Annotated in this window: 106 protein-coding genes, 6 pseudogenes and 2 riboswitches (2 of these 114 running past the window's edge); of the genes and pseudogenes, 65 read left to right on the top strand and 47 right to left on the bottom strand. The window is 35.2% G+C overall.

The genetic code is table 11. The features are described from left to right. The 7 genes from AC5LWL_RS03380 to AC5LWL_RS03410 all read left to right on the top strand — a co-directional run. Positions 1-32: the 3' portion of a YifB family Mg chelatase-like AAA ATPase gene (locus AC5LWL_RS03380; protein WP_493433007.1), read on the top strand. It extends 1,504 nt beyond the left edge of the window; the window shows 32 of its 1,536 coding nt (coding positions 1,505-1,536); the start codon falls outside the window, past its left edge; the stop codon is at positions 30-32. Between the two features lie 378 nt (positions 33-410). After that, positions 411-1,331: a hypothetical protein gene (locus AC5LWL_RS03385; RefSeq protein WP_493433008.1), complete on the top strand. Its 921-nt coding sequence runs from the start codon at positions 411-413 to the stop codon at positions 1,329-1,331. 15 nt (positions 1,332-1,346) lie between these two features. Further along, positions 1,347-1,769, top strand: coding sequence for a hypothetical protein (locus AC5LWL_RS03390; protein ID WP_493433009.1), 423 nt, complete (start codon positions 1,347-1,349; stop codon positions 1,767-1,769). 472 nt (positions 1,770-2,241) lie between these two features. Further along, the gene (locus AC5LWL_RS03395; protein ID WP_493433010.1) at positions 2,242-2,484 is read left to right on the top strand and encodes a hypothetical protein; all 243 of its coding nucleotides are present in this window, start codon (positions 2,242-2,244) and stop codon (positions 2,482-2,484) included. A 48-nt stretch (positions 2,485-2,532) separates the two neighbouring features. Further along, positions 2,533-4,113: a hypothetical protein gene (locus AC5LWL_RS03400; RefSeq protein ID WP_493433011.1), complete on the top strand. Its 1,581-nt coding sequence runs from the start codon at positions 2,533-2,535 to the stop codon at positions 4,111-4,113. A gap of 276 nt (positions 4,114-4,389) precedes the next feature. Next, positions 4,390-4,809 carry a hypothetical protein gene (locus tag AC5LWL_RS03405; RefSeq protein WP_493433012.1) on the top strand — a complete coding sequence of 140 codons (420 nt, stop codon included), beginning with the start codon at positions 4,390-4,392 and terminating at the stop codon, positions 4,807-4,809. Between the two features lie 655 nt (positions 4,810-5,464). Then, a complete protein-coding gene (locus AC5LWL_RS03410; protein WP_493433013.1) occupies positions 5,465-6,562 on the top strand; it encodes a Fic family protein in 1,098 nt (365 codons plus the stop codon). A 525-nt stretch (positions 6,563-7,087) separates the two neighbouring features. Here AC5LWL_RS03410 and AC5LWL_RS03415 read toward each other — a convergent pair. The 5 genes from AC5LWL_RS03415 to AC5LWL_RS03435 form a co-directional block, all read right to left on the bottom strand. Next, complete coding sequence (locus tag AC5LWL_RS03415; RefSeq protein ID WP_493433014.1) at positions 7,088-7,375, bottom strand: hypothetical protein; 288 nt, start codon at positions 7,373-7,375, stop codon at positions 7,088-7,090. A gap of 89 nt (positions 7,376-7,464) precedes the next feature. After that, on the bottom strand, positions 7,465-7,869 hold the full coding sequence (gene hepT / locus AC5LWL_RS03420; protein ID WP_493433015.1) for a type VII toxin-antitoxin system HepT family RNase toxin: 405 nt from the start codon (positions 7,867-7,869) through the stop codon (positions 7,465-7,467). Further along, positions 7,859-8,266: a type VII toxin-antitoxin system MntA family adenylyltransferase antitoxin gene (gene mntA, locus AC5LWL_RS03425; protein WP_493433016.1), complete on the bottom strand. Its 408-nt coding sequence runs from the start codon at positions 8,264-8,266 to the stop codon at positions 7,859-7,861. The genes hepT and mntA overlap by 11 nt, the downstream gene beginning before the upstream one ends. Positions 8,267-8,585: 319 nt before the next feature. Continuing rightward, a complete protein-coding gene (locus AC5LWL_RS03430) occupies positions 8,586-9,644 on the bottom strand; it encodes a hypothetical protein (protein ID WP_493433017.1) in 1,059 nt (352 codons plus the stop codon). Between the two features lie 387 nt (positions 9,645-10,031). After that, positions 10,032-11,309, bottom strand: coding sequence for an IS110 family RNA-guided transposase (locus AC5LWL_RS03435; protein WP_493432641.1), 1,278 nt, complete (start codon positions 11,307-11,309; stop codon positions 10,032-10,034). Between the two features lie 1,029 nt (positions 11,310-12,338). Beyond that, positions 12,339-12,423, top strand: a riboswitch (cyclic di-GMP riboswitch). A 427-nt stretch (positions 12,424-12,850) separates the two neighbouring features. Here AC5LWL_RS03435 and AC5LWL_RS03440 point away from each other — a divergent pair. The 3 genes from AC5LWL_RS03440 (at position 12,851) to AC5LWL_RS03450 (ending at position 15,341) form a co-directional block, all read left to right on the top strand. After that, a complete protein-coding gene (locus tag AC5LWL_RS03440) occupies positions 12,851-14,134 on the top strand; it encodes a hypothetical protein (RefSeq protein ID WP_493433018.1) in 1,284 nt (427 codons plus the stop codon). 455 nt (positions 14,135-14,589) lie between these two features. Next, positions 14,590-15,105, top strand: a complete 516-nt coding sequence (locus AC5LWL_RS03445; protein WP_493433019.1) for an N-acetyltransferase — start codon at positions 14,590-14,592, stop codon at positions 15,103-15,105. Then, positions 15,087-15,341: a hypothetical protein gene (locus tag AC5LWL_RS03450; protein WP_493433020.1), complete on the top strand. Its 255-nt coding sequence runs from the start codon at positions 15,087-15,089 to the stop codon at positions 15,339-15,341. The genes AC5LWL_RS03445 and AC5LWL_RS03450 overlap by 19 nt, the downstream gene beginning before the upstream one ends. Positions 15,342-15,588: 247 nt before the next feature. Here AC5LWL_RS03450 and AC5LWL_RS03455 read toward each other — a convergent pair whose 3' ends face one another. After that, entirely contained in the window at positions 15,589-16,416 is an 828-nt protein-coding gene (locus tag AC5LWL_RS03455; RefSeq protein WP_493436528.1) for an IS3 family transposase, read from the bottom strand. A gap of 26 nt (positions 16,417-16,442) precedes the next feature. Next, complete coding sequence (locus AC5LWL_RS03460; RefSeq protein ID WP_493433021.1) at positions 16,443-16,748, bottom strand: transposase; 306 nt, start codon at positions 16,746-16,748, stop codon at positions 16,443-16,445. Between the two features lie 450 nt (positions 16,749-17,198). Between AC5LWL_RS03460 and AC5LWL_RS03465 the strand changes: the two genes are divergently transcribed. Beyond that, positions 17,199-17,684 (top strand): sigma-70 family RNA polymerase sigma factor, encoded by a 486-nt coding sequence (locus AC5LWL_RS03465; protein WP_493433022.1) that lies wholly within the window; start codon positions 17,199-17,201, stop codon positions 17,682-17,684. Positions 17,685-17,845: 161 nt separating this feature from the next. Here AC5LWL_RS03465 and AC5LWL_RS03470 read toward each other — a convergent pair whose 3' ends face one another. Both AC5LWL_RS03470 and AC5LWL_RS03475 read right to left on the bottom strand, forming a co-directional pair. After that, positions 17,846-18,076, bottom strand: coding sequence for a hypothetical protein (locus AC5LWL_RS03470; RefSeq protein ID WP_493433023.1), 231 nt, complete (start codon positions 18,074-18,076; stop codon positions 17,846-17,848). 37 nt (positions 18,077-18,113) lie between these two features. Beyond that, positions 18,114-18,290 (bottom strand): annotated as a pseudogene (locus AC5LWL_RS03475) (helix-turn-helix transcriptional regulator); the annotation flags it as partial. Positions 18,291-18,636: 346 nt separating this feature from the next. Between AC5LWL_RS03475 and AC5LWL_RS03480 the strand changes: the two are divergent. The 5 genes from AC5LWL_RS03480 (at position 18,637) to AC5LWL_RS03500 (ending at position 24,294) form a co-directional block, all read left to right on the top strand. Then, positions 18,637-19,338 carry a FadR/GntR family transcriptional regulator gene (locus tag AC5LWL_RS03480; RefSeq protein WP_493433024.1) on the top strand — a complete coding sequence of 234 codons (702 nt, stop codon included), beginning with the start codon at positions 18,637-18,639 and terminating at the stop codon, positions 19,336-19,338. A gap of 306 nt (positions 19,339-19,644) precedes the next feature. Then, the gene (locus tag AC5LWL_RS03485; RefSeq protein WP_493433025.1) at positions 19,645-20,931 is read left to right on the top strand and encodes an aspartate aminotransferase family protein; all 1,287 of its coding nucleotides are present in this window, start codon (positions 19,645-19,647) and stop codon (positions 20,929-20,931) included. A 113-nt stretch (positions 20,932-21,044) separates the two neighbouring features. Further along, positions 21,045-22,478 (top strand): NAD-dependent succinate-semialdehyde dehydrogenase, encoded by a 1,434-nt coding sequence (locus AC5LWL_RS03490; protein ID WP_493433026.1) that lies wholly within the window; start codon positions 21,045-21,047, stop codon positions 22,476-22,478. A gap of 119 nt (positions 22,479-22,597) precedes the next feature. Further along, positions 22,598-23,392 carry a transporter substrate-binding domain-containing protein gene (locus AC5LWL_RS03495; protein WP_493433027.1) on the top strand — a complete coding sequence of 265 codons (795 nt, stop codon included), beginning with the start codon at positions 22,598-22,600 and terminating at the stop codon, positions 23,390-23,392. A 242-nt stretch (positions 23,393-23,634) separates the two neighbouring features. Continuing rightward, on the top strand, positions 23,635-24,294 hold the full coding sequence (locus tag AC5LWL_RS03500; protein ID WP_493433028.1) for an amino acid ABC transporter permease: 660 nt from the start codon (positions 23,635-23,637) through the stop codon (positions 24,292-24,294). A 352-nt stretch (positions 24,295-24,646) separates the two neighbouring features. Here the strand turns inward: AC5LWL_RS03500 and AC5LWL_RS03505 are convergent, their stop codons facing one another. The 5 genes and pseudogenes from AC5LWL_RS03505 to AC5LWL_RS03525 form a co-directional block, all read right to left on the bottom strand. After that, positions 24,647-25,036: a hypothetical protein gene (locus AC5LWL_RS03505; RefSeq protein ID WP_493433029.1), complete on the bottom strand. Its 390-nt coding sequence runs from the start codon at positions 25,034-25,036 to the stop codon at positions 24,647-24,649. A 142-nt stretch (positions 25,037-25,178) separates the two neighbouring features. Then, on the bottom strand, positions 25,179-25,637 hold the full coding sequence (locus tag AC5LWL_RS03510; protein ID WP_493433030.1) for a hypothetical protein: 459 nt from the start codon (positions 25,635-25,637) through the stop codon (positions 25,179-25,181). Positions 25,638-25,881: 244 nt separating this feature from the next. After that, a pseudogene (locus AC5LWL_RS03515) lies at positions 25,882-25,965 on the bottom strand (VOC family protein); the annotation flags it as partial. A 110-nt stretch (positions 25,966-26,075) separates the two neighbouring features. Beyond that, positions 26,076-26,447 (bottom strand): VOC family protein, encoded by a 372-nt coding sequence (locus AC5LWL_RS03520; protein WP_493433031.1) that lies wholly within the window; start codon positions 26,445-26,447, stop codon positions 26,076-26,078. A gap of 470 nt (positions 26,448-26,917) precedes the next feature. Then, positions 26,918-27,367 carry a competence protein ComK gene (locus tag AC5LWL_RS03525; RefSeq protein ID WP_493433032.1) on the bottom strand — a complete coding sequence of 150 codons (450 nt, stop codon included), beginning with the start codon at positions 27,365-27,367 and terminating at the stop codon, positions 26,918-26,920. Positions 27,368-27,474: 107 nt separating this feature from the next. Here AC5LWL_RS03525 and AC5LWL_RS03530 point away from each other — a divergent pair. From AC5LWL_RS03530 to AC5LWL_RS03575, 10 genes and pseudogenes are all read left to right on the top strand, one after another. Further along, positions 27,475-28,380: pseudogene (locus AC5LWL_RS03530) on the top strand (NADP-dependent oxidoreductase); the annotation flags it as partial. A gap of 184 nt (positions 28,381-28,564) precedes the next feature. Next, a complete protein-coding gene (locus tag AC5LWL_RS03535; RefSeq protein WP_493433033.1) occupies positions 28,565-29,074 on the top strand; it encodes an NYN domain-containing protein in 510 nt (169 codons plus the stop codon). A 654-nt stretch (positions 29,075-29,728) separates the two neighbouring features. Beyond that, a complete protein-coding gene (purB, locus tag AC5LWL_RS03540) occupies positions 29,729-31,093 on the top strand; it encodes an adenylosuccinate lyase (protein WP_493433034.1) in 1,365 nt (454 codons plus the stop codon). After that, the gene (locus AC5LWL_RS03545; protein WP_493433035.1) at positions 31,086-31,598 is read left to right on the top strand and encodes a GNAT family N-acetyltransferase; all 513 of its coding nucleotides are present in this window, start codon (positions 31,086-31,088) and stop codon (positions 31,596-31,598) included. Before purB ends, AC5LWL_RS03545 begins: the two co-directional genes overlap by 8 nt. A 9-nt stretch (positions 31,599-31,607) precedes the next feature. After that, positions 31,608-32,390: a transporter substrate-binding domain-containing protein gene (locus AC5LWL_RS03550; RefSeq protein WP_493433036.1), complete on the top strand. Its 783-nt coding sequence runs from the start codon at positions 31,608-31,610 to the stop codon at positions 32,388-32,390. Between the two features lie 14 nt (positions 32,391-32,404). After that, a complete protein-coding gene (locus AC5LWL_RS03555) occupies positions 32,405-33,082 on the top strand; it encodes an amino acid ABC transporter permease (RefSeq protein ID WP_493433037.1) in 678 nt (225 codons plus the stop codon). Between the two features lie 12 nt (positions 33,083-33,094). After that, complete coding sequence (locus AC5LWL_RS03560) at positions 33,095-33,835, top strand: amino acid ABC transporter ATP-binding protein (protein WP_493433038.1); 741 nt, start codon at positions 33,095-33,097, stop codon at positions 33,833-33,835. A 5-nt stretch (positions 33,836-33,840) separates the two neighbouring features. Next, positions 33,841-34,980: an amidohydrolase gene (locus AC5LWL_RS03565; protein WP_493433039.1), complete on the top strand. Its 1,140-nt coding sequence runs from the start codon at positions 33,841-33,843 to the stop codon at positions 34,978-34,980. Positions 34,981-35,454: 474 nt separating this feature from the next. Then, positions 35,455-36,801, top strand: coding sequence for an LLM class flavin-dependent oxidoreductase (locus tag AC5LWL_RS03570; protein WP_493433040.1), 1,347 nt, complete (start codon positions 35,455-35,457; stop codon positions 36,799-36,801). A gap of 351 nt (positions 36,802-37,152) precedes the next feature. Next, positions 37,153-37,638 (top strand): sigma-70 family RNA polymerase sigma factor, encoded by a 486-nt coding sequence (locus AC5LWL_RS03575; RefSeq protein WP_493433041.1) that lies wholly within the window; start codon positions 37,153-37,155, stop codon positions 37,636-37,638. 93 nt (positions 37,639-37,731) lie between these two features. Here the strand turns inward: AC5LWL_RS03575 and AC5LWL_RS03580 are convergent, their stop codons facing one another. After that, positions 37,732-38,040 (bottom strand): DUF2642 domain-containing protein, encoded by a 309-nt coding sequence (locus tag AC5LWL_RS03580; protein ID WP_493433042.1) that lies wholly within the window; start codon positions 38,038-38,040, stop codon positions 37,732-37,734. A 273-nt stretch (positions 38,041-38,313) separates the two neighbouring features. Between AC5LWL_RS03580 and AC5LWL_RS03585 the strand changes: the two genes are divergently transcribed. Together AC5LWL_RS03585 and AC5LWL_RS03590 are read left to right on the top strand one after the other, a co-directional pair. Then, the gene (locus AC5LWL_RS03585) at positions 38,314-38,466 is read left to right on the top strand and encodes a YfhD family protein (RefSeq protein WP_493433043.1); all 153 of its coding nucleotides are present in this window, start codon (positions 38,314-38,316) and stop codon (positions 38,464-38,466) included. A 13-nt stretch (positions 38,467-38,479) separates the two neighbouring features. Beyond that, positions 38,480-38,635, top strand: a complete 156-nt coding sequence (locus AC5LWL_RS03590; RefSeq protein ID WP_493433044.1) for a hypothetical protein — start codon at positions 38,480-38,482, stop codon at positions 38,633-38,635. A gap of 98 nt (positions 38,636-38,733) precedes the next feature. Here the strand turns inward: AC5LWL_RS03590 and AC5LWL_RS03595 are convergent, their stop codons facing one another. The 3 genes from AC5LWL_RS03595 to AC5LWL_RS03605 all read right to left on the bottom strand — a co-directional run bounded on the left by AC5LWL_RS03595 (position 38,734) and on the right by AC5LWL_RS03605 (position 42,530). Continuing rightward, positions 38,734-39,270: a hypothetical protein gene (locus tag AC5LWL_RS03595; protein WP_493433045.1), complete on the bottom strand. Its 537-nt coding sequence runs from the start codon at positions 39,268-39,270 to the stop codon at positions 38,734-38,736. Positions 39,271-40,135: 865 nt separating this feature from the next. Next, positions 40,136-40,981, bottom strand: a complete 846-nt coding sequence (locus tag AC5LWL_RS03600; protein WP_493433046.1) for an SDR family oxidoreductase — start codon at positions 40,979-40,981, stop codon at positions 40,136-40,138. 346 nt (positions 40,982-41,327) lie between these two features. After that, complete coding sequence (locus tag AC5LWL_RS03605) at positions 41,328-42,530, bottom strand: MFS transporter (protein WP_493433047.1); 1,203 nt, start codon at positions 42,528-42,530, stop codon at positions 41,328-41,330. A gap of 202 nt (positions 42,531-42,732) precedes the next feature. Here AC5LWL_RS03605 and AC5LWL_RS03610 point away from each other — a divergent pair, with 202 nt between their 5' ends. Both AC5LWL_RS03610 and AC5LWL_RS03615 read left to right on the top strand, forming a co-directional pair. Then, entirely contained in the window at positions 42,733-43,311 is a 579-nt protein-coding gene (locus AC5LWL_RS03610; RefSeq protein WP_493433048.1) for a TetR/AcrR family transcriptional regulator, read from the top strand. Between the two features lie 384 nt (positions 43,312-43,695). Further along, on the top strand, positions 43,696-44,205 hold the full coding sequence (locus AC5LWL_RS03615) for an NYN domain-containing protein (RefSeq protein ID WP_493433049.1): 510 nt from the start codon (positions 43,696-43,698) through the stop codon (positions 44,203-44,205). 593 nt (positions 44,206-44,798) lie between these two features. Here the strand turns inward: AC5LWL_RS03615 and AC5LWL_RS03620 are convergent. The 4 genes from AC5LWL_RS03620 to AC5LWL_RS03635 all read right to left on the bottom strand — a co-directional run bounded on the left by AC5LWL_RS03620 (position 44,799) and on the right by AC5LWL_RS03635 (position 48,637). Further along, positions 44,799-46,004, bottom strand: coding sequence for a M20 family metallopeptidase (locus AC5LWL_RS03620; RefSeq protein WP_493433050.1), 1,206 nt, complete (start codon positions 46,002-46,004; stop codon positions 44,799-44,801). Between the two features lie 13 nt (positions 46,005-46,017). Then, a complete protein-coding gene (locus AC5LWL_RS03625) occupies positions 46,018-46,872 on the bottom strand; it encodes a MetQ/NlpA family ABC transporter substrate-binding protein (RefSeq protein WP_493433051.1) in 855 nt (284 codons plus the stop codon). 85 nt (positions 46,873-46,957) lie between these two features. Then, positions 46,958-47,620, bottom strand: a complete 663-nt coding sequence (locus tag AC5LWL_RS03630) for a methionine ABC transporter permease (RefSeq protein ID WP_493433052.1) — start codon at positions 47,618-47,620, stop codon at positions 46,958-46,960. After that, positions 47,621-48,637, bottom strand: a complete 1,017-nt coding sequence (locus tag AC5LWL_RS03635) for a methionine ABC transporter ATP-binding protein (RefSeq protein ID WP_493433053.1) — start codon at positions 48,635-48,637, stop codon at positions 47,621-47,623. Positions 48,638-48,731: 94 nt separating this feature from the next. Continuing rightward, a riboswitch (SAM riboswitch) is annotated at positions 48,732-48,841 on the bottom strand. 801 nt (positions 48,842-49,642) lie between these two features. Here AC5LWL_RS03635 and cysK point away from each other — a divergent pair. Beyond that, positions 49,643-50,590: a cysteine synthase A gene (gene cysK / locus AC5LWL_RS03640; protein WP_493433054.1), complete on the top strand. Its 948-nt coding sequence runs from the start codon at positions 49,643-49,645 to the stop codon at positions 50,588-50,590. 308 nt (positions 50,591-50,898) lie between these two features. On the opposite strand, the gene AC5LWL_RS03645 is transcribed toward cysK, so the two are convergent. The 3 genes from AC5LWL_RS03645 to AC5LWL_RS03655 all read right to left on the bottom strand — a co-directional run bounded on the left by AC5LWL_RS03645 (position 50,899) and on the right by AC5LWL_RS03655 (position 54,930). Then, entirely contained in the window at positions 50,899-51,294 is a 396-nt protein-coding gene (locus tag AC5LWL_RS03645) for a VOC family protein (protein ID WP_493433055.1), read from the bottom strand. Positions 51,295-52,031: 737 nt separating this feature from the next. Next, positions 52,032-53,759, bottom strand: coding sequence for an ATP-binding protein (locus tag AC5LWL_RS03650; protein ID WP_493433056.1), 1,728 nt, complete (start codon positions 53,757-53,759; stop codon positions 52,032-52,034). 1 nt (position 53,760) lies between these two features. Beyond that, complete coding sequence (locus AC5LWL_RS03655) at positions 53,761-54,930, bottom strand: beta-ketoacyl synthase N-terminal-like domain-containing protein (protein ID WP_493433057.1); 1,170 nt, start codon at positions 54,928-54,930, stop codon at positions 53,761-53,763. A 1,009-nt stretch (positions 54,931-55,939) separates the two neighbouring features. Here AC5LWL_RS03655 and AC5LWL_RS03660 point away from each other — a divergent pair. Both AC5LWL_RS03660 and AC5LWL_RS03665 read left to right on the top strand, forming a co-directional pair. Next, positions 55,940-56,497 (top strand): transposase, encoded by a 558-nt coding sequence (locus AC5LWL_RS03660; protein ID WP_493433058.1) that lies wholly within the window; start codon positions 55,940-55,942, stop codon positions 56,495-56,497. Positions 56,498-56,649: 152 nt separating this feature from the next. Continuing rightward, the gene (locus AC5LWL_RS03665; RefSeq protein WP_493433059.1) at positions 56,650-57,438 is read left to right on the top strand and encodes an SDR family NAD(P)-dependent oxidoreductase; all 789 of its coding nucleotides are present in this window, start codon (positions 56,650-56,652) and stop codon (positions 57,436-57,438) included. Positions 57,439-57,792: 354 nt separating this feature from the next. On the opposite strand, the gene AC5LWL_RS03670 is transcribed toward AC5LWL_RS03665, so the two are convergent. From AC5LWL_RS03670 to AC5LWL_RS03685, 4 genes are all read right to left on the bottom strand, one after another. After that, a complete protein-coding gene (locus tag AC5LWL_RS03670; RefSeq protein ID WP_493433060.1) occupies positions 57,793-58,521 on the bottom strand; it encodes an amino acid ABC transporter ATP-binding protein in 729 nt (242 codons plus the stop codon). After that, complete coding sequence (locus tag AC5LWL_RS03675; protein WP_493433061.1) at positions 58,508-59,959, bottom strand: amino acid ABC transporter substrate-binding protein/permease; 1,452 nt, start codon at positions 59,957-59,959, stop codon at positions 58,508-58,510. The genes AC5LWL_RS03670 and AC5LWL_RS03675 overlap by 14 nt, the downstream gene beginning before the upstream one ends. Positions 59,960-60,624: 665 nt before the next feature. Continuing rightward, complete coding sequence (locus AC5LWL_RS03680; protein WP_493436529.1) at positions 60,625-61,920, bottom strand: amino acid permease; 1,296 nt, start codon at positions 61,918-61,920, stop codon at positions 60,625-60,627. A gap of 324 nt (positions 61,921-62,244) precedes the next feature. Continuing rightward, positions 62,245-63,018, bottom strand: a complete 774-nt coding sequence (locus AC5LWL_RS03685; RefSeq protein WP_493433062.1) for an acetoin reductase — start codon at positions 63,016-63,018, stop codon at positions 62,245-62,247. Positions 63,019-63,459: 441 nt separating this feature from the next. On the opposite strand from AC5LWL_RS03685, the gene AC5LWL_RS03690 reads away from it, so the two are divergent. Next, positions 63,460-64,371, top strand: coding sequence for a LysR substrate-binding domain-containing protein (locus AC5LWL_RS03690; RefSeq protein ID WP_493433063.1), 912 nt, complete (start codon positions 63,460-63,462; stop codon positions 64,369-64,371). Between the two features lie 285 nt (positions 64,372-64,656). On the opposite strand, the gene AC5LWL_RS03695 is transcribed toward AC5LWL_RS03690, so the two are convergent. Both AC5LWL_RS03695 and AC5LWL_RS03700 read right to left on the bottom strand, forming a co-directional pair. Further along, complete coding sequence (locus AC5LWL_RS03695; protein WP_493433064.1) at positions 64,657-65,790, bottom strand: M24 family metallopeptidase; 1,134 nt, start codon at positions 65,788-65,790, stop codon at positions 64,657-64,659. A gap of 447 nt (positions 65,791-66,237) precedes the next feature. Next, on the bottom strand, positions 66,238-67,737 hold the full coding sequence (locus tag AC5LWL_RS03700) for an HD domain-containing phosphohydrolase (protein ID WP_493433065.1): 1,500 nt from the start codon (positions 67,735-67,737) through the stop codon (positions 66,238-66,240). Between the two features lie 340 nt (positions 67,738-68,077). Here AC5LWL_RS03700 and AC5LWL_RS03705 point away from each other — a divergent pair, with 340 nt between their 5' ends. From AC5LWL_RS03705 to AC5LWL_RS03715, 3 genes are all read left to right on the top strand, one after another. Then, positions 68,078-68,611, top strand: a complete 534-nt coding sequence (locus AC5LWL_RS03705) for a sigma-70 family RNA polymerase sigma factor (RefSeq protein WP_493433066.1) — start codon at positions 68,078-68,080, stop codon at positions 68,609-68,611. Beyond that, positions 68,595-69,749 carry a hypothetical protein gene (locus tag AC5LWL_RS03710; RefSeq protein ID WP_493433067.1) on the top strand — a complete coding sequence of 385 codons (1,155 nt, stop codon included), beginning with the start codon at positions 68,595-68,597 and terminating at the stop codon, positions 69,747-69,749. Before AC5LWL_RS03705 ends, AC5LWL_RS03710 begins: the two co-directional genes overlap by 17 nt. A 379-nt stretch (positions 69,750-70,128) precedes the next feature. After that, a complete protein-coding gene (locus AC5LWL_RS03715) occupies positions 70,129-70,578 on the top strand; it encodes a ferritin-like domain-containing protein (RefSeq protein WP_493433068.1) in 450 nt (149 codons plus the stop codon). Positions 70,579-70,725: 147 nt separating this feature from the next. On the opposite strand, the gene AC5LWL_RS03720 is transcribed toward AC5LWL_RS03715, so the two are convergent. Further along, positions 70,726-71,661, bottom strand: a complete 936-nt coding sequence (locus tag AC5LWL_RS03720) for a VanW family protein (RefSeq protein ID WP_493433069.1) — start codon at positions 71,659-71,661, stop codon at positions 70,726-70,728. Between the two features lie 324 nt (positions 71,662-71,985). Then, positions 71,986-73,434, bottom strand: coding sequence for a DHA2 family efflux MFS transporter permease subunit (locus AC5LWL_RS03725; protein WP_493436530.1), 1,449 nt, complete (start codon positions 73,432-73,434; stop codon positions 71,986-71,988). 284 nt (positions 73,435-73,718) lie between these two features. Here AC5LWL_RS03725 and AC5LWL_RS03730 point away from each other — a divergent pair, with 284 nt between their 5' ends. Further along, positions 73,719-74,294, top strand: coding sequence for a TetR/AcrR family transcriptional regulator (locus AC5LWL_RS03730; protein ID WP_493433070.1), 576 nt, complete (start codon positions 73,719-73,721; stop codon positions 74,292-74,294). Between the two features lie 190 nt (positions 74,295-74,484). After that, on the top strand, positions 74,485-75,453 hold the full coding sequence (gene galE / locus AC5LWL_RS03735; protein WP_493433071.1) for a UDP-glucose 4-epimerase GalE: 969 nt from the start codon (positions 74,485-74,487) through the stop codon (positions 75,451-75,453). Positions 75,454-75,787: 334 nt separating this feature from the next. Here the strand turns inward: galE and AC5LWL_RS03740 are convergent, their stop codons facing one another. Both AC5LWL_RS03740 and AC5LWL_RS03745 read right to left on the bottom strand, forming a co-directional pair. After that, positions 75,788-76,216, bottom strand: a complete 429-nt coding sequence (locus AC5LWL_RS03740) for a hypothetical protein (protein WP_493433072.1) — start codon at positions 76,214-76,216, stop codon at positions 75,788-75,790. A gap of 741 nt (positions 76,217-76,957) precedes the next feature. Beyond that, positions 76,958-78,070: an IS110 family RNA-guided transposase gene (locus tag AC5LWL_RS03745; RefSeq protein WP_493432749.1), complete on the bottom strand. Its 1,113-nt coding sequence runs from the start codon at positions 78,068-78,070 to the stop codon at positions 76,958-76,960. A 381-nt stretch (positions 78,071-78,451) separates the two neighbouring features. Between AC5LWL_RS03745 and AC5LWL_RS03750 the strand changes: the two genes are divergently transcribed. The 5 genes and pseudogenes from AC5LWL_RS03750 to cuyA all read left to right on the top strand — a co-directional run bounded on the left by AC5LWL_RS03750 (position 78,452) and on the right by cuyA (position 82,425). Beyond that, complete coding sequence (locus tag AC5LWL_RS03750; RefSeq protein ID WP_493433073.1) at positions 78,452-78,595, top strand: hypothetical protein; 144 nt, start codon at positions 78,452-78,454, stop codon at positions 78,593-78,595. A gap of 240 nt (positions 78,596-78,835) precedes the next feature. Then, positions 78,836-79,114, top strand: coding sequence for an AbrB/MazE/SpoVT family DNA-binding domain-containing protein (locus tag AC5LWL_RS03755; RefSeq protein ID WP_493433074.1), 279 nt, complete (start codon positions 78,836-78,838; stop codon positions 79,112-79,114). A gap of 284 nt (positions 79,115-79,398) precedes the next feature. Beyond that, a complete protein-coding gene (locus tag AC5LWL_RS03760) occupies positions 79,399-80,268 on the top strand; it encodes an SDR family oxidoreductase (RefSeq protein ID WP_493433075.1) in 870 nt (289 codons plus the stop codon). A 427-nt stretch (positions 80,269-80,695) separates the two neighbouring features. Further along, positions 80,696-81,160, top strand: coding sequence for a hypothetical protein (locus AC5LWL_RS03765; protein WP_493433076.1), 465 nt, complete (start codon positions 80,696-80,698; stop codon positions 81,158-81,160). A gap of 261 nt (positions 81,161-81,421) precedes the next feature. Beyond that, positions 81,422-82,425, top strand: a pseudogene (cuyA, locus tag AC5LWL_RS03770) (D-cysteate sulfo-lyase). Between the two features lie 96 nt (positions 82,426-82,521). Here cuyA and AC5LWL_RS03775 read toward each other — a convergent pair. From AC5LWL_RS03775 to AC5LWL_RS03785, 3 genes are all read right to left on the bottom strand, one after another. Continuing rightward, on the bottom strand, positions 82,522-83,094 hold the full coding sequence (locus AC5LWL_RS03775; protein ID WP_493433077.1) for a hypothetical protein: 573 nt from the start codon (positions 83,092-83,094) through the stop codon (positions 82,522-82,524). 18 nt (positions 83,095-83,112) lie between these two features. Further along, on the bottom strand, positions 83,113-83,559 hold the full coding sequence (locus AC5LWL_RS03780) for a hypothetical protein (RefSeq protein WP_493433078.1): 447 nt from the start codon (positions 83,557-83,559) through the stop codon (positions 83,113-83,115). Between the two features lie 194 nt (positions 83,560-83,753). Then, entirely contained in the window at positions 83,754-84,596 is an 843-nt protein-coding gene (locus AC5LWL_RS03785; protein ID WP_493433079.1) for an aldo/keto reductase, read from the bottom strand. Between the two features lie 295 nt (positions 84,597-84,891). Here AC5LWL_RS03785 and AC5LWL_RS03790 point away from each other — a divergent pair. Next, a pseudogene (locus AC5LWL_RS03790) lies at positions 84,892-85,307 on the top strand (pyridoxamine 5'-phosphate oxidase family protein). 1,263 nt (positions 85,308-86,570) lie between these two features. Here the strand turns inward: AC5LWL_RS03790 and AC5LWL_RS03795 are convergent. After that, positions 86,571-86,933, bottom strand: coding sequence for a hypothetical protein (locus tag AC5LWL_RS03795; RefSeq protein WP_493433080.1), 363 nt, complete (start codon positions 86,931-86,933; stop codon positions 86,571-86,573). 471 nt (positions 86,934-87,404) lie between these two features. Between AC5LWL_RS03795 and AC5LWL_RS03800 the strand changes: the two genes are divergently transcribed. Beyond that, positions 87,405-88,379, top strand: a complete 975-nt coding sequence (locus AC5LWL_RS03800) for an alpha/beta fold hydrolase (RefSeq protein ID WP_493433081.1) — start codon at positions 87,405-87,407, stop codon at positions 88,377-88,379. A gap of 320 nt (positions 88,380-88,699) precedes the next feature. On the opposite strand, the gene AC5LWL_RS03805 is transcribed toward AC5LWL_RS03800, so the two are convergent. Together AC5LWL_RS03805 and AC5LWL_RS03810 are read right to left on the bottom strand one after the other, a co-directional pair. Beyond that, positions 88,700-89,134 (bottom strand): hypothetical protein, encoded by a 435-nt coding sequence (locus AC5LWL_RS03805; protein ID WP_493433082.1) that lies wholly within the window; start codon positions 89,132-89,134, stop codon positions 88,700-88,702. A 149-nt stretch (positions 89,135-89,283) separates the two neighbouring features. Then, positions 89,284-90,198 carry a LysR family transcriptional regulator gene (locus tag AC5LWL_RS03810; protein WP_493433083.1) on the bottom strand — a complete coding sequence of 305 codons (915 nt, stop codon included), beginning with the start codon at positions 90,196-90,198 and terminating at the stop codon, positions 89,284-89,286. A gap of 120 nt (positions 90,199-90,318) precedes the next feature. Here AC5LWL_RS03810 and ilvN point away from each other — a divergent pair, with 120 nt between their 5' ends. The 5 genes from ilvN (at position 90,319) to AC5LWL_RS03835 (ending at position 94,893) form a co-directional block, all read left to right on the top strand. Continuing rightward, entirely contained in the window at positions 90,319-91,797 is a 1,479-nt protein-coding gene (gene ilvN / locus AC5LWL_RS03815; RefSeq protein WP_493433084.1) for an acetolactate synthase small subunit, read from the top strand. 704 nt (positions 91,798-92,501) lie between these two features. Beyond that, positions 92,502-92,825, top strand: coding sequence for a PadR family transcriptional regulator (locus AC5LWL_RS03820; RefSeq protein WP_493433085.1), 324 nt, complete (start codon positions 92,502-92,504; stop codon positions 92,823-92,825). Beyond that, positions 92,818-93,378: an HAAS signaling domain-containing protein gene (locus AC5LWL_RS03825; RefSeq protein ID WP_493433086.1), complete on the top strand. Its 561-nt coding sequence runs from the start codon at positions 92,818-92,820 to the stop codon at positions 93,376-93,378. The genes AC5LWL_RS03820 and AC5LWL_RS03825 overlap by 8 nt, the downstream gene beginning before the upstream one ends. Next, the gene (locus AC5LWL_RS03830) at positions 93,371-94,174 is read left to right on the top strand and encodes a DUF4097 family beta strand repeat-containing protein (protein WP_493433087.1); all 804 of its coding nucleotides are present in this window, start codon (positions 93,371-93,373) and stop codon (positions 94,172-94,174) included. The genes AC5LWL_RS03825 and AC5LWL_RS03830 overlap by 8 nt, the downstream gene beginning before the upstream one ends. 122 nt (positions 94,175-94,296) lie before the next feature. Next, positions 94,297-94,893 carry a DUF3298 and DUF4163 domain-containing protein gene (locus AC5LWL_RS03835; RefSeq protein WP_493433088.1) on the top strand — a complete coding sequence of 199 codons (597 nt, stop codon included), beginning with the start codon at positions 94,297-94,299 and terminating at the stop codon, positions 94,891-94,893. Between the two features lie 176 nt (positions 94,894-95,069). Here AC5LWL_RS03835 and AC5LWL_RS03840 read toward each other — a convergent pair whose 3' ends face one another. Next, on the bottom strand, positions 95,070-95,447 hold the full coding sequence (locus tag AC5LWL_RS03840) for a hypothetical protein (protein WP_493433089.1): 378 nt from the start codon (positions 95,445-95,447) through the stop codon (positions 95,070-95,072). A gap of 384 nt (positions 95,448-95,831) precedes the next feature. Between AC5LWL_RS03840 and AC5LWL_RS03845 the strand changes: the two genes are divergently transcribed. The 7 genes from AC5LWL_RS03845 to AC5LWL_RS03875 all read left to right on the top strand — a co-directional run bounded on the left by AC5LWL_RS03845 (position 95,832) and on the right by AC5LWL_RS03875 (position 103,331). Next, complete coding sequence (locus AC5LWL_RS03845) at positions 95,832-96,359, top strand: hypothetical protein (RefSeq protein ID WP_493433090.1); 528 nt, start codon at positions 95,832-95,834, stop codon at positions 96,357-96,359. A gap of 15 nt (positions 96,360-96,374) precedes the next feature. Beyond that, positions 96,375-96,758 (top strand): hypothetical protein, encoded by a 384-nt coding sequence (locus AC5LWL_RS03850; protein ID WP_493433091.1) that lies wholly within the window; start codon positions 96,375-96,377, stop codon positions 96,756-96,758. 775 nt (positions 96,759-97,533) lie between these two features. Then, a complete protein-coding gene (locus AC5LWL_RS03855) occupies positions 97,534-98,907 on the top strand; it encodes an NAD(P)-dependent oxidoreductase (RefSeq protein ID WP_493436531.1) in 1,374 nt (457 codons plus the stop codon). 35 nt (positions 98,908-98,942) lie between these two features. Further along, positions 98,943-100,226, top strand: a complete 1,284-nt coding sequence (gene preA / locus AC5LWL_RS03860) for an NAD-dependent dihydropyrimidine dehydrogenase subunit PreA (RefSeq protein WP_493433092.1) — start codon at positions 98,943-98,945, stop codon at positions 100,224-100,226. A gap of 52 nt (positions 100,227-100,278) precedes the next feature. Beyond that, a complete protein-coding gene (hydA, locus tag AC5LWL_RS03865) occupies positions 100,279-101,697 on the top strand; it encodes a dihydropyrimidinase (protein ID WP_493433093.1) in 1,419 nt (472 codons plus the stop codon). A gap of 165 nt (positions 101,698-101,862) precedes the next feature. Then, positions 101,863-102,093 carry a hypothetical protein gene (locus AC5LWL_RS03870; RefSeq protein ID WP_493433094.1) on the top strand — a complete coding sequence of 77 codons (231 nt, stop codon included), beginning with the start codon at positions 101,863-101,865 and terminating at the stop codon, positions 102,091-102,093. 188 nt (positions 102,094-102,281) lie between these two features. After that, positions 102,282-103,331, top strand: coding sequence for an Mrp/NBP35 family ATP-binding protein (locus AC5LWL_RS03875; protein WP_493433095.1), 1,050 nt, complete (start codon positions 102,282-102,284; stop codon positions 103,329-103,331). A 359-nt stretch (positions 103,332-103,690) separates the two neighbouring features. Here AC5LWL_RS03875 and AC5LWL_RS03880 read toward each other — a convergent pair whose 3' ends face one another. After that, positions 103,691-104,245, bottom strand: a complete 555-nt coding sequence (locus AC5LWL_RS03880; protein WP_493433096.1) for a hypothetical protein — start codon at positions 104,243-104,245, stop codon at positions 103,691-103,693. A gap of 483 nt (positions 104,246-104,728) precedes the next feature. Here AC5LWL_RS03880 and AC5LWL_RS03885 point away from each other — a divergent pair, with 483 nt between their 5' ends. From AC5LWL_RS03885 to AC5LWL_RS03900, 4 genes and pseudogenes are all read left to right on the top strand, one after another. Next, the gene (locus AC5LWL_RS03885) at positions 104,729-105,673 is read left to right on the top strand and encodes an LCP family glycopolymer transferase (protein WP_493433097.1); all 945 of its coding nucleotides are present in this window, start codon (positions 104,729-104,731) and stop codon (positions 105,671-105,673) included. Positions 105,674-105,976: 303 nt separating this feature from the next. After that, positions 105,977-106,888 (top strand): annotated as a pseudogene (locus tag AC5LWL_RS03890) (glycerophosphodiester phosphodiesterase); the annotation flags it as partial. Then, positions 106,868-107,713, top strand: a complete 846-nt coding sequence (locus AC5LWL_RS03895) for an Ig-like domain-containing protein (RefSeq protein WP_493436532.1) — start codon at positions 106,868-106,870, stop codon at positions 107,711-107,713. The pseudogene AC5LWL_RS03890 and the gene AC5LWL_RS03895, both read left to right, overlap by 21 nt. 78 nt (positions 107,714-107,791) lie before the next feature. After that, the gene (locus AC5LWL_RS03900) at positions 107,792-108,685 is read left to right on the top strand and encodes an HAD family hydrolase (RefSeq protein ID WP_493433098.1); all 894 of its coding nucleotides are present in this window, start codon (positions 107,792-107,794) and stop codon (positions 108,683-108,685) included. A gap of 134 nt (positions 108,686-108,819) precedes the next feature. Here AC5LWL_RS03900 and AC5LWL_RS03905 read toward each other — a convergent pair whose 3' ends face one another. The 3 genes from AC5LWL_RS03905 to AC5LWL_RS03915 all read right to left on the bottom strand — a co-directional run bounded on the left by AC5LWL_RS03905 (position 108,820) and on the right by AC5LWL_RS03915 (position 111,276). Further along, on the bottom strand, positions 108,820-109,644 hold the full coding sequence (locus AC5LWL_RS03905; RefSeq protein ID WP_493433099.1) for an aldo/keto reductase: 825 nt from the start codon (positions 109,642-109,644) through the stop codon (positions 108,820-108,822). A gap of 302 nt (positions 109,645-109,946) precedes the next feature. Next, complete coding sequence (locus AC5LWL_RS03910; RefSeq protein ID WP_493433100.1) at positions 109,947-110,471, bottom strand: DinB family protein; 525 nt, start codon at positions 110,469-110,471, stop codon at positions 109,947-109,949. A 484-nt stretch (positions 110,472-110,955) separates the two neighbouring features. After that, on the bottom strand, positions 110,956-111,276 hold the full coding sequence (locus tag AC5LWL_RS03915) for a MazG nucleotide pyrophosphohydrolase domain-containing protein (RefSeq protein WP_493433101.1): 321 nt from the start codon (positions 111,274-111,276) through the stop codon (positions 110,956-110,958). An 87-nt stretch (positions 111,277-111,363) separates the two neighbouring features. Between AC5LWL_RS03915 and AC5LWL_RS03920 the strand changes: the two genes are divergently transcribed. After that, entirely contained in the window at positions 111,364-111,945 is a 582-nt protein-coding gene (locus AC5LWL_RS03920) for an LOG family protein (protein WP_493433102.1), read from the top strand. Between the two features lie 107 nt (positions 111,946-112,052). Further along, a complete protein-coding gene (locus tag AC5LWL_RS03925; RefSeq protein WP_493433103.1) occupies positions 112,053-112,952 on the top strand; it encodes an SDR family oxidoreductase in 900 nt (299 codons plus the stop codon). A gap of 480 nt (positions 112,953-113,432) precedes the next feature. Here AC5LWL_RS03925 and AC5LWL_RS03930 read toward each other — a convergent pair whose 3' ends face one another. Further along, positions 113,433-113,603 (bottom strand): Fur-regulated basic protein FbpA, encoded by a 171-nt coding sequence (locus AC5LWL_RS03930; RefSeq protein WP_493433104.1) that lies wholly within the window; start codon positions 113,601-113,603, stop codon positions 113,433-113,435. 759 nt (positions 113,604-114,362) lie between these two features. On the opposite strand from AC5LWL_RS03930, the gene AC5LWL_RS03935 reads away from it, so the two are divergent. Beyond that, a protein-coding gene (locus AC5LWL_RS03935; RefSeq protein WP_493433105.1) for a NupC/NupG family nucleoside CNT transporter crosses the window boundary here: on the top strand, positions 114,363-115,343 show its 5' portion. It continues 201 nt past the right edge of the window; 981 of the gene's 1,182 nt are visible here — the first part of the coding sequence; it begins with the start codon at positions 114,363-114,365; the stop codon falls past the right edge of the window.

A 115,343-nucleotide genomic window follows, 5' to 3' on the forward strand; every position in this document is an offset into this window, starting at 1 on the left:
AGAAGAAGAAAATGGGGATAAGAGAAACATGATGAATTTTTTTCTGAATCTTAGGCCACAGTGACGACCCAGAACGTTAAGAAGCTTGTCGGTGATTCATAAAGGGTAATTAGGTGTTTTGTGGAATATGGAGCAGACTAGTAAACGAAAAATAAATAAGGCAGAAGAGGACTCACTATAATTTAATAAATTGAAAATAGAATATCTGAATATTTGATGGAAGAGTCAAAGACACTTGCTCAGGATTTTTTATAGCGTTTATTTAGCGTATCCGGATGAAGATTTTCTTTATGGTTTATCTTTTTTAGCGTTTATTGTCGATTTTTATTGCAATTTGTCAAAAAAGAAAACCCAAAAATAGTATGGTATATAGTAAAATAGTTCTATAAAAACTGGTAGGGAGGTATATAGTGGGGATTATTAAAAATATTGTTACCTTTGGAGCATCTGGGAGAATAGAAAAGAAGGTAGAAGAGTTTGAGGAATTGCAAAATGAATATAAATCTTTATATGCAAGTATGGAAAGCAAAAGAGAAGAGGTCAATAGATTACTGGAAGAAACAGTACATCTAAAGGTTCAGGCTTTGAAATCATTAAAGAAAATATCCAAAATCTCTAAATATCTAAAAGGCAAAGATAGAGATTTTATATACAGAAGTATAGGCAATGATTACGAAACGATTGATTTCAATAAAATAGACGATACAATAACGGCTGGGCAAGTAGCTATAAGTGCAACGAAAGGGTTATCTGCAGGTGTTGGAACTGCTGTTGGAGCATGGGCTTTAGTTTCAACAATTGGTACTGCTTCAACAGGAACAGCTATTGCAGGATTATCTGGAGTAGCCGCTACTAATGCAACACTAGCCTGGTTTGGAGGAGGTTCCTTAGCTGTAGGTGGTGGTGGAATTGCTGCAGGAACAGCGGTATTAGGAGGAATAGTAGCTATTCCTGTTCTTGCGTTGACAGGTGTTTTTAGTCATGTATCAGCCAATAAGAAAATTCATGAAATTGAACAGCAAATGATTAAAGTACTAGAAGCAGTTGATCAATTAAATGCAAATATATTAAAGCTGGATTTAATTGAAGAGCGATCAAAAGAATTGAGTGTTTCTATTAAAAAAGCGCAAGAGGTTTTTGAGAGGGAATATAAAAAGGTTTATAAAGAGATATATAAATACCCGTTATTTTCGAAAATGTTTAAGTGGACCAAAAAGAATATATTTAGAAGAAACTACTTTTCTAAAAAGGATTATGATTCTATTGCATATATAGGTGGGTTAGCTACAGATTTTTCTATTTTAATGAATACAAAAGTTTTTGAAGAGTAGAGGGAGGAATTAACTATGTTTGAATTAATAAAGAAAAAGAACCAACCAAATCAAGCAATAAAAAAATTAAGTGGAGTATCTGATGTAATTCCAGCAGCTGACGTTTTAAACTTTTGTGGCAAGTTAACAGAAGCGTATAAAGAAGCGAAAGTAACAGAAAGAGAAATCGAAAAGATTAATGCACAAAAAGAAGTACTATTAACAGAAATTGAAAAGAAATATGAATTGTACCACAAGGTATTTGACCGTATTTTTGATGAAAGAAATAAAGCGATAGGGAAGTCTTTTGATATTATTGACAAGGGATTAAAAGAAGGAGATAAAGATTTAATAAGTATGGGGCTGCAAAGTTTGAGTAAGGTAGTGTCGTCTAGTCCATTTGGGAATGTTCAACAGTTGTCTCAAATGATTGAAGGGAATAAGGTTATTGAGATTTAATCTGTAGAGTATGGAGTTTGAACCCTTAAAATGAATTCGCAAAAGCCGAGAAATCACTAGAAGAGAAACAGAAACAAATGAATTCGATAGAGGTCAATAACAAACGCATAGCAATTGAATGAACTAAATCGTTCAATCATCCAGCTTGATATCGAGATGAAGAAAATTGATATTCAATACAAGCTAATCAAGCAAACTTGCCCTAATGCTAGGATACAAGCAATTGATGAGTATCTTCATTTACTCAGGAAGAAAAGAGCAGAATTAGAAATTCAGAAGAGGAGAACATAACTACTCCTCTTTTTCTGAATAGAAATAGCCTACTAGATTTTTATGAAGGGACTCTGCAACAAAAGCGGGAGAAATGATTTCTTACAGTTAACAATATTAGATAGAAATAAATAGTAAGTAATTATACGTTAGCAGGAGATTGAATATTAAACGACAGAACAAACATGGTTAGGGTGATTCGATGATAGATGTAATCTGGGAAAGAATAAATGAACAGGAAAGGCAAGTATTTAAGCAAATTAGAGGTGGGGAATTTACATACGATGTGGTTGGGAATTCCATCAAATTAAGCAGAACAAATCGTGCCATTTCAAAAGGCACAATTGTAGAAGCCATAAAGTATGTCCCGTTAGAAAATACCGTTCCACTTAGACTCTTGGTCACAGTGACTACCCGAAATGTCCCGAAGTTTGTCAAAATTTGATAGGTTGTAGAAGAATTTCTGAGTATGGAAAAGGGAAGGGGGAGTAAGATGAACGTTGCTTTATTAAACGATTACGATATAGATATTGAAAAAGAGGCTCAAGCATTGGTAAGTCAAGGACATGATAGAGAGTATGTGAAAAAACAGCTAAATGAGCGTTATAGGAAATTTTCAAGAAAAGGTGCATTTCGATGTGTTTGTTGTAATGAGCGCGTGGAAATGGTGTTAGTGCAAGATAAAACGTATCATTTTAGACATTCTGATAAGGAAGGATGCTCATATAGCAATAATCAGCAAACGTACACACGCCAAAAAGAAAGTGTGGAAGATATGCCTAAACATCGGGCTGGTAAAGCTATTTTACGTACTTATCTGGAAGGGGTTTGTAAACTAAATGATATAAGGTTGACAGATGGATATCGTTTTAAAAGTACACTCTCTTTTGTTCCTGATTTTATTTTAGAATTTCCCAATGGCCAGAGATGGGCGATAGATTATCTAACTGGTTTAAAACATAATAAAAAATATGCAAATAGCTTGCAGAAACGTAAAGATAGTTATAAAAAGCATCACTTTGTTCCTATTTTTTTAGTTGATAGTTATTGGTTAGCTTATGAGTCTACAATTAATCATGTTTCCCTTGTTGAGGGAGAATTATTATGTATTAGTCAAACGGAGCAAGATGGTTTATGGACTGATTATATAAATAATTTAGAATCCAATCTAAAAAATGCGTTATTTAATAATCGCCCTTATAAACTTCAAGTAAAAAGCATACCTTATATTAATCCTCATGAGCGAGAAATTCATATTATTCGATTTTTACAGGAAATTAATCATCCAACTAGGACTAGGACAGTGTGCAAACCTATAAAAATTCCACTAGAACAAGCATTAGCAATTAATGATAATCATTGTGATTTTACATATACAAGCAGAAATGAAGATGCATACAGAGAAGCATTAAAGAATCAACTCACATCTATTTATCAAGAACAGTTACAAGACGAATTAATAAGAAAGAAGCAACAAGAAGTAGAAAGAATACAAAAAGAAGAAGCAGAGAAAAAACAAAGAGAACTTTCCAGAGAAAAGGAAGAAAAACTTCAACAAGAAGCGGCTCAAAGAGCGCGGCAGACGGAGGAGGATATAAAAGGTACTCCATTTAAAGGACGCAGTAAATGGCAAATGGATCAAGAATTAAAAAGTGATATGAGGGCTTTGCATTCAAAGGAATCATCCAAAAATTCTAGTTGGTATCGTGAAACAGTGAAGCATATGTTGAAAAGCAGTGAAGAAGAGAGTGGAATTAAACAGCTAAACATGGAAGAAGGACATCACAAAAAAATAGAGCATACTATATCCTCTAAAATGCCAGCTTGGAAAGAAAAAGAATTACTTTATCATTCTGTAAGTGGAGAAGCTTACTTTTCAGGTAGTCCAGAACAATGGAAAAGAATAATCTTAGATTCTTATAATCACATCTATACGAATAAAATTTCAGCGATACAATTATTACAAAAAATAAAAGATAAAGGGATTAAATGGGATCAACCGGAAAAAATTATGTTATTACCAGTGAAAGAGTACATGAATTATATCAGTATGAAAATGAAAAATATAAAATAATAATTTTAGAAGTATGGGAGTTCGTTTCTCCAAGCTACTTTCTTAGTTTCTATTGAATGGATTTCTATTAACAAAAAAAATTACCAGGAGAATAGCACCCTTACTACTTTTCTGGCTTCAGTAACATCTTAATCTTTAGCATAGATCAGCTTATTTTGAATATCGTTTTCAGTCATAGAAATATTACTGCCTGCAAATAGTAGAAGTGCCGTTGTTCTAAAGTTTAAATACCAGTAATTAGAGTAAACACTATAATCATGAAAAGGAATGAGGTTTGTGATTGAAATCCCACATTTAGTAAAGAAAAGTCATCAGGTGGAACTAGATAATTATTTTAAGCTACTTGGAAAGACAGGGGAAAGTATAAGTAATCAAGCCTTTTCAGAGGCTAGAAAGAAAATTAAAACAGAAGCATTTATCAAACTATTTGATACCATTGTGGAGTGGTATTATAAGGAGTTTTCCAGTAAAAAATTTATGAGGTATCGCCTTTTTGCAATTGATGGATCCATCCTAGAAATTAATAATTCGGAACGATTAAAGGATACCTTTGGGGTTACAAAAGGCTCTTCCATAGAGCTTGCCCGTGCAATGGCATCATGTATCTATGATATCGAAAATAATCTCCTGGTGAAAGCGCTTATTACCTCTTGTAATGAAAGTGAGCGTTCCGTGGCCAAAAGATTGTTGGAGTAGTATAAAAAATTTCAAACAGAACACGATCTATTCCTTTTTGACCGCGGATATCCTTCTATTGATTTTTTTTCCTATTTAATAGAACTTCAAGTGAAATTTCTTATTCGAATGCCTGTTGGCTATTACAAAAAGCAGATAGATTGGACAAAGTCAGATCAAATGATTGAACTAAAACAAGGCTCGCAATTTGTCGATGATAGAGAATAAGAATCTTAATTTCTGAGCTTATTTCATGTTAGGTTAGTAGTTTTAAATGGGGTAGGATTGATTTCTGTGCTATACGAATAATGAATAAATAGTATAGTAACTGGATAAAACGAAGGTTCCTTTAAAGAGGGTGTCTTTCTTTGTGTTTTGATAAATATCTGGTATTTTTTCTTTTACTCTCAATTTCATTTTCGGAATTGAAAATGTACGCAAAACTGTGAAGCAATTTCTGAAGAGTCCGGTGCGGGAAATCCACACGCCGAGTTCTATGGGGGTTTGAGTCGCCAATTGGGCGACCTTTCTACCCGAAGGAAGAGTTTTAAGTTATTATGTTATTAAAACAAATTACATAATAATTTGCGTAATTTTGTTTTTTATTATATTTTTTCTTATTATATTGTATTAACGGATTACTTTTTGTACAATATGATATATAAGGAGTGATATTATGTCGAAAAGCATTTTCGAACCAAACACATTGCCATTAGATGAATCATTAATTGATATTACTTATTTTTTAGATAATATGCTATTAGCAACTGAAAAGTATACAGAGTTAAAAGGAAAGTTCGACAATGCCAAGATTAAGCCACATATTCTTCTTTTGCCGTTATTAAATCAAGAAGCTGTAACTTCTACGAGAATTGAAGGAACTCAAATTACAATTGATGACTTTTTCGAAGAAACAAACGAAGATGAAGTTAAAAGAAGTAAAAATGTTCAAGAAGCAATAAATTATAGAGAAGCTATTGAGTTTGCTGTTAGGGGACTCGATAGATTACCTTTATCCATTAGAATTATTAAAGAAATGCATCGAATTTTAATGGATAAAGGAGTTAGAGGACAAAATAAGAAGCCAGGTGAGTTTAAGGACAGAGAGAATATCATTGGTAAAAAAGGTGCTACTAGAGAAACTGCTGACTTTATTCCGCCTGGTCCAGATAAAACAATGGATTTGATGTCTAATTTAGAAAATTATTTAAATGATGAGCGAGACGATGCTAACTTCTTAGTAAAAATAGCTATAATACATGCACAATTTGAAACTATCCATCCTTTTTTAGACGGTAATGGGAGGATAGGACGTGTATTAATACCTTTATTTTTATATTATAAGAAAAAATGCGAATATCCATTTTTCTTTTTAAGTAAGACTCTTGAAAAAGATCAATTTAAATATTATAGATATTTGAATGAAACAAGAACGAATAGAAATTGGAATCAATGGATTAATTTTTTCTTGGAATCTTGTATTAAACAAGCGAATGATAATATTAAAACACTTAATAGAATTGATGAATTGTATCAGCGAGATAAAGCACTTCTCATGCGGAAACATAATCATTTTCAAATTGAAAACTTTTTAGAAGTTTTATATCAATATCCTATAATTAGTGCAAATCATCTATCTAATTTAAGTGGAATTAATTATCAAACAGCTAGACAATATATTAATACTTTAGTTAAAAATCGAGTGTTATTTCCTGATCAGAAAAAAAGGAATACGAAATATTACCATTATGATATTATTCAAAATTTAAGATAAAATTTTATTTTGCATATGGATTGTAATTAATAGTGGGATATCAATTAAATCGGTAATGCTTCTGTCTGGTGCGACATTGGCTATGCGGCTAAGGGGGAACTATCTTTCTGATATAGTCTGCAAGTGCAAGTGGGAAAAGAAAGTAAAAGCCCCCTCTTATAGGCGAAATGTCCTTAAAGAGGGGGCTTTATTATTTCTACATATAATCTGTTTTGTTCAATTCTTTATCACAAATTATGAAAGAAGAAAGTGAAATGATTGAATAAGTACATAAATTAACTAATGATAATTGGTTAGGAAATCCAGCGGAATACGTGAATCTTAACAGGCTGTCCGCTTTACATAATAATCGGTACTTGCTCTTCTACAGTTCATTTATTACCCGATGGATATGGGATTCTCCCACAATTTTATTTCCTTGTATGAAAGCATCTAATAGGCTTTTGACTACACAATGTATTAATTTTTCTTGGAATCCCTTGGCTGAAGTTATAAATTGCTGTAATAGCCTCTTCCGAAAAGATTTCATGGGGGTGTTTCTACCACTTTTAATTGGTGAAGAATATACTCATTCGTTTCTTTTTCTGTTAGACCACTTATTTGATATCGCATTTGAATTCGCTGTTCAATGGCTTCCCTTTGCTTTACCCTTAATAGATTCCATAAACTCACAATAAGGGATAGAGGAGACATGGAATCTTCTTTAAAATTAAGAATGAAGCGAAGTTCCTGTAGCGTAGAATCAGAAAAATGATGAGCTTCATCTAAAATAACGACTATTTGTTTTTTCTCATTCTCATAAATATCAAGCATCAAAGACTTTTATTGACGTTTCGCATCCGAAATACGGAGCCTGACCCCAATGTTTTAAAGTACGATGCAGGAAAAGCTTCATGCTTCTATTAAAAGTTGAGAATTTGCTTCGTATAATGAGTAAAGTCATCTAAATGTTTCTCTAAAATTTGTTTTAAAATTTCGGTATTGATGGTTTGATAATCATGGACGGCGATATTTCGAAAGCCAACCATTGCTTTCATACGTTGTGTTATTTCTTTTGTAATAATAGCTGCTTCTTCTAGCATATCAAATGCATCTCGACTCGTTTGGGGTAATCCAAGACGCTCTTCCGCCACAATGTGCATAGCCAAATCAATACATGCTTCACAGGCACGTTGTATATTTAATATTATAGAATCTTGCTTCGTATAGTCAGTTAGGTTTAGTGGATCTTGATCATATACTTCCAAAATACGATTCCTGCAGCGTTCTATCACACTTATTTTATTCAAAATGACATCATTTTTCATAGATGGTCCCGCTTTCGTCTACTTTTTTTAGAATGTTTTTTCTCTCCTCATTTAATTTAGCATACATGCTTAAAGCCTTCATCTGTTCCTTCATTCGCAATGTATTGTCATGACAATAGATTACTTTTCCAGTAGTATAAATTTGAGCTTGAAAGACGGTGGAAGCTTCCGTAATATTGACTAAATCTACTTCTTTTTTTATTATTGCTGCGAGTTCCTGAGCAAGCATAAAAATGTCGTATTTTGTTATTGCTTTGTCTTTATTATAAAATGCTATATCCATATCACTTTGATCATGTACCGTGTTCTTCGCATAAGATCCAAAAACGATGATGAAGGAAGGCGTTATTTTTTTCATTAAAAAATCAGTGATCAATTTATCTATATTCTTTTGCATGCGATCACTCCTGTGAGTATTTGTATAATATTATATCATAACCTTAGGTAGATTTACGGTCACAGTGACGACCCGAAATTTGTCAAAGATTGATAGAGTGAGAGTATAGAAGATTGGAACTTCCCCAGAAGATAAGTACAAGCTTTCAAAGTTATCTGATTGTAAAGCTGCAATAGAACATGGTCTAGCCAATTTGGTTAGACTATATTCAAAACTATTTTTCGGTCCGTACTTCTTTAAATTTTCCACCAGTTTTTTTGATTCATAAATCGTCCAGTTTTATAATTACCGCTTGGACCTTTCAATTGACTTCTTCCTTTTACAGTGCCATCACGACGCTTACGAAAGATACTTCAGCGTTTGTCATGTGAATCGTACAAACACTAGAGGAGCTGGATTTCGGAGAAGGGGTGGAAAAAGTAGTTTTGGCTTCTGGATGCAATGGACGGGGACAATCGTTAACTTTTCTGTTGGCATAAGAATAAGCAGTAGGATTTGCTCTATTATCTCCTTTTAAGTAAGGATACTTATCATTAGTTAAAGGGTTTGGATTTTTAACTGACTTGAATGGTATAAAAGTTCTGTAATCAAATGAAAACTCATTTGATTTAGGAATTGCTCTTGTACCAATAGTGCCGCGACCCTTAGCCTCTTCAAAGATAGGATCTATAATTGGATCTTCAGTCAATGACTCTTCCTCTACAGTTGGTATTGCTACTAGGGTAGATATTGTGCCATCATATTCAAACATTTCATCAGTTAATACTATTTTTTCTTTTATTGCTTCATTCCTTATTAATTCTGCAGTTTCTTCAGAAGCAACATTTTTAATTTTTAACATGTAATTGTATTCTGTGCCACTTTCGACGTTAGTATCTACATAATGTAGATCTGTTGTCTCAGCGATTTTTATATTATTTTTGAATATTTCATAAACATTATCTTCATCTGGAAGTTTAGGCCATTGTAAGGATACTGAATTTGAGGTAACGATAGTTTCTAATCTAGTATTCTGAACTATGTTATCAATATATTCCTCTTTTTCTTCAGTATGCATGGATGTTGATTTTGGAACATTCTGATTATTTGCCGCTACTTTAACAGAGAGCACCTCGTTTAGTTCACCATTTGAATAGACTCCTATTTTATATTTTTGTGATTGTTCAATATTGTCTATATATGTATTTTTTGTACCACTATATAGTAACTGATCGTCTTTGTATATTTTATAGTACTCGTTATCTTTAGGATTTAATTCTAAATTCACCTTATTATTATTTGTTCTAACAGTTACATCTGTGTCAGCGCTAACAATCAAGGGGGGCATAGCAACTCCTAAGGCTACAATGGAAGTGAAAATAATCTTTTTAATATACATTTGTTCCTCCCTCTATAAATGTTGATCTATCAACGGTTTGACCCGTTGTTGGGGTATCAAAAAAATATTTTTCGACACAATCCCTAACAATATTTTTAAAATATGTGAAACTATTCCAATACATGGGTACGCTACGCGGTCACTACTGGATAATGGTGGAAAGTAGTGATAGGAAATTATGCGATGCACAATGGATCTCTGCGTAACTTATGATGACGTACCCTCCCATGTCTCTGGGCATCTAAGTGCCTACATTCCTTCGTTCGGTCTAGTCATAAGGCAGAGGCTAGCGAAGCTCCTTTAGGGACTCAAGGTCGAATGGAAAAAATAGTGCCAGCTTCTCCGTGTCATCCTGTTGTCTAGGTCTATTTAAGGGGATGAAGGGTCTTATGCAGCCTCTACGAGACTAGGAATATCCCTCATCATTCGCTGTGCGTCAAACGCTTTGTGCTTAGTGCTAATTCCATGTAATACTTTTAATAGCTTACCGCATAGAACCACGATGGATTGCTTCTTGCGTAATGGATTAACCATACGATTTGTGTAATACTCATGTAGCTTTCGAAAGGCTTCATTGTGACGGATCATCGGCATCATTACTCGGAACAGAAGGGCGCGAAGCTTTCTTCTCCCCCGTTTGGAGATGCGTTTTTGCCCCTTGTGCTGACCAGAGGAATTTTCACGTAACGTTAATCCCGCGAGTTTAATTAGTTGGCGTGGATCTTCGTAGTGTGAAAAGCTTCCGATTTCAGCTAATAGATCGACAATCGTTGTATCTCCGAGTCCCGGAACCGTTGATAGCCATTCGTACTCTACAGACGTTTTTACAAGGTCAACTAGATGTTGAGTAAGGCTTTCGATATCTTGTTCTAACTGATGGTAACGGCGAACGAGCGTGGTAATTTCAATACGGGCCATCTCACGTCCTTCTGTTACTCCGATAGAGTTAGCTGCGACTTCAATAAGACGCAATGCTTTGGGTCTTTGGGGGGATTTGAGCCCCTCAACCTTCCGATAAAGAGATAAAACTTCATCGGGTTGTTTTTGGTGAAGATCATTCGGAAATGGGGTACATTCAAGTACTGCCAAAGCCATTTTTCCGAATGACGGAAACACCTGAGTAAACTCTGGAAAATAGCGATCTAACCAACGAATAATCATGTTTTTGACAGACCCTAGTTCCTCAGTCAATTTACTTCTAAACGTTGACCCAACGCGAAGTTCGGCCTCCATACCTTTTAGGATACGGGGATAACTGAACCGTCCGTCTTTTAAAAGTCGAGCGATCACAAGTGCATCTTTTCTGTCATGCTTGGTTGGCAGATTGTCGTCCAACTCTTTTGAACGCTTAACATGCATAGGGTTAACCATGGCCAAGGGAATGCCCCGGTCCTCAAGGTAGTAGGCCAAATTGAGCCAGTAGTGTCCCGTAGGTTCAATCCCGACAATGACTTCCGTTTTTTCATTTTCTTTCATGGCTACCAGAATACGTTGATAGAAAAGCTCGAACCCGTCTCTAGCTTGAGAAACAGAGAACGATTTTTGGAGCACACGTCCACGGTCATCCACAAAGCAAGCGTAATGGGTCCGCTTGGCAATATCGATTCCGACTACGAGTGTTTTTTCGGTGACTTGATTTATTTTCTGATTTTGTTTAAAATCCATTTTGGAGTCCTCCTTGGTTAACTAAGTTAGGGGTCATTTCGGTCCACGATTTGACACCCCGTATCATACCAAGAGGGCTCTTTTTTGTTCAAGTCCCCGAAAATCCTTCTAACAGGAATGCTCCTTTTAAAATCTTTAAATTTTCATTACAAACCTATTTATATATAGTAGTAATGTTATAATTAATTGTATAAATATACATCTATGTCTTATATAGGTATAAATTACTAATATCGGAATTAGAAGGAGGTATTTCTATGTTCATAATGAAATTAACAAACAACTTTTTTATCAGACTATTTATTTGCTCTGTTTCATCAGCTTTTTTTCTCTCTCTTTTTTTATTTTACTTTATTAACTCGGTTCCATTTTCTCTTTTTGACTCTTTTGATTTAGCTTCATTCATGCTATTTTTTACTATATTTAGTTTAATCTATCTAGTAATAGGAGCGCCAATTCAGTTTTTCTTGAATAAGGGTTTAGATAATTCCTATATTAAAAATTTTGTATTATTTTTTATAGTAGGTTCTATAGTTAATTTGATTTTCTTTCCAATTGCTACTGATTTAAATCCAGAATTTTACTTGGACAAAAATTTTTACTATATGATCATTTCTAGTAGTGTAATATTTTGGTTGAATGATTTGATTTTCCTAAGAATTAATCACCAGAAAATAAAATTCTAAAATCACAATTTTATTAACAAATGTAAATATATCAAGAGCAGTTTTATAAGATTCGATAAGATTCGGGTGCCTGACCCCTTGAAAGGACATTTGTCTTTTTAGAGAGGATAATTTACACTGTAGAAAATAGAGGGGAGAGAAGAGGAAGCAAGGCAAGCAAGAAACAAATGAAATATCCAATATTCCCAGTTCGTTCCGTTATATAAGAGTATGTAGGATTTCCTCTTTGTTACAGCAATACTTTAATGGAGTGGGATATCATAATAATGTAGACAAAAGTAGAAATTTGTCGAATTAATTTTCTTTATTTTCTTGGTAGTGTAGGTTATAGTAGGTATAAATAACTAGAAAAAAGCAAACTTTTTGAAAAAGAAGGACGCAAAATCACAGGTCTAAGGCGTGGTAGCTAAGATGGCTGGATTGCTAAGAGGATAGTGAGACATAAATGAAAATAAGTAGGATTATTTGTTTCCTTAAAAGGAATCATAAGTTCAGTTACTACACAAACAAATGTGTACGTTGTGGGAAAAAAAGACGATTATAACGATTTTTTATTGAAAATTCAAATAGATGGACGAGTAACATACTGTTTTTTGAGAAATCAGAATATACAAATAAAGTAACGGCAAAATCAAAGGTTGATGATGGAATTTGTTACATATAATGAAATGAGAGTAACCATCTTCTAAGGTCAGGAAGATGGTTTTTAATTATTGATTTTATTTATGCGAACTCAAAGGAGGATTTATTACTAATCAACCACTCTATAGATCTTTTAATAAAGGAGTAAATTTCATAAACGAAACATTTTGAGTCTCAAAATGTAAAATACGAAAAAAAGGAGTAGATGGAGTGATGGCCTGGATGCGTTTGGAAAATGAAATATGTATAAAGAAACTGCCAGAATTTCGCAACTATTTGCAAATACATAACGGTTCAATTAGGGAGAAAAGTATAAAATTTGTTATAGAAAACAACGATTATTTTTCCACTGTTTTATCTAGACATACTAAATCTGCAACAGGTGAGCATCTGGTTTACTTGGATAAAGTTACAGCTGCAAAAGGGAAATATCAAAGGTCTGTCTCAGAAGTAGAGAGAGAAGGAGATCGAGTATATTATGGTATTCTTCCAGATGGTGTATGCTTCGCAGACAATCTGTTTGACGGAATATATGGTGAAGATGATTCCTATTCAAGAAACGTTGAAACTCTCACCCCATCGTCCTTAACGACTCCTTCCAAGCAAAATAGAAAGAATGAAAAAATTTATTTAACAAAAAAAGACTATGAATTATTCGAAAGTTTTTTTCAATATGGTGATTTTGAAAATGCTGATTTGGTTTTTGTAGGGAAAGAAGAGGGCCTTGACAGAAAGACACCACTTGAAACATTTCATAACCAAATAAACTTATTCCAATCTCATTCAGAGGGATTTGGGTATATTAGAAAAGCTGAGGATGTTTTAGGTGGATTTTATATAAAAAACCTTGAACTAACAGATGATAATTCAGTGGAGCATGCCTTTGATGCAACGATGAGACTACAAACAAGAATAAAATATAATATTGACAAAAACTTTCCTGTTATAGAAAATTTAAGACAATATCGCAACGATGTACTTCATCGACCCAATTCACGAACAGCTATGTTTGATTTCTTCCCACTTCCTAAGCAGGGATCCTTTCCTTATATTCTTGATTCGTGCTTGCCTTTTTATACAGAACGTACATATAGAGATTACCAAAAGAGTGGTCAATCAAAGCGAAAAAAACTTATAAAAGAAATGTATGACAGTTACCCATTAAAGCTGAGCTGGGTGTATACAGGGATAAGTAATGGTAACTTTATTTTAAAGGATGTATATGTTGATTTTGGATTTGTGTTTCAAGAATATAACACAAGTATGGTGCATCCTAACTCTAAGCATATTGTAAGCCCTAATTTGAATGAGCCTAAAACATTCTTGATTGGTGAAAGAAAAATGGGAAGTAAAACACAATACGCAATAATATCTCCTTTCCTATCTAGTCGCCAATTGAGTGATGATGATGTAGATGTCATTACTACATGGGCAAAGGCTATTTTGGATCTAGGTCACAGTGACGCCCCGAAGAACTACGGAATTTGTCGAGGATAGGTATTCAAAGCTTGGCTTATTTCTGGAATTAACGGCACTTTGACGTTGCATCAAAGTGCCGTTAATTCCAGGATCCTTTTCATTCCCACTCAAGGCTTCCAAATAAGGCATCCCCGCATAATTGCTCCAACCTTTAAATCACCATCCAAATTCTTAGCCCGTTTCATATCATCCACATGAATTTCGAAATGAATTAATCTACATAATTTTATTCCTCCTGCAATTACCTAGATTGTTTTTATGATGAGTGCTATCGTTATTGACTAGCTTACATTGAACAATATGCTGCAAAGCCCAACCCGTTGAATGAACGGTTTTCTTTATTGGAACTGGTGATAAAATGATCCTTTCATGTGAGAAGTTGCGTATTTATTAGATAACGAGAAGAGTGTGTTCTTCTGCTTATCGTTTGGAATATAATATAATAATAATATATAGAAACGGGATATTAGATTATGCTTATACATAATAAAACTGGAGAACAAGTTGAATGTTATTTTAAGCGAGTGACTGAAGATGAAATAAAATCAAATCGATATATTCCAATGAACGATGGGGCATTTCAATGGTTAAAGCCGCTTTCTCAAGGCTACGAGATTTTTAGTTTAGTAGTAAAAGATCAATCCGATATAGCTCAAGGATTGATTGCTGTAAAACCTAATGCCCATCCAGACTTTATGTGTTTGGATATAGATATTGTGGAATCTGCTCCTCATAGTAAAAGAATGTCCCGCAATAGAGAGTATGTTGGAGTAGGGAAGGATTTATTGGCATTCGCCTGTGCGTACAGTTTTGAACAAGGTTTAGATGGATATGTAGAACTTACATCGAAAACCTCAAACATAAAATTTTATGAACAAATGGGTGCTCAAACATCCTATGGACACCAACTATATTTTGACACGATTAGTGCTAGTGAATTAATTAAAAAATTTTTACCAGGAGGTGTAAAGTGGTGGTCGAAAGCATGATTACCCTTCGTAAAAGAGGGAACACTGATCATAAGGTGAGTGATAAAATGTATCGAAGAGATTTAGAACGATTTGAAGATGCTTTTCCCAACGGAGTCTTTTCTGAGCCACACGATGAAAATGCACCAAAAGTAAAAGTTAGAGCATTAGATACTTATTGTAAAGCAAAAGGTGTTCGTCCCAAAGATTTATCAGAAGAAGAAATGGAACAATTTTTAGTAAGACCATCATTTTAGTTAAGGCACTACAAAAATTAAGTATAAACGGTCACAGTGGGCTGCGATCCATTAAGTAGACAAAATAAATTCGGATTTACCTGTTAATGTCAGTGTTATCAAGGTATAACTTAACTTCTTCTTATCATCCTAGGAAGTGTCCCAGATCCAGGAAAGATTGTCAAGGAAAGCACTTGACACCCTTTCCTGGATCTGAGAATGGGCAACTAGGATAAGAAGGAGTTTATGTGGCATTGAAGCCCTCACTTTAACTCGCTTTACCATATTTTATTGGTGGAAGATAATTCAGCACTCCCTGGATTCTTTTGTGATTATAATAGCGAATATATTGATAAATAATCTCTTTAGCCTTTTCTTTATCCTTAATAGTTTTTAATTCTGGACGTTCTGATTTAATAAAAGAAAAGAAGCTTTCAATACAAGCATTATCCAAACAATTAGCCTTTCTAGACATACTAGGTGTAATTTTAAATTCATGTATTAATTCATTCCATCTATTTGATCGATAGGCAAATCCTCGATCAGAATGAATAATAAGCTTTTCATTTACTTTTCTTATTTCAGAAGCGTAAACAAGGGAATCTTCTACTAGTTGGACATCATGAATCTCTGATATTTGATACCCTATAATATAATTATCATGAAGATCCATAACGGCAGAAAGATATAATTTTTCTCCGTTAATTGGAAATTCTGTTACATCTGTCACCCATTTTTCGCTGGTTTTGGTTGTTGAAAAGTCTCTATTTAAAATATTTTTATAGATATGTCCAGCACCATATACATGCTTATCAGCAATAGATTTCTTCCTTTTCTTTCGTGCTATACTCTTATATCCTAATTCTCTCATTAAACGCCTCATTACTTTGTCACTTACGGGCATGTTATATTCATCTTTTAATATAGCACGTACTTTCCTATATCCATAGTTTTGATGATGTTCATAATAAACTATAGTTATATATTCTTTTAATTGTTTTTCGAGTTTAGTTTCTTTTCTTTTTTTTCCTTTTGTTTTTAAATATTTATAGAATCCTGGGCGAGAGACTTGTAGTTTTTCACATAATTTACTAATAGAGTATTTATATTTTAATTCATCAACTACTTTGAATTTGCATCTTTTCCCTCCTTGTGTAGAATTTGTAAGTACTTTTTTAGAATTTCATTTTCCATTTCTAGCTCTCGAATAACATAGTCTTTATCCAAATCAGGATGATTTCTAAATTTTGGTTTCAGTCCTACTTCACCATAAATATTATATTGTTCTATCCATTTATAAATGTAATCTGGATCTGTTACATCAAATTGTTTCGCAACCTTTAATACACTTTCTCCTGCCAATACCTTTTGCACTGCCTCCAATTTTAATTCAAACGAATAACGCTTATAACTTCTTTGTTTGGGCATGGAAATCACTCCTTTTAAGATTCATTATGGTCATGATTTCCGAATTTAAACTGTTAACTATAAGGGGCGCAATCTACAGTGACGACCCGAAGCGGATCGAAATTTGTCGAAGCCTGATAGAGAGTCTTAATTTTTGAGCTTTTCTCATGTTAGGTTAGTAGTTTTATATGGGGGAGAATTGATTTCTTTACTATACGAATAATGAATAAATAGTAGCTGGATACAACGAGGGCTCCTTTAAAGAGGGGGTCTTTCTTTGTGTTTTGATGAATATCTGGTGTTTTTTCTTTTTCCCCTAAGCATTTTTTACTTTTGCGGTCGATTTGGGCTTTTTTTTGTTTCTTTTTCCTTTAAACTTGCTGTTATTGCTTTCGCTGGTTCTTTCTTTTTTCGGTACATTGAGGGTACCTAGGAATAACAAGAAAAGTGCTTTTCTAAAAGGATAAAACAATGAAGCCTGCTAGTTTTGAAGAGTTAGTGGAACAATATACACCGATGATTCAGCATATGATCAAGAAATTATCGATTTACAAAAATAAAGGAGAATTTTTTCAAATTGGATTGATTAGCATTTGGGAAGCAAGTCATACTTTTCAGCCGGAGAAAGGTAAATATAGCAGCTACCTCTACCGACATATGTGGGGAAGATTTGTGGATGAATTGAAGAAACAAACAAAAGAGCAGGAACGATATATTCATCCAGAAGAAGAGTTTTGGTTAATGGTCGAAAGTCCTGTCCTTTATTCAGAAGAAGAATATAGCATTAGACAGCTGTGCAAGCCATTAACCGAATGCCAAACAAAATGGGTCATCTACACGATTATCCAACAAATGACAGTGAAAGAGATTGCCGAGAAGGAACAGGTGACACCATCTGCAGTAAAAGGGTGGAAGAAGGGTGCGATGGATAAGCTGCGTATGGTGTTGGGGAAGTAAATCTACGGTCACAGTGATGATCCGAAATTTGTCAAAGATTGATAAGTTAGCAGCGTACAAACGTAAGAAAATAAAGTAAAAGCCCCATCTTTTAGGCGAAATGTTCTTAAAGAGGGGGGCTTTATATAGTTCCATACTTACTCTATTACTTACATTCACTATTACTTGATAACGATATTACCAACATATTGAGCAGTTCCTCTATCATTATTAACTTCAACTACAATCATATATTCGCCTTTTTCTGTCGGTAACTGGAAAATTTGTTTATCTTTTTGATAGTCTAAATCAATTTTGTTTTCGTTTTGTTGAACAGAAATATTTATCCCTTTTGGATCAAATTGTCCATCTTTTAATGTTAATTCTACTAGCTGTTTAGAATTAAGCTCCATCGTGGTTTGCTCTTTTGCTAAGGATAGAATATCGCTTTTCTAAACTTGGATTAGATTTTGTTTTTCAATGGCAATGACAGATTGACGAGTAATTTTAACGGCTAATGCAAATTCTTCTTGTGAAATGTCACGAAGTACACGAAAATGTTTGACTTTATTGGTTATCAAAGTTAACCGCCTTCTTTTGTATATTGCTTACGTTAATTTTAACCAATTTTTGGATATGTGTATATAAAACTTTACTTTTGAGTTAGTATCAACATTCTTAAATATATGCTGCAAGGATTTTTTGTTCGGTAGGATAAATACTTATGGGGTTTTTAATCAAACTTTATTTTGAAGCTGGGATACGCTGAGCATATCATAGTTAGTCAGACACTAGAGACTAATTCAATGGAAAAAATACTAAAAAATAGAAAATGTTTATGCTAAAAAGAACCCTACTACCACGCTAAGGTGTAAAATGATAAACTATTATTTAAGTTATCGAAGAGAAATACAGATAACAATTTTACCGTAAACTAACAATAGCCATTAAGCCTGTCGTGAGGAGAAGATGAATGTCAAACATGTTATTATATGAAAAAATCGCAAGCATTTTAGAAGATGAGATTAATAATGGAAAGTACAAAATAGGGGAAAAGCTTCTATCAGAAAGGGAATTATCGAAACGATTTAATGTAAGTAGAAATATTATTCGAGAGTCAGTGAAACTTTTAAAAGAAAAGGGGTTAGTGAATGTCGTACAAGGAAAAGGGAGTTATGTTACTAACCGTAATAGTGAGAATTTGATTAGCAGTATTAAACGAATTATGAAACATAATAATGGAAAGCTGCAAGATATTGTAGAGATTCGGGAAGTGCTTGAACAGAAAATAGTTGTATTGGCTGTTGAAAGAGCAACTGATGAGCAAATTCTAAAGTTGGAGCAGATAGTGCTACAAATGGAACAAGAAATGGACTATTCGAAACAGATGACTACTTTGGATCTCGAATTTCATAGTACATTAGCTAAATGTACTCATAACCCACTTTTTCTTGAATTAATGAATTCTATATCAGTTCTGTTAGATGAGTCTATTCATTTATTAATGATGCTTTTTCCACAAACCAAAAAAAATGTCATTATTCAGCACGCTCAAATTGTGGAAGCAATTAAAAAAAGGGATAAGGAACAAGCAATCAAGGTGTTTAGTCAACACTTAAAATTAGTTCGCAAAGAAATGGAGCAGGCTTCCTTTTTATTGAAAAGAGAGCTTTAGTCATTTGAAAGTAGTGTTTTTGATAGCGGTTTAGCACAAAAATAATTAATGTAAGATTATTCGACAACTATCTGTAAAATAGTATAAAAATTCTGTATTTTTAGAAAAATAAATTGAATTATTACCATAAACATAATATAATCTAACTTAATTGGAATATTATTCTTTGTTAAATTTTTGAATTTTTTATTAGTTAACTGGTAGTACCGGTTAATCCGGTTAATAATTGAATTAAATTTCCAGTATGTAGATTTTTCCTACCGTTCTTTAAATTGCTTTGGTCTATTTTTGATGGGAGAGATGAAAATGTCTAAAAAAACAATGTATGAACGCGCAACAGAATTTTTGCCCCCAGTAGGGAATCGAGTTACAACGCTTGGAATCACCCAAGGAAAAGGTGCCTATTTATGGGATGAAAGTGGAAAGAAATATCTTGATTTTGGAAGTGGCATCGGAGTGACAAATGTAGGTCATAACCATCCATATGTAGTAGAAAAGGCAAAGAAGCAAATGGATAAGCTTATTCATGGATGTCATAATGTAGTCTACTATGCTTCGTATATTGATCTGGCTGAGAAAATTATAGGGTTAATGGGAGGGGATTATAAAATTTATTTTTCCAATAGTGGTGCTGAAGCGGTTGAAGGAGCTATTAAACTAGCAAAACGTGTTTCAAAGCGTCCAGGAATTATTTCTTTCAAAAGAAGCTTTCACGGTCGCACCATAGGAGCTACTACCATTACTGCCTCTAACTCCTTTTATCGAAAAGATTATGAAGGTTTAATGCCTAGTGTATATTATGCAGAATATCCTTATCCTCTACGAAGTGGTTTATCTGAAGTAGAAGAAACCAATCGTTGTATTGCAGATCTAGAAGACATCTTTCACTATTTAATTGCACCTGATCAAGTGGCAGCTATTATTATGGAGCCTATCCAAGGAGAAGGTGGCTATATTGTTCCACCAAAATCTTTTATGGAAAAAATTCAGAACATTTGCAAAAAACATGGAATTCTACTTATATTTGATGAAGTGCAAACTGGCTTCGGTCGGACAGGCAAAATGTTTGCTTGGGAGCATTTTGGAGTAAAGCCGGATATTTTATCTGTTGCAAAAGGAATAGCAAATGGTTTTCCATTAAGTGCAGTTATTGGAAGAAAAGAAATAATGGATCAATGGCCGGCTGGTGCGCATGGAGGTACATACGGTGGTAATCCTGTTGCATGTGCTGCCTCTTTAGCAGTTATTGAGTTACTAGAAGATGGATTGCTTGAGAATGCAGAGAAGATGGGGAAATATTTTGCCAATCAATTACAAAAACTTCAAAAATCTATTCCAGGTATTGCGGAAGTAAGAGGCATCGGGCTGATGATTGGCATGGAATTTCAAACAGAGGATGGAAAGCCTGATGCGTCTGTTGTTTCCTTGTTAAGGGAGAAAGCATTGGAAAAGGGGTTGCTCCTTTTATCATGTGGTGTTGACAAAAATGTAATTCGCTTTATTCCACCTACTATAATAACAAGGGAAGAAATTGATTATGCTGTTCATATTATAGAGGAAAGTTTGAAAGAAATTAATGTAGTAGTAGGATGAGATTTAATAAGTCGATGATTGAGTATCTAATATCTAATATCTAACTTTAACTGGTAGTACCAGTTAGTTAAATGGTGAAGCATTATTTCAGAAAAGAAAGGCAGGGATCTTTCATGCTTTATATAGATGGGAAATGGTGCAATGCCCAATCTGGAGAAACGTATAATGTGTTTAATCCTGCGACTGGTGATGTGGTAGGGACAGTCGCTAAGGGTGGGAAATTAGATACGGAAGCAGCGATAGAAGCTGCTAAGTTAGCCTTCCTCCCATGGTCCAAACTGATTGCGAAAGAACGCTGTCAATATTTGAAGGATGTAGCGAATATACTTCATTCGCGAATAGATTTACTTGCTGAATTAATTACTACAGAAATGGGAAAAGCTCTTTTAGATGCGAAAGCAGAAATTGGCCTAGCGATTGACTACTTGAATTGGTATGCAGAAGAGGCAAAAAGAATTTACGGAGATACCATTCCTTCCTCTGATCCTAAAAAAAGATTATTTGTTCTAAGACAGCCAGTGGGTGTAGTAGGAGCTATTACACCTTGGAATTTTCCAATGGCGATGATCACTAGAAAGTTAGCTCCAGCTTTGGCGGCAGGTTGTACAGTTGTTGTAAAGCCTGCTGAGTCAACTCCTTTAACGGCAATTGAAGTGGTAAAGGCTTTTGATGTAGCCAAAGTACCTAAAGGTGTCATCAATTTGGTACATGGTATTCCCAAAGAAATTGGCAATGCCATAATGAGTAGTGATAGTGTACGTAAGATTACTTTTACTGGTTCAACCAAAGTTGGAAAAGAGCTTATGCGCCAGTCAGCTGATACGATGAAAAAAGTTTCGATGGAACTTGGTGGACATGCTCCATTTATTGTATTTGAGGATGCAGATATTGAAAAAGCAGCTGATGGAGTGATTACTAGCAAGTTTAGAAATTCTGGACAAACTTGTGTTTGTACGAATCGAGTTTATGTTCAAAAGTCAATTATAAAACAATTTACAGAAGTTTTAGGTGAAAAAATGAAAAATTTAGTAATTGGTAATGGACTAGATCCTGAGGTAAATATGGGGCCATTGATTAATGAACAAGCTGTTCAAAAGGCAAAAGACCATATTGAGGATGCTGTTATGAAAGGAGCTGAAGTTTTATTTGGTGGGAAGCAGCCAGAAGGAAAGCAATTCGAAAATGGCTATTTCTTTGAACCCACGGTTCTCCTTCATGCCACACATCAAATGAAAATTGCTGGAGAAGAAACCTTTGGTCCAGTTGCTCCAATTTTTGAATTTGAATATGAGGAAGAAGTAATTCAAAAAGCAAATGAGACTAAATATGGATTAGCCTCCTATATTTTCACAAAAGACGCATCACGTATTTTTAGAGTATCAGAAGCGCTTGAATATGGAATTGTCGGCATTAATGATCCATTACCTGCTGTTACACAAGCACCGTTCGGTGGAGTTAAACAATCAGGAATTGGGCGTGAAGGCGGGAAATATGGTATCGAAGATTATTTAGATTATAAATATTTATCAATGGAACTTGATCTGTAAACCTTCTTAAAAAATCGTTATGAAGGGCCAAGTGATTTTTTGAAAATAATGAATGGAATAATCTGTCTTTTTGCAAATCAATTTCTAATAATAATTTTCAACAAATTTGGAGGTTAATGATGAAAAAATTAAGTTTCTTTATAGCGATACTATTGGTGGTTTTATCATTAAGTGCATGCGGATCAAAAAATACTAGTGGTGCGAATGGTTCAGGTAATGGAAATACATTGAAAGCCATTAAAGATGAAGGGAAAATTACGATAGCTGTAGATGATACATACCCACCAATGGAGTTTCGGAACGATAAGAATGAGTTGGTTGGCTTGGATATTGATCTTGCAAAAGAAGTAGCAAAAGAGTTAGGGGTAAAAGCGGAATTTATTCCTACAGCGTGGGATGGAATTATTCCTGGTCTCGATGCAAAAAAATACGATATTATTATGTCCTCTATGAATATAACAGATGAAAGAAAGCAAAAAGTTAATTTTGCTGAATATCTTAATTTTGGCCAAGTTGTAATTGTAAAAACAGGTAATCCTCTTAAAATTAATTCAAAAGAAGATCTTAAAGGGAAGGTTGCAGGTGTTCAATTAGGAACAACAAGTGAAACAGCAGCGAAAACTATTTCAGGAATCAAAGAGATAAAAACGTACAATGGATATACGGATGCTTTCAATGATATGGGATTAGGAAGATTAGATGCCATCATTGTCGGTGAAATGGTTGGGCGTTATTACATGAAGACTAAGCCAGATGCTTTTGAAATAGTTGGAGATAGCTTTCAAGAGCTTCCTGTTGGAATTGCAGTTCGTAAAACTGACAAGGATTTAGAAGAAGCGTTAAATAAAGCAATTAAAAATATGAAAGACCAAGGTACTATTGATAAAGTAAAAGAGGACTGGTTTGGAGAGTAAAAAAGAATCGGGGTAGTAGATGCTCCGGTTTACTTTATCCCACATAACGGGCAGTAAAACCCCCATCTTGGGATGCTGAGAAATCGAGGAAGCGAGGTGGGGGGAGAACTGCCCAAAAGATCCGATAAATTCAACTAACCATCAGTGGAGGGTGAACAACCCCCCCACTGATGAAAGGGTCACTTTATAGTAATAAATTTTTTCATTAGTATGATTTTTATTCATTCTAAAGGAGTGGCGTAATGATGGACTATTATGAATTTTCGATGAAGTACTTACCTTATTTAATGCAAGGTGCATTAGTTACCGTAAAAGTTGCCGCAATTTCTATTATATTAGGATCATTGTTAGGAATTATCATTGGGATGGGAAGAGTATCAAGTATATCTATTTTATGTAAAATAAGTAGATTTTATATTTGGGTAATCAGAGGAACGCCGCTTTTGCTTCAATTATTTGCTATTCACTTTGCACTTCCAACCTTAAATGCTGCATTAACCTTTCCACCATTTGTATCAGCAGTTATTGCACTTACGATAAACTCTTCTGCATATATAGCAGAAATCGCAAGAGGAGCGATTGAATCCATACACAAAGGACAAATGGAAGCTGCACGCTCGCTAGGGTTTAATTATAGGCAATCAATGCACTTTATTATTATTCCTCAAGCATTTCGTCGTATGCTTCCGCCGTTAGGCAATGAATGTATTTCCTTAATTAAAGAATCATCCCTTGTGTCTACCATTGCTTTATATGATTTATTACGAACAGGTCAGCAGATTATAAGTTCTACATATCGCTATATAGAAATTTTTGTCCTAGTAGGTCTAATCTATTTATTGCTAACTACTATTATGGGCTATATCGTAGGGAAAATTGAAAAAAGTGTGAGTGTATATTAACACGATCGGCCCAGGTCACAGTGACAACCCGAATTTGCTCGGAGTTTGTCGAATCGTAATATATTACAAGAATCTAATTATTAAGCTTGTCTCGTATTAGAATAGTAGTTTCATGTGGAGTAGGAGCGGATTTCTGTAATAGATGAATCATGAATAAATAATAACTGGATAAAACGAAAGTTCCTTAAAAGAGTAACGAGTTCGGTTCAGAAGTATAAAGTTCTAAAAAACAAACTAAATAGCATTCAAATTAGAAAGAATTTAGCGTACCAATCATCAGTAAAAATAGAAGTGAAAAAAGCGTGTGCCATTTAAGCACACGCTTTTATACATATAGAGGCATCCATCAGCCTTATTCAAATATTTCTTGTTTGTTATCTACTATTGTCGCTACTTTCATTTTAACACGAGGAACACCATCTTTTTGATAATAATCATTTAATATTTGCTCTACTTCATTTTTGTTTGTTCCAAGTATCTTAGGAGAATATTGCGCAACATGAATGTCGCCATAACCTTTAACACAGTTCGCCATTGTATCCAGTGCAATTAAACTTAAAGGTCTTCCTTTGTTTAGCCAAGATTTCATTCTTTCCCAGGTAGGGAAGCATACGGCTGCCAGCCTTCCCCAATTATCGTTAAAAATTGTGCAAGTTGACTCAATCCAATCAAATATATTGCTTGAACGAAAACGGTTTAAGCAGGTAAAAGCCGCTATTGGCAATTCTTTTTCACTTACCAATTTCAATTTCTCAAATATATTATTTAATCCCTCTTCGGCTGGTAAACTACTAGCTGTTGCCCAAGAAATTGGGTAAAGAAATTCTTCGTCATAATTCTCCCAAAGTTCCCTTACCCATCCCGAAGCAGAAGTACCTAAAACATCAGCTACAATTTTTCAACATTCGTGATTTTACTGCGTAATTTTCGGTTTCATAAAACCTAGATTTTACAGAACGCAAGGTCTTTTTGGTATCGTGATTTTTAAGGGCATTTATTACATTATCCTCAAGAAACCATCTGGTGATTGAAAAATCTATTAAAGACTCCAAATCATTTCGAACGGCTCTTAATGTTGGTGCTTTCTCTTTTTTAGTTACAAATACATCTTCTTCTGGTTGGCAAGCCTCTCCGTCTTCTTCATAAAAATCATCGTGCAATAAAAATTTATTTGAAGAATGGACAACTGCTAGATTATACCATTCAATAGGGCGCAATGAATATTTTAATAGTCTTTCGTGACATTGATTGCATAATTTATAAGGCTGATTAGGGTCATCATTTGTTTCTACAACACTAATCTCATTTCTTTTACAGGCTTCACACAAATCAGTTATTTCCATTGACATCAATTCCTTTTATTGCATATTTATTTTATCTTTTAAATCAAACACCCTCTTGGAATAAATATGACTTTTTCCATCACCACGGGCAGTAGTCCATAGTCTTTCCAAAATGGATAATCTTCTAAGAATGTGTTAAATAAAAGTATTAGTCGCATTATCGTTTACTTTCAAGATAAGATTGGCAATATCTTTCGGTTCTAGTGATGAAAGATATGAATACTCTATATATAAATTTTGTATTCTAATTTGGTTGATGAATACCAAAAATATTTCCTTCATAATGCCCCCCTGCCATTTCAGGCAAAGCATATTTCGGAATTACTACAATAACCATATAAATAAAAAAGCAACGGCCTATGTAAGCTTCAGACATACAAATTGGGCGATCTTATTTACTCTTCCTCAAAGAACGAAAAAAGTAGGCTTACGAGGATGTTAAATATGTTGATCTAAAAGAATTTGGTTACCATCTGGATCTTCTATTGTTAAATGTGCTGGTCCTTCACTAGCTTCATCCGCTTCAGTTAGGATTTTTACTCCTTGTTCTTTCAGCTGCTTTTGAATCTCTCGAATATCGGTAAAAGAATGAAGGTTCTCCGCATTTTGATTCCACCCTGGATTAAAAGTAAGAATGTTCTTGTCAAACATACCCTGGAATAAACCTATTATACAATTTTCATTTTTCATAATAAGCCAATTTTGTGTAATATCGCCACCAAAAATCTCAAATCCAAGGTTTTCGTAAAATGATTTTGATACATGAATGTCTTTTACATTCAAACTTACTGAAAATGCGCCAAGTTTCATTTTTTATCCTCCTCTTAATAATAGAAATATAGAAGCTTTATTTATTAATTATAGGGAAATTTTTTGGGAATGTACAATGGTCACAGTGACAACCCGAAGTGACAGTGACAACCCGAAGTGGCTCGGAATTTGTCGAATTGTAATTGACTAAAAGAAACTAAATTTTTTGAGCTTTTCTTGTGTTAGGGTAGTAATTTCATATGATTGCCCATGTCTACAGTGACAATCCGAAATTTGTCGAAGATTGATAGGTTAAAAGAATCTTGAATTTGTTGTACTTTTCTTGGGTATTCAATAGCAAACGTACAAAACAAAAACATAAAAACTTTATTTCTTAGAGAAGAAAAAAGGTACAAGATAGCAATTCCATAGTGTTTAAGTAACAACAAGGCAAACAAGTGAAAGGCATATAAAAACAAAGACACCACTTTTAGAGAAAATCGCATAAAAGTGATGTCTTTGTTCACATTTCAATTGGCTGTATTAGGGTAGTCTGGCATTAGATGCATGATACATTTCCATGTCCGGAACATTTGTTTTTCGAGAACATAGGTGGATTCTACTCTTGGTAGTTCTTTGCCATTATGAAAAACAATGATGGAGCGATAATCTTTTGCAGTAGTGTCGATTGGCTTTTGGATGGATTCAACATGTTGGTAGAAAATCCAACAGCAGTTTATATGACCAGGTGACTGACTTGGAAAGGCATATATTTGTTTTGTTTGATCAATTGGAATGGGAACTTTCTTTATTACACCAAGCAGGTGAATCACAAATTTGCGCCTGCCTCTATAGTCTGCGCCGCCTTTTATGGCTGCTTTTTCTATGAGCTTTAATGGTGTTTCTTTAATAAATAGCATTTGATTTACTTCTAATACAATCGTGGAGTAGTCGTGGCGAAATGCTGGCAGCAGGGCCATTGGTTTTTTTAGTCACAGTGACGACCCGGAATATCCCGGAATTTGTCGAATACTCATAAGGCAAAAGTATGATAGTTTTGAAAATGCGTCAGACCGCTAAAAAGGAAGAAATACATGCAGCTAGTATTAATCCTATTGATTTTAAGATACGTGATGGCAAAGTGAAATTGTTAATAAAATATAAAATGCCTCTAATTCTTGGTAATGATTTTTCTGGTATTGTGGTGAAAGTTGGAAGAAAAGTGACACGTTTTAATGTTGGTGATGAAATATATGCACGTCCCCGTAAGAGTAACATAGGTACTTTTGCAGAATATATTTCCATTCATGAAAATGATATAGCTTTAAAACCTAAAAATTTGAGCTTTGAGGAAGCAGCATCCATTCCACTAATTGGATTAACTTCCTATCAAGCTTTACATGACGTACTAAAATTACAAAAAGGACAAAAGATTTTGATTCAAGCTGGTGCTGGTGGTGTCGGTACCTTTGCCATTCAACTGGCAAAATTAATGGGTGCCACTGTTGCTACAAATGCCAGCGATGCTGGTGCGAATTTAGTGAAATCTCTAGGTGCAGATAAAATTATTAATTATAAGAAAGAAAAATTTGAGGATATCCTGGAAAATTATGATGCAGTATTTGATACACTTGGGGGCAAGATACTGGAAAAATCATTCGATATTATAAAAGAAGGAGGAAAAATTATCTCTGTATCGGGAATACCGAATGCTCGTTTTGCTAAAGAATATGGTTCAGGATTTTTTAAGAGGTTGTTGTTTTCAGCAGTAAGCCATAAACTTACTACACTTGAAAAAAAGCATCATGTTCAATATATATTTTTGTTTATGAAACCAAGTGGAGATCAATTACGTATTATTGCAAACTTTATTGAGTCAGGTAATATCATCCCTGTAATTGATAGAGTTTTTTCTTTTGAAGATGCTCAAAAGGCGATGGAATATGCGGAGTCGGGAAGGGCTAAAGGAAAAATAATTTTAAAAATCAGATAGCTGTTACCAAAATTGGAGGAAAATTTTTAAAAAGGAGGGGGTGTCTGATTTATCTTTAGTGGAGAACAATAGATAATTGAAATTCTCGCTATTCCCCATAGATGTTAGGTCGCATTGTCTTCCAATATATGATAATGATGACCTTTCCTTTTATTTGATATAATGTAATTGGAGGTGATACTAAATGAAAAAAGTTTCTATCTATATTGATATGTATAACTTTCTTGCCTACTCCTATAAGTTTTTAGGTAATAGAGCGTACTTGGATTTTGTTACTATCCATAAAACATTCATTAATGATGATGAAGTCTTAGAGAAAGTAAAAATCTATGGTGGTTCTAGCATGGGAGGACTGTTAAACAAATTAAGTCAATATAATCATATTGAAATAACAGAGGAATCTATTGGCTGGAATAATAAAGAAAAAAGAACAGATGTCAATTTAGCAATCGATATGTTAGTAGATGGTTTTAAAAATAGTTATGATAAAGCCGTATTAGTAAGTGGAGATTCTGATTTTATAAAAGCCGTCGATGAGGTTAAAAAGTTAAACAAAGAAGTATTTATTGCAACTACTGAAAATGATGGAGTTAAAAACGCAAGGAAATTAATTGAACATGCATCAGGAGTATATTGTTTAGATAAAGAATTCTTTAAAAATAATTGGTTGAAAGCAAAGCCATTTCCTTCTTAAATCTTTTGTTTTATAAGGAGACGGTGTATTTCTACAAATGCTACTATAAAAATTAACATTCAATTTAGAAAACAGCTAACCAAGTTTGATTTTGATTCGCTTCGTTTCTATAAGAATCGTAACTAATGAATATCTATTTTGATTCTTTTTCATAATTAATCAGATAGTATGCAGTCTTGGTAACTCCATGTAAGGCTGTACATTTAACTTTCCTTCTCCGTTAGTCAGTCCAATAAAAAAACTTGTATTTTTCTTTGCCCCTTTATTCATATCCCACATGTAACTTTCTTTCCCTATTTGCTGTACTGGAGTTGTTCCTCTTTCACTTTAACTCACAATGATGATCTGAAATTGAAATAGATCAAAATAACTAGTTAGTTAATCATTGGAACAAGAAATCAATAGACGGCCAACTTATAATCGGAAACCAAAACATGCCTGTTTTATTTTGAAAATTCGTCCATTTATTTCTGTACTAAAAAGATTCTATTCTAAATAGTTATATTGTTTGTACATTCTCAATTTTTGAAATAATTGTTGCATGTTAAAAACACTATGATATAATTCTTACTATAAACGTAGGAATAGTGCGGTTGGGATGTTCGAAAAGCTTTACAAGAATATTCTAGATGTCAACTTAGGAGTGTAAACAAGATGGGTTCACATGTTTTAGATTTAAGAATGTTGCAAAATAACTTTAGTACAGCGGAAATGCGAACTGTATGGAATGATGAGAATAGATTACAGAAGATTCTTGATGTTGAAGCTGCATTAGCATTGGCAGAAAGTGAACTCGGAATTATTCCAGAAAAAGCGGGAAGTGTGATTAAAAACGCTGCTAAAATAGAAAATTTCGAAATTGATAAAATAGCAGAAGAGGCTGCGAAATTAAAACATTCATTAATGGCAACTGTTAATCATTTGCAATTACTTTCTGGAGAGTATGGAGAATTTGTTCATTATGGAATAACTACTCAGGATGTAACTGATACTGGTATGATTCTCCAGTTAAAAGAAGCAAATAATATACTTAAGCGGGATGTTAAGACAGTAGCGAATCTTTTAATTGGACTAGCCTCTAAATATAAAGAAACACCAATGCCTGGAAGAACGCATGGAATGCAAGGGTTACCAACGACTTTTGGCTTTAAGATTGCCGTAGTATTAAGTGAGTTTGAACGTCATTTAGAAAGGTTACATGCTGTTGAAACGAGAGTTTTTACTGGAGTACTTGCTGGAGGAGTCGGTACTTATGCTGCATTAGGAAATAGTGGTCCTAACGTAGAAAAAAGAGCACTAGAACTTCTGGAATTGGACACTCCGACTATTTGTTGGCATTCTTCTCGTGATCGGCTTTCTGAATATGGTTCTATACTTGGTTTGATAAGTGGTTCTCTTGGGAAACTGGGGAATGAATTCTATAATTTAATGCGTTCAGAAATTGATGAAGTAGAAGAACCATTTAAAACTGGGAATGTGGGATCGACAACGATGCCTCATAAACGCAATCCAGCTATTTTTGAAGGAATCGCAAGTTTAACGAAGCCTATTCTGCATAGTGTTGCACTTCTCCATGAATCATTAGTGATGGAACATGAGCGAGATGCAATGAGCTGGAGAAGTGAATGGATTGCTTTGCCGGAAATTTGCTTATATCTTTCTTCTCAGCTAAAAAGTACGATAACTGTATTACAAGGACTGGTAGTAAAACCTATAAATATGATGAAAAACTTGGAAATGCAAGGTGGTCTTATTTTATCAGAACGTGTAATGTTCGCGTTATCTGAAAAGTTGGGAAAACAAACAGCACATTCCCTTGTTTATAAAATTGCTATGGAGTCAGTCGAACAAAAAGCTTCATTTAAAGAGCTTCTAATGGCAAATGAAAAAGTGGCTTCTGTACTGTCTAAGGAAGAAATTAATGAGTTACTAGATCCTAGCCAGTATACAGGTCTTGCAAGTCAAAAGGTAAATGAGGTAATTCAATCCATTAAGAATGGAGGGTTATTAAATGAGTAACTTGTCCTTTCATCAAGCTACTAATAAAGATATTAAAGAATTACTTGATTTATCTTTACGTGGTTATGCATCGATCCGTGAGCTTGGGATTAATTTTGCAGCAGCCACTGCTGACGAGAAGCTAGTAGAAAAAAATGTGAATGAAAATATTTGTTTTTATATGAAGGATGGAGACGAGATGGTAGCGACTGCTTCTATCCGAATGCCATGGAGCAGTCAGCATGGACCTTATGAAATTCCGCATATTTGGTGGGTTGCTGTTGCTCCTGAATATAAGAGAAAAGGTTATGCATCAAAATTATTAGATTTTATCGAAAATGATTACTTGCGAGACACGCTTCATTGTCCTTCCGTATCATTGGGTACAGCAAAAGAACATCCTTGGCTTGCGGAAATGTACCTAAATCGTGGTTATAAAAAGGTTGGAGAGTCTGATTTAGGTAAAGGACATATAACAATATATTTAGAAAAACTATTATTATCAAAATCATATAAGAAAAGGTAGGAAAACATCATGAAGAAGAAATTACTCTTAATTATTACTATGGCAGTTATGCTTTTATTAGCAGCATGCGGGAATGCAAATGAAGAATCAGGAAACAGTAAAAAGAAAGTTCTTCGTGTAGGATCAACGGCACAAAGTTATCCGAACGGTTATGAAAAAGATGGTAAATTGGTTGGGTATGATGTAGAAGTTTTTGAAAAAATTGCTGCAAATTTAGGCTATGACGTAAAATGGGTTAAAACTGATTTTGCAGGTTTAATGGGTCAATTAGAAACAGGAAAAATTGAAACTATTGCAAACTTTGTTGCTGTAACGAAAGAAAGAAAAGAAAAATATAATTTCTCTGAGCCATATGCTTATGCAGGGGTTACCATTGTTACTAATAAAGACAATGATTATGATAGTTTAGATGATTTAAAGGGGAAAACTGTTTCTGGAGTTCTAGGTTCTAATAATGTTGTAAATTTACAAAATTTCAATCCTGAAATTATCGCAAAAACATACGAAACTCGTGATGGAGCAATGAATGACGCAATAAACAAGCGTGTCGATGGCTATGTTAACGCAAAATCATCTTTAATTGCTGAGATTGAAAAAGGTGATCTTCCATTGAAATTTGTTGGTGAGCCATTTGTTTATGAAGATGTTTCTTTTCCTTTCGCAAAAAATGAAGAAGGCGAGAAATTATCTGAAGCATTTAACGCTGAAATCGAGAAGTTACGTGAGGATGGAACTTTAACAGAATTATCTAAGAAATATTTTTCTGGTGAAGACATCACGGTTAAGGAATAATTTGGAGGAACAAAATGAATCTTGAACTTGATTTTGGTTATTTTGTAGAAATTTTCCCGGCACTTTTGAAATTAATTCCATACACCTTATTTCTTGCTGTCATCTCTATGTTTTTTTCCGTCATTGGCGGATTAGTTCTTGCCTTAATTACAAGGTCGAATATCCCTGTTTTAAAGCAGATTGCAACTATTTATATTTCTTTTTTTCGGGCTATTCCAACGTTAGTGCAGTTGTTTTTAATCTATTACGGTTTACCACAGATTTTTCCTGCATTAACGGGAATGACCGCAGTTACGGCAGCTATTTTGGGGCTCAGCTTAAAACAGTCGGCGTTTTTAGCGGAAATCTTCCGAGCAGCATTGAACTCTGTGGAAAAAGGACAAGTAGAGGCTTGTTTATCTGTTGGAATGACAAAAGCACAAGCTTTGCGCAAAATCGTTATACCTCAAGCAATTCGTAATGCAATTCCAGCGAGCAGTAATGTTTTTATTGGTCTAATTAAAGAGACTTCCCTAGCTTTTACATTAGGTATAGTAGAATTATTTGCACAAGGAAAAATTTTAGCAGCAAGTTCCTTGAAATTTTTTGAAACATACTTAGCATTGGCATTGCTTTATTGGATTCTGATTATAATAGTTACTTTAATCCAACAAGTAATTGAAAAGCGAATGGAAAAACCGTATATCAGTTAAAGGAGTCTTACTATGATATCTGTGAAAAATTTGAAAAAGAGCTTCGGTAAAAATACCGTTTTAAATGGTGTTGATTTACACGTCGATCGTGGTGATGTGTTGGCTATTATTGGACCATCTGGTTCAGGTAAATCAACATTATTACGCTGCTTAAATTTATTAGAAGTACCAGATGAAGGCATTATCCATATTGGAGAGACAAGCGTAGATGTAGCAAAAATGGGAAGAAAAGATGTCCATAATTTGCGACAGGAAACAGCAATGGTCTTCCAAAACTATAATCTGTTCAAAAATAAAATGGCTTTGCAAAACGTTACAGAAGCATTAATTGTTGCTAAGAAAATGGATAAGCACGAGGCAGAGAAAATTGGAAAAGAGTTGTTAATTAAGGTTGGACTTGAGGATAAATTTCATCAATATCCGTCTACTTTGTCTGGCGGACAGCAACAGCGTGTCGGGATTGCTCGGGCGCTTGCTGTAAACCCACATGCAATTCTCTTTGATGAACCAACATCTGCACTTGATCCAGAATGGGTTTCTGAAGTACTTCAAGTTATAAAAGAGATTGCAAAGCAAAATACTACAATGATTATCGTCACACATGAAATGAAATTTGCTGAAGAAGTAGCAAACCGAGTCATCTTCATGGCAGACGGAAATATTGTCGAGGAGAATGATCCAAAGGAATTATTTCATAATCCGAAAAATCCAAGAACGAAACAATTTTTAAAAACACTGGAAAGAGATGAATAACAATCATGAAAATGTCCCATGAACTACTAAAGGATTTAATTGGAAAAAGAAGATATTTACATGAAAACCCAGAACTAGCTTTTGAGGAATTTAATACAACTGCTCATATTAAAAAGTGGTTGATAGAACATAATATTGCGATTCTTCCTCTTGATTTAGAAACAGGTGTTGTTGCTGAAATTAAAGGAGCTTTTGAGGGACCAACTATAGCAATTCGGTCAGACATTGATGCCTTACCAATAAAAGAAGAAACAACGGTACCGTTTAAATCGAAAATGGATGGGAAAATGCATGCATGTGGCCATGATTTCCATACTGTTTCCATATTAGGAGCGGCGATCCTCTTATATGAGCAAAAAGATAAATTACACGGAACAGTTAGATTTATTTTCCAAGCAGCAGAGGAAGTGGCTCAAGGTGCGAAGATAGCAGTAGAAAAAGGGGCATTAGAAGGCGTTTCTTCTATTTTTGGTATGCATAATAAACCTGATTTGCCAGTTGGTACCATTGGAGTAAAATCAGGAGGATTAATGGCAAGTGTAGATAAATTTAAAATTAAATTCAATGGTGTAGGTGGGCATGCGGGTATCCCTCATAATGCAATTGATCCTATTGTTATTGCTAGTCAGTATGTAACGTCTGTACAGACCATTATTGCCAGAAGAATAAATTTGTTTGATAATGCTGTTATTAGTATTACCAGTATCCATGGGGGAAACACATGGAATGTAATTCCCAACGCTGTTATTCTTGAAGGAACAGTTCGGACACTCCAGCCTGAAGCACGAGAAGTAATTCCAGGATTAATGAAAAACTTAGCTGAGTCTATTGCTCAAGGAAATGGCGGTTCTGTTGAGTTTATTTGGGATGATTATTTACCAGTAGTAAATAATCATCCTGAATTGGAAGAAATCGCTCGAGTGACTGCTGTAGAAGCTGGCTATAATGTTGTCGATGCTGTGCCAAGTGCAGGTGGAGAAGACTTTGCGTTTTATCAAACTTATATTCCTGGATTTTTTGTTTGGATGGGGGTAGATGGATCTCAAGAATGGCATCATCCAGAATTTGATTTAAAAGAGGAAGCAATAAAAGTTGCATCTGAATATTTTGCTAATCTAGCAGTGAATGTATTGAATAAGAAATAATTCTAACTGTTTTTAACAGTATGCAAAGCACTATATTTCCGAATTATTGATGCTGGATGGAAGTTGTTTTGGTACTTATCTAGAAATTTTGCATTTTTTAGTGTATCATTCTTCTTCTCATAGTTATGATCTTTCTTCTGTATATGAAGGAAGATTTTATTTTTTTTGTTCTAAGATAAGCAAGTATAAAACTTTCAAAATGTGGAGTCTGTCTAGCTTCGCCGTATAGAATGTACAAGTGCCGGGCGAAGACATAAGTTTCGCAGGATGAGAATCAATTATTTTAGTCGATTTTTTTCGTTTACGAGTGTTTAAACGGCCAGCACCTAGCCCCTGTGACTATTGTCTCCTGTCTCAAAAAGTAAAAACACTTTTTGAGGAGTCAGGGGAACATTTTCTTCGGGGCTTAACAAGGGGCTTGCGATTTTCTTAATTTACTCAAAAAGGTTTTAAAAGCAAAGGAGGAAATTCAATATGAAAGATCAACAAAAAAAGGTGAAATTAGGTTTGTTTCTAGCTGGAACTGGCCATCACGTTGCTTCATGGAGACATCCAAATGCTATATCGAATGCATCTATGAATCTATCCTATATGAAAGAAATAGCACAGACTGCTGAAAAAGGATTATTCGACTTATTATTCTTGGCAGATAGCTTATCAGTCGATGAAAATTCACATCCTAATATTCTAACTAGATTTGAGCCAATGACATTGCTATCCTATCTTGCGTCAGTTACAAACCAGATAGGCTTAGTTGCAACCGCATCAACTACATATGAAGAACCCTTTCATGTTGCGAGGAAGTTTGCTTCGTTGGACCATATAAGTGCAGGGCGTGCTGGTTGGAATGTTGTGACAACCTCTCTAGCTTCCACTGCTGAAAATTTTAATAAAACTGAGCATTTAGAACACAGTGCTCGCTATAGAAGAGCAACGGAATTTATTGAAGTTACCAAAAAATTATGGAATTCTTGGGAAGAAGACACTTTATTGATTAACAAAAAATCTGGGCAGTTTATTGATAAAAACAAGTTCCATCAAATCAACCATCACGGTGAATTTTTCTCTGTCAGAGGACCGCTAAATGTGTCAAGATCTCCACAAGGGCATCCAGTAATTGTACAAGCAGGGTCTTCTGGTGATGGACAGCGATTTGCCGCTAAATATGCAGAAATTGTCTTTACTGCCCAAGCAAATAAAGACGATGCAATTACCTTTTACAATGACTTAAAAGGTCAAATGAAATTTTTTAACCGACTGAAAAGCAATTTAAGTATTATGCCTGGATTTATGCCTATTGTAGGAGCGACCGAAGCAGAAGCACAAGAAAGATATGAAGCATTGCAAGAGTTAATCATTCCTAAAGCTGGACTTGCCATTTTGGGCAGGTACTTTGGGGACATAGACTTTGAAGGCATTCCATTGGATACGCCATTTACAGATATCAAACTTCCAGATCACTATAATGGTATCCAGAGCAAACACGAAATGATTTTAAAGAAAGCTAAAGAAGAAAGTTGGACATTACGTCAGACTTATCAATGGGTTGCAGGTTCACGCGGACATCATATAGCCATTGGAACTCCATCTCAAATTGCTGACAAGATGGAGGATTGGGTAAACGAAGGTGCTGCTGATGGATTTAATATCATGCCTGCGCTTTTACCAGATTCTCTATCTGACTTTGTTACCAATGTAATTCCTGAACTGCAATCTAGAGGGATTTATCGTACTGAATATGAAAGTAACACATTACGTGGAAACTTAGGTATAGAAATGCCAGTTCATTTGGCAGTCGGTCACAGTGACGACCCGAAATAGATTGAAATTTGTCGAAGTTTAATGGCCTAGAAGAATCTAAATTTCTGCGCCTATCCTATGTTAGAGTAGTACTTTAATATGGGGCAGTATCTGTTGTCTTTAATAGAAGAATAATAACTGGTTAAAATGAAGGCGCCTTAAAAAAGGGGTCTTTTTTTCTATTTTTGATGAATATCTGCTATTTTTTCATTTTCCTCTAATCAGGTTTCTCTTTAGCGGTCGATTTGGACTGTTTTTTGCTTAGTTATCCTTTAAACTAGCTGTTTCGGCTTTCGCTGGTTCGCTCTTTTTCCCGTACATTGAGGGTACCTAGGAATAACAAGAAAAGCGCTTTTCTACAAGGATAAAACAATGAAGCCTGCTAGTTTTGAAGAGTTAGTGGAACAATATACACCAATGATTCAGCATATGATCAAGAAATTGTCGATTTTCAAAAATAAAGGAGAATTTTTTCAAATTGGATTGATTAGCATTTGGGAAGCAAGTCATACTTTTCAGCCGGAGAAAGGTAAATATAGCAGCTACCTCTACCGACATATGTGGGGAAGGTTTGTGGATGAATTGAAGAAACAATCAAAAGAAGAAGCGCGATATATTCATCCAGAAGAAGAATTTTGGTTGATGGTTGAAAGCCCAAGCCTCTATTCAGAAGAAGAATATAGCATTAGGCAGTTGTGCAAACCATTAACCGAATGCCAAACAAAATGGGTTATTTACACGATGATTCAACAAATGACGGTAAAAGAGATTGCCGAGAAGGAAAAGGTGACACCATCAGCAGTAAAAGGATGGAAGAAGGGAGCGTGGTATTACGGTCACAGTGACGACCCGAAATAGCTCGGATTTTGTCGATTAGCTTAGAATGTTTTATGTAGAAATAGTGGGCATTCTTTTATATAGTTTGACAATAATAGCATAAAAAAGACTTCATCAAAGAAATGAAGGTTTCCCGATGAAGTAGATTATTTGTTGAAGACGAATATGATAATTTAGATTTCCAACAGTAAGTTGCAGGTGATCAATAGCCACACCTGTTAGCAGTCCTTCTAACGATTCATCTCTTGTTTTAATTTGAACGGTTTTACCTATATTCATTAATAAATGATCAAGAAATACTGGTTCTGCAGGAACTGTATATATGGGAGATAACTGTTTCATTGTTTCTGGAAACTGTTTGGAATACATGTATTGGCCGGGTGGTAAAGTTTGATTGTGATTAGAATGCTGAGAATGATGCATTAGCAACTTCACTCCTTTATCCATAACTTATGAGATTATGTCTAATAATGTGCATTAAGACAATGAAGGCGATATTGTCCTGCTAATACATTGGAAAATGAATACATTTCTGGTAAATAAGTATAAATCTAAAGATAAAATTAGTTGAAATAGACGTAAAAAATTAACTTTCTTTTCGTGCTAACTTTTTATATTTTTAAAGCTGGGAGAAAATATTATTCAGCATTTTAGCCATACTATAGATGATAACAGAGAGAAAGGAGGGAATAGAAAATGGGTAGAGCAAATAATCAAAAAGCAGCTGGTAATAAAGGCTCTTTGCCACAAACACCTAAAAACTTGAAAATAGCACCAGAGCAGGTGGATGAGGAGTTTTCTGCTGAATTAGGGGAAAAAGAAAAGCTTAAAGCACCAAAACCACAATAAATAGGAGGAAGGATTGCTGATTATCAGTAATCTTTTTAACTTTATCATTCTGGCCAGCCAGCCCCCCTTCGGTGATACTTTAATTCGTTGGGGGACAGGCATAATGGATTTAAGATTGGAAAAGCCTAATGCAATGAATGCAGATTTTAATATGGTTTGTCTTTTTTAGAGGGATCGTTTGATTATGCCTTTTTATAAAGTGCGGCACATAATTCCGGATGGGCTTAGCGAAAAACCCATCCGTCATATAATATAAGTAGCTTGCGGTTAAGCCTTATCAAGCCCATGCGGTATTTTGCTACATATAACAGATAGTCCGATAACAATCGCACAAATACTCACTGCTATTCCTATGATAAAGCCGGCGAAATTCATGCCAGAATCATCGTTCTGAGAGGGGATGAGAAGGGATAATAGTATAATCCCAACGCCTAGGCATAGATAAAAAGATTGCCCAATAAAGGCTGCAGCAAAGCGTTTGTTTCGGCTCTGATGACGCAGCTGGTATTTAAAGAGCAGCCAGACGACCACGCTGACAAATGGACTGCAAATGGCAATAAGAATGAGTGCGGGAGACCAAGTATAGACATTGAGTTTACTAGCTAACGTAATAGCCCCAGCCGAGATTAAGCATGTGATGAAAAAAATGATAGTATTTAAGACAAAGAGACATAATCCAGAAAGCCATACAGATTGTATGATGTTATGCGGAAGCTTGATCCATGGCTTATGATAAAGGTACTTAGCCATAGCGGGGCCAAAAAGAATGCCCAAAATGGGAAAGAAAAGTAAGATTGACGTCATATTATTAGCTCCTTTGATTTGGATAGATGTGTCTGTTTTTTTATTTTTGCTCTCGTAGGTTTACCATACATCTAATAAAAAGTGCGGTGATGCATCTATTTTAAACCCTTTCCTGCAATGGGAGTTTTTTCTCATACACTGTAGGAAAGCCAGCCCTGATTGAAGGTTTACGGGCTAGTTTCTCCCCACCTCTATTCCTCCAATTTTTTGAATATTGAGATGGGGGCGTGCTGCCTAACTGGATTGGAATAGTATGGGGGCACAACAAAAACAAATTCTAATTTCTCAGCTGAAAATCTGGCAACTATTAAACCGACTAAAAACCTCCAATTAATATATATATAGAATTACTATGTATAGGCTTAAAAATTAGAAAGCTTATACTAATAAGCTTTCAAAGATCAAATTCTCTGAATGACACCCCAGTGGTAGGCTAACCGGCTAATCGGATAAAATAAGCATGTTGTAATGATGCAAAAACGAATAAAACGATTGGTAAGTATAGGCTGAAAACATAATTGAACGCTATGATTGGAAAGTATGAGACCTTCTTTGATTTGTAGGAACGCATCTGTTTTTTCTTCCAATTGGCTATCATCAGTTCATGGTCAAATATTGAATATCATAACCTAGAATTTCTATGTACTGACATTATAACGAGCAGTTAATGAAAAGTCAATATTCAAAGATCATAGGTCACAGTGACGCCCTGAACCATGGTAAATTCTGATCTAACGAGAGAACAAAACCCAAATCTATTGGGAACTTGGGTACTAAAGTTCAAAAAGAAACAAACACGCAACACAATGCAGTGTTGCGCTTGCACTCTAGTGATTTTCGACAAATTTAGATAATATTCGGGGCGTCACTGTGACGACGAAAAATAATCCTTAATATAGGTGGTAATTTTAGTTGGCTTCTTATTTGTAATATTTTCATAATCATGTGTAATCCCTTTAGCTAATCCCAGTTTTGTTGGGAAATGAATACCTATAACCACATTAACGAATTCTTTATTTACCCCTTTATGGAGCATAAATTCTTTAAATTCTTTAACGGAAGGATTGGTGTACTGAATGTTAACGCACAGCACCTCGGTCATAATGTCTGCAACCTTGTGAAAGTCAAACGCCTCATCACCTGTGATCACATATTTCTTATTTTGGTGTTTTTCAGTATCTTGTAAAGCTATCGAGGCCACTTCGGCAATGTCCCTTGTATCCACAAAACTGGTCTTTCCTTTCCCGGCAGGTACAAAGATTCGCTGTCTTTCTTTTATTTCTTCCCCAAGAAAATCATTTAGATTTTGCATGAAATATCCGGCACGAATAAAGGTATAAGGAACGCCAAGCTTTTTAATCAGCTTTTCATTTTTGAAATGATGGATAAACGGCAAGAATTGAACATCTTTAACGGACAAATAGACAATGTGCTTGATGCCCTTTTCTTTTGCCTGATGTAAAAAACTTTCGAACTTAATCATGTCGCCTGGCGGATATATCAGAAATATTTTATCGATGTGGTTTAATGCACTTTCAAATGTGGTTGGATCTGCAAAGTCGAGCGTAACAAATTCATAAGCGTCTCCATACTTCAATTTAACCTTCTCTACATTTCTCACCCCACATTTCATGGGGATCTCTTTTTCTTTTAAAACTTTGGCCACTTCAAAGCCAACTTTTCCAGTAAATCCTGTCACAAGAATATTCATCTTTTCCCTCCATAGCAGGTGTGTTGTTCTTCTGTTTGTTAAAATTCTTCTCGTCATGCTTCTCTTTTTAAAGGTGAAACTACCCTTTTAGTTTAAGTTCAATCACCCTACAATTGCAAGAAAGCTTCTATCTGGGAAGTATACTGCAATTAAATAATGTTAACTTTAAATGGCATAATAAGATTATTATTTTAAGAGAGTGATACGATTGGATTAAACGAAATTAACGCTTATGAACACTTTATAAAAAAGCTGCAACAATCCTCAAAAACAAACACGCACTATAATGCAGCTGTTGCGTTTGCATTCTAGTGATTTTCGACAAATTTAGATAATATTCGGGGCGTCACTGTGACGGAGATTTTTTTTCAGTAAAAAAGTAAAGTAAAGCGAATAGTGGCATAACGACTCCGATTAGTGCGGTTAAACTCCAGCCGCCGTAAGCATAAGACCACCCGCCCAAAGATGAGCCAATTGCTCCTCCAATGAAGAATATAGCCATGAAAAGTCCATTTAGTCTGCCTCTTGATTCACTTCCTAATGAATAAATAGCACGCTGCCCAAGCACAAGGTTTCCCGATACGGCTGCATCTAGCGTAATAGCGGCAATTATAAGCAATACAAGAACCGCTGATGAATTGTTTTGAAAAAAATAGGTTAGTAAAAAAGACAAGATGGCAATCATCATTGCCAGCCCAGTCAAAATTCTGGTCCAGCCTTTATCCGCAAGTCTTCCAGCTATTGGTGCTGCTATTGCGCCACCTACACCTGCCATTGCAAACAATGCGATTCCTTGTTGGGACATTCCAAAATCATTAGTTAAGTGCAAAGGAATTACCGTCCAAAATAGGCTAAAGGCTCCAAATAAACAAGCTTGATAAATGGCTCGTCGATGTAGGATAGGTGTTTGTTTTAAAAGAGATATTAAAGAGAAAATTAATTTAGTATAGTTTATCGAATGTGTTGGTCTGCGCTCAGGAAGAATACGGGATAAAAGAATTAATAAAAGAGTGATAACAATCGCTGATAAAGCAAAAATTGTTTGCCAGCCCCAAATGCTAGTAATTAAGCTTGCCAGAGGACGAGCAAACATAATTCCGAGTAAGAGTCCACTCATTACGGTTCCAACCACTTGCCCCCGCTGCTCTTCAGACGCTAAATGAGCAGCGAAGGGAACTAATATTTGGGCTACCACAGATCCCAGTCCAATAAAGAGGGATGCCGTTAAGAAAATGAATGCATTTGACGCGAATGTTGCCGTAAGCAAAGCACATATTACTACAATTAGTGATACTGTTACGAGGCGCCGATTTTCCATAATGTCACTAAGCGGTACGATAAACAATAACCCTGCAACATAACCGATTTGTGTTAAGGTGACAATGAATCCCGCCGCTGCGGAAGAAAGACCTGTAGAGACACTGATAGGCCCTATTAGAGTTTGTGCGTAATAAAGATTGGCCACAATAAGTCCGCATGCGGATGCTAATAGAAATATAATCCAGCGTGAAATGCGTTTTCCCTCGTTCATTTGATTTGTTTTTTGCATTGTAATCCTCCTCATTTTTGTGTGATTGACCAGGATAAATAGGTTAAAATTAGCCATTATTAATTAAATACTGAACGTATCGTTTATTAATTAATATCTAAATAATATACTGAACGTTCGGTTTTGTAAATAGATATTTTTCATTTAAGGAAATATTTATTATAATGAACGTATCGTTTTTATTTTAAAGAGGAGGATTCGTGTGAATAACAAAAGAGGACGTCCACGTAATGTTGAAACGCAAAAGTCTATCCTATCTGCTTCATATGATTTGCTGTTGGAATATGGCTTTGGAAACGTTACGGTTGAGAAAATTGCGGAGCGTGCCGGGGTTAGTAAAGCTACCATTTATAAATGGTGGCCCAATAAAGCTGCCGTTGTTATGGACGGCTTTTTATCAGCTGCTTCGGCAAGACTACCAATGCCAGATACAGGTAAGGTATTTAATGACATACTTATTCATGCCACTAACCTAGCTCGGTTTTTGGTAAGTAAAGAGGGTAAAGGGATCAAGGAGCTGATTGGTGAAGGTCAATTTGATTCAGGACTATCGGAAGCATACCGGACTAGATATTTTCATCCTCGTCGGCTTGAGGCAAGGCATCTCTTGGAACGTGGGATTGAGCGTGGGGAATTGAGGGAAGATCTTGATCTAGAGGTAAGTATTGATCTGATTTACGGACCAATTTTCTATCGATTACTAGTAATAAATGAAAGTTTGGATGATGAATATGTTGAAAAATTAGTGGAATATTCATTTAAGGGAATTCATTTGGAGTGAAAAGCTACCCTAGTTTTAGGTGGAGTATTCTTTTGTTTTTTGGAAGAGATGTAGGTGAATTTGACGTCATAATCGTGCAGCCCACTCTGTACTCTCCAAAATTGGTGGTTAGAAATTATCAATAGCTAAATATTAACTAATCATAAAAATAAAGGTTGATACAAATTATTAAAATATAATGTGCATCAACCTTTTAATTTTTGCTCCACAATTGAATGAAATTAAGAATAGATCTGAAATAAAGTCATGAAATGTGTCAAAAAAAGGGGATGCTTTTTCTCTAGATTGCTTCCCCAGTAGCAATCAGAACATATTTTCTTCCAATATATGAAAATGACGACCAATCTTTTTATTTGGTATAATGTAATTGGAGGTGATAATAAAATGAAAAAAGTTTCTATTTATATTGATATGTATAACTTTCTTGCCTACTCTTATAAGTTTTTAGGTAATAGAGCGTACTTGGATTTTGTTACTATCCATAAAACGTTCATTAATGATGATGAAGTATTAGAGAAAGTAAAAATCTATGGTGGCTCTAGCATGGGGGGACTGTTAAACAAATTAAGTCAATATAATCATATTGAAATAACAGAGGAATCTATTGGCTGGGATAATAAAGAAAAAAGAACAGATGTCAATTTAGCAATCGATATGTTAGTAGATGGTTTTAAAAATAGTTATGATAAAGCCGTATTAGTCAGTGGAGATTCTGATTTTATAAAAGCCGTCGATGAGGTTAAAAAGTTAAACAAAGAAGTATTTATTGCAACTACTGAAAATGATGGAGTTAAAAACGCCAGGAAATTAATTGAACATGCATCAGGAGTATATTGTTTAGATAAAGAATTCTTTAAAAATAATTGGTTGAAAGCAAAGCCATTTCCTTCTTGAATTTTTTATTTTATAAAGAATTAATCATAACTAATAACGAATATTTGATTTTGATAGAATAAAGAATTATCTTGGTCATTTCTTTGATCAGATAGTTTGAAGCCTTAAACTCTATGTATATTATTTGTACATTCCACGCTCCTTCTCCGTTAGTCCAATAACAAACCATGCATTTTTTCTATGCCCCTTTACCTATATCCACATGTAAACTTTTTTTTCCTATATTGGGTCACAGTGACGCCCCGAATTTTGTCGAATATTTATAGGCTAGAAGTATAACAGTTTAGCTTGTTGTGCTTCTTCTTTTAGTATCTGGGTTGTTTTTAGAGAACATAACCGCTCCTCATTCCTGATTAGAAAATGATTATGAAGAGATATAGAACCAAGTGGGAGAAGTGCTGTCAAGCAATGGTGGATTCTGATCTAAAGAGGGAATGAAACCAAAATTTTTTGGGAACTTGGGTACTAAAGTTCAATAAGAAACAAATACGCGCTACAATTCAGCTGTTGCGTTTGCACTCTAATGATTTTCGACAAATTTAGAGAATATTTGACGAAGCAAAAAAGACTCCCACCCCGGGAGTCTTTTCCACTTACGCTTGTTGTTTCTGTGCTTTTGCTTTTTCGAATTCATCTTTGACTCGGTTTAGCAATGGTCTGTCTGTTAAAAGCTTGTAGCCTGTTGCTGCAAGAGCTTTGGCGCCTTTTAGCAATGCCTCATCTCCAACAGCAGATTTTGCGGCTTCTCTAAATTTATTTGTATGGGCAATTAAATCATCTGGACCGATTTTTATATGCGGATGGGCGGTTGGCACTTCATAGCTAATATTTCCAGCATCTGTAGAACCTTTGCCTGTAGCTTTCTTCAACGATACTTTTTCTCCGACAGCTTCTAATTCTTCTTTTAATACTTCATCCAAAACAGCGTTTAGAACAAAATCTTTTACTTCATTTTGGAAGCGGTCAATTTTCACTGTTGCACCTGTTGCAAGGGCGGCAGCTTCTGCGATAGCGCGGACTTTTGTTGCTACTTCTTCTGTTTTTTTCCATGTATCCGCACGAAGATAGAAGCGGGCGGAAGCATAATCTGGAATGATGTTTGGTGCATCTCCGCCATGTGTGATAATGCCATGAATTCTTATATCAGATGGAAGCTGCTGTCGAAGGGCATTAATACCAACAAATAATTGAATAACCGCATCCAAAGCGTTAATTCCTTTTTCAGGAGAGCCGGCTGCATGGGCCGCTTTGCCGTAAAAATGAAAGTCAAGCGGATCTACCGCAAGTGTTTCACTTGTTAAAGATGTTTTGCCAGAAGGGTGGATCATTAATGCCGCATCCACATCCTTTAAATAGCCATGTTTTACAAAGCTGCCCTTTGCACTTCCATTAGGACCGCCTTCTTCGGCAGGAGTACCTAGCACAACAACACGTCCGCCTGTCTCAGCAAGTGTTTCGGCAAGAGCAATTCCAGCGGCTACACTTGTTGTGCCGATAATATTATGACCACAAGCATGACCAATTCCAGGAAGGGCATCGTATTCCGCAAGGAAAGCAATTGTTGGACCAGCAGTACCGCTCTCTTTTACCGCATAAAAGGAAGTTTCGTGGCCAGCAACGGCTGTTTCTACATTAAATCCAGCATTGGTTAAATTCTCTACATGGGTCTTGCTTGCAAAAAATTCCTGGTTTCCTATTTCTGGATTAGCATGAATAGCTTGGCTTGTTTGAATATATAGTTCTTTCTTCTTTTCTATTGAATCCTTTATTCGTTCTATTCCAGATAATGTCTTGCTCATGGTCATGTCCTCCTTACAACTCTTTAAATTGTTTTAGTAATTCTTCTTTTGGTATATCTGTCACAATGGATCCGCCATTTGTGTCTTTTTCTACTGCTTTTTTCACATCTTCCTCATGATACAATTCGATGATACGTTGATATGTTTTGTTGTTTTGATCCTCTTTGCGAGATGCAAAAATATTTATATATGGCAATACACTATCATTGTTTGCATCTTCTAAGAAAATAGGATCTTTTACTGGATTAAAACCAGCTTGACCAGCAATGCCGTTATTGATAACGGAAGCAGCAACATCAGGCAGCACACGAGGTGTTTGCTGAGCGACAACTGGAAGAATCTTTAAGTTCTTTGGATTGTCTACAATTTTAGAAGGATCTCCAAACAGTCCGAAATCTTTTGATAATGTGATTAATCCTGCTGATTCAAGAAGCTTTAAAGCACGAGCCTGATTGGATGGATCATCAGGAATAGCGATAGTAGCACCTTTTTTAATATCCTTAATATCTTTTAATTTCTCTGAATAAACTCCCATTGGAGCAACAAGAGTGGAGCCGATTGGTACTAAATCTGCTTTATTTTCTTTTGCAAATTGGCTAAGGAATGCAATATGTTGAAAAGAGTTAAGGTCAATTTCCTTATTTGCTAATGCTTGGTTAGGAAGCGTATAGTCAGAAAACTCTACAAGTTCAATTTCAATGCCTTCTTTTTTCGCCTTTTTTTGTAGTGTTGGCCAAACGTCTCCATCTGTACCAGTAACACCGATTTTTACTTTCGTTGTCTTGTTTTCATCGGAATTTGAATTTCCGCAGGCTGCTAATGCCCAGACACTTAATAATAAGATAAAGATAGAAATAATTTTTTTCATTTTATAAACTCCTTCTTCTGTTATATTTGTATTTATTTTTTAGGTGAAATATATGAATCTCTTAATTTCCTTTGAAAAAAGCAGATTAGCGGCGCATGATTTTTCTTGATAGAGTGTTTCCAAGCCATTGGGCAAGTTGTACAAGAATGATTAAAATCACGACGGTCACAATCATCACACTGCCATCAAAGCGCTGATATCCATATGTCATCGCTACATGACCGAGTCCGCCTCCGCCAACGGTTCCTGCCATCGCTGAAAAGTCAATTAAACTAATAGTGACAAAGGTTAATCCTAAAATTAAAGGACCTAATGCTTCTGGTATTAACACCGTAAAGATAATTTGAAAAGGGCTTGCTCCCATTGCTTTTGCTGCTTCAATCACACCGGGATCAATGCTGACCAAGTTATTTTCGACAATGCGGGCAATTCCAAAAGACGCGGCAATGGTCATTGGAAAAATGGCAGCCCAGGTCCCAATGGTTGTCCCAACAATGGTACGAGTCAGTGGACTAATTGCAACTAGAAAGATAATAAATGGAATAGGGCGAATAATATTAATAAGAATATTTAATAGCTGAAAAACCAGTTTGTTTTCCAATATATTTCCTTTTCTTGTTACAAAAATTAATAAACCAATTGTGATTCCTAAGATAGAACCAAAAACTAATGTCATAATGACCATAAGAATGGTTTCACCAGTGGATTCTACGATTCGCATCCAAAAAGTTGTCCAATCTACCTTCATTTAAATATTCACCTCCTCGATTGCTACTGTTTGTTTTAATGCATGGATAACTGCTTCTATTGCCTCTGGTTTTCCTATAAAGGAAACAAGTAGATTCCCATAAAACTTTTTTTGAAGCTCGCGCACAGATCCATAAACAATATTGAAATCGACATCATATTTTTTTGTAATACGAGAAAGGACTGGATCACTCGCCACTTCTCCTTTAAAAATAACGCGATATAAATGGTTGCCGCCTTTTTCCTTCCACTCGGCAAGCAGAGAGTCAGATGGAAGATCCTGCTGAACAGATTGAATAAATCGTCTCGTGGTTCCATGCTGAGGATTTGTAAAGGTGTCAAAAACAGAGCCTGTTTCGATTACTTCTCCATTCTCCATCACGGCAACTCGGTCGCAAATTTCCTGAATGACATTCATTTCATGTGTAATTAAAAGGATGGTTATCCCTAATTCTTGGTTTACTTTTTTTAAAAGACGAAGAATATCTGCTGTTGTATCAGGGTCCAGTGCGGATGTCGCTTCGTCACAGATAAGAATATCAGGAGAAGTGGCAAGAGCACGGGCAATCCCAACGCGTTGCTTCTGCCCGCCTGAAAGCTGTTCAGGATAATCAGTGGCTTTATCTGAAAGACCGACAAACTGAAGCAGCTCTGCTACTCTTTCCTTTATCTCTGCTTTTGGCACCCCGGCAATTTTTAACGGATATGCTACATTCCCCGCTACTGTCCGTGATGAAAATAAATTAAAGTTTTGAAAGATCATCCCTATTCTGCGGCGTAGCTTGCGAACCTCTTTAGCAGAAAGGGTTGCAAGGTCCACTCCTTGTACCTGTACAGAGCCGTTTGTTGGATTTTCCAGCATATTCACAAGCCGAAGCAGTGTACTTTTTCCAGCACCGCTAAAGCCGATAATTCCAAAAATCTCTCCTTGCTCTATAGAAAGGGAAACATCCTTTACCGCATCTACTTCCCGGTTGCCAAGCTTAAATGTCTTGGCTACCTGCTTAAATTCAATCAATGTAAATCCTCCTTAGTAAGAAAAGCTTAATGCGCAAAAAAGCCATCTTCTTCTTATCAACAAGAAAAAGATGGCTTCATTCGAAACTACCTCATTCTCATCTTTCAAATGCAAAAGCATCTGCAGGAATTAGCACGGTATTAAGTAAATAAACCCGTTGCCGAGACATCATAGGGCCTGTCCCTTCGTCTCTCTGGATAAGAATAAAACATAATATAAAGTTTTTGTCAGATATTCTTACAAATATAAGGGGAGATTTGTCGAAAGTCAAGGTATTTTTCGAATATGGTCACAGTGACCACCCGAAATATCCCGAATGTTGTCGAAAATTAATAGGTTAGAAGTATGAACTTATGGTGTTTCTTTTTTTTAGTATCTGGTTTGTCTTATCGAAGGGGGGACGTTGATATCTTTGTTCTTCTGATCTAAAAAGGTAAACTTCTTCTTTATTTTTTCTATGAATATTCTATTAAACCGATTTTTCTTGATTCAATAGAAGGCAAACTGGTAAACAGCCAGCATTTTATCTTTGGAGTGGTGTAGAGTTATTTTTATTACGATTAGAGCATGACCTCTCCCCGTTTATGAAAAAGAATAGTGTACTAGATTATAGTAAAGAGAAAGTGGAACAATAACTGTCCAACAGAAGATATTGATGGAGGTTGAATCAGAATCTTTTTGCGTATACACAATTTAGGCAAGGGAACCTTTCCCAAGCTCAAGCTAAATGAAAAAGTCACTAACAAAGAATTAACAAGTACACAAGTACACAAGTACACAAGTACACAAGTACACAAGTACACAAGTACACAAGTACACAAGTACACCCCCCCAACTGTAGCGGTTCGACAAATTTAGAGAATATTCGGGGCGTCACTGTGACGAAAAAAAACTGAAAAAAGTAAAAAATCTAAAATCATACTTGAATTTTTTCTTAAAGAGTAGTAAAGTTTATTTATCCGATACGGTAAATCGGGATTTAAATTGTTGGAGGGATAATAAATTATGGTAAATAAAGTAGAAAATGTTGCAACTAACTTAACTCAGCTGATTGGAAATACTCCTTTATTAGAACTTGTGAAATTTAATGAATTAAACAATGTTGGAGCGAAGATTATTGCTAAATTAGAGTACTTTAATCCAGCTGGAAGTGTAAAAGATAGAATTGGTCTTGCTTTAATTAAAGATGCAGAAGAAAAGGGATTAATTAATAAAGACTCGGTTATTATTGAACCTACAAGTGGCAATACTGGCATTGCCTTAGCTTTTGCAGCAGCGGCTTTAGGCTACAAATTAATTATCACTCTTCCTGAAAGCTTTAGTGTGGAACGTCGAAAATTACTTATTGCTTTAGGGGCAGAGCTTGTTTTAACACCAGCGGCAGATGGTATGCCTGGTGCTATTAAAAAGGCAGAAGAATTGGCTGCAGAAATTCCCAATTCATTTATCCCACAACAATTTAAAAACCCAGCTAACCCAGAAATTCATAAAAAAACAACAGCAGAAGAAATTTGGAAAGATACAAATGGAGATGTAGATATTTTTGTTGGTGGAGTAGGAACAGGTGGAACGATTAGTGGAGTAGGAGAAGTGTTAAAATCGAAAAAAAGTTCGGTGCAAGTTATTGCAGTTGAACCTTCTAGTTCTCCAGTTCTTTCCGGTGGTTCAAAGGCTCCGCATAAAATTCAAGGGATTGGACCTGGATTTGTGCCAGATAATTTCAATCGATCTGTAGTGGATGAAATTTATACAGTGGCAAATGAGGAAGCAATTGAAACTTCCAAGCAATTAGCAAGAAATGAAGGTTTAATTGTCGGTATTTCATCAGGAGCAGCAGCGTTTGCAGCTGTGCAAATCGCTAAACGACCAGAAAATGCAGGTAAAACAATTGTAGTTTTACTTCCAGATACAGGCGAAAGATATTTATCAACTGAACTGTTCCCAGCAGAATAAAATAGGTAACAGTGACGACCCGATTCGACTCGAATTTTGTCGAGAATGGATAGTTTAATAGACTTTTAAATTTACGGCTCCTATTGCGCTGTGAAAAACATAGTTTTAAACCTTTTACAAGAAAGAGTTTTGCACAAGGTTTTTCCTTTCTGCTATGCATCCAAAGGAGAAAAGAAAAATGACCAGAGAAGCTATCAGCCTCTTTGGTCATTTTTCTTTCAATTAATAGATATGGTACCTGTAACCAAAATATTCCTGACTATTTGTAATAATATACAAAACACTACTGTTGCCCTTACATAAGGGGTTTATTTGGCATTTTCATCTGGTTGATGAATTCCAAAAGTATTTCCCTCCGTATCAACAAAATATCCCTGCCACGCCATTCCAGGCAAAGCATGTTTTGGCAAGGCAACCACTCCTCCATTATGAAGAATTTTAGCTTCAACAGAATCGTAATCCTCCACTCCCATTGTACAAGCATATGCATTTAAAGACTGGCTTTTTTCAGGAGCTGCACTTTGACGCTGCATCAAAGCTCCGTTAATTCCAGGTTCTTTTTCATCGCCAGTCACGGCTCCAAAATAAGGCATTCCAGCATAGGAGCTCCAATCTTCAAATTTCCATCCAAATACCTCTCCATAAAACTTCTTAGCACGTTCTATATCATCCACATGAATTTCGAAATGAATTAATCTTCCCATAATCTCCTCCTGCTATTTTAGTATCTATCCATAAAGCGTTTTATTCTTTTGGTATATATTCTTTCTGTAGGTTTGGTTTTCCTTCTTTTTTGGTGATAGTGAGTAATGAAGCAACATATAGCTGTTTTTTGGTCTACAGTAATACCCTGAATCGTTCCGAAATTTGTCTAAAGTTGATAATTTAAAGGGATCTTGGATTTTTGAACCTTCCTGGGGCATGAATGTGTAAAAGAGTATCGAATTGTTTAGATTATAGTATGCTTCGGCCGTTAAAAGTTCGATATTATGACATTTAGTGTTACGTTAATGATTGCCATGGAGGTTGTGTGTGTAGGTTTAAGAGTAGTTTGGAGAAGGTTAAAAGGTGCTGTCAGAAATCGATTTTCGAATGGACGGCACCTTTATTTATCAAGGAAAACACTGTAATATCAATATTCTCCATTTAAGAATTTTAGCTTGTATGCTTATTTTTATGTTGAAAAAACCACATACTTAGAAAAAAAGTGCTGTATAACAAATAGCTTGTATAAAGTTCTCTGTCCATTCAAAAGTAGAACTTCTTCTATATTCAAAAAAAACTGCGACAATATAGATACACATAAATATGGATAGATTTTTTAATGTTTTTTTCATACAAACCTCCTCTCGGGTGGTCACAGTGACCACCCGAAATTTGTCGAAAATTATTCTACTTGCAGTTTATTCATTTTCGACAAATTTCGAGAATATTCGGGGCGTCACTGTGACGGTAAAGTCATTGTCACACAGGTTCCCCAGCCTTCTTTGCTTTTTACATATACTTCTCCATTATTTTCTTTTAATAGTTTAAAGCATATTGTCAGGCCGATTCCTGTGCCTTTTTCTTTGCTTGTATAATAGGGCTCTCCTATACGTGCAAGCCTTTCTTTGCTTATTCCATTTCCGTTATCCAATATTCTGATACGATGAATCCCTTGTTTTGTATCTAAAATAATTTTAATTTTTCCTTTTTCAGTTGAAATAGCTTCTAAGCTGTTTTTTATAAAGTTTATCATTACTTGTTTAAAGTGAGATTTCTCCATTTGCACCAATGCTACCTTTTTTCCTCTGTTTTCTAGATAAATTTCCTTGTTTTGTTCAATGGCTAATGCTTGGAAAAGAAGCTTAATGTTTTTTAATTCCGTTAATAAATGGACAGGTGCAGAAGCATTTTTTTCATCCTGTGTTGCTTCCGGTTTTCCTAAAATAAGTAATTCTTTTAGCACATCATTAATACGATCAATTTCTTCTAAAAGAATGGATTCGTAGCCAGAATTATTTTTTTGTTCTTTTAAGAGTTGAATAAAGCCTCTTATCGTTGTTAAAGGATTGCGTATTTCATGGGCTACACTTGCGGCCATTTCGCCAATAACCTTAAGCTTCTCAGAGGAAAGAAGAAGCTGTTCATTTCGTTTCTGCTCTGTTACATCAATGCCAAAATAGATTTGGTATACTTCGCCATTACTATGAAGTATTTTCTTTTTTCCCCATAATATATAGTAAACTTGTCCTTTCGAATCTACATAGCGGTATGCATCCTCTGTCTGAGTATGCAGCATGTTTATCTTAGTTGTTAATATGGAAAAATCTTTTCCTAACAGATCCTCTTTTGGTATGGAGATTAATTGACTAAAGGAACTATTCATTTTGACTATTTGATCCTTGTTATTTTTAACTAAAAGAAAATTAGGATTAATATTCATAATTGCTTCTAAAAGTTCACTTTGTCTAATAAGTTCCCCGTTCATATCATTGATTCTAAGAGATTGCATCTGAACAAATCCTAAAAACAAGATAAGTGCTGCGATGATTGAATTGAAAATAGAAAAAAATAAAGGAATAAAGGAAAATCCGCTCATTACCCCATTGATAAAGATAATAATAGCGACAATAACCAACCTAGTATAAAATTTTTTGTAGGTTTGATCTTTAAGCTTCACTGTTATTAATAAAAGAAAAAACGTATTAATATAAACAAAAATGATATTTATAAGAAATAGAATGTTCATTTCCCCATAAAAAGGAAGGAAATAATCAGATGAAAGAACATTTCCTTTGTTTAAGTAGAAATATTTTATTCCTGCTGTTGTAAAATTGATAATATAAACGATAAGACTATAAAACGTAAGAATATAAAGCAAAAATTTGTTAAATAAAAATCGGAAATTGTGAAGCTCCTTGTTCATACGCACTAGATGATAAGAAAAATAGTACATGATTGGCATAATAAAAATGGTTCCCATTCGAAAAAAACGAAAGATTCTTTCTATCCATTCTATGTTCATTAATTCATCTGCATACAGGATGGCAATATCAATTTGCCAAAAAGAAAGCATACATAAGAATAAGGACAATGCTTTTGATAACGAGTTTCTGGAAAAAAATAAAATAAAAAATGAAATAATGAGCGGAATAACTGACACCATCAGCAATAATATAAATTCCATATTACGCTCCTCCTTTTGAGATTAAGGTGCACCCATTATTTCCTCCGTATCCATGAGAAGTAATTAATACACTGTTTATTTTTTGTCGTAAAATATGATCATTAATCAATAGATTAGCATATGCTGTTGTTTTTGCGCGAATGGTTGGTGGGATAAACTGTTCTTTTAAACTAATTAAGCTTGCAATTATTTGAAATATAGTGGAAGCCCCCATCGCATGTCCAACCATTCCTTTAATGGATGTTATAGGTAGATGAAAAGAAGCAAATCTTTTTTTATAAATGGATGCTTCTATATCATCATTTTCAGAAATACCTAAAGCTTGACTATTAATATAGGTAGGCATTCCTTTTCGAATGCATGCATCCACAGCTTGAAGCAAAGCATTTCCATTGATGTCAGATTGATACGGAGAAATGGCATCTTGTGTGATGCTCGTTGCTTCTATAACACCGAGAATAGTTGCATGTCTTCTTATAGCGATTTCTGCCTTTTCTATAATAAGCACACCTGCGCCTTCAGACATACAGAAACCTTTCCCTCCAGAAAATGGGCCATGCATTTCTTGTTCCTGGCTGCTTTCTTGCAACACTTTTAATGGAAGAAACCCCTTAAGAACCGTTTCAAAAAGCGTTGCATCACTGGCGCCAACGATGCATACGTCTACTTGATTGGATTGGATAAGAATATTGGCCAAGTGCAAGGCATCCAAACCAGAGGTACAGCTATTTGATAAGGAAAAGGACATCCCATTTAACCCATATGCTGCATTAACACTGGTAGATAAGGAATTAGCATTCATATTTCCTATAGCAAAGGGGGATAGTCTTTTTTTCTTGTCTAATTCCTTTGTATAAGTAGATACTTCAGAAATAACACCACCAGAAGAACCAATAAGAACAGCAACTCGATAATCTTTTAAGTTGATCTTTGCTGCATGTACAGCTTCATTACATGCATGCAGCAGCATTTGCACAGATTTAGGGTGTTTTTTGTCTCGTCTTTGTTTTTGCTTTATTTCTTTTTGATGCACTCTCCCTAAATATAAATATTTTTCTACTAGATATTCTTGTTTTAACATACAAGTTCCAGCTGTTAATATCTCTTTATAGTGGTTACTATTTGTAAAACCTGGTCCAATAATACCCATCCCTGTAATAACTGTATCCATTGATTATTTCTCCTAGTTATTAATATCTTTTTATTATAATAGAAATTATAAAAAAGGCTAGACTAGGTCACAGTGACGCCCCGAATTATGCCGGAAATTGTCGGTGATTGATGGAGTAGAAAGCATGGAAATAGGGAGTAACTGAGCATTACGGGAGTGGTTGGCTGTTGTTTTTTTTTTGCGGTAGACCTGCTTTAAAACAAAAAATATCCTACTCCGTTGTAAGCAAGAGGCTAGGTCGAGTTGTGCATATTATTTTATTTTTGTAATAGCATGGCAGGATTTTGGCTTATTTTGTAGTAAAGTAATTGTAGATAGCTTCTTTTTTTTATCCCACTCTTATAAAATTGGCAAACCCCAAACCGGTGGAAAGTTCGTTTTATAAAAGGGATTCCTTTTGTTTTAAACTTCAGTAGTTTCCTCCTTATTTTAGTACGATTCCTATTTTTTAAGTGTCTATTATGAGTTGTTTTTAGATGAAAATATTAGTATTGGAGGTGAATGTATGACAGTTAACGTTTCAAGTATTGAATTAAGGGATTGGAGGTGGGATTTTCACATGATACGGAATCGACTGTGATTGTTTGCTTACCTGGTGCTTTGTTGCAAGAGTCGCGAGAAAAGTGCACTGGCATCCATTCCATATTTTGATCATAGGATACCCAAGAAGGTTGCCGAGTTTTTGTTGCAGTTTTACCAATGGAAAAATGGTTCATTGTTTGATTTTACAAAGGTTATTTCAGTATTAAGGGAATTGGGAGAGGGGAAGAGTTACTTTACTATAGAGACTGCTTTTATAGGTTTCCTCTTTCTTGATGGTATATTGGTAAGCGGAAAAAGAATGCTGCCGGCTGTTATTAATAATTTTTGGGATAAAATGGATATGATAAGGGGGAGACTGTATGACTTTAAAGTATATAGAGAAAAGAATCTCTGAACGTGCGATTTTGGAAGTAAAGGCGTTGAGCAGATGGCAGCTCAATAAACAACAAATGGCGGTAGAAATGTAATGCCATTTAAGAAAAGAATCCATGTACCAGAACAGTTTTACCATATCGTTTGCAGAGGAAATCGACGCGACCCTTTGTTTCGAAATGCCAATGATTTTCATGCCTTTTTCCATATTCTCCACCAACTCTTCGAAAAATACCCCTTCGAATTAGCCTCTTTTTGCTTCATGACCAACCACTACCATTTACAGTTACGATCAAAGGAAGTATCCATTTCTAAGCTAATGGCATTAATGAACAAGCGCTATGCCAATTACTATAATACAAAATACCGTTTAACAGGTCATGTGTATGAGAAACGTTTTTACGACAAGATGATTATGGATAAAAAAGGAATGTTAGGAGTTAGCCGCTACATCCATCTTAATCCAGTTGAAGCGAAAATGGTCGAGCAGCCAGAATTTTATCCTTGGAGTAGTTATCGTTTTTATATAGAAGACACCATTACCCCACCATTTATGAATAGAGATATTCTACTAGATTATTTTGAAGGAACAACAGAACAAAAGCGGGAGCAGTACTGTTATAAAATGATGGATCCTGATTTAGCGAATTAATTATAGAGTTCAATAGGGTGCAAAACAATGTATCTATCGAACATGTAATCTACCAATTTTTAATAATGTTTAGGGAGTCTCGGTGACATGTTTATTTACACTAATAAAAGGAAACATGAATTAGAGAGGAACATGTAAAGGAGATGGAATATATGAGTTATGGTTTACAAGATAAGGTTGCTATTGTAACAGGCGCAAATGATGGAATTGGTCTTGCTACAACTAAGGCATTGTTACAAGAAGGGGTAAAAGTGGTAGCTGCCAGCTTAAATGTAGAGGACATAAAAGATTTAGCAAGCAGTGACACCTTTCTTCCGCTAGCAATTGATTTAACAAAGGAAAATGAAAGTAAAAAACTAGTAGATGCTGCTATCAAACAGTTTGGAAAAATTGATATTCTTGCTAATATAGCAGGTATTGCCATCTATAAAGATAGTTTTTTAGATGTGACAGATGAAGATTGGGAAAAAACATTTGCCACAAATGTTTTTGCTGTTGCACGATTAACAAAAGAAGCTATTCCATACTTACGAAAACAAGAAGGAGCAAGCATCGTTAATATTGCATCAGAAAGCGGACATGTACCTGATGACTTTGCGATTGACTATAGTGCCAGTAAGGCGGCCGTATTAAATTTAACACAAGCACTTGCCAATGAATTTGGTAATGAAATACGTATTAACGTTGTATCACCTGGTCCAACAAGAACAACCATGTGGAACAAACCAGGAGGCATGGTAGATATGTTAGCTGAGAAATTTAATAAAGAACCGGAAGATGCCGTCATGTTTTTTGCTAGAGAAATTCGGAAAATTCCCCGCGGTTCTGTTGGAAAACCAGAAGAAATTGCAAATGTTATCCTCTTTTTAGCATCTGATAAAGCCGCCTATGTAAACGGCGCAGAATTTCCAGTAAACGGTGGCTCTGTTCGGTATAAGTAGGTCACAGTGACGACCCGAACTTACTCGAACTTTGTCGAAAATTCATAGAAGGGAAGTACAATAACTTGATTGTTGTGCTTCTTTTTTTATGGATGTTTTCCAGTAGCTTGGGCAGAACTTTGGCTGATTTTTATCGAATAATAGATGTAGACATTTTTTGAGGTGTTTTAAATGGGAACTTTCCTGTTTGTTAATCTTCATGGACTTCCTCTCGAAATCTATGAACCTTCGACAAAATTAGTGGATATTCGGGACGTCACTGTGACCCCAAAAAAAAAAAAGGGTGGCTTTCAAAAAGCCACCCTAGGATTTCGACAAATTCCGAGAATATCCGGGGCGTCACTGTGACGACCCCTACAATACCTTATTCAAGAAATCTTTTGTCCGTTCATTTTGGGGATTTCCGAAGATTTCCTGTGGTGTTCCTTCTTCCACAATATAGCCGCTATCCATAAAGATTACTCGGTCTCCTACTTCTCTGGCAAATCCCATTTCATGGGTTACAATAACCATGGTCATTCCTTCTTCTGCTAATTGTTTGATAACATTGAGAACTTCTCCAACCATTTCAGGATCGAGAGCACTTGTTGGTTCATCAAACAGCATAATATCGGGATTCATAGCAAGTGCACGGGCGATTGCTACCCTTTGTTTTTGACCGCCGGATAATTTAGCAGGATTTTCACCAGCTTTTTCTTTTAGTCCTACACGATCTAAAAGTTGAAGAGCTTTTTCTTTTGCCTGCGCTTTTGTCGCTTTTTTTAACTCAACTGGTGCAAGTGTAATATTTTCTAATACAGATAAGTTAGGGAAAAGGTTAAAGTGCTGAAACACCATTCCGATATTTTCTCTGATTTTGTTTATATCCGTTTTTTTATCTGTTAAAGGATAGTTGTTTACGACAACATCACCGTCTGTTACCTCTTCAAGCATATTTAAGCAGCGAAGAAGGGTGCTTTTTCCAGAGCCAGAGGGACCAATTAAACAAACAACTTCTCCTTCTTGAACTTGTAAATCAATTGATTTTAATACTTCTAAATTTCCGTAAGATTTCTTTAGTTTGGTTACCTTAAGCTTGCCCATTTTTTATCCTCTTTTCTAATGCATTTGATACTTTTGTTAAAATCATAATGACAATAAAGTACATAATCCCAACAATTAGCCACATTTGGAACGATTCTAAATTTCTTGCAATAATGATTTTTCCGCTTTGGGTTAATTCATTAATTCCAATAATCGATAGTATAGATGTGTCCTTCAACGTCATGACAAACTGGTTGATAAAGGCAGGTATCATTAATTGGATTGCTTGCGGGAGAACTACTTTTCGCATTGCTTTTCCATAAGGAAGGCCAAGGCTTCTTGCAGCTTCCATTTGCCCTTTATCGACAGACTGAATGCCGCCGCGAACAATTTCTGCCATGTAGGCACCAGCATTTAAACTTAATGTGATGAGACCTGCAGCAACTGCTGAAATCCGAAAATCTAGTGCTGCTGGAATTCCAAAGTAAATAAAGAATGCTTGGACAATTAAAGGTGTTCCGCGGAATATATCAATATAAATAACAGCAATGGTATTTAACACTTTATTTTTTGCTATTCGTAATAAGCCGAAAACAATGCCGAGTACGGTAGCAATTAAAAGGGAAGCTACTGTTAGTAATAAGGTCAACTTTAAACCAGATAATAAACTAGGAAAACTTTCTTTTAATAGGGAGAAAAATCCTGCATCGTTAGTAGCTACTGATCCAGTTTCTAAATATTTGTCTAAAATTTCTTGGTACTCGCCAGATGCTTTTAAATTTGCTAATCCAGTATTAAATTTTTCTAATAGTTCCGCATTTTGCCCTTTTGGAACGGCAAATCCATAAGATGCTCCAGCTTCTTTGTCCGTTACTATTTTTAATCCATTTCCTTGCTTAATCCCATAGGCCAATACAGGATAATCATCAAATACAGCAACTGAATTTCCTGTTCTTACTTCTTCATACATATTGGCAGAATCGTCAAAAGTAACGATTTTAAAGCCATATTTATCTTTTATTTTTTCAGCAAAACTTGCTCCTTCTGTTCCTGTTTTGACAGCCACTTTTTTGCCTTTTAGATCTTTATAAGAAGAAATATTGTCATTATCTTTTTGAACAGCCATAATGATGCCTGAATCAAAATACGGATCGGAGAAATCAAACTTTTTTTGTCTTTCTTCCGTAATGCTCATCCCAGCAATAACGGCATCCACTTGCTTGGATTCCAGTGCCTGAACAGCTGCGTTAAAGCCTAAAGGTTTCATGTTGTATGTAAAACCTTGATCCTTTGCAATAGCAGCGATAAGATCCATATCGATCCCAACAAAATCTCCTTTTACATCTTGAAATTCAAATGGAGCAAATGTAATATCTGTAGCAATTTGATAGTTATTTTCCTTTGCTTCTACTTTTGTTATTGGTGAAATAATAGTCAAAGTAGTCAATGCAACTACAAAGAACAAAATATATTTCAAAAACCCTTTGTTTTTACTCATTCAAATAACTCCTTTTCGACTTTTCTATGTTGGTATTGGGCAAGAAATCTCCCAATCGTTAAAAAACGTGTCAGAAAATCTAACAATAAGCGTTAAGTAACATAATACTAAACAAATTTAATATTGTACAGATGTGAATTTTATATGTTTCTTTTTACCATTTATTTCACGAAAGTTATTTTATCCTTGTTGGTATTTTAATATAAAATTAGACAAACTTCTTAAAAGGATCGAAGCAATAGAAAGTATTAATAGGAGTATCCATTTTCTTTAAAAAGAATACTTCCATATGAATAGCATCTTAAAAAAAGTAAGTGTTTTCAGAATATGCAAACAAAGCAGGAAACGATGTACTGTTCCAAACATTTCAGCAAATAGAACAATCGTAAAGGGAATAGGCGGTAAAGGTAAAATAGAGTGTAAGAAAAGAAATGTACTATATAAAATACTGCTTACGGATAAAGCAGGTAATAAGAGAGGAGTAAAGAAAAAACTATTGTGAAATAAATAGCAAGTACCAGAGAAAAGTCGAATGTAAAATATCAGTAATAGGAATATTTGATAAAAAAATTATGTATATTTGCCTTTAGTGAAAGGATGATTTACTTTTATAGGAGAAAAAAACAGTGCTATCCTTATGGGAGGAAGCACTGTTTAATGTTTCATTATTTCTTCTTTTTTATAAAATAAAATGCAGTAATGACCAAATAAATTGCTAATGTAATGAAGGTAATTACTATTTTTGTTGTCATAACAACCCCAACCAAAATGATTAATAAGAAAATAATAGCCATAAGAGTAGCGATTGGGAATTTTCGGTTTTCTTTACTTTGGTGTTTCATTCTTGATCTAAAATGAGCGAATCCAATAATTAACCATATGAAAAGCACCGTGTAACCTAACGAACCCATTAAGTAATTAAATGTAGATTCTCCTGCAATAATAGAAATTAGCACTCCGATATAAAGGGAAGAAGTACATAATAAAATAGCATAGGTTGGTACTTGTTTAGTTGATAACTTACTGAATATCTTTGCAATAGTCCCGTCTGCTGCTTGTGTGTAAATAACGCGGGAAGATGCATACAACCCTGAATTCATGGATGAAATAAGCGCTAATAAGATAACAGCATTCATGATATCAGCTGCATAAGGAATCCCTAATAAATGAAAGACTGTAACAAAAGGGCTTTCTTTTGCATTATTTACTTGATTCCAAGGAATAAGACTGACAATGATAAAGAATGGCAGTAGATAAAAAGCGACAATGCGTGTTAATGTACCACGTGCTGCTTTTGGTATTACTTTTTCAGGATTTTTCGTTTCTCCTAATGTCACGCCAATTAATTCTGTTCCGCCATAAGAATAAATAACAACTAACATTGCTGTTACTAAACCGCCTATTCCATTAGGGAAAAAGCCGCCGTGTTTTGTTAAATTCGTTACACCAACTGCGTCATGGCTGCCAGTTGTTATAAACATTAAAAATAAACCTGCAATAATAAAAATAATAATAACACTGATTTTAAGAAGTGCTAACCAATATTCTGTTTCTGCAAATATTTTTACAGATAATAAATTCACAATCGTAACAGCAACCGAAATGATTAAAGCTAATGCCCAAATCGGGTACTGAGGAAACCAATATTGTAAGAATATAGCGGCTACTATTGCTTCTGCAGCAATGTTTAATACCCACATTTTCCAATAGATCCAGTCTAAGAAATAAGCTGGGTAGGATCCGATGGCTGGTTTAATAAGATCATGAAATGTTCTTGCCTGTCTGTTTCTAATCGTCATATCGGCGATGCCTTGCATAATGAAAAACAAGATGATCCCACCTAAAAGATAAGCGATTAATACAGCTGGACCAGCCATGTCGACTGCTACACTGCTCCCTTTAAATAATCCTGCTCCGATTGCTCCGCCCAATGCCATCATCATAATATGCCTTGTAGTCATTGTACGTTTTAATGCCTTGTCTTGTTGTGTACTCAATTTCTTTCTCCTTCCATAAAAAACATCGTTTCTATCTTACTTGAAGTAGGTCACAGTGACAACCCGAAATTTGTCGAAAATTTAGACTAGGTCACTGTGACGACCCGAAACGTTTTGAAAATTGTCGAAAATTAATAGAGTAGTAGGATTTTTGGATAGAATAAAATAAGGGTGTAGCGTGGGCTTCTTTTTTCTAGAAACCCACGCTACACCCTAAACAATCAAGGTTTGCATGTACAACCTATGAAACTTCGCCGAATTCCGAGGATATTTGGTGCATCCCTGTGACTATCTGTATACTAAACCGCCATCTGTTAAAATGGCTTGACCTGTAATATAATCTGATTTCTCTGAAGCTAGGAATTCTACAAGATTAGCTACATCTTCTGGTGTTTGATAACGGCCTAAAGCGATGCCGCTGGAGTATTTTTCAAATGCTTCACCAGGTTTTAGGGTTTTATCGTATTTAACCATCTCTTCATCAATACGATCCCACATTTTTGTTTTGGCAATACCAGGGCAATAGGCATTTACAGTAATTTGATGCTTCGCTAGTTCTTTTGCAGCAGAATGAGTAAATGATTTTACCGCATGTTTGGAAGCGGAGTAAGTACCTAGCATTTCAAATGATTCATGTCCTGCAATACTGCAAGCATTAATAATTTTCCCTTTTGAACCTTGTTTGATAAATTGTTGAGCCGCAGCTTGTGTTCCAAATACTACTCCATTTACGTTTATGTTAAATAAACGGTTTAATTGTTTTTCATCAATTTCTAGTATTGGGGATACAGCATCAATGCCTGCGTTGTTGACAAATACATCTAATCTTCCAAATGCTTCTACAGCTTTTGAAACTAAATTAAATTGGTCGTCTCGTTTGGAAACATCACCTGCAACAGCAATTGCTTCAAAGCCTTCTGATTTAAATTCTTCTACAGCAGACTGAAGTAACTCGGCATTAATATCGTGAAGTACTACTTTAAAGTCGTTTTTAGCTAACAGTTTAGCTATTCCTTTTCCGAGTCCACCGCCAGATCCAGTTATTACAGCTACTTTAGACATCATAAAACCCCCATCTATATGTATATTTACTACCCAATTATTGTAAACCCAAATAATGGAGATTGCAAATATTAACAATCGATAGGTTGATATCTTCCTAGGGAATGTATGTAATTGGAGTTTAGCACCAGCTGCGTTATCGTGTGAAAACTTCGAAAAAATCTCCCAGTGTTAAGCAGTACTACCATAGGCTTCGTCCAGTAATATGATTGAGAATGGTGTATCGTTGCGATATAATGATGTCATCCAATGGTGTTGGGAATTAAAATAGTTTTTTTTTCAAAAAAACTCCAGCAGTAATTTGTTTTTCACCTGCACGGCTAATAGTTTCTCTCGTTTTATGACAGTTTAATTGGTACTGCCTATTAATTTTAGATAATTCTCAATATAAGAGTAAATAATTTTAATTCGTTTTATTTTTTATAAAAGGAGGTAGTTTGTTTGGAGCTTAGACACATCCGTTATTTCGTGGTGCTTGCAGAAGAACTTCATTTTGGTCGTGCAGCAGAACGATTACATATTGCTCAACCTCCCCTAAGTAGGCAAATTCGAGAATTAGAAGAAGAAATTGGGGCCCAATTATTTTTCCGTACAAAGCGTTATGTAGAATTAACTATTGCAGGAAAGGTATTTAAGAAGAAAGCAGATCAAATTCTCAATCAAGTGGAACAAGCTTGTATTTCAACGAGAATATCCTCCAATGAAAAAGAGGAGGGAATCGTGATTGGATTCACAGGAACCATTCAAAGCCTCATTCCAATCATAAAAAAATACCGCGAAACGAACACTCTTCCAATCGTTTTTCAGCAAATGAGTACTGCCGATCAAATGAAAGCCTTAAAAGAAAAAAGAATTGATATTGGTTTTGTATCAGCTCCTGTTAAAAGTAAAAATATTATGGTACGACCTCTTTTGCGAGATCGCTTTATTGCTGCCCTGCCAGAAAACCATCCCTTAGCACTTAATAAATCCATTTGCCTCAATGACTTTGCAGATGAAACCTTTATTATGACACCTCGATCAGCTGGTTCTTTGTATTATGATACGTTTATTGAACTTTTTCTTCATGCTGAATTTAATCCAAAAATAACAATACAAGCACATGACCTTCAAACCGTGTTATCTTTCGTTTCTGCTGGTATGGGAGTGGCAATGACACCTTCATCCGTTAATCCGATTAGTGGAGTTGTACAGCGGGAAGTGGAAGGAATAGCACATGCAATAGAAGTATCTGTTGCATGGAGACAAGATAATAACTCAAAACTAATTCATGATTTTTTAGATTTCTTATTTGAATATTACTCTACTGGAAATAGTAGGATAGATGATCATTATTATGCTAAAGGAGAATGATAAATTAATAGGGGGATCCTTTCTAAAGGATCCCTCTTAACCGTTGTAAAGATGTATTATTCATTTCAAATCCACTATTTTTCTTTTTAAGAAGCAGTCCCATAGTAAGAGAAAGGATGTTTCTAAAGAGTAAATAATAAAATGCCACTTTAAAGGCAGCTAGATTTGCTCCAGTATTGATGAGACCAAAAGCAGAGCCCATAATAGTGGAAGGAAGAAGTTTTAATGGTTTATTTCTATAAAACAAAAGTTTAAATTCTGCGTATTGAATAGATGGTTTCTCTTTTAAAGGGTTAATTTATCGATGGAACGAGGTGCATCTGTTAACAATTCATACCCATTCTTAGTAACCAAAATGGTATCCGAGTGACGGAATCCTCCAATCCCCGGTACATAAATACCTGGTTCTACCGTGAAAGTCATTCCTTCTTCCAGTGTAATGTCGTCATCAAATTTAAAGTAAGGTGCTTCATGAACGGCAAGTCCAATACTATGACCTACTCGATGGATAGCATAGTCACCATACCCTGCATCTTGAAATATTTTACGTGCAGATTGGTCTACTTCGCATGCCTGTACACCAGCCTTTATTGTGCTGAATGCAGATTCTTGAGCTGAAACCATTAATTCAAACAATTCTTTTTGTTTAGGTGTTGGCTCGCCGACAAAACATGTTCGTTCACATTCCCCTTTATATCCATTAACTGAAGTGATTCTAGTTTGGATTATTAGATCGTTAGAGGCTATTTTTCTTAAATTAGAAAAAACATGTGGCATAATAGTACGCTCGACTCCTGAAGGATACATTCCTCCTGTTAAAACAACTTCATCAGGATAATTTTTTAATGCTTCTCGATATAATGCATTTGTACCAAAATCATCAAGTTCTAATTCGGTCATACCTGCTTCTACCTTTTGCAGCGATGCTTGTATGGAATGAGAAGATAATAAACATGCTTTACGCAGTTGTTCTAGTTCGTCCTCTTCTTTTATGGAGCGAAGGCGAACTAATTCAGGGGTAATATCTACTAATTCACAAGAGGATCTTTGAAGTAAATTTGTTAAACCATGTGGAGTAGATCGAAATTCTATTCCAATCCCATCTTTTTCTATTAAAGGAAACAAGCATTCACTAATAAGCGCGAGAGGGTCAATTCCTTTTTCTGCTTTCTCTGGGTGTTCATAATATACCAATAATCGATCATAAACTGCTGTTGCTTTTGCATGATCTTCCTCTAATCCAGGTACAATTAATATGCTTTCAGATTTAGTAATAATGGTAAAAATTGGACGTGAATACGTAATAATTTCAAATCCAGTTACATAACACTGATTATAAGGATCGGTTAGCAATAAGGCTGCCAAATTCTCTTTTTCCATAAAATGACGCAGCTTCTCTAGTCGTTTAGATTTACTCACTTTCAAAATCACCCTTTTTCATTTTTAATATTTTCTGCTTGTTTATATTTTAAATTATCGGAAAAACAATGAGAAATACTTAAAATTAAGTGGGTTAATACCTATAAAGTATTAGTTTATAAATTTGAATTATTAATAAAGGCAGGGAGGGGAGTATAGAATCTTTATATACACTAGATAAATATCTCTGTAAAGAAAAAGGGCATCCAATAGCGGAAAAGCCGACTGATTGGAACACCCATTTTTTTCTATTTTTACAGAGAAATAAAATCAAAACTTCAAAACCACGTTTAGTAAAAACAACAATAGCAAGATTAAAAGCAGCTGAACTAATGATACATACAGGGCTGGCTGACGGAATAATCGTGGGCTTGTCCACTGAACATCTTATTTGGAGCATATGAAGCATAAAGGGATCCATTTACTACCTTTCTTTGCTAACCGTCCTCAACCACTTGCCGCTTTAGATAAATGTAAACTCCGGATAAAAGCATTGACTATTTCAGAATCCCATTGGGTACCTCGACCATTCAAAAGGATAGAAAGTGCTTTTTCTCTTGGCATTCCCTTTCGATAGGGTCTGTTAGAGGTCATAGCATCATATGAATCTGCCACCGCAATAATGCGTCCAAACATCGGGATATCGTTCCCTTTCTTTCCATCAGGGTATCCTTTCCCATCAAATCGTTCATGGTGAGAACGAACACCTGGAAGCAAATAGAGTATTTGGTTTTCTGGCTTCACTTGTTTTAAGATTTTTTCCCCGATAACAGGATGAGCCTTAATATAAGCAAATTCTTCTTCTGTTAATGCCCCTTCTTTTAATAATACTCGATCAGGAACACCGATTTTTCCAATATCGTGTAACAAGGCTGTTTTAAACAACTTATTCACTTCTATTATAGAGAGACCTAACTCCATCCCTATTTGCCGAGAAAAGTCAGCAACCCTTACCGAATGTCCTGAAGTATATGGATCTCGAGCATCCAGTGCAGTAGACAAGACGGTTAAAAAGCTGTTAAGCAATAATTGATTGTTATTTTCTCTTTCCTGAATTTCTATTATCATCTTATTAAAACCTTGAAAGAGATTAGAAAATTCATCAAAATAAACAATGTTTTTTTCTATTTCGTAATTTTGTCCTTCTACCTCTGTCATTAACTGTTGAAGCTGTTGGATAGGCTTTTCTATATCTTTAGCCATCAATTTCGAAATAATGGTAGAGAAACAAACAGAAATGGCTAATATTCCTCCCGCCCATTGAAGAAAACTTTTTACATCCATTCCATTGTACTCGGAAAATTTCACCAGTGTTGCTAAAAGAATGAGGATAATTGGGAAAATTCCAACTAATAAAATGGATAGTCTAAATTTAAGTTGAATAGGAATAAAAAAACCATTAGGTCTAATCTCAAATTTCATCTGGAATCGACTATTATTCTGTAGATATTTGACTTCTTGTTGAATCGTACCTGATGTTAAGTAAAATTCAATAAGTGCATGCAAGGAAGCAATGACAAAAGCTGCGATAAAACCAAATAATAGATAGATTGGCGGAAAGTGTAACATATTCTTCCGTACAAAAAAATAAAAAAGCAAACTAGAGGTTAATGAAAAACCTAAAAAATGTGGACCTAATATTCTATATACTGTTAACTTCGGAAATTTATATAATTGTAAGATCGCTTTTTCGTTGTATTCTTGGTTGGAAAATCGAAATAGATAGGCCTTTTTAATGGGTTTTAAATGAAAGAAAAAGAAAATAGATTCAACAGTAAACATTACCACTGCAGAAATTATTAATATGAATAATAATAGTTGGAAGTTCTCAAAATTGATTCTTAATGACATAAACATAGGAATTGCACCAATTCCAAATACCGCAATGAAAGAGCCGATTATGTAGTTCATATATAAACGTTTTAAAAATAAATTATAATGTTTCATTACCTACACCTTTTATAAGTATTTCGATTCATTACTATTTTATCATTTTGATTATTTAATAAATAGGATATTTTTGTGAACACAGTGTTACAGGGCAGTCACGAATTTTGTTTATTATAAGACTAGTGGTCATATTTTGTACGGATTTTAGGATTAAGCAGGGGAAAGGAAAGTATCTTTACACTTGGTTTTCCTGAACTTGTGAGCTTATAATGAGTGCCTCTTTTGAGAAACAAGTTTAATTTTTGATTCATGAAAGCAGGTTGAAATATTTCTTACAAAACGAAACCATAACTTCTTTTGAATTGTCTAACCATTATCGATGAAAGGAGGACAGATTTTGGAGAAGCAAGTACGGGATCAATTGCTAGTGAATGCAATGGATGAATACGGGTATTATTTATTTCGTCTCGCTTATGCATTTGTGAAAGATAAAGAGAAAGCAGAAGATATTATACAAGAAGTATTTATTCGATATTACTTACATCTTGAACAATTTGAAGGTCGCTCGAGCATTAAAACCTATTTATATCGGATGACGGTAAATGAATGTCGTAATTATTTCAAAAGCTGGAACTATAGGAAGACGGAACTTTCACATATAGCAAGTATTTTCCTTGTTAATAAGCAAACACCAGAAGAAGAATATTTAAAGCAAGAGAGTATCGGCTATATGATTGAATTACTTAACAAGCTGCCACAGAAATATAAAGAAGTGTTATGGCTGCATTACTATGCGGAATTAACTGTTGTGGAAATTGGAGAGGTGCTAAATTGTTCAACGAATACAATTAAAACGCGATTGGCTAGAGGAAGAAAAAAGGCGCGTTTCACATTAAGCGAGGAGGAGATGGAGCATGTTAAAGAGCGTTAAACACCAATTGGATCAATCGATACCAGACGATATTACTTTAACGGAGGGACATAAACAAAAAATCATGAATAAAGCACACGAACGCTTAAATCGAAAAAATTCGCTTCGATTTCGTTTAGTAAAACCACTTTTAAGTACGATTGCCATCATTGGATTATTTGGTATTTTAACTGGTCCATCTGTACAAAAATGGATGGAGGAGAGACAGGTACAACAATTCAGCAGCAAACAACTAGAAAAGGTAACCATAACCGATGTCGAATATTCCTCCTTAATTCGCTCCATTTATGTAAAAGATACAAATGAATTTGTCTATATCGATAAAGGTGGGATTTTTGCTTATTCCGTTCAATCTGATGAGAAAAAAGTACTTGTTAAGCCGAAAGAAAATATGTCTATTTTTGATATTGCTGTCAATAAAAATTGGCTAGTGTGGTTAGAGGATAATAGCAATACTGTTTATGCATTAAATCGTCAAAATGATGAAATGAAGAAATTAACCATTAAAGCAATCAGCGATTTTCAACTGGATGAAGATACCTTTCTTTATAGGTCTTATGGAGAAAACGGGGAGTCTGTTGGATATAAAAGTATGAACTTAACTACCATGATAGAATCGGAAATTTTAGAAGCGACAGGTATTGGGTCAAATAGTATTGCAGCTGTGCAAGATGGTTTAATGGTCATTCCAGAACAATATAGAATAGATAATAAGATTAAAACCACTTATTTTTTGTATGACTTGCATAAGAAAAAACAAATTGCGGCGTATGATGTTCCATATGATTCTGTTGTGAATGTTACATTAACCGATCACAAAATATATGCTGAGTTAAGTAATGAAGGAGAAATACCAATTTTAGCTTATATTGATTTAGCTGATGGGAAATTACATCAGGTAAAAACACCAAAGTTTGACGCATATGCAGTGTTTAAAGATTTTGTAGCATTAAGTATTCCATCAAAGGGTTCCAATACAGTGAAATTATATCGTATGAAAAAAGATAAAATTGTAGCCCTTCCAACGTTTAATCAAGTGAAAGAACGACTTGTCAAACCACGCTTTACCAATGATGGAGCATTAGTCGTTAATGGAGAAGGGAAAGATTACGCTATGTATGTTCAAGATGTGAAATAATTAAAAGAAAAAATACAATAACCGTTTTCCATTGAGACCGCCCGCCCCATGGAAAGCGAAGTGTATGCAGGCTGTGGACTCATTGAGAGTGCACAGGGTAGCCTGAGTGAGTTTGTACATTTTCCTAGCATTCCCATACATTGCTTACCAATATAAATTGCAAAAATTAAGAAAGTAAAATCAGCTGTTAAAATATTGATGAAAAATTAATAATTCCTGCAACAGAGGAAGCGGTATTGCTTGAAATAAAGGAGACATGTAGCCAATAGGGAAGTAATGATTGGATATTTTCGTATTTTGTGTTCTTGACACAAAATATGTTTATCCCTTTTTATGAAGGGTACCCTTTAATATAGACATAAAAGAAAGGGTGTTTTTTATGGAACAAAAAATGAAAGAACTAATCGAGGATTTAAATACTGATCTTGCTAATGAGTATGCTGCTGCGATTCAATACACGTATTATGCAGCGACGATTAAGGGGATTCACTACGAAATGTTCAAACCATTTTTTGAAAAAGAGATCCCTGATGAACAAGGTCATGCATTGTACCTTTCTGAAAAAATTTCTATTTACGGTGGTACGCCAACAACGACTCCAGCTCCTGTTAAACAAGTAACGGAATTAAAGGATATGCTTGTGGAAGCACGAAATGCAGAAGAAGATACAATTAAACGATATAAAGCTCGTATTGAACAAGCGGAAGAATTAGGATTAAAAGATCTTGCTATTAAATTAGAGGATATTATTCTTGATGAGACGGAGCATTTTGAACGTATGGAACGTATTTTACAAGATGCCAGATTCCAACCGGAGTACGCCCATTAAGAAAAGCGCTTCTCTACTTGTAAATATACCTATTATGGTGAAAAAAGCCTGCTTTTATCTTAATGGATGAAAACAGGCTTTTTCTAATGGGTTCTTTTTGTAGATGTTGTATGCTTTGCTCCCAATTTATTTTATTAAGTGATTTGATTAATATGGGATTTGCTCATTCATTTCTGCTTTTGCTTTGGTTTCTTTTGACAACCGAGCTGAGGCGCTTGGAACGTTTCGTGATTTGTAATTAATAATCTCAGACGAATAAAGTGTGACAACCATCCTACCTTTGTCCCCTTTTGCCCGAATTAATATCGGCTGGTTAAATTTATTTTGAAAGCGAAAGTCTGGTCCATACCAACTTACGGTAGCATCACGACCAGATGGAACATAAGATACGCGTCTACTATGGGAATAGCGCTGCACGATTTTTAATCCGGCTCGATCTACAGCGTTAAACAATGTGGATGATACCTGACAAATTCCCCCGCCAATTCCTTCTGAAAATTCTCCTTTGACAATAATGGGAGCACGCATGTATCCTTCTTTTGTCGTTCGCATTCCTACAACTTGGTTAAATGAAAACGTTTCGTTTGGGAAAATAACATAGTTATCAATCGCATTTGCGGCAAGCGAGATATTATGCGAACGATTTTTATTGTTTGCATTAAAGGAAGTCACGTACTGGCCAATCCGTTGTACGCGGATATTGGATAGCAACTCACTGTCCACTTTCGGATAAACCTCCATCTTCGGTACTTCTATTGTAGAAGCTCCTTTTCCAAAAAAATACTCATAAAATTGTTCCATAAATTGCTGTTTATTAAGTATGTAGCCTTTTTTTTCGGGAATAATATTTCCTTGATCATTGATTTTGGCATTTATAGGAGCTTGAGATATTTGCTGATTAAGTTTATTGATGAATTGCTTGTATTTTTCTTCGTTAATCATGGAAGTACCGAACAAGGGGCTCGTAAAATTTTCACGATTCACAGTGGCAATCGTCTGTTCTTGCTGTGTCACCGTTAAGTTATTCGGATGCTCAATGGGTTGGGCTACAAACAAAAAAATAGCCATACATAATTGTTTCATAAGACGGTAAACCTCCTAAGTAATAGTATGAACAGGAGGTCACTCTTTCATGTACTTTTTGCAACAATAATTGAATCTTTAATGAGGAAAGTCTGTACTTTTAGAGAATAGATAGTTTTTAAATTCAAGTAGTTAAACCGCTAAATGGTTGCACTTTTTTACCAGTGTTAAGGAACAAAAAAAGAGAATCCTCTGACATAAATCAGATGATTCTCTAAAGTTTAAAAAGAATATTTACCCATTAGAAAGGAAACTCTTCTGTGGGTAGTTTATGTCCAAAAGTTGATCAGTTGAACAGCCTTAAGTGAAAGATGGAGAACTGGTTTATTCAAGAGCATCTTCCATTTTCGTTCGTTTTCCATTGCTTTTCTTCTTGCTGGTATCTTCTTCTGAAGCCTGTTCAACACGTTTGATAAAGAAGGCAAGCAGCAAACTGACAAAGCCGATGATAAGAACAACGAAATAGGCATCATTTATTCCCTGAATGGAAGCTTCCATTAACATATGTTGTTGTGTTGCACCGTTCGCTCCTTCTTTCATTGCATCTTGAAGGTGATTTTTGGTGCTATTTGTCATAACAGTAACTAGTAGAGAAGTACCGACAGCTCCAGCAACCTGTCTTATCGTATTGGAAATAGCGGTACCATGCGCATTAAGCCGGGATGGCAATTGATTTAAACCTGCAGTCTGAATTGGCATTAGAAACAGAGCCATTCCAATACGTCGACCTGTTGACATGATAATAAGATACGTATAGCTGGTAGAGTCTGTCAAATCTATAAAGCTGAAAGTTGTAATAATAATAATGGCGATACCGATAACAGAAAGCCATTTTGCCCCGAATCTGTCAAAAAGTTTTCCAACTGCCGGACTTAATAAGCCCATCAGAAGTGCTCCAGGAAGCATCAATAAACCAGATTCTAGAGCGGTAAAGCCACGGGCATTTTGAAGGTAGAGAGGCAGCAGCATCATATCTGCATACATCATCATTGTAACCCCAATATTAATAATAGTAGTTAAGGAAAACATATTGTATTTAAAAGCCCGCAAGTCAAGAAGCGGATTAGTAGAAACTAATTGTCTCCAAGTAAATAAGACAATGGCAAGGACTCCTGCAATCAGAGAAAGTATTACGACTGCACTGGACCAGCCTTCATTGCCGGCTATGCTGAAGCCATATAATAGAGCACCAAATCCGATAGTGGAAAGGATAACACTAATCATATCAACTTTAGCACGGCTAGTTTCCGATACATTTTTTAAATAGATAAGCCCGCATATAATGATAATAATAGTAAAAGGAATCATGCCATAAAACATCGCTTGCCAAGGGAAATGCTCTAGAACATAACCAGTAAGCGTTGGTCCAATTGCAGGAGCAAAAATAATAGCTAGCCCTACCATACCCATAGCTGCTCCTCTTTTCGCTGGTGGGAAAAGGGTTAAAACAACATTCATAAGCAACGGCATAATAATGCCAGCACCGGCTGCTTGAATTAGTCGACCTGTCAGTAGAACAGGAAAATTAGCTGCGACTGCTGATACAATCGTACCAACAAGAAAAATAATCATAGAACTTTGAAACAGCTGACGAGTAGTAAATCTTTGCATTAAAAAGGCAGTGATGGGAATTAGAACACCATTTACTAGCATGTAACCTGTTGTCAACCACTGAGCCGTTGAAGCGAGAATACCAAAATCATTCATTAATTCCGGGATAGCAACACTCATGATCGTTTGATTAAATGTCGCAAGGAAAGCCCCCAAAATCATAATAAACAGTATTGGCCCCTTTTTTATAGACCGATCTTCTGTTGCGTTTTTATTCAATCAAATTCATCCTTTCGAATCAAGTTTACACTAAATTTACAACATGTTGTATAATTAACATTGTATAAAGGAGATTATAAGCAGTATAAATGCCATTGACAAGTTACAATTATGGCTAAAGTGTAAATTAATTAACATAAATAATCTTTTTTGTAGTTTATTTTTAATTTTTACGACAAAATCATTGAAAATGTAGTTTTATATGTAAAAGAAGGGATAGAGATAGGATGGACTTTAAAAAAACGCACACAGATCCTCGTGTTACGCGTACTCGCAAGTTGCTTAGAGATGCTTTTGTTGAATTAATTCAGGAAATGGATATGCAGAAAATATCTGTAAATCGTTTAGCGGAGCGAGCAACTATTAATCGAGTTACCTTTTATCTTCATTATCGGGATATTCCAAACATGTTGGAAAAAATGGCAGACGATATGATAGAGGAAATATCCACGGTATTGAAAGAAACATCAATGAATCATAAAGAAGATAAAGATCGAGATTGGACAATGTTAATGAGGCTTCTTGAGCATATAGCCGAACAAGTGGATTTCTATAAAGTTATTCTTGCTTCTAAGCGAATCCCAATCTTTAGAGATCGCTTACTACTATTTTTGCAGGATATAATAGTTGCAAGAATAGAGAAAACGGGGGATAACTTTCTAGTAGCAGGCGTTCAGAAAGATATTTTAATATGGCATAATTCTTCGGCTTTAATAGGTACCATTATTGCATGGCTTCAAAACGATATGCCATATACGCCATCGTTTTTAGCTAAACAATACACATTACTTCATCATGGTTAAAGACTAGTAGTTGTTATCCGTTTTGTCTTCTTTGCAATATGTGCTGAAGAGAATATGCCAACAGACAGTTATGTAAATCGTTATAGAATGCTAAACAAATTCCTTTTTCAAAAACACTAAGGAAAGCATATATATGGAAATTTGTTTTTATGCTAAGATAGAAACTATATGAGTACAAGGAGATGTTGGTATGATTCTAGTAGTAGGTGGAGCTGGCTATGTAGGTAGTCATCTTGTCAAAGAATTGATCGAAAAAGAAGAAGTGGTTGTTTTAGATAATTTATCAACAGGTTTTAAAAGTCTGGTAGATCCAAGAGCCACTTTCGTAGAGGGAAATCTTGGGGATCGATCAGTTTTAGATAAAGTATTCACTACCTATCCTATTAAAGCAGTGATGCATTTTGCAGCAAATAGTTTAGTAGGGGAGTCTGTGATAGATCCGTACAAATACTATGAAAACAATGTGGCAGCGACCCTTACTTTATTAAAAGCAATGATTGATCATGAGGTGAAGAATTTTATTTTTTCGTCTACTGCAGCAACATATGGCATTCCAAATGTCGATTTAATTGATGAAACGCAGCCGAATGCACCGATTAATCCATATGGTCAGTCGAAATTAATGGTGGAGCATATCTTATCTGATTTCTCTGCTGCATATGGATTAAATTATGTAGTGCTTCGTTACTTTAACGTTGCTGGGGCACATGCTTCTGCTGAAATTGGAGAGAGTCATGATCCAGAAACACATTTAATTCCGATTATTCTCCAGCATTTATTAGGAGAAAGAGAGAAAATTAGTGTATTCGGTACAGATTATGATACGCCAGATGGTACGTGTATCCGTGATTATATCCACACAACAGATCTAGCAAATGCCCATATTCTTGCATTAGAAGCACTGCTGTCTGGAACAAAAAGAACAGCAACCTATAACCTAGGAAACGGCAATGGCTTTTCTGTAAAAGAAGTAATCGAAACATGTGAGAACGTGACCGGCCGTAAAGCGAATATTGAATACGCAGACCGCCGTGCCGGAGATCCTGCTAAGTTAGTTGCTTCATCAGAGAAGATTCAACAAGAGCTTGGCTGGGAACCAAAATTTAGTTTAGAAGAAATTATTAGCAGTGCGTGGAAATGGCATAGTAAAGAGAAATAAATACTAGAGGTTGTTCAAAAAGTCCGGTAAAAATGACATATCGAATTTCTTCGTTGGTTTGCTTCTCCGCTTCTCACGTATTAACTAGAGGTTCTTCCACTAAAAACGCTCACGTCCTGTGAGCAACGTGGAAGTCATCACATCCTGTGAAAGGGTGATGCTCGGGAGCAAACCGCCTCGAACTTCTCGGTCCTTTTTATCCTCCTTTTTGAACACGCACTACTAGTTTAGGACCTGCCTTCTTTGAGAGTGGGTCTTTTTTAGGAGGAAGAGGGAGGATTCCCTGCCTCCTGCTGATTTAATAACCGTATAAAAACGGTTCTCTATTTCATCATTACTTCTTTTTAAATAGTAGATAAGACTGCCATTTATAAAGTAAATAAGTAATGCCATTAAAAAAAATCAATATAATTACTTGTAAGAATGAAAATACAAAAATGGTTAAAAATAAGTCAAACTGTGCTTCACCACGTGGGAAATCTTTTGAAGAATCAACAGTGAAGCAGTGAATAATAAAAAAGATAAGCATAGAACAAAATAAACTTATGTAGATAAAAAGCCAATGATGATAAAAATTGTTTTTACATTTACCGAACCAAAGAAATAGATTAATAGGAAGAAAAATCAACAGAAGATATAAAAATTGAAAAGTTAACATGTCCATTTTGTCACTTATTATGGAAAAAAATAAAAACTGACTTAGGCAAATGATTATGATATTTATAAATAGTACTAATACAGCTGAAGGTTTTTTTATAGACATTGTTTCCTCCTTTTTCTCTATTAAATAATGGTAAAGCAAAAAAATAAGAATAAGCTAAGTATATAACTAACTTAAACTTCGCAATTATATGTTCTTCTTTATATATTGTCATAACCTGGTTTAGAGCAAGTAGCAAAAGTTGATTAATTGTAAACATTTTTCCTAAATAAATAGGGGCTTGCTTTCCGTGTGGCGTGCGATGAGCCTCCTGATATGAACGAAACTGTCAAGTCTCCCACTCTCCACTACTAGATAGGTTATTTTTGGGTAACTTTAAGAAGAGAAGCGATTTTAGGCTTCTTGACTGTTCGTGTATCGATGAGCCTTAGTGGCTACAAGTTTCCTTTTTTAGCTTACCAACCGAACTTCCTATCTTAGAATGGCTGTCAAGTGCTTTCCTTGACTGCCATTCTAAGATAGGAGATACTTTTTTAAGCTAAAGAAGAAATCGTGATATACTTATACTTCCTCCTTTCTGATTGATTAGAATAGATAGTAAGGACACGGCACGAAGGCAAAAATTTCATCCTGCGGTTAGCATTCTGATATTCGTGGGTTTTCACATTTTATCTTTCCGTATAAAGGTCTTTCCACTAACTCGGGACGTGCGTTAATCAACGAATGATATAGCACAGAGGAGGCACGTGGGTTATCCTTTCCGGTATTTCTCTTTGCCTTCGAGCCCTATTCTCATGTATCTATTTTTCTTTCTCTTCCTCTACTTTCTTTCGTTTGGTAACATTAATGTTTTGGAATTTCTTCTACTTCTTGCGTAATAGCCCAGATAAAGCCAGCTAATTCTCTAGCAACGGCAACAATTGCTTTATTACTTTCTTTTCCTCTAGATACTAATCGATAATATTTTTTATGCAGACGATTTTGCGCTTTCCAGGATATTGCTTGAATAGACGGTGATAAAGGTTCTAGTCGTTTTTTTAAATTTCCTTTTACGGCCGGCTGACGAAGATAACTCCAAGCCGACTCGATTAACAATCGGCGAACGTGACGATTTCCTGATTTGGTAATAGCTCCTTGTCGACGTCTTTCTCCACTTGAGAATTCACTTGGAATCAATCCTACATAAGCCATCATTTGCTTAGGATTTGGGAAACGTTTAAACGATCCAATTTCCGCCGCAAGACTTGTCGCTGTAACCAGTGCAACGCCTCTTAGTCCTTGTAAAGTTTGAATAATAGGGGCATGAACTCCTTCCAATGCCTGTATTTGCATTTCCTCTTCGAATCTTTTTACCCGCTGTTCCAACTCCTTTAATTGATGATAATATTCTTGAAAAACTAATTGTAAATTGGAATTGGAAAACTTTAACGTATCTAGCCAATCTCGATATTTTCTTGTCCATTTATTCACTCCAACAGGTGGATAAATATTATTCCGTAATAAAAACTTACTTAAACGATGCTTGGTTCTCAGCTCGTCTTCTTTCGCATCTTCTCGTGCTCGCACTAGATCTCGAAGTGCTTCATCTTCTGGAGTCGGAACATAAACAGAAGTTAATTCTCCTGCACGATATAACTGGGCAAGACGAATAGAGTCTCTACGGTCTGTTTTAATACGTTCTCCCGGTCTTTGTGGTATTAAAGATGGAGCAATCACTTCACAATGAATACCTAAAGCAGTTAGTAATCGATATAATGGATATCCCGTTGGACCCGCTTCATAACAAACTCTTAAAGTACTTGGCTCTCCTAGTTTTTTCATTAACTTTTTAATCGCTTCAGGTGTATGAACAATCATTCCATAATATCTTGGTTCTTCTCTACCTTCTTCTGCAATAGCAACGGCAATTTTTTCTTTTGATACGTCTAAACCTACAAATTTTGTGGTATCCTTCATAATAGAACTAGCTCCTTCCGTAATGTAGCACTGATTTGGTTTTTTTGTTTTTAGTTCATAAACATTATTGCCAAATTAACCTACGAAATTACGAGTATGGGGCTAGTTTCGTTCATTATAACTCGGTGCTTGTGCGAGGCCACTGAATAAGTCCAAAGGAAAAAGATACGGAGATCCACTACATATAGTATGATAAACTAAAATCCTAACTGTAAATAGATGGGAATTTAAGTTTTTTCAAAAAAAATCAATTTTTCTGTGGCCTCGCTTACGCCTGCTTAGTCTCATCTAACTCGCTAATCCCACAGGAGTCTCACAACTTCCATCTCAATAGAACAAAATATCTATTACAAGCTTAATAAAGTAAGAGATGAAGCAATCATGGTGGAGGTTTCTGTACCTGGACAGCGTTGGGAAATTGAATTTATGGAAGATAATACAGTAGAAATTGAAAAATTTATTAGTAATGGTGATTTTTACGATGGGAAAGAACTTGAGTCGTTGTTTAAGGAATTTAGTGATTAGATTGTTGACTTATAAGCTATCTCTTTCGATAAATTATTTTTTTTTTTTTAAAACTATAATTTTTGAAGTTGAAAGGTTAATGCCTATTTTGCAGTTGGTTATGTAGATCATGATTTAGCATAGATTACGGTGTTAAACTATCCAAAGCAACTAACCATCAGTTGAGGATAAATAAAACTCTAGTTTTTTGATATGAGATTATTGGAATATTTGGTAATATGTTAGAAGGGGGTGATTTAATTGAAAAGTACAGGTATTGTTAGAAAAATAGATGAGCTTGGTAGAATTGTTATACCTAAAGAATTAAGAAAGCTTCGTTCACTGGAGATTGGAACACCGATTGAAATTTTTGTAGATAGTGACAAAATTGTTTTAAAGAAGTATGAGCCTGGAATGAAATGCTCGATAACGGATGAAATAACGGATGAAAATATACAAGTTGGAGAAGTGGTTCTAAGTAAAAAAGGTGCTTTATTATTGATGGAAGAACTAAATAAACAACTTGAAGAAGTAAAATAACGTATGAAAAGAGATAGCAATTTGATGCATCTCTTTTTTTTGATAAAAAGTACATATCTAGTGCTTTTACTACGGATAATTATTTAATCAAACGTTTGTTTACTTTTAAAAAAGTGGGTTTTGAGGTGTAATGAAGACTATTCAAGTGGAAATTGCGTTCATAATTGCTAATCTTCTATTATTCTCAGTCTTTATTATATAAATTCTACTATTCTTGTTTAAATTACCATATTCGTGGAAAAGAATCAGTAGAACAAAAAATAATTAGGTGAAGGGATGATAGTATGAGTTTAGAAAATAAATTTCCAACTGGTCAACCTGCACAAACATTAGAACGTGGCCAAGGTACAGAAGAAAAAATGGTGCCAACTCCTATCTATGAAGATGACAGCTATATAGGAACAGGCAAATTAAATGGTAAAGTTGCATTAGTAACTGGCGGCAGCAGTGGGATTGGGCGTGCTGTATCGATTGCATATGCGAAAGAAGGCGCCGATGTTGCCATTGTTTACAATATAAATGATGAAGATGCTAATATTACAAAGGAACGGATAGAAGCACAAGGGAAACGCTGTTTATTGCTAAAAGGGGATGCGGGCGATGAAGCATTCGCCAAAAAAGCGGTGCAGCAAACGGTCAATGAATTTGGCGGAGTTGATGTACTCGTAAATAATGCGGCAGAACAAAACCCTATAAATGAATTAACAGATTTGCCTACAGAGCAAATGGAGCAGACATTTAAAACGAATTTTTACTCCTACTACTATTTTGCTAAGTACGCTCTAGAATTTATGGAACCGGGTAGTGCAATCGTCAACACTGCGTCAATTAATGCATTTGTTGGACACGCGATGTTAGTCGATTATACGAGTACAAAAGGTGCAATTATTGGATTTACCCGCAGTATTGCACAACAATATGTGGATAAAGGAATCCGCGTAAATGCTGTTGCACCTGGTCCAATTTGGACACCATTAATTCCAACAACATTCCCGAAAGACAAGGTAGAGAGCTTTGGTAAATCCACACCAATGAAACGACCTGGTCAACCGGTAGAATTAGTGGGAGCTTATATGCTTCTTGCAACGAAAGAAAGTTCATATATGACAGGACAAACTATTCATGTTGATGGTGGATCATATATGAGTTCATGATAGAGGTTGTAAAAGCTTCGATATAAATGACACAGCGAATTTTTTCGTTTCTTGCGTATTCAACTAGAGGATCTTTAACTATAAATGCTCACGTCCTAGAGCAATGTTGAAGTCACCGCATCTTGTGGAAGGTCGATGCTCAAAGTGAAGTCACTTCGCATTTATTGGTCCTTTTTATCCTCTTTTTTGAACACGCACTGATACGAGAAAAGATGCCCCAAAAGTTCAACTTTTGGGGCATCTTTTTGGTTTTTATTCTTCTAGCTGGTTGTTTGAGTTTATTTCAGCTATCATTAAATACAAATGTCTGCATGCTTAAAGGTTTAGGCTTTAGAAGCAAAAATGAGCTTTTTCAGTAGGTTTGTTTGACTGACTACTAGAATACATAAGTAAAGACAAGATTTTTTTAAAAGGAGAAACTAGATTAATGTCTGAAATTACTTTTTTAGCTTCCTCAAGGCCATTTGTATTGCCAGAGGAAATAAAGGAATACAATAGCCGTACTTATTTTGAACGGGAAGAAGACTTTATGTTTTTTTTCGTGAAGGAGATAGACGCTGGATGGAAAAAGGAAATGGATGGATTGTTTTGTATGCCGTATATATATGAAGTAAATGGGGTTGGCAATCGTTTATTTTTAACTTACATCGAAAAGTATATGGAAGCAGGAGATGTGCTGGAAATCTACTGTGTACCGAATCAGCATGATTTAGAAGCTTACATACAAAGAATGGAATGGAAACCAGAGCATATTGAAGTAAACGTAGGAGAACGAACATACCGTGATATACATGGAACTTATCAATTAAATCCGCAAAACTGGCTAAAGGATTTAAGCCATCGTAGATATATTACACCTTTTGGCATTACTACTTTTAGAGCTTGTTCCTAAGTCTGGTAAAAATGGCACATCGAATTTTTTCGATAACCTATCTTTCGCTTCTTACGTATTTAACTAGAGGATTTTCAGATAAAAACGCTCGCCCCCTATAAGAAACGTTGAAGTCACTACATCCTGTGGAAGGCAGTTGCTCCAAGTGAAGCCGCCTTGAAATTCTTGCTCCTTATAAACAGCCGCTTTTATAAATTTAAAAGGAGAGACTAGTTTCATAAAAGTTCCATAATAACAAAACGAAAAGAGGCGAATATCCAAATGAATTTATCAATCTTGCCTAGAAATAAATATACGAACGGTTCTACGCCGTTGGAAAAATTAGAATCACTGACGGAAGCGCTCGGTGGACCGACTATTTATATGAAGCGAGATGATCAGCTTGGTTTGACAGAGGGAGGAAATAAAACAAGAAAACTTGAGTATTTAGTAGCAGATGCGCAATCTAAGAATGCTGATGTTTTAGTAACATGTGGTGCCGTGCAATCCAATCATTGCAGATTAACATTAGCTGCTGCTATAAAGGAAAAAATGAAATGTGTGCTAGTTCTAGAAGAAGGGGAAAATAAACAGAGCGACCTTCCTACAGGTAATTACTTTTTATATCAGCTTCTTGGTGCCGCTGATATGAGATTTGTTCCAGAAGGCTCTGACTTGATGGAAGAGATGAAAAAGGTGGAAAAAGAGCTTATTGAAAAAGGCGATAAGCCATATCTGATTCCGGTTGGAGGGTCGAATCCGATTGGAGCAACAGGGTATACAGCATGTGCCCAAGAGCTTCTTTCGCAAGCATATGAGCAGCAAATAAAAATCGACTATGTTGTATGTACAAGCGGCAGCGGTGGAATGCATGCAGGTTTAGTTGCAGGATTCCAAGGGTTAAATAGTGAGGTACCTGTAATAGGCATTAATATAAGCAGAAAAAAAGCGGAGCAAGAAAAAAAGTGTACGAACTGCTTCGTGAAATCGGTGATCACTTGCGTATTAGAAACCTTTTATCGAAGGAGCATATTCAATGTTTGTACGAATATGTCGGCCCTGGATATGCAGTTCCTACAAATGAGATGGTGGAAGCGGTGAAGCTTGTTGCTAGTACGGAAGGGATTTTGCTAGATCCTGTTTATACAGGAAAGGCAATGGCTGGTTTAATAGATTTGATTCGAAAGGGGAAATTTACGAAAGAAGATTCTGTTGTCTTTCTTCATTCCGGCGGCACGCCAGCGTTATATGCGTATACTTCTTTTTTTCATGAGCATATCTCGTAATTTCGAATAAGCACAGAATTGGTTTTTGTATTCTATTCTCTTTATTAAATTTCAATATAGATTATGAGGTAGTGTGGAAACGGTTTCCACACTACCTCAATTAGTTAACCTTAGATAATGAAATTTTGCATCTTGCAACGCATTACTTAAATCAAATGATGCATAAAAGGCAATATATAATGCGATACTCCCCGTTACTACAACTACAATTGCACCACCATTTAAAAAGGTTCTTCTGTTTTTCTTGTATAGGAAAAATGATAGTAGTGCAACAATTAAAAAATAGGATAACAATAGAATTAGTTCTATAACTATCGCTTTACTATCGTTTACAGCCATCATAAAATTTTGTAATTCATCTTTATTGTCCATACTTTCTTGGATAGTCGCCATATCTCCTTTATAACCAATTTTCCAAGAAAATGAATTTTGCTCTTTTGTTATGGTATATTCATATCCTATAGCTTTGTTATTACTAATAGTCCCTGCATGTTCTTGAGTATCTTCTGTGCCTTGTGTACATGCAGATAATAGGAAAGGGAAACAAAATAAAACAAGTAGAATACACTTTTTAATCATTGCTTCCTTATCTTCTATCATTTTTATATTTTGATAGTCTATAAAGTTGATTCTCCATACCTCCCAGCATGAAAATGGTGATGCCTCCAAGAGAAAAAATATCTTTTTTTAACTTAAATTATTTCCCCACAAAGTATGTAGAAACAGGATATACAATGTGAATAATCCTGTTAATATCGTGAAGATTATCGGGACTATTCTTAGCGTCTTGTTTTTTCTTATTGCTATTATAAAAACAATAAAAGAGAGAATGGCTATAACATAATAAAGATAAAACATTAGGTAATGTGTTAATGGTCCCAAAAATAATCCAAGTACGGAAAAGAGGATTAAAAAAGCTAATATAGAAATAGCAATCCATTGTTGCTCATTTCTAAGTGCTACGATGTTTTTGATGGACAATAGTATCGAGATGACGATTAACGCTGCAAGCAACCATTCATATAAGAAAAACAAGGATTCATTGTACACAGCAAAATAATATCCAAGAGCAGATAGTGGTAGAATTATAAGTAATATATAAACATTAAGTTTGAGATAATAGCTTTCTTTCATGTTTTACGCCTCCTTTTGAATTATTTTACCACAAAAATCCAATTTTTTTACCGGGTTTTCACGTTTTTGCAATAGGTCATTATTTTTAAACATGTATTCTGAAGGTATATGTGTCTTATCGCAGAGAGAGAGAAATAGGCTGTCGAAGATTAATCGACAGCCTGAAGAGTGTTAAGAGAATTGCTCTTGCTTCTTTAGAATTCTTCATAAAAAGCTGGGTCTTGATTGGCAATTCGTCCGTCTGATTGAGTTAAGCTTGAAATGATATCTATTTCTTCTTTTGTTAATGAAAAATCGAATATAGAAAGGTTGTCCAACTGTCTTTTTGGTGAAGACGATTTAGGGATTGGCAATGCACCGAGCTGAATATGCCATCGTAGGATAATTTGTGGAATCGTTTTTTGATGGGTTTCAGCAATTTGTTGAATTGCCTCATTTTGCAGGACGTTATTCGCCCGCCCTAATGGACTCCATGATTCGGTTACAATTCCATGTTCCTTATCATAGGAAAGCTGCTCTTCTTGAGAGAAATATGGGTGCAATTCTACTTGATTCACACTTGGTGTGATACCAGTTTCCTTCGTTAAGCGCTCTAAATGCTCCGGTAAGAAATTACATACTCCAATTGAGCGAATTAGCCCCCATTTTTTCGCATCGATTAGCGCTTGCCATGCTTCTACATAAAGATCTTTTTTAGGGTTCGGCCAATGAATCAGATAAAGGTCATAATAATCAAGCTTCGAACGATATAGTGATTCTTGAATCGTGTAAATAGCGTTATCATATTTATGATGACGTCCAGGTAATTTTGATGTCACAAGCAATTTGTCTCTGCTTACAGAGCTGCGGCGAATTGCTTCTCCAACTGCTCCTTCATTTTCATAATTAAATGCAGAGTCTAGCAAGCGATAACCAATATCAATACCGCTAGTTATTGCATTTACACCAGCTGCACCTCTTAAATCATAGGTTCCAAGACCAATAGCAGGCAATGTTAATCCATCATTAAGCGTAATTTCCGGAATCGAATTCTTCATCATGCCACTCCCTTTTGATTATTCTCTTAAATTATAGGGGAAAAAAGAGGGAATCTCCAGTAAATGGATTGGGTTACTCGTAGAAATTCCCTCATTTCTAGAAAAATAAAATGGAAGAGAAGGAAAGAAAATGGTAGGCAAATGGGACGTGATTGTCACGATTTAGATTAAAAATTCCATTTAAGGGTAATATAAAGGAAAACGCTAATGAGGTGATTTTGTGTCAAACACTACTAATGAACATAAAGAAGAGCTGGACAAATTAAGAGATTTAATAAAAGATGTGGATACTGCCATGCTTACGACGAATACAGCGGAAGGATTGGTTTCCCGTCCAATGAAGACACAGGAAATAGAGTTTGACGACGATTTATGGTTTTTACGAAAAAAGATACAAATAAATATCAAGAAGTACTCCAACATCCAAATGTTAATGTAGCATATGTAGGCAAATCCTTTGTTTCCATTAGAGGAAAAGCAGAAATCGTGGAAAATAAGGATAAAAAGCAGGAGCTGTGGAGTGCTGGATATGATAAGTTCATGCAAACAACCTATGACGATCCCAATGTAGTACTGATTAAAGTGAATACAGAAGCAGCAGAGTATTGGGAGACCGGAAATTTAGTGAAAAAAATAAGTCTATTGTATAAACGAGTAACTGGAAAAGATGCTGAGTCGACGAATATAAATGAAACGATTGAGATGAAGTAGTTAAGGATAAATGATTTTAATAAAAAAAGCTGGGACATAACTAAATAGATAATAGGTAAAGACGAACATGCTCTAATGTAGCACGTAAATCGTTACTACCCTATACTGGTTAGTTATGTTTTTTCATCTAGTTAACTCAAACTTCGCATCTTCAAATTCGTTTGCAAATCTTGATATTACTCGGTTTAAGAACAATAAAATGGGAGGCTTGTTTTTTAGTGTGGTGGTTGCTTTCCACTACGGGTTGCTTCGCTTTCCGCGGGGTGGGAGCTGAGCCTCCTCGGCAAGCCTTGCGGGGTCTCAGCCTTCCCACATTTCCCGCAGGAGTCTTCGCACCCTCCGTTACAAGCAACCTGTTTTAGAATAAGTTCTTGTCTTCGAATTTCATTACAAGGTATGATTACTAAATACTAGTAGCGTTGATTTTTTATGTTTATTATTCAACGTGGTTCTCCCAAAATGTGCACTTTTAGTCTATTACTATAAGATGGATGTTTTCACCAGTTCCACGACAGCAACTAATGAATCAAAACGACTTGATTGGAGTGTAAGGTGCGAGACTCCTGTGGGATTTGCGGGTTAGATGAGACCTAAGCAGGCGCAAGCGCCGAGGAGGCTCATCGCACGCCCCTATGTATAAGGAATAATGTTTGCAAAAAACACCATAAAAGATTAATCAATCATCCTTTTCTAATTGCTCTAAACCAAGTTAAGTCATTACATGAAGAAGGTTTTATAACTGCGAAATTTGAGTTAAGTATAAAAACTATGTTGTTCCATTGCGCTACAAACACTCGCTTTCCGCGGGAAGTAGAGTGTCTGTAGCTCCATTCCACTTCGTTTTTAAAGGCTGTTTTCTAAAACCTAATTCTTTTACCAAGAAAAAAATGAACAGGTTGGAAATGGAGCAGCCTGAATACACGTAGACTCCTGTGGGATTAGCGAGACAGCTGAGACCCTGCAGGCCAAGGGCCGAAGCGGCTCAGCGCGAGCCCCACGGAAAGCGAAGTGTATGCAGGCTGCGGGTGATTCCCACAAACCTTACATAAATAAAAATCCAAACCATCATGATACGAAATACTTTTTACATCTTCGTATCATGGTTTGGGTTTATCTTCGGCTGGAATACTTATGTCCCAGCTTCTTTTTTTTGTACGCATTTAGAATACAGGTATTTATGTTTAAGATTGGTGAAAATAACCTTTGTCTCTTCGTGCTAAAAAAATCAAATGCCAAAGACGACCTTAAATAAAAGCAAAAAGTTCAGCCAATAAATGCATAACGAAATAATCCATAATATAAAGGAGCAATTATAACAAGTAGCATAATAAAAATAATGCGTCTAACCGCTTTAGGCATTTCTTCAAGTGTTCGATCTCCATCATAATATTTGCTATTCAAGCTAAAGAAAATATGCCAAAGCAAAGCCCCGATAAAGATAAATTTCCATACAAATGGAGTAAGAAATTGATTGTTTGTTACATATCCAAATAAACCAATCCACGTAATAACAGAAATACAAAAATCAATTTTGGCAAGCATCGTTCGATAACGGCCATTTATAAGCAATCCGATTACCCCGATACCTAAGAATCCTAAGTAAACCATCCATACTATTTGTATCATACCTTTGTTCCTCTTTATTTCCTAAGTTTAGAGAGGGAAATATTTCTCTCCCAGTTCCACTGTTCAATCCTTATTTATTATATAAAAAAAATGAGTAATCTGAAATGTATTTTTTAAAGAGAAATGAGTGGGATTTTTAAGGTTGAAAAATAGTTGGTAATACAGGTTATGGTAGTTTTAGTATTTTACCGTCTCATTGATGGAAGCCTATTTTTGCTCCTTCATCAACTAATTTAATTAAAGATGCTGAGAGGAATTTCAATTTCTTGAATATTCCATTCTGCATATATTCTCCATTAGCAAGGGATAAAAACATCTCTTCTTCCGGCAAATAAGAAACCAATATGCATTTTTACTACTCCATCTCATCAGTTTCCAATAGCAGGGATACTGTCTATTCATTGAAACTAAATATCCTTTTTAACCGTTACACTAATTAGGATTCAATTCTTTTAGAAAGCAGGGAGACTAATGAGAAACAAAAATAGGATGGGAGCATGGATTATTACAAGAAATATTTTTTTGGTTATTATTGCAGCACTTCTTATTTGGATTGCTTTTCATCATATTATGAATAGATTTGAGCAAAAAAAATATCCAGCAATAGGACAATTAGTGGAAGTAGATGGAAAATATATGCATGTCTATACAAAGGGAGATGGAGAAAATACTATCGTATTATTAAGTGGCTTAGGTACTGCGGCACCAGTATTGGATTTTGAGCCTTTGATTAACGAATTGGGGAAAAATAATAAAGTTGTGGTCGTAGAGCCTTTTGGTTATGGATGGAGTGATCAAACAACTAAGGAACGATCAGTGGAAAACATAGTAATGGAAATAAGAACTGCTTTAAAAAAATCAAATATAGAAGGTCCGTACATCCTAATGCCACACTCCATCTCTGGTATCTATAGTATGTATTATGCAAATAAATATCCAGATGAAATTAAAGCGGTTATAGGGATAGATTTCACTTTGCCTAATGCTTTAGAGTATTTTAATGAGCCAGCTCCAACATTGCCTGAATATATGAGATATGCAGCACCAATCGGAATTTCTAGGTTGGGATCCTACCTAATTCCTAAAAATATTCTGCCGATAGCGGATAAAGGAACTTACTCTGATGAGAATTTAAAGTTGACCAAAATTATTGCTGCACGGAATGGCTATAACAAAAATATGGTAGAGGAAGTGAATGAAATAAAAAATAATATAAAGAAAACAAATGGTATGTCATTTCCTTCTAACATGCCTGTCATGATATTCACTACAAAAGAAGATAAAGTCACAGCGGATGGAAAATCAAATGTAACTTTTTATGAAACGCAATTAAGGAATGATTCTTCAAAGATAATTAGTTTAGAAGGGCACCATTATTTACACTGGACTCGATATAAGGAAATGAGCAATTATGTTAATGCATTTATACGGAATGATTATTACTAAGAATAAGAACAAATGAGTTTGATAGGATTGTTGGTTTTGTTTGTCATCTCTAACTTCTTTATAAGGAAATTGAAATATCCACCTATTGTTATGGAATAAATTATTCTATATGAGAATGGCATTAGTTAAATGGGTTCGCAAAAAGAAGCGACATCAATATGCTGTCGGCTTGCAATTTATTTCCAATGAAAATGGAGAGGAAAGATAGTAAAGTAGGTAAGTCAGATGTAGCGTAAAAACACATCCGACTTCCTTTTTATTTTTTATGGGAATCAACATTCTATTTGTTCCCTTCTTTTGCAAGGAATGGAGAAAGAGGGTTATCTTTTCGATCTAGTCTGTTTATGAGCTGTGTCTCTTTTTTTCTTTTTTTTCCTAGATGAGGTTAATGCAAAACGGATGAGTTTTAGCACAAGGTAAAATCCGAAAAATAAAAGAAATCCATAGATACCCACTACCGCATCTGCAAACTCCATATTTCCTCTACCTGTTATTCCTTGCTGTATTTCAATCGCAAATACTAGCACTAAAATTAAAGTAAAGGTATAAATAAAGGAAATACTTGTAATACTCCATTTTGCCAGTTTTTTGAAAACAGCTTGAACAATAAAAAAAGATATGATTCCTATAATCCCAATTATCCATAAATGTAAATCTTTATCTGTAGCCTGCCAGCCAATACGAGCAGCGATATGCATAATTACATCATGCATAATATTCACTATTTCAGCAATAATCTTAATGATATCTTTCATAGTAGCCCCCTTTAACAAAGTATATAATAAAAGGGAAAAATAAAGGAGTTAGAACCCCAAACTTATAATCATTTTTCCTTTAAGGCGTTTAATGATATAGATATATATTGATAAAAAATAGATTGATGAAGAAGAGAACTGATTTATCCTTAAGGAAGCAGAGAATCGTCCACTTGCTGCCCAAACAATTCTATAAAGTGCTTGGCGCTTTTAGAAAGATATCGATTTTTAAGCCACACAATACCTACGTCTGATTGTACGGTGATATCAGGCATATCAAATAATTCAATATCTGGGATTTGAAAGGAAGAGAGAACTGATTTAGGAAAAATCGTTGCGCCTATTCCTTCTGCGACTAATGCCATTGTAATGGCTACACTTGAACATTCACATATGATATTCGGTTCAAAGCCTAATCGTCTGCATTCGTTGACGATTTTTTCATGTAATTGAATCGTCTTATCACTTTTTAATGCGATTATAGGGATGTCCGCTAAATCTTCTAATAAAAAAGAAGACTGTGCAGGTCGCCAATCCTGCTTCTTGGGAACTACAAGGACAAATGGATCGGATGGCAAAGGAAGGATGGAGTATCTGTTAGAATCATAGTTTGATTCAAACGGGAGCCTTGTCACTACCAATTCGATATTTCTATTCTCTAAATACTCTCCTAAGATAGAATGGTCTCCTTCTAAAATCTTAAAGGTAATACGTGGATAATGTTCACGGAAGGAAGCGATTTTCTCTGGTAATAAGGATACACAAGTGAATACGGAGCCGATTGACAGCATGCCTTGTATGCCTTGATCAATGTCTTTCATTTCCGTAATTGTTTCATTCAGCTGATGAATAATGCCTTCCGCTTTAACCTGAAAAATCATTCCTGCTTCTGTTAATTTCATTTGTCTTCCGTCTCGATCAAATAATGTGACACCAAGTTCTTCCTCTATTAATTTTAATTGTCGACTTAAAGGTGGCTGTTCCATATTTAGTTTTTTTGCTGCACGTGTAATTTGACCTTCTTTTGCTATAGCTAAAAAATACCGAAGTTGTCTTATATCCATGAATCATTCCTCCTGAAAAAGTATACCTTTTTGATATGGGAAACAAATAATACAGATATTTTTCATATATATAATGGAATGATATCATAAAATTAAATGAAAGAAGGAGGAATAGATTACGTGCAAACACATATGATTTCGGTCATTGTTAAAAATCAGCCAGGCATATTATCACAGGTTTCTAGTTTGTTTACTCAGTGCGGTCTTAATATCGATACATTAAAAGTTGGGAAATATAAAGAAATACATACATCCAGAATGAAAATCTCTCTCACAACGGAAGATAACAAATTGGAAAAAGTAATTCAGCAGCTTGAGAACTTAATGGATGTTATTCAAGTGAATGTAATGCATCAACATCATGCGATGAACGCTGTTGGAAATCGATTAAGCCATGTTTTTTCTAATCGTGCTGTATCATTTTGGTTAGTTGCTTATAGTCTATTTATTACCCTTCTCGGAACGAATATCCCTTCACCTTTGCTTGCTCTTTATCGCACCGAGTGGCATTTATCGACAAGTATGGTTACCCTTCTTTTTGCAATCTACGCCATTGTTGTGATTCCAACCATTATTCTATCTGGACAATTATCTGATCAGCTCGGCAGGAGAAAGCTTCTTATCCCAGGCGTATTGTTTTCTATTATTGGATCATTATTTTTTATGTTGTCAAATAATATTGAAATGCTATTAATCTCTCGTATTTTTCAAGGTCTGTCTGTTGGTATGCTTAACGGGGTAGCAGTTGCGGCATTAACGGAATTAGATAAAAAACAAAATCGAATGAAAGCAGCCTTTATTGGTGCAATGGCAGTGACGGTTGGGAATGCACTAGGACCTGTATTATCAGGGTTTCTTGGGGAGTATGCACCATTTCCTACAAAACTCTCTTATCTTATTCATATGTTACTCGCAGTTCCTGGATTTATTGGCTTACTCTACATGGGAGAAAAGGTTAATCGTTCACGAAAAACCATTCAACTTCATAGACCTTCTGTTCCAAAAGGCATTCGCAGTCGATTTTATTTATCTGGCATGACGTCATTTATCGCATGGTCGATCATGAGTTTAATGCTGTCGATTATTCCAAGCTACACGAACCAATTAGTTGGGAGCTCTAATTTAGGCATTTCAGGAGCAATTGTTGCGCTCGTTCTTATTATTTCAACCGTTAGTCAAATGGTTTTGAAAAAATGTCAGATACAAAATATGGTTCTAATCGGATATATTCTGCTAATATTAGGACTCATTGCTTTAGTATTAACCTTATCAACAAAATCACTTTTCCTTTTATTCTTAACAACTATTTTAATTGGATTTGGACATGGACCAACTTTTGCAGGGAGCTTGGCATTAACCAATAAAATATCACCAACTCAATCACGAGGTGACATTATCGCATCCTTTTATGTATTAACGTATTTAGGTGTTAGTATCCCTGTATTAGGACTTGGCTTTGCTGCTCATTGGCTTGGCCTGATTCATTCCATTGCATTATATTCTGTGTTAATGATTGGCATGATTTTAATCAGCATGTTTTATTGGATTCTTGATAGAAGAGTCGAGAAAAAACACGGATTTGTTTATACGCTGGAATAGAAAGAGAGGAGAAGCTGGGACACAAGTATTCCAGCCGAAGATAAACCCGAACCATGATACGAGGATGTAAAAAACATTTCGTATCATGGTTTGGGTTTTTTATTTATGTAAAAAAGAAGGTTTGTGGTAATCACCCGCAGCCTGCATACACTTCGCTTTCCGTGGGGCTCAGCTTTAGCCGCTTCGGCCCTTGGCCTGCAGGGTCTCATCTGTCTCGCTAATCCCACTGGAGTCTACGTGTATGCAGGCTGCTCCATTTTCCAATCTATTTCATTTCTTTCTTGGTAAAAGAATTAGGTTTTAGAAAATAGCTTTTGAAAACGAAGTGAAATGGAGCGGAAGACACTCGACTCCTGCGGGAAGTAGAGGAAAGGCTGAGACCCCGCAGTAGCAACGAGGTGGCTCAGCTTCCTCCGAGTGTCTGTAGCGCAATGGAACAACATAGTTTTTATACGTAACTACTTTCAATTTATCCGGCAAAAAGGGATAGAATTTTAGAGAATATCACATTGCACCTTACAAAATCCTTTTTGATACAAAAAAAATTAGACATATGGGATGAAAAAGCAGCTATTAATATATAAAACAGTACCTTGCAATAAATAATACTGGATGATATATTGTACATATAAGTTATTTTTATATAACGGTACTATACAATACATGGTACTGGATTATACTAAAATGAATAGGGTGATTTATCATTGAATGTACAGTTTAAAAAAGGCGTATTAGAACTTTGTGTACTGGTACTGTTAGATAAGAAGGATCGGTATGGATATGAATTAGTTCAGAGAATATCCGATCAAATTGAAATTTCGGAAGGGTCAGTTTATCCGTTGCTCAGACGATTAACGAAAGAAGAATACTTTACAACCTATTTACAGGAATCAAAGGAAGGACCCTCTCGTAAATATTACAAGCTTACAGAAAAGGGAAGAAACTATCTTCACGATCTTATCGCAGAATGGAATGAATTTTCTAATGGTGTGAATCAATTAATAAAAGAAGGTGTGAACAATGAATAAAGATCAATTTTTAAAACAATTATCTGCAGATTTAAATAGGTTGTCTCATGAAGAACGCCAAGATATTATACAGGATTATGAGGAACATTTTTTAATTGGATTAGAAGAGGGGAAAACGGAAAACGAAATTGCTGAGGCATTAGGTTCACCGCAGCAGATCGCCAAAGAGTTATTGGCTTCGTACCATCTTGAAAAGGTCGAATCCAGGGCAACAACAGGGAATATGTTCCGAGCTATTTGGGCTGTTATTGGTTTGGGTTTCTTTAATTTAGTAATTGTACTTGGGCCTTTTATTGCATTGGTTTCATTGATTTTTTCCGGGTGGTTGATGAGCATTTCCTTTATTATGTCGCCAATACTCGTCCTTATAGGTGTTGTCTTTCAGCCTGATACATTTGAACTTTTTTCTCTCTTTTTCTCTCTTTTGCTTTGTGGAATAGGTTTTTTTATTGGGATAGGGATGCTGTTTTTAACAAAAATTGCTGCAAAGGGATTTGTTCGTTATTTAAAATTTAATGTATCACTTGTGAAAGGTGGTTTAAAACATGATTAATAGAAAAAAAATATCAATTGCTGCAGCTATTTTAATAGTAATCGGAGCAGTTGGAAGTCTGTTTACTTTTCACTTAATGGATAAAAGTGTGTCTATTGCAGAGGAAAAGACATTTGATAATAATAATATTACTGCTATTAAAGTAGATGCAGATAATGCAAGTGTAAAAATTGTGCCGACAAAGGAATCCGTTACGAAAGTAGAGTTATCTGGAAGAGGTTCCAAAGATACGAAGAAAATCTTTTCCGCAAATATAGTGGGAAACACACTTGCTGTAAAATGGAAGGATGAGAGAATTAAGTTTATTAACTTTGATTTTGTATCGGAATCCTTAACTTTAAAGATATATTTGCCAGAGAAACAATATAAATCAGTGGAAATCGATAACGATAATGGATATGTCCAACTAACGGATCTAAAAATAGATTCATTAGAAGCTGAAACGAATAATGGCCGTGTAGAAATACGGAATATTTCTTCATCCAATGTAGCTGTCGAATCAGATAATGGTAGAATAATGCTTGATAATGTTAGCGGAAAAATCAAGGCGACAACAAATAATGGGGAAATATCAATCAAAACAGTAGATTTAGATCGACCAATGCATTTAGAAACCGATAATGGCAGTATAGAAGTGGAAACCGAAAAAGAGCCATCGAATGTTACTTTTGATGTGTATGTAGATAATGGCAGTATTAATATTTTTGATAAATATAAAGGCAATGCTGTTATTGGAAATGGAGACAACTTAATTAAACTAAAAACAAATAACGGCAGAATTACCGTTGTAAAATAATAACGAATAGTAGAAAGAAGCCATTTACATGAGGTAAATAGCTTCTTTTTTTAGTCTACAAGAAAATAAAACAAGTTTCGTGAATACTTTATAAGATAGATAAATAAAGGAGGCGGAAAGAGATGGATTTTCCAACGCAAATAGCAATTCACAGAATAAAGGAACCAAGATTGGATATTTATGTACCAGTGGTGCAGGGACTTAAAAACCAGTCTGCTCAAACCGCGATCAATCAACAAATCATGAAAACAGTTAGAAAGCTAATTAAAAAGCAAGGTTATTATGAAAACCCACAAGCCGAGATAACGGGATCTTTTGAATTGAAAACGAATGAAAGAGGCATTTTAAGTTTAACGATTGAGCAATTTTCTTATTCTGGTGGAGCGCATGGAATTACTTATATAATCGGTTTAACTTTTAACATACAAACAGGGGAGAAATATAAATTGGCAGATTTGTTTAAACCAAATAGCCCCTATGTAGAGGTTCTTTCCAAGCTAGTTGGTCAACAAATAAAAAAACGGGATATTTTCACATTTGAACCCTTTAAAGCGATTAATCCTAATCAAGATTTCTATATCGCAGACAAGTCACTCGTCCTTTATTATCAGCTATATGAATTAACGGCATATGCATATGGATTTCCTTACTTTCCTATTTCTGTTTATGAGATTCAAGATATAGTTAAGGAAGAGGGGGCATTAGGAAAAATGATTTGATAAGAGTAGTGGGGGGAGGGCTCTTAAGAAATGTGGAAATCTTATCGAATATGCACATTTCTGCCACCCCCCTTTGAGTAAGTATACCTGTTCACCTATTGGAAATATAAAGTATGAAGAGTCCTTTATGGAATAAATCTGCAGTTTTCTTCTGAGGTTGTAGGTAGGAGAAGTAGTTATTGTTTTTCATTTAAGTATTCTAATACACTTTGGTGCTGTTTTTGAATAGTAAAAACTTGTTTAATCTCACTGCTTAATTCTGTTTTGGTCTCATCCAGCTTATTCATCATACTTCCATAATAGAATCCAACTTCTTTACGCATTTCCCTTTGCTCTTCGATAAGCATTTTTTGATTTTCTTCTAACGATCCTAGTCTTTTATCTGATGAATCCATCTTATTTTCCATAAATCCAAATTTACCTTCTAATGAATCCATCTTATTTTCCATTGAACCAAATTTACCTTCTAATGAGTCTATCTTATTTTCCATTGAACCTAATCTTTTGTCCATCGAGTTTAATTGGCTTACAATTTGATTTAAAATCTTTTCCATGAAATACACCTCCCTTTTTAAAATTATTATAGCGCTTAATCTAATGGATGTCATTTCAATTTTCCATTCTGATGACTGTTCTCAACAATCTTTTTAGGGTTATCTTCCTGAGTAGATAGTAGGTTGAATAATTTTGATGTTCTAGTGAATCGTAGAAATACGTCTTCTATGAAATGGGCTGGAGACAAAGTCATTACCAAAAAAGAAACAGTAGAGTTTCTTTTCACTTTCTTACTCTCGATTGAAAGTAGAGAAATGTCCCCTTGCTTCCTTGTTCAGTATCAATTATTCTGAAAGTAAGATATTTATTGCTTTATAATATTACCTGAATAAGAAGCAGAGAACCGTTTCTTGCGCCTAAGAAGAAGTGAAAGAAGTGAAAGAATGAAAAGAGAAGAACTGGAAACAAAAATGAAGTCGATAGAGGAAAAGATTGCAAGCTATCAACATACTTTACATCAGTTAAACGAGGAATTGAAGGAGGTAATAAAACAGGAAGAAGATAGGGGGAATTATGTCTCTTCGAAAGAAATTACTGACTTGATTTATGAAAAAACTGGTAAAAACACGAATATGTCAACAATAAAAAGGTGGGCTGATGAAGGCTATATAGGGGAAGTCATCGATGAGAAAGACAAGTTTTGGGCTTTAAAATCGAAACAAGGAAAAAAACGATTTTTATATCCAAAAACCGATGTATATAGTTTTTTATATCAAAAAGGATATCTTTGGCCAAAATACGAGGTATTAGATCGGGTACAAATAAGCAAAAACGACGACGATAAATTGCTTACAGGAATCATCATCGACTCTTGTTTAAAAAATGCTCAATTTCATTATACGATTCAGCTCGAAGTCTCAATGAAAATGGTGAAAGAGATACAAGAGAGTTGCTTAAAAAAAATAATCTAGGAGAGTGAGTAGACTATGAAAGTCAAAATCAAACTGGAAAATACAGTGGAAAATCAAACAATTGGACGTAATATTAGAGATTTGAACCGTGAAGTTAACAATTCTATCGACATTTCATTCAACAGTGATTTATCTGAAATCTATTTTGAAGGAGAAGAAATCTTAATTGGTCAAAAAGACTGGATCAGTAGCGAAATGTTAGTGGAAGGACAAATAAAAGAAAAAGAAAACGGATATATTATTCAACCAAAAGATAAAGGAAAAACGATTAACCTTTATTTGGATGCAGAACTTGTAGAAGAGTTGAACGAAATTAGACGGCATGTTATAAGTAAAACACAGCATGATATTGTGCTCGAAGTATTTAAGAAAGGCCTTGACCAATTTAAAAACGATTAACCTCTGATAAAGCTCCATTTTAAGCCGTTTAATTGGCTAGGGGATGTTGGGCCCGTTGTATCCCATAAATAGGCAGTGTATTCATATGCCCTTCTCTTTTTTTATACATGTATGGAACAATGAAAATAGAAAGTGGGACATTACCTTTTTCTCATAAACTTCCATTCTTCATCAAGATTCCACTATATATTGTGTCTGCTTCCTAGTAAAATTCAATATTAACCCCACTTCTAAAACAAACTATAGTACGACCACCTCTTTTAGATGTTATCTGACAAAATAAAAAAAAAAAAAATTACTTCATTCTCATATTAAATAGGATGCTTTTTATACTATTCCTTTTTCAAAAGTCTCAATGTTAACAAATTTATTATAAATGCAATTAAAAAGTATATAGATACTTATTGATTGCTTTATATAAATATTTTTGATAATTCTTATATATATATTCTTATAAAATAATACATAATCCTTTTATATTAAGGGTTTTATGCTTTGTTAAGCGGATCTCATAAAATCTTTTGTTACTTAAATATAAAATTAATGCAATTAATAATATTGACAATATAATATTTATACATTATTATAATATTTATATTTTTCAAATAATTCTATTCTTTTAATAAGTTTAATTACACACGCATACGCTAAATTAATCGAATTTTCCGAAATATAAGACAACAGGAGGTGGAATGGGGAATTTTAGAAAAAAGCAAGTTAATAATTTGTACTATAAAATCAATTGAAAAAGGGTAAGGAGGGTCTCATTATGCATATGAATAGAATAAAAAATAAAACCATTTCACGAGAGAATTTATCGATGAATTTTTCTGAAATAGAGCCGAATTTAACAGATAAAGAAACGTTAGAAGAAGCAAATCGATGTCTTTATTGCTATGACGCACCTTGCATTAAGGCATGTCCAACTGGAATCGATATTCCTTCTTTTATCAAAAAGATTGCTTCAGGTAATTTAAAAGGATCTGCACGTGTCATTATGGAAGCAAATCCTGTTGGTGCGACTTGCTCAAGAGTATGTCCAACGGAGGAGTTATGCGAAGGGGCTTGTGTACTGAATGATGCTTCTCTACCAATTATGATTGGCAATCTTCAGCGCCATGCAACAAATTGGGCGATTAAAAATAACGAACAGTTGTTTAAAGCTGGGGAAGTGAATGGGAAAACGGTAGCTATTATAGGCGGCGGACCTGCAGGATTATCTGCTGCGCGGGAACTAGCTCGTTTAGGATATAAAGTCACTATTTTTGAAGCGAAAGAGAAAGCAGGTGGATTAGATACATACGGTATCGTTTCATTCCGACTGCCTCAAGAGATTTCCCTTTGGGAAGTAGAACAAGTAGAAAAACTCGGTGTAGAAATCCAAACAAATGTAAGAGTCGGCCAAGATATTCAGGTTGACGAAATTGTAAGCCGATACGATGCAGTCATATTGGCGATTGGTATGGCGGAAGTTCCGATGCTTGGCATGGAGGGAGAGGAATTAGAAGGGGTATACGATGCGATTGATTTTGTAGAAAGCACAAAAGTCCCGCCTCTCAGCGATCAATTTATCGACAAAAAAATAGCTGTAATTGGAGCTGGAAATACAGCTATTGATGCAGCAACATGCTCTGTGCGTTTAGGTGCAGAAAGTGTGCAGATGGTTTATAGACGTACATTAGCCGAGATGACAGCGTATGAATTTGAATATGAATTTGCTAAGCAGGATGGCATTGAATTTAAATGGTTGACACAACCTATCAGAATTATCGGGGATGAAAACGGCAGTGTGAAACAATTAGCATGCATCAAAATGGTGCTTGGAGAACCAGACAGTTCTGGTCGCCGTCGTCCTATACCAGTAGAGGGATCTGAATTTGTTATGGAAGTTGATGCGATAATTAAGGCAGTTGGTCAAAAACGTTATATGGAATTAATTGAAGCATTTGGTATTAAGCATAATAGAGGCATTGTCAAAATCGATACAGACACTTTGCAAACTTCCAATCCAAAGGTATACGCTGCTGGGGATGTGATTTTTGGAGACGGACAAGGAGAAGCGATGGTTGTTTCTGCTGCTCAACAAGGTAAAACGGCTGCTCATGCTATTCATATGAATCTATTTGGTTCCATCATTGCAACAGCGTAGCGAAATAATCTTTAACAAATAAAGGAGGTAGTAAAATGGCAGATTTACGTATTGATTTTGCAGGTATAAAAGCACCAAATCCATTTTGGCTTGCTTCTGCACCGCCTACAAATTCTGGCTATCAGGTGCAGAGAGCTTTTGAAGCAGGTTGGGGAGGAGCTGTTTGGAAAACGCTTGGGGACCCAATTATTAATGTATCATCCCGCTTTGCTGCTATGCATTTTAATGGACAGCGTGTCGCTGGATTCAACAATATTGAATTAATTACCGACAGACCCCTTGAAGTAAATTTACAAGAGATTTATGAAACAAAAAAGAAATTCCCTAACCATGCAATTATTGCTTCTCTTATGGTAGAACCGAAACAAGAGAAATGGCATGAGATTGTGAAAAAAGTCGAAGCAATAGGTGTAGATGGATTAGAGCTGAATTTCGGTTGTCCTCATGGCATGGCAGAACGTGGAATGGGAGCTGCATCTGGTCAGGTGCCAGAGTTAGTAGAAAAGCAGACATACTGGGCAAAAGAGGTGGCGCAAACACCAGTTATTGTGAAGCTGACACCTAATATTACAGATATAACGGCAACAGCACTTGCCGCTGTAAATGGTGGAGCAGATGCTGTCAGTATGATTAACACAATCAACAGTTTGATGGGTGTGGATATTGATTCATGGAATACAGTTCCAAATGTAGGCGGAAAAGGAGCACATGGAGGATACTGTGGACCTGCTGTAAAACCAATTGCCTTAAATATGGTTGGAGAATGTGCAAGAGATCCGAAAATTAATGTTCCGATATCTGGAATTGGCGGAATTTCCAATTGGAAGGATGCCGTTGAATTTATGCTGATGGGCTCAGGAAGTGTGCAAGTTTGTACAGCAGCTATGCACCATGGATTTAGAATCGTGGAAGATATGATCGAAGGTTTAAATAATTATTTGGATGCTAAAGGCATTGCTTCGATCGAAGGTATTGTTGGTAAATCAGTAGAGAAATACTCCGATTGGGGCGAGCTTGATTTAAATTATAAAGTAGTTGCTCAAATTAATAATGATATTTGTATTAACTGCAATAAGTGCCATATCGCCTGTGAAGATACGTCACATCAATGTATTGATATGCTGACGAATGCCGAAAATGGAAAACCATATCTTGAAGTTCGAGAAGACGATTGTGTTGGATGTAATCTTTGTTCCATTGTATGTCCTGCTGAAGGTGCGATTAATATGGTTGAAGTACCAAACGGCAAAAAGATGACTTGGAACGAGCGCCAAGCAGCTATACAAACACTAAATAAAAATATGGTGCAAATGGGCTAGGAGTAAGACGAATAAAAGAGCTTGTATTTTATCTTAGAAGGAGTTGAAAGAAATGAAAAAAGTGATAAAAAATGGAATCATTGTAACGGCAGCTGACAAATATGAAGCAGATGTTTTAATAGAAGACGGGAAAATTACTGCGATTGGTGAAAATTTAAATGATGTCGATGCAGAAATAATCGATGCAAAAGGATCTTATTTATTTCCAGGTGGGATTGATCCACATACACATCTGGATATGCCATTTGGAGGGACGGTTACAGCAGATGACTTTGAATCAGGAACAATAGCAGCGGCTTATGGTGGAACGACTACAGTTATTGATTTTTGTCTAACCAATAAAGGGGAACCATTAAAAAATTCCATACAGAAATGGCGGAATAAATCAGAGGAAAAAGCAGTTATTGATTATGGATTCCATCTGATGATTAGTGAAGTAAACGACACCGTATTAGATGAAATTCCAAAAATTATTGAAGAAGAAGGAATCACCTCTTTTAAAATTTTTATGGCGTATAAAAATGTGTTTCAAGCGGATGATGCAACCCTTTTTCGAACACTTCTCACAGCAAAAGAGCAGGGTGCGCTTGTTATGGTTCATGCCGAAAATGGTGATGTCATTGATTATTTAGTAAATAAAGCATTGGAGGATGGCAATACAGATCCAATTTATCATGCTTTAACACGGCCACAGGAATTAGAAGGAGAAGCAACAGGAAGGGCGGCAGAACTAACGGGGCTTGCTGATTCTCAATTGTATGTTGTTCATGTAACCTGCGCAGATGCGGTTGAAAAAATTGCAGCAGCTCGCCAAAAAGGATATCAAGTATTCGGAGAGACTTGTCCGCAATATTTAGTGCTTGATCAATCATATTTAGAAAAGCCAGATTTTGAAGGAGCCAAATACGTATGGTCACCTCCACTGCGTGAAAAATGGAATCAAGAAGTGTTATGGAACGCATTAAAGAGCGGGCAGCTGCAAACACTTGGGTCTGATCAATGTTCCTTTGATTTTAAAGGTCAAAAGGATCTAGGCAGAGGCGATTTTTCTAAGATTCCGAATGGGGGTCCGATTATTGAAGATCGCTTTAGTTTATTCTTCTCTGAAGGTGTGAAAAAAGGACGTATTTCCCTAAATCAATTTGTTGATATTACTTCGACACGAGCAGCAAAGCTATTTGGATTATTTCCTAAAAAAGGAACCATTGCAGTGGGAAGTGATGCAGATATTGTTATTTTTGATCCAAATAAGGAGCGTACGCTTTCTGTTGAAACACATCATATGAATGTTGACTACAATCCGTTTGAGGGAATGGAAATTACAGGTGAACCTATCTCTGTTTTATCGAGGGGAGAATTTGTTATCCGGGAAAAAGTGTTTGTTGGAAAACCGGGAGCAGGAAAGTATTTGAAACGAAAACGATTTGAGGGCAGAAAAAAAGAAGGAGAAAAATCTGTTCAAACTATATGAGCATAAAGTGCGTGTCCTTTTTACCGGTTTTTTTGAATAATTTCATAAAGTAAAACGAACTATTAGTGGAAGCTTTATCCTTCACTAATATTCCATTGGAAATGGTTGGGGTAATCTCGGAAACTATTAATCTTATAAGTATCCTTTTTGTAAGGGAGGTTTTTTATGTCTGCATATACAGAATTTATAGAAGAAAAAGCGAAACTAGATGCACTTGTTTCGGAAGGATATCGAATTTTTGGTATTTATGAAAATTTAAGTGGTGCTTTAGTGGAGTTTGGACGTTTGGATAACAAGGAATTACATTCTGAAGAGAAGAAACAAATCAAAATTTTAACTGCAGATGCCAGAAAGTACTTGTCGGGTATTTTAATTGATCAGCAAAGGGAGAACTAACAAAAAAGGTTCATTCCTTTAAGTGGAAATAAAGCTTTAAACTGTTTAGATAGTACATCAACTTCTGTTTCGTTCGATAGTTTTAAGTAAATTAGAGTGGAGTTTTTTGATGAGGGATGTTGCTTATATTTCATTAGGAAATATAGAGGGAGCATCCCTTTTTTGAAAGATAAAGGAGGCTAATCTTGATGTTAACAAAAGAACAAGTGTTATATGTAGTACAAAATGTGAAAGATCCAGTTTTGCAGGAAAGTATAACTGTTCAGGATATAAAAATAAAAGACAAGCATGTGAGTCTAAAAGTACTATTTTCAAAGGATGGTTCTTCGCAAATAAAAGTTCAACAGGAGATTGTTCGTTTATTAAAGGAAGCTGGTGCTGTAACAGTAGGCTTGCGGTTTGAAAAGTTAAATGCAGAAGCGCATTCTGCTGCATATAAAGAACGGGTGAAATCGAGTATTCCTTCACTTCTTTCAAACGAAAGTAAAACCGCCTTTATTACTATAGCAAGTGGTAAGGGTGGTGTTGGCAAATCAACGGTTTCTGCTAATCTTGCTGTAGCTCTTAGCCGTCTTGGCAAAAGAGTTGGATTAATAGATGCCGACATTTATGGATTTAGTATTCCGAATATGATGGGGATAGAGACACGACCTGAATTAAAAGAAGAGAAAATAATTCCTCCAGAAAAATTTGGTGTGAAAGTTATGTCCATGGATTATTTTATGGAAGATAATGCTCCTGTAATCTGGCGTGGTCCTATGCTGGGGAAAATGCTAAATAGCTTTTTCAGCGAAGTTGACTGGGGAGAACTAGATTATTTGCTGCTAGATTTGCCTCCTGGAACGGGAGATATTGCTCTTGATGTTCATGCGCTGCTTCCAACGTCAAAAGAAATTATTGTAACAACACCACATCCAACGGCCGCATTTGTTGCTGTTCGTGCTGGAATAATGGCAAAGAATGCAAATCATGAAATAGTAGGTATCATAGAAAATATGGCTTATTTTGAAAGTAAACTGACAGGGGAGAAGGAATATGTGTTTGGCCGCGGTGGAGGAGAAAGGCTTGTAAACGAGCTATCAACAGAGTTACTTGGACAATTGCCACTTTCTCCCCCAGATGATAATATGACTGATTTTTCCCCATCTGTTTATGGAACGAGACATCCATTGGCGAGAATGTACGAATCTATTGCTGAAAAGGTAATAGAAAAAGTGAAAAACGTACAGCTTGTATAAAGTCATTTATTCCACACTTAACGGGGAATAAGCTCCTCACTTTAAGCGGTTGTTCAAAAAGTCCGGTAAAAATGATACATCGAATTTCTTCGTTGGTTTGCTTCTCCGCTTCTCACGTATTAACTAGAGGTTCTTCCACTAAAAACGCTCACGTCCTGTGAGCAACGTGGAAGTTACCACATCCTGTGGAAGGCCGATGCTCAGGAGCAAAGAGTATCGAAACTGTTTAAGGGTAATTGCCTCTGACTTTGGATAGATGTAAATTATTCAGTCCTACTTCTCATTTACAGGTTTGGGTTTATTCAGATAACTAGAGAGGAAGTGCTGTATTTCTTTTTTGTTGGTTGAGTACCATCTCTTCATTGGGAGCTGGCACACCTTGTTCGTGTTAAGTCCTTGATATTAAAGTGAAAATCCATTTTGATATTGCTAATTTGCAGTTCGGGATAATAAGATACATAATAAACTAATTTATCATCTACATAATAAACAATGCTATCGTAGTCATGAAACAAAAGATATTCTTTTATTATATCTTTCATCTTTTCTTTTAACTGTAGTGAATTCTGATTTGATCTTAGGTTGGACATAGTGGTATTCTGATATTTCCAATCTAAAGCATCTTTTCTTAATTTTTTTTCCGTATATCTATAATTTAAAATGAAAGGATTCTCTATTGTTAGTTGTTGTTTGAGAATAGCTGCTAATCCATCTTTTTTCTCCGCTTCTGCATGGCAAAAAGCATACTGAATTGCAAGTTCAATATCACTTACTAGGTAGATTCCTGACCCAAAAACTGACTTTGCTGCGATTCCTTTCTGAAAAACTCTCATCTCATCTCGATCATATTTTTGCTTATGGATGACTTCTTTTCCCTCTTCAAAACCAATTCCTCGGTATACGATTCTTTGCAAACCTAACACCTCTTTATAGAAATTATAATAAGAATTTTCTGTGTGAATCTTCTGACTATATCATATAAAAAGAATCTGAACTTCTAATTTTTTTGTATTGTTTAACTGTATCACATTTATTTAGAATAAACATTCTGTATGTCATATTTTCTACCATTGATTTTTAACAATCTAAAACAAATATACCATATACACCTATAACATTCCTTGGTTTGACTAGGAAGCCTCTATGCAAAAAGATTGCGCCATGGTCTATGATAAAGAACCTGAATATACGAAGAATCCTGAGGGATATTAGCGGAACACTCAGGAGCCTTGCTACGAGTGGGCTACCGCCAGCCCTACGGAAAGCGAAATGTATTCAGGCTGCGGACTAATTACAAAAGCGCATATTTTCTAAATAGCTGAAAATTTAAATAGACAAACGTCGAATTGTGTAATAAATTGGAAGAGAGTACATTTTAAGTGGAAAGAGAGAGTTGTATGAGAAAGAAAAAGAAAAACAAAAAGAAAAAGATTTTGTTAACGATTTTATCAATCTTTGGTGTTCTTGTAATTGCCCTCGGTGCTTATGTTTATTATCTATATCATAATGTGGAAAAAGCAGCTAATGATATGTATAAACCAATTGAAACAGAAACAAAAACGGAAACGAAAAAAAAGCAAGAAACAATTGATAAAAAGGATCCTATCTCTATTCTGCTTATGGGTGTGGATGAAAGAGAAGGGGACGTAGGAAGATCGGATACACTAATTGCGATGACTCTAAATCCTACTAAACAAAAAATGCAAATGATTAGTATCCCTCGTGATACGAAGACGGAAATTATCGGCAAAGGAACTGTGAATAAAATTAATGCAGCATATGCTTTCGGCGGTGTTAAAATGGCAAAGGATACAGTAGAAGCATTTACTGGTGTAAAAATGGATTACTATATCCAAGTTAATATGGAAGCACTTAGTGCTCTCGTTGATGCAGTTGGCGGCATCACGGTTCAAAACAATCTTGATTGGATAGATGAAGGATATTATAAAAAAGGGTACCATTATGAAAAAGGTACATTACAGCTCGATGGTCCAAAAGCATTAGGATTTGTACGCATGCGCCACTTGGATCCTAATGGAGATTTTGGCAGAAATGAACGCCAAAGAGAAGTAATTAACGGCATCATTAATAAAGCAACGAGTGTAACATCTGTTACTCATTTTAATGATATCTTAGAGGCGCTTGGGGAAAATGTTAAAACCAATATTACGTTTGACCAAATGATGGATATCCAAAAAAATTATCGAAGCGTTCGAAATAATATAGAACAATACGAAGTAAAAGGAACAGGTACACCTCCAGGTCAAACTTATTACTTAAACGTTCCAGCAGAGGAAAAAGAAAAAGTCAATAAAATGCTTACAGAGAATTTAGCGAAATAATAAAGAGAGAAGGGATAAGCGATAGAGCTTTTCCTTCTCTTTTTTTGTGCTAGCGCTTTTTTTACTGCCTTAAGCTTTCGGATAGCCTCGACATTTTCTCACAAATTTTTTTAGTATTTTCACTATATATTAACCTAATAATAGTATAATAAAAGAAATTAATTGTTTGTTCTACTCTTAACAGGAATGTAACATCTTCACAGAAGGAGTTTTCACTTTTATTGAAAAAAATGAACAACTAATGTTTTTTTGTCGAAAATTATATCACTTTTTTATCATATAAAAGAGGAGTCTTAATAGGAAATGAATGATAAAGAAACAATTATAAAGGTAGAGAAGGGTAAATACGTCCACAGAAAAGATAGAAAGTTTTTTAAAAAAATCTTAGTAATAACGGTCGCAGTTTTTATTAATCTTCTGTATCCTCTTTCCGAAGGTTCAGCAACGGTACATGAATTGGATCGCAAAAATTTTGCTAATATTGCACATCGAGGAGCCTCGAGTTATGCTCCTGAACATACTTTGCAATCATATGAGTTAGCGAAACAAATGGGTGCAGATTTTATAGAAATAGATTTACAAGTAACCAAAGATGGAACTCTCGTTGCGATGCATGATAAGAAAGTGGATCGCACAACGAATGGAACCGGTTATGTGAAAGATATGACGTTGTCACAATTAAAAACGCTAGATGCGGGTTCCAAGTTTAATGAGCTACATAAAAACGATGCAAAGTTTGAATATGAAGGACTTCAAGTTCCGACATTGGAAGAAATTTTTAAAAAGTTTGGGAATAGTACTAAATATTATATAGAAACAAAAGCACCTGGAACAAATCCTGGGATGGAAGAAGCGTTAATAAGTTTGTTAGAAAAATACAATATCATTAGTGAAAACAATCCTCATACGAGTCAGGTAGTCATTGAATCATTTAGTTCAGCTAGTTTGAAAAAGATTCATTCATTGAATAAGAATATCCCTTTGTTGCAACTAGTAGAATATTCGGATACCGCTCTTATAACGAATGCTGAAATAGAGGCAATGAAGGAATATGCATTTGGGATCGGCCCTAATTTTGATGAAATTGATCGGAACTATGTGCAAGCGTTTGTAAAGCAAGGAGTAGAGGTAATTCCATACACGGTTAATGAAAAAAAAGATATGGAAAATGCATTTCTTTGGGGCGTGACTGGAATGTTTAGCAACAAGCCGGATCTCTTTAATGATGCGTTTCTAGACTACAAAAAAAATTATACTAGCTATAGTGCGGATGAAATTGCTCCTATAACGAAAGCTTCTATAAAGTCCACAAATTCTATTCATAATGGGTGGTACAATACGAGTGTTGTTTTACAATTATCCGCTGAAGATGCTTGTTCAAGAGTTAACCGAATTGAGTATAAAAAACAAAACGATAAGCAATGGACAACATATAATAGAGATATTATTATTTCTTCAGAAGGAGAAAATAGAATTGAATTCAGAAGTATCGACCTTGCAGGAAATAAAGAAAAGAAAAAAACAATTGTTATTAAAATAGATAAAACAAAACCGAAAACTGCTTCTATTTTAAGTGTTACAGACAAAGATACGTTTATAAAAGGAAAAGGGGAAAGTAGTTCAACTGCTATTATTTATTCAGATAAAAAAGTCATAGCAAAAGAGAAAGTTGGTACGAACGGAAAATTTAAAGTGAAAATACCAAAACAACAAGCTGGAAATAAAGTATTTGTCTACATGGAAGATTCTGCTGCCAATAGAAGCAACAAAAAAAGAGTTCTTATAAAAGATAAAACAGCACCTTCTATTTCAAAAGTTAATTCTGTATATAAGAATAGTACAGCTATTTCAGGAAATGCAGAAATGAATGCAACTGTCACAGTGAAGGTAGACGAGAAAACAATAGGCACTGGAAGGGTCAATAATAAAGGCCATTTTAAGGTGAAGATAGCAAAGCAGAGACGCAATAAAAGAGTGATTATTACAGCAAGTGACCAAGCTAGGAATAAAAGTAAGGACTATGTGTTGGAAGTGAAATAGAGAGAAGAGAATGAAAATTTGTAAACAGAGTGTATACTTGAGCAAGTAAACTTTTTTTAAAAATAGGGGGAATTGACAATGTTACAACCTAAAGCAGTTTTTTTAGATATGGATGGAACAATATTGGATCATTATAATCGGGCAAGTATTCATACAAAAGAAATTATTGATGATTTACGAAAAAATGGAATATATGTTTTTATCGCTACTGGTAGAGCGATTAATGAAATAAAGAAGGTGGTACCACCAGGTTTTCAAGTGGATGGGATGATCACTTCTAATGGCATGACTGGATATGTGGGAGAAGAAGTATTGTTTGAACATTCCCTTGACCCTGAATTGGTGAAAACCGTTATGGAGAAGGCGAGGAATAGCAAGATTTATTATGAGCTTTTCCCATATGAAGCATCTCGTATAACATTAAAGCAAGATAAACAGTATATGGAAGAAGAAATGAGAGATCCAAAGCCAGAAAGTGTTGGAATTAATGAATGGATGTCACGTAAACAAGCAATAGAAAAAAATATTGATTGGAAGGATAAAGTAGAGGGAACAAAGTTTTCAAAGTTTTATTTCTTTGCGAGAACGAAAGAGCATATTAATCAATGGATAAATGAGCTTAATGAATTAAAGAAAGAGATAGACTTTACTATTTCTACATCTTCCGAACATAATGTTGAATTAATGGTTGCGAACGTGAATAAAGCTACAGGGATTAAACAGATGTTAAAACAATTTAATTTATCAGAGGATGAAACGATGGCTATAGGTGATAGTAATAATGATATTCCGATGCTTAAGTTTGTTAAGTTTCCTGTCGCAATGAAAAATGCTCCAGATTATATTAAAGATTTAGCTGTTGACGTAACCGAACTTACTTGTGATGAAGATGGAGTAAGTCATTATCTTCGCTCTAAATTTGAATCGTTGCTTAATAAGACTAACTCGGGAAGTGAAAAAGTTTCTAATTAAGTACAAATTTTGGTTTTTGCCAATGATAATGTGTAAATGAATAGAGATCTTCTAACAGTAGTTATCTTTATAAAATAAGTGAAAGGCCATTCCAGTGGATAAAAGGAATGGCCTTTCTTTCTTGTTGGTTTAACTTAGCGTACGTTCATTTCGTTTGGATGTGGTCCTTTGCGTCTATCTTTATTTAATTCGTTAATTTGTGCTATTTCTTCTGAGGTTAGTTCAAAGTCAAACACATTAAAGTTTTCTTCTATTCTAGACGGTGTTACAGATTTAGGAATAACAATTGTATTATTTTGTAAATGCCAGCGAAGTACAACTTGAGCTGGAGTTTTGCGATGGAAGGCAGCTATCTTCTTTATAACCTCGTCTTTTAGTACTTCTCCGCCTTGATCAAGAGGGCTCCATGCTTCTACAAAGATATCATGTTTCGCACAAAAATCCTTTAATTCATTTTGAGCCAAGTAAGGATGGCATTCTACTTGATTTAAAACAGGTTTAACCTCACACTCTTTTATAATTCGTTCTAAATGTTCTATTTCAAAGTTGCAGACACCAATTGCTTTTACTCGTCCATCTTTATAAAGCTTTTCCAATGCTTTATAGGTATCTACATATTCATCAAATTCAGGAGTAGGCCAGTGAATTAAGTATAAATCTACATAATCTAGACCTAATCGTTCCAAGCTTTCATCAAATGCTCGCAGTGTATTTTCATAGCCTTGATCACTATTCCAAACTTTTGTCGTAATAAATAATTTTTCACGAGGAACAGAAGCTTCTTTAATTGCTTGTCCCACACCTGCTTCGTTTTTGTAAATCATGGCTGTGTCAATAGATGTGTAGCCTGTATTTATTGCTTGAGCAACAGCATCTGTCGCTTTATTATCTTCCACTTGCCAAACACCAAATCCAAGCTGCGGCATTTTTAATCCATTATTTAATGTAACAAAATTCATTTTCACACTCTCCTTTTGCATTTGATTTCATTTATAGTCTAACTTTTGAGAGAGAGAATTACAAATGGAAGGTTCTCATATAGAAAGAGTGATTAGAGATCTGGCTAATTAATTGGATGTATGGCAAAAGATTAAGATGAAATAATACCTTAATCTTTTGCAGATTCTTATAAAAAGAGATAAATGAAAGGGAAAGCGTTGTTAAAAGGCTTAGCATTTGTACATCATTGTTTCAGTTTTACCTATAACTATTTTTATAAAAAGGTATTACTAGCGATTCTTTCTAATAGCTAATCCTTATATTACTTTTTTAAGATTCCTAAATATTCTATCCATGGGCCAACGTCGCTTCTATATCTTTCTGCCATAATCCGTACAATTTGTGCAATATGCGTTAAATCATGAACTGCCCAAGTAGAAATCAATTCTCTTGCTTTTACTACACCAAAAGCTGGATGAGTACCTGTTAATTCTAGATGCAAGGAAGGATCTATCATGTCTTTTAGTTTCATAATATTTTGTGTTCGAATCGCTTTAAATGTAAGTAATTTTTGTTTTAATGTTTTTTCATCCCTTAGATTTAAGTGTGAAAAACGGTCAAATGGTGGAAAAGGTTTATTTTCCCCTTCATGAAGAATAAATTCCAGTCTTGGTATCCAATTGGTTTTTTCGCCTTCAATAAGATGATCAATCACTTCTTCGGCATTCCAAGTTCCTTCTCCTTCCGTGCATCGCAGCCAACCATCTGATAAACCAGTTAAAAAGTGCTGCATAGTATCAGGAGTACGCTCCAATATATCTAGCGCTTCTTCCAGCTTAAATTCCATGTATTCTCCTCGTTTCTTTGTTTCTTATTTGATAATATAATACCAATTTATTTTATATAAATGAAGAATCTGTCTATGTTCATGTGTCCTTTAGACATATTAAATGGAATGACATTTAGAGGCTGGAGGCAATACTCACTGGGGCTAGGCGCTGACCGGCAAAATACGCCACGTCCTTATTGTCTTGGCCGGCACTTGTACATCCTGTACTGCGAAGCTAGACAGCCTTCACATTTCAAAAAATATATACTTTCTCGCCTTTTAAAAAACAAACCTCCCATTTATTATTCTTAAACCGAGTAATATCAAGACTTGCAAACGAATTTGAAGGTGCAAAGTTTGAGTTAGATGATTAAAGAAAATATTACTTTTAGGTGGGGGAGCACTGGATAGCTCCAATTAAACATGTATCCTTATAGATTGATAATCTAGTTTTAAAACTAGATCATTTTTATGAAAAACGATCCTAAATTCCCCTATAAATCTATTTAATAGAATAGCGTTCGGTTAATTTTGCTTTGTGGGAGTGAAACACTTCTTCTAGCGGAATATTATATTTATTCGCTATTACAATTAAATTCCCTAGCACATCTCCTAATTCTTCTGTTAACTCTTGTTTCTTTTCTGCAATTGAGCTGCTTGCTTCATCTGGTCTGTCTCTGCCAATCTCAAGGGCTCTGATCGCACGAGCAACTTCACCTGTTTCTTCTGCTAAAAATCCAATTCGAATAAAAATATCTAACTCTGACCAGCCTCTATTTTTATAATAATCCTTTACCCATTGCTGAAATTCCGTAACATTCATTTTAAAGCCTCCTTTTCCTTCATTAAGTTTAACAAAATTTAGATAGTTTCGTATAATAAAAGAGGAGTTTTTTAGGAGGCGATTAACGTGAAAAAATTAGCAGTATTTTGTGGGTCTAGTAATGGGGCATCGGACGTTTATATAAAATACGCAAAAAAATTGGGAGAAGAATTGGTTCAACGCAATATAACACTTGTGTATGGTGGAGCAAGTGTAGGAATAATGGGAGCAGTTGCAGATTCTGTGCTTAATAATGGGGGAGAAGTAATTGGTATTATACCAACTTTTTTAGAGAAAAAAGAAATTTTCCATAGAAATTTAACAGAGCTTATTATTGTAGATTCCATGCATGAAAGAAAAGCGAAAATGGCGGAACTTGCAGATGGGTTTATCGCTTTGCCAGGAGGACCAGGAACTTTAGAAGAGTTTTTCGAAATTTTCACATGGTCGCAGTTGGGACTACATAAAAAACCATGCGGTCTTTTAAATATCCATCATTATTATGATCAGATTATTGCTTTCTTTAATCATATGACCAAGGAACAGTTTTTAGATGAAAAATATCGTACCATGGCACTTATTGATACAGAGCCAAGAGGACTACTCGATCAATTTTATACATATGAGCCCCCATCTGTAAAAACATATATTACGAAAAATCAAGTCTAAAAAAATACTATTGATTTAAAAGGGTTTAATTAAAAAATGTTTATACCACTCTCTCACGGGTACACTCCAATATGCTTAAAAATATTCATGGATAAGGAGAGATAGTTATGTCTAGTTTGAATACTAAAAATCCTTTAACGGAATTTTTTAATGGGGAGTTTCCAACACAGTATCAAGAGCCACCTGGAATACAAGGACAAATGGATCCTCTGCCAGATTGCGGTGAAGAAAGTTATGTAGGCAGTGGAAAATTAATTGGCAGAAAAGCGCTTGTAACGGGCGGTGACTCTGGTATCGGACGTGCGGCTGCGATTTCTTATGCTCGTGAAGGTGCAGATGTTGCCATCAACTATTTGCCAGTAGAGCAGCCTGATGCAGAAGAAGTAAAAGCATTGGTAGAAGCAGAAGGACGAAAAGCAATACTCATCCCTGGTGATTTAAGTGATGAAGCATTTTGCAAGGAATTAGTGGAAAAAGCTCATGCAGAAATGGGTGGATTGGATGTATTGACATTGGTTGCAGGCAAACAGCAAGCGGTGGAAAATATTGCAGATCTTACAACAGAACAACTACGAAAAACATTTGAAATTAATATTTTTTCTTTATTTTGGGTTGTTAAGGCTGCACTTCCATACTTGCCAAAGGGTGCTTCTATTATCACGACAAGTTCAGTAGAAGGCTATGACCCGAATCCTGCGTTATTAGATTATGCTACAACCAAAAAGGCTATTATTGGATTTACGCAAGCATTGGCAAAACAATTAGCACCAAAAGGGATTCGTGTAAATTCAGTTGCTCCAGGACCAATTTGGACACCGTTGCAAATTTCTGGGGGACAACCAAGTGAAAATATTCCGAAATTTGGAGAAAGTACACCTCCTACTCCATTAAAACGTGCTGGTCAGCCAGTGGAATTAGCAAGTGTATATGTATTCTTAGCCTCTAAGGATGCGAATTATGTAACATCACAGGTTTATGGAGTGACAGGCGGAATTCCAACTGCTTAAACAAGTAATTCCTTCTTTTATATAGGTTGTTCAAAAAGTCCGGTAAAAATGATACATTGAATTTCTTCGTTGGTTTGCTTCTCCGCTTCTCACGTATTAACGAGAGAATCTTCCACTAAAAACGCTCACGTCCTGTGAGCAACGTGGAAGTCATCACATCCTGTGAAAGGGTGATGCTCAGGAGCAAACCGCCTCGAACTTCTTGGTCCTTTTTATCCTCCTTTTTGAACACGATTTATATATAGTTAAAAAGCCTATCGAGCAATTTAATCTCGATAGGCTTTTTTGCATAGGAAAAAAATAGTAGCAAGTGAGGTCTAGTACTGTGGAAAAACAAAAAGTAGCGTGTAATAAAAACCATTGTAGTATAAATTATTTCAGGGAAAGTATACATTTCTTCAGCGTTTGCCTATTAAAGAGATGAAAAGCGATAAAATAGATGCCTATTCATCTGTAATAGGATGGTAAAGAGATTTGTGTTTAATTGCTATAGTGTTGTTCTATCACTATTTTATATTCAGTTTCTAATTCATTTAATGTTAATTCATATAATTGACGATCATCTGTTGATTTATAATAATTTAATTGTAGTAATTGAGAAATCAATTGTTCTTTCTCAAGGACAGTCTCTTCATTTGAATATTTCACCAATTATATCCACTTCCTTTGTAAAAGCATTAAGCATAGATTTTTTTATTTTGATATTGATAATCATTATCATTTATAGTATCGGTTTTATTTTAATTGAAAAACATTCTCATTGTCAAGTTGCTCTACTTTTCCTTCATGATATTCTGACATGTTTGAAAGAAGAGAAATTAGGTATAAAACATTTGGCTTTATAACACCGTAATAATAAATAGAGAAATGGTTATTTTATTAGTAGGAAAAGGGGATTTTATAAACTAATTTAGTATTACCTGAGTAAGGGCTTATATTAAAGATGAAAGTATCGTTTAGTTAAATACCTGCTGCTAATAATGCTGAAATTCCAAGTGGCAGGGAAAGATTTCTATAAAAGGTTGTTCAAAAAGTCCGATAAAAATGACACATCGAATTTCTTCGTTGGTTTGCTTCTCCGCCTCTCACGTATAACTTAGAGGACTTCCACTAAAAACGCTCACGTCCTGTGAGCAACGTGGAAGTCATCACATCCTGTGAAAGGGTGATGCTCAAAGCTAAACCGCCTCGAACTTCTCGGTCCTTTTTATCCTCCTTTTTGAACACGCACTATAAAAGAAAAGGTTTAAATTTAAAAATAATATGATTATAATAAAAGTATTTGTTAGACGTCCTACCTATTTGAGTTTTGTGATAATAGGTTAGGTGGGAACGGGTATGAAAATCGTTCTAGTAAATTCTCAAACAAGGTAGACTTGAAAGAATTGTTAGATCACAATGGAGGCTTTTATGAATTATTTAGTAGGAATTTTAGGGTTATTTATTGTTTTTGGATTAGCATTTTTAGCAAGTAACAATCGTAAACAGATCAAATATAAATATTTGATTCTTATGGTTGTTATTCAGATCGGTTTAGCAATGTTACTGTTGAATACACAGTTTGGTTTTATTATTGTTAATGGATTTGCAGCTGTGTTTGCTAAATTGCTTTCTTATGCACATGCGGGAGTGGAGTTTGTTTTTGGCGGAATTGCAAATGAGGGAGCGTATGTATTCTTCCTGAATGTTCTGCTGCCTATTGTTTTTATTTCGATGTTAATAGGAATTCTTCAATACATAAAGGTTTTGCCTCTTATCATGAAAGGCATTGGTTTTTTGTTGAGCAAAATTAATGGTATGGGCAAATTAGAATCGTATAATGCGGTTGCTTCTTTAATTGTTGGACAATCTGAAGTATTTATCACGGTTAAAAAACAGCTTGGCAAGTTGCCTGCTAATCGAATGTATACGCTTTGTGCTTCAGCGATGTCCACTGTTTCTATGTCTATTGTCGGTGCATATATGACGATGCTTGAACCGAAATATGTAGTAACAGCAATCGTTCTGAATCTTTTTGGTGGTTTTATTATTACTTCTATTATCAATCCTTATGAGACGAAAGCGGAAGATGATATTTTAGAAGTACAGGAAGAAAACAAACAATCTTTCTTTGAGATGTTGGGCGAATATATTTTGGATGGATTTAAAGTTGCAGTTATTGTTGGTGCCATGTTGATTGGTTTTGTTGCTTTAATGACTGGAATTGATAATTTATTTGAGTTAGTTTTTGGTCTTTCTTTCCAGAATATGCTAGGTTATGTGTTTGCTCCTTTTGCATTTATTATGGGTATTCCAGGAGGAGAAATAGTTCGTGCTGGTGGAATTATGGCAACAAAAATGGTAACGAATGAATTTGTTGCGATGATGAGTTTATCGGAAATGGCATCGCAA

It is taken from the genome of Niallia sp. WK069_GA_01 (assembly GCF_983173855.1).

What these genes read in the sequence shown, in the direction of transcription:
- AC5LWL_RS03390 (WP_493433009.1), top strand. Translation starts at nt 1,347, where the DNA reads ATGTTTGAATTAATAAAGAAAAAGAACCAACCAAATCAAGCAATAAAA.
- AC5LWL_RS03395 (WP_493433010.1), top strand. Translation starts at nt 2,242, where the DNA reads ATGATAGATGTAATCTGGGAAAGAATAAATGAACAGGAAAGGCAAGTA.
- AC5LWL_RS03400 (WP_493433011.1), top strand. Translation starts at nt 2,533, where the DNA reads ATGAACGTTGCTTTATTAAACGATTACGATATAGATATTGAAAAAGAG.
- AC5LWL_RS03410 (WP_493433013.1), top strand. Translation starts at nt 5,465, where the DNA reads ATGTCGAAAAGCATTTTCGAACCAAACACATTGCCATTAGATGAATCA.
- AC5LWL_RS03415 (WP_493433014.1), bottom strand. Translation starts at nt 7,375, where the DNA reads ATGCTTGATATTTATGAGAATGAGAAAAAACAAATAGTCGTTATTTTA.
- hepT (WP_493433015.1), bottom strand. Translation starts at nt 7,869, where the DNA reads ATGAAAAATGATGTCATTTTGAATAAAATAAGTGTGATAGAACGCTGC.
- mntA (WP_493433016.1), bottom strand. Translation starts at nt 8,266, where the DNA reads ATGCAAAAGAATATAGATAAATTGATCACTGATTTTTTAATGAAAAAA.
- AC5LWL_RS03430 (WP_493433017.1), bottom strand. Translation starts at nt 9,644, where the DNA reads ATGTATATTAAAAAGATTATTTTCACTTCCATTGTAGCCTTAGGAGTT.
- AC5LWL_RS03435 (WP_493432641.1), bottom strand. Translation starts at nt 11,309, where the DNA reads ATGGATTTTAAACAAAATCAGAAAATAAATCAAGTCACCGAAAAAACA.
- AC5LWL_RS03440 (WP_493433018.1), top strand. Translation starts at nt 12,851, where the DNA reads ATGGCCTGGATGCGTTTGGAAAATGAAATATGTATAAAGAAACTGCCA.
- AC5LWL_RS03445 (WP_493433019.1), top strand. Translation starts at nt 14,590, where the DNA reads ATGCTTATACATAATAAAACTGGAGAACAAGTTGAATGTTATTTTAAG.
- AC5LWL_RS03460 (WP_493433021.1), bottom strand. Translation starts at nt 16,748, where the DNA reads ATGCCCAAACAAAGAAGTTATAAGCGTTATTCGTTTGAATTAAAATTG.
- AC5LWL_RS03465 (WP_493433022.1), top strand. Translation starts at nt 17,199, where the DNA reads ATGAAGCCTGCTAGTTTTGAAGAGTTAGTGGAACAATATACACCGATG.
- AC5LWL_RS03470 (WP_493433023.1), bottom strand. Translation starts at nt 18,076, where the DNA reads ATGGAGCTTAATTCTAAACAGCTAGTAGAATTAACATTAAAAGATGGA.
- AC5LWL_RS03480 (WP_493433024.1), top strand. Translation starts at nt 18,637, where the DNA reads ATGTCAAACATGTTATTATATGAAAAAATCGCAAGCATTTTAGAAGAT.
- AC5LWL_RS03485 (WP_493433025.1), top strand. Translation starts at nt 19,645, where the DNA reads ATGTCTAAAAAAACAATGTATGAACGCGCAACAGAATTTTTGCCCCCA.
- AC5LWL_RS03490 (WP_493433026.1), top strand. Translation starts at nt 21,045, where the DNA reads ATGCTTTATATAGATGGGAAATGGTGCAATGCCCAATCTGGAGAAACG.
- AC5LWL_RS03495 (WP_493433027.1), top strand. Translation starts at nt 22,598, where the DNA reads ATGAAAAAATTAAGTTTCTTTATAGCGATACTATTGGTGGTTTTATCA.
- AC5LWL_RS03500 (WP_493433028.1), top strand. Translation starts at nt 23,635, where the DNA reads ATGATGGACTATTATGAATTTTCGATGAAGTACTTACCTTATTTAATG.
- AC5LWL_RS03510 (WP_493433030.1), bottom strand. Translation starts at nt 25,637, where the DNA reads ATGGAAATAACTGATTTGTGTGAAGCCTGTAAAAGAAATGAGATTAGT.
- AC5LWL_RS03520 (WP_493433031.1), bottom strand. Translation starts at nt 26,447, where the DNA reads ATGAAACTTGGCGCATTTTCAGTAAGTTTGAATGTAAAAGACATTCAT.
- AC5LWL_RS03525 (WP_493433032.1), bottom strand. Translation starts at nt 27,367, where the DNA reads ATGGCCCTGCTGCCAGCATTTCGCCACGACTACTCCACGATTGTATTA.
- AC5LWL_RS03535 (WP_493433033.1), top strand. Translation starts at nt 28,565, where the DNA reads ATGAAAAAAGTTTCTATCTATATTGATATGTATAACTTTCTTGCCTAC.
- purB (WP_493433034.1), top strand. Translation starts at nt 29,729, where the DNA reads ATGGGTTCACATGTTTTAGATTTAAGAATGTTGCAAAATAACTTTAGT.
- AC5LWL_RS03545 (WP_493433035.1), top strand. Translation starts at nt 31,086, where the DNA reads ATGAGTAACTTGTCCTTTCATCAAGCTACTAATAAAGATATTAAAGAA.
- AC5LWL_RS03550 (WP_493433036.1), top strand. Translation starts at nt 31,608, where the DNA reads ATGAAGAAGAAATTACTCTTAATTATTACTATGGCAGTTATGCTTTTA.
- AC5LWL_RS03555 (WP_493433037.1), top strand. Translation starts at nt 32,405, where the DNA reads ATGAATCTTGAACTTGATTTTGGTTATTTTGTAGAAATTTTCCCGGCA.
- AC5LWL_RS03560 (WP_493433038.1), top strand. Translation starts at nt 33,095, where the DNA reads ATGATATCTGTGAAAAATTTGAAAAAGAGCTTCGGTAAAAATACCGTT.
- AC5LWL_RS03565 (WP_493433039.1), top strand. Translation starts at nt 33,841, where the DNA reads ATGAAAATGTCCCATGAACTACTAAAGGATTTAATTGGAAAAAGAAGA.
- AC5LWL_RS03570 (WP_493433040.1), top strand. Translation starts at nt 35,455, where the DNA reads ATGAAAGATCAACAAAAAAAGGTGAAATTAGGTTTGTTTCTAGCTGGA.
- AC5LWL_RS03575 (WP_493433041.1), top strand. Translation starts at nt 37,153, where the DNA reads ATGAAGCCTGCTAGTTTTGAAGAGTTAGTGGAACAATATACACCAATG.
- AC5LWL_RS03580 (WP_493433042.1), bottom strand. Translation starts at nt 38,040, where the DNA reads ATGCATCATTCTCAGCATTCTAATCACAATCAAACTTTACCACCCGGC.
- AC5LWL_RS03585 (WP_493433043.1), top strand. Translation starts at nt 38,314, where the DNA reads ATGGGTAGAGCAAATAATCAAAAAGCAGCTGGTAATAAAGGCTCTTTG.
- AC5LWL_RS03595 (WP_493433045.1), bottom strand. Translation starts at nt 39,270, where the DNA reads ATGACGTCAATCTTACTTTTCTTTCCCATTTTGGGCATTCTTTTTGGC.
- AC5LWL_RS03600 (WP_493433046.1), bottom strand. Translation starts at nt 40,981, where the DNA reads ATGAATATTCTTGTGACAGGATTTACTGGAAAAGTTGGCTTTGAAGTG.
- AC5LWL_RS03605 (WP_493433047.1), bottom strand. Translation starts at nt 42,530, where the DNA reads ATGCAAAAAACAAATCAAATGAACGAGGGAAAACGCATTTCACGCTGG.
- AC5LWL_RS03615 (WP_493433049.1), top strand. Translation starts at nt 43,696, where the DNA reads ATGAAAAAAGTTTCTATTTATATTGATATGTATAACTTTCTTGCCTAC.
- AC5LWL_RS03620 (WP_493433050.1), bottom strand. Translation starts at nt 46,004, where the DNA reads ATGAGCAAGACATTATCTGGAATAGAACGAATAAAGGATTCAATAGAA.
- AC5LWL_RS03625 (WP_493433051.1), bottom strand. Translation starts at nt 46,872, where the DNA reads ATGAAAAAAATTATTTCTATCTTTATCTTATTATTAAGTGTCTGGGCA.
- AC5LWL_RS03630 (WP_493433052.1), bottom strand. Translation starts at nt 47,620, where the DNA reads ATGAAGGTAGATTGGACAACTTTTTGGATGCGAATCGTAGAATCCACT.
- cysK (WP_493433054.1), top strand. Translation starts at nt 49,643, where the DNA reads ATGGTAAATAAAGTAGAAAATGTTGCAACTAACTTAACTCAGCTGATT.
- AC5LWL_RS03645 (WP_493433055.1), bottom strand. Translation starts at nt 51,294, where the DNA reads ATGGGAAGATTAATTCATTTCGAAATTCATGTGGATGATATAGAACGT.
- AC5LWL_RS03650 (WP_493433056.1), bottom strand. Translation starts at nt 53,759, where the DNA reads ATGGAATTTATATTATTGCTGATGGTGTCAGTTATTCCGCTCATTATT.
- AC5LWL_RS03655 (WP_493433057.1), bottom strand. Translation starts at nt 54,930, where the DNA reads ATGGATACAGTTATTACAGGGATGGGTATTATTGGACCAGGTTTTACA.
- AC5LWL_RS03660 (WP_493433058.1), top strand. Translation starts at nt 55,940, where the DNA reads ATGCCATTTAAGAAAAGAATCCATGTACCAGAACAGTTTTACCATATC.
- AC5LWL_RS03665 (WP_493433059.1), top strand. Translation starts at nt 56,650, where the DNA reads ATGAGTTATGGTTTACAAGATAAGGTTGCTATTGTAACAGGCGCAAAT.
- AC5LWL_RS03670 (WP_493433060.1), bottom strand. Translation starts at nt 58,521, where the DNA reads ATGGGCAAGCTTAAGGTAACCAAACTAAAGAAATCTTACGGAAATTTA.
- AC5LWL_RS03675 (WP_493433061.1), bottom strand. Translation starts at nt 59,959, where the DNA reads ATGAGTAAAAACAAAGGGTTTTTGAAATATATTTTGTTCTTTGTAGTT.
- AC5LWL_RS03680 (WP_493436529.1), bottom strand. Translation starts at nt 61,920, where the DNA reads ATGACTACAAGGCATATTATGATGATGGCATTGGGCGGAGCAATCGGA.
- AC5LWL_RS03685 (WP_493433062.1), bottom strand. Translation starts at nt 63,018, where the DNA reads ATGTCTAAAGTAGCTGTAATAACTGGATCTGGCGGTGGACTCGGAAAA.
- AC5LWL_RS03700 (WP_493433065.1), bottom strand. Translation starts at nt 67,737, where the DNA reads ATGAAACATTATAATTTATTTTTAAAACGTTTATATATGAACTACATA.
- AC5LWL_RS03710 (WP_493433067.1), top strand. Translation starts at nt 68,595, where the DNA reads ATGTTAAAGAGCGTTAAACACCAATTGGATCAATCGATACCAGACGAT.
- AC5LWL_RS03715 (WP_493433068.1), top strand. Translation starts at nt 70,129, where the DNA reads ATGGAACAAAAAATGAAAGAACTAATCGAGGATTTAAATACTGATCTT.
- AC5LWL_RS03720 (WP_493433069.1), bottom strand. Translation starts at nt 71,661, where the DNA reads ATGAAACAATTATGTATGGCTATTTTTTTGTTTGTAGCCCAACCCATT.
- AC5LWL_RS03725 (WP_493436530.1), bottom strand. Translation starts at nt 73,434, where the DNA reads ATGATTTTGGGGGCTTTCCTTGCGACATTTAATCAAACGATCATGAGT.
- AC5LWL_RS03730 (WP_493433070.1), top strand. Translation starts at nt 73,719, where the DNA reads ATGGACTTTAAAAAAACGCACACAGATCCTCGTGTTACGCGTACTCGC.
- galE (WP_493433071.1), top strand. Translation starts at nt 74,485, where the DNA reads ATGATTCTAGTAGTAGGTGGAGCTGGCTATGTAGGTAGTCATCTTGTC.
- AC5LWL_RS03740 (WP_493433072.1), bottom strand. Translation starts at nt 76,216, where the DNA reads ATGTCTATAAAAAAACCTTCAGCTGTATTAGTACTATTTATAAATATC.
- AC5LWL_RS03745 (WP_493432749.1), bottom strand. Translation starts at nt 78,070, where the DNA reads ATGAAGGATACCACAAAATTTGTAGGTTTAGACGTATCAAAAGAAAAA.
- AC5LWL_RS03750 (WP_493433073.1), top strand. Translation starts at nt 78,452, where the DNA reads ATGGTGGAGGTTTCTGTACCTGGACAGCGTTGGGAAATTGAATTTATG.
- AC5LWL_RS03760 (WP_493433075.1), top strand. Translation starts at nt 79,399, where the DNA reads ATGAGTTTAGAAAATAAATTTCCAACTGGTCAACCTGCACAAACATTA.
- AC5LWL_RS03765 (WP_493433076.1), top strand. Translation starts at nt 80,696, where the DNA reads ATGTCTGAAATTACTTTTTTAGCTTCCTCAAGGCCATTTGTATTGCCA.
- AC5LWL_RS03780 (WP_493433078.1), bottom strand. Translation starts at nt 83,559, where the DNA reads ATGAAAGAAAGCTATTATCTCAAACTTAATGTTTATATATTACTTATA.
- AC5LWL_RS03785 (WP_493433079.1), bottom strand. Translation starts at nt 84,596, where the DNA reads ATGAAGAATTCGATTCCGGAAATTACGCTTAATGATGGATTAACATTG.
- AC5LWL_RS03795 (WP_493433080.1), bottom strand. Translation starts at nt 86,933, where the DNA reads ATGATACAAATAGTATGGATGGTTTACTTAGGATTCTTAGGTATCGGG.
- AC5LWL_RS03800 (WP_493433081.1), top strand. Translation starts at nt 87,405, where the DNA reads ATGAGAAACAAAAATAGGATGGGAGCATGGATTATTACAAGAAATATT.
- AC5LWL_RS03805 (WP_493433082.1), bottom strand. Translation starts at nt 89,134, where the DNA reads ATGAAAGATATCATTAAGATTATTGCTGAAATAGTGAATATTATGCAT.
- AC5LWL_RS03810 (WP_493433083.1), bottom strand. Translation starts at nt 90,198, where the DNA reads ATGGATATAAGACAACTTCGGTATTTTTTAGCTATAGCAAAAGAAGGT.
- AC5LWL_RS03825 (WP_493433086.1), top strand. Translation starts at nt 92,818, where the DNA reads ATGAATAAAGATCAATTTTTAAAACAATTATCTGCAGATTTAAATAGG.
- AC5LWL_RS03830 (WP_493433087.1), top strand. Translation starts at nt 93,371, where the DNA reads ATGATTAATAGAAAAAAAATATCAATTGCTGCAGCTATTTTAATAGTA.
- AC5LWL_RS03835 (WP_493433088.1), top strand. Translation starts at nt 94,297, where the DNA reads ATGGATTTTCCAACGCAAATAGCAATTCACAGAATAAAGGAACCAAGA.
- AC5LWL_RS03840 (WP_493433089.1), bottom strand. Translation starts at nt 95,447, where the DNA reads ATGGAAAAGATTTTAAATCAAATTGTAAGCCAATTAAACTCGATGGAC.
- AC5LWL_RS03845 (WP_493433090.1), top strand. Translation starts at nt 95,832, where the DNA reads ATGAAAAGAGAAGAACTGGAAACAAAAATGAAGTCGATAGAGGAAAAG.
- AC5LWL_RS03850 (WP_493433091.1), top strand. Translation starts at nt 96,375, where the DNA reads ATGAAAGTCAAAATCAAACTGGAAAATACAGTGGAAAATCAAACAATT.
- AC5LWL_RS03855 (WP_493436531.1), top strand. Translation starts at nt 97,534, where the DNA reads ATGAATAGAATAAAAAATAAAACCATTTCACGAGAGAATTTATCGATG.
- preA (WP_493433092.1), top strand. Translation starts at nt 98,943, where the DNA reads ATGGCAGATTTACGTATTGATTTTGCAGGTATAAAAGCACCAAATCCA.
- hydA (WP_493433093.1), top strand. Translation starts at nt 100,279, where the DNA reads ATGAAAAAAGTGATAAAAAATGGAATCATTGTAACGGCAGCTGACAAA.
- AC5LWL_RS03870 (WP_493433094.1), top strand. Translation starts at nt 101,863, where the DNA reads ATGTCTGCATATACAGAATTTATAGAAGAAAAAGCGAAACTAGATGCA.
- AC5LWL_RS03875 (WP_493433095.1), top strand. Translation starts at nt 102,282, where the DNA reads ATGTTAACAAAAGAACAAGTGTTATATGTAGTACAAAATGTGAAAGAT.
- AC5LWL_RS03885 (WP_493433097.1), top strand. Translation starts at nt 104,729, where the DNA reads ATGAGAAAGAAAAAGAAAAACAAAAAGAAAAAGATTTTGTTAACGATT.
- AC5LWL_RS03895 (WP_493436532.1), top strand. Translation starts at nt 106,868, where the DNA reads ATGTTTAGCAACAAGCCGGATCTCTTTAATGATGCGTTTCTAGACTAC.
- AC5LWL_RS03900 (WP_493433098.1), top strand. Translation starts at nt 107,792, where the DNA reads ATGTTACAACCTAAAGCAGTTTTTTTAGATATGGATGGAACAATATTG.
- AC5LWL_RS03905 (WP_493433099.1), bottom strand. Translation starts at nt 109,644, where the DNA reads ATGAATTTTGTTACATTAAATAATGGATTAAAAATGCCGCAGCTTGGA.
- AC5LWL_RS03910 (WP_493433100.1), bottom strand. Translation starts at nt 110,471, where the DNA reads ATGGAATTTAAGCTGGAAGAAGCGCTAGATATATTGGAGCGTACTCCT.
- AC5LWL_RS03915 (WP_493433101.1), bottom strand. Translation starts at nt 111,276, where the DNA reads ATGAATGTTACGGAATTTCAGCAATGGGTAAAGGATTATTATAAAAAT.
- AC5LWL_RS03925 (WP_493433103.1), top strand. Translation starts at nt 112,053, where the DNA reads ATGTCTAGTTTGAATACTAAAAATCCTTTAACGGAATTTTTTAATGGG.